This window comes from Pseudomonas sp. NPDC089396, from assembly GCF_044749545.1.
GTDB lineage: Bacteria > Pseudomonadota > Gammaproteobacteria > Pseudomonadales > Pseudomonadaceae > Aquipseudomonas.
This window is the reverse complement of the sequence record NZ_JBIVIC010000009.1, coordinates 1-114,600: the sequence shown is the minus strand read 5'-3', so window position 1 is coordinate 114,600 and position 114,600 is coordinate 1. Positions and strand designations below refer to the sequence as shown.

General features: G+C 63.6%; 95 protein-coding genes and 1 pseudogene (1 of these 96 only partly in view). 60 read left to right on the top strand and 36 right to left on the bottom strand.

Going from position 1 to position 114,600, the window contains the following annotated elements:
- From ACIPZB_RS18320 to ACIPZB_RS18305, 4 genes are all read left to right on the top strand, one after another.
- A protein-coding gene (locus tag ACIPZB_RS18320) for an HAD family hydrolase (protein ID WP_400641960.1) crosses the window boundary here: on the top strand, positions 1-924 show its 3' portion. It extends 81 nt beyond the left edge of the window; 924 of the gene's 1,005 nt are visible here — the last part of the coding sequence; the start codon falls outside the window, past its left edge; the stop codon is at positions 922-924.
- A gap of 106 nt (positions 925-1,030) precedes the next feature.
- On the top strand, positions 1,031-2,599 hold the full coding sequence (locus tag ACIPZB_RS18315; protein WP_400641959.1) for an arylsulfatase: 1,569 nt from the start codon (positions 1,031-1,033) through the stop codon (positions 2,597-2,599).
- A 194-nt stretch (positions 2,600-2,793) separates the two neighbouring features.
- Positions 2,794-5,322, top strand: coding sequence for a fused MFS/spermidine synthase (locus ACIPZB_RS18310; protein WP_400641958.1), 2,529 nt, complete (start codon positions 2,794-2,796; stop codon positions 5,320-5,322).
- Positions 5,323-5,377: 55 nt separating this feature from the next.
- The gene (locus ACIPZB_RS18305; RefSeq protein WP_400641957.1) at positions 5,378-7,012 is read left to right on the top strand and encodes a mechanosensitive ion channel family protein; all 1,635 of its coding nucleotides are present in this window, start codon (positions 5,378-5,380) and stop codon (positions 7,010-7,012) included.
- On the opposite strand, the gene ACIPZB_RS18300 is transcribed toward ACIPZB_RS18305, so the two are convergent.
- The 8 genes from ACIPZB_RS18300 to ACIPZB_RS18265 all read right to left on the bottom strand — a co-directional run bounded on the left by ACIPZB_RS18300 (position 7,009) and on the right by ACIPZB_RS18265 (position 14,597).
- A complete protein-coding gene (locus tag ACIPZB_RS18300; RefSeq protein WP_400641956.1) occupies positions 7,009-8,022 on the bottom strand; it encodes an AraC family transcriptional regulator ligand-binding domain-containing protein in 1,014 nt (337 codons plus the stop codon). The two genes, ACIPZB_RS18305 and ACIPZB_RS18300, sit on opposite strands and share 4 nt — an antisense overlap.
- A 76-nt stretch (positions 8,023-8,098) precedes the next feature.
- On the bottom strand, positions 8,099-8,767 hold the full coding sequence (locus ACIPZB_RS18295; RefSeq protein WP_400641955.1) for a DUF3313 domain-containing protein: 669 nt from the start codon (positions 8,765-8,767) through the stop codon (positions 8,099-8,101).
- Positions 8,768-8,818: 51 nt separating this feature from the next.
- Positions 8,819-10,105, bottom strand: coding sequence for an OmpP1/FadL family transporter (locus ACIPZB_RS18290; RefSeq protein ID WP_400641954.1), 1,287 nt, complete (start codon positions 10,103-10,105; stop codon positions 8,819-8,821).
- A gap of 351 nt (positions 10,106-10,456) precedes the next feature.
- The gene (gene aspT, locus ACIPZB_RS18285; RefSeq protein WP_400641953.1) at positions 10,457-12,139 is read right to left on the bottom strand and encodes an aspartate-alanine antiporter; all 1,683 of its coding nucleotides are present in this window, start codon (positions 12,137-12,139) and stop codon (positions 10,457-10,459) included.
- Positions 12,140-12,237: 98 nt separating this feature from the next.
- Entirely contained in the window at positions 12,238-12,705 is a 468-nt protein-coding gene (locus ACIPZB_RS18280; RefSeq protein WP_400641952.1) for a DoxX family protein, read from the bottom strand.
- 11 nt (positions 12,706-12,716) lie between these two features.
- Entirely contained in the window at positions 12,717-13,472 is a 756-nt protein-coding gene (locus ACIPZB_RS18275; protein WP_400641951.1) for a DNA-binding domain-containing protein, read from the bottom strand.
- Complete coding sequence (locus ACIPZB_RS18270) at positions 13,469-14,302, bottom strand: DUF692 domain-containing protein (protein ID WP_400641950.1); 834 nt, start codon at positions 14,300-14,302, stop codon at positions 13,469-13,471. The genes ACIPZB_RS18275 and ACIPZB_RS18270 overlap by 4 nt, the downstream gene beginning before the upstream one ends.
- Positions 14,303-14,318: 16 nt before the next feature.
- The gene (locus tag ACIPZB_RS18265; protein ID WP_400641949.1) at positions 14,319-14,597 is read right to left on the bottom strand and encodes a DUF2282 domain-containing protein; all 279 of its coding nucleotides are present in this window, start codon (positions 14,595-14,597) and stop codon (positions 14,319-14,321) included.
- A gap of 188 nt (positions 14,598-14,785) precedes the next feature.
- On the opposite strand from ACIPZB_RS18265, the gene ACIPZB_RS18260 reads away from it, so the two are divergent.
- The 3 genes from ACIPZB_RS18260 to nhaA all read left to right on the top strand — a co-directional run bounded on the left by ACIPZB_RS18260 (position 14,786) and on the right by nhaA (position 17,472).
- On the top strand, positions 14,786-15,373 hold the full coding sequence (locus ACIPZB_RS18260; protein ID WP_400641948.1) for a sigma-70 family RNA polymerase sigma factor: 588 nt from the start codon (positions 14,786-14,788) through the stop codon (positions 15,371-15,373).
- On the top strand, positions 15,360-16,001 hold the full coding sequence (locus tag ACIPZB_RS18255) for a DUF1109 domain-containing protein (protein ID WP_400641947.1): 642 nt from the start codon (positions 15,360-15,362) through the stop codon (positions 15,999-16,001). The genes ACIPZB_RS18260 and ACIPZB_RS18255 overlap by 14 nt, the downstream gene beginning before the upstream one ends.
- Before the next feature lie 112 nt (positions 16,002-16,113).
- The gene (nhaA, locus tag ACIPZB_RS18250) at positions 16,114-17,472 is read left to right on the top strand and encodes a Na+/H+ antiporter NhaA (RefSeq protein ID WP_400641946.1); all 1,359 of its coding nucleotides are present in this window, start codon (positions 16,114-16,116) and stop codon (positions 17,470-17,472) included.
- A 129-nt stretch (positions 17,473-17,601) separates the two neighbouring features.
- On the opposite strand, the gene ACIPZB_RS18245 is transcribed toward nhaA, so the two are convergent.
- The 3 genes from ACIPZB_RS18245 to ACIPZB_RS18235 all read right to left on the bottom strand — a co-directional run bounded on the left by ACIPZB_RS18245 (position 17,602) and on the right by ACIPZB_RS18235 (position 22,480).
- Complete coding sequence (locus ACIPZB_RS18245) at positions 17,602-19,116, bottom strand: nucleobase:cation symporter-2 family protein (RefSeq protein ID WP_400641945.1); 1,515 nt, start codon at positions 19,114-19,116, stop codon at positions 17,602-17,604.
- A 123-nt stretch (positions 19,117-19,239) separates the two neighbouring features.
- Positions 19,240-20,598 (bottom strand): 8-oxoguanine deaminase, encoded by a 1,359-nt coding sequence (locus ACIPZB_RS18240; RefSeq protein WP_400641944.1) that lies wholly within the window; start codon positions 20,596-20,598, stop codon positions 19,240-19,242.
- A 556-nt stretch (positions 20,599-21,154) separates the two neighbouring features.
- Positions 21,155-22,480 carry an MFS transporter gene (locus ACIPZB_RS18235; protein ID WP_008095605.1) on the bottom strand — a complete coding sequence of 442 codons (1,326 nt, stop codon included), beginning with the start codon at positions 22,478-22,480 and terminating at the stop codon, positions 21,155-21,157.
- A gap of 255 nt (positions 22,481-22,735) precedes the next feature.
- On the opposite strand from ACIPZB_RS18235, the gene ACIPZB_RS18230 reads away from it, so the two are divergent.
- The 10 genes from ACIPZB_RS18230 to ACIPZB_RS18185 all read left to right on the top strand — a co-directional run bounded on the left by ACIPZB_RS18230 (position 22,736) and on the right by ACIPZB_RS18185 (position 32,016).
- A complete protein-coding gene (locus tag ACIPZB_RS18230) occupies positions 22,736-24,301 on the top strand; it encodes a diguanylate cyclase (RefSeq protein ID WP_400641943.1) in 1,566 nt (521 codons plus the stop codon).
- Between the two features lie 209 nt (positions 24,302-24,510).
- Positions 24,511-24,678 (top strand): periplasmic nitrate reductase, NapE protein, encoded by a 168-nt coding sequence (gene napE, locus ACIPZB_RS18225; RefSeq protein WP_008095609.1) that lies wholly within the window; start codon positions 24,511-24,513, stop codon positions 24,676-24,678.
- 33 nt (positions 24,679-24,711) lie between these two features.
- Positions 24,712-24,972, top strand: a complete 261-nt coding sequence (locus tag ACIPZB_RS18220) for a chaperone NapD (RefSeq protein WP_400641942.1) — start codon at positions 24,712-24,714, stop codon at positions 24,970-24,972.
- Entirely contained in the window at positions 24,969-27,473 is a 2,505-nt protein-coding gene (gene napA, locus ACIPZB_RS18215) for a nitrate reductase catalytic subunit NapA (RefSeq protein WP_400641941.1), read from the top strand. The genes ACIPZB_RS18220 and napA overlap by 4 nt, the downstream gene beginning before the upstream one ends.
- Before the next feature lie 11 nt (positions 27,474-27,484).
- Positions 27,485-27,970: a nitrate reductase cytochrome c-type subunit gene (locus ACIPZB_RS18210; protein ID WP_400641940.1), complete on the top strand. Its 486-nt coding sequence runs from the start codon at positions 27,485-27,487 to the stop codon at positions 27,968-27,970.
- A gap of 9 nt (positions 27,971-27,979) precedes the next feature.
- Positions 27,980-28,576, top strand: coding sequence for a cytochrome c3 family protein (locus ACIPZB_RS18205; protein WP_008095615.1), 597 nt, complete (start codon positions 27,980-27,982; stop codon positions 28,574-28,576).
- A gap of 91 nt (positions 28,577-28,667) precedes the next feature.
- Positions 28,668-29,393, top strand: a complete 726-nt coding sequence (locus ACIPZB_RS18200; RefSeq protein WP_400641939.1) for an IclR family transcriptional regulator — start codon at positions 28,668-28,670, stop codon at positions 29,391-29,393.
- Between the two features lie 20 nt (positions 29,394-29,413).
- Positions 29,414-30,352, top strand: a complete 939-nt coding sequence (gene hutG / locus ACIPZB_RS18195; RefSeq protein ID WP_400641938.1) for a formimidoylglutamase — start codon at positions 29,414-29,416, stop codon at positions 30,350-30,352.
- Between the two features lie 45 nt (positions 30,353-30,397).
- Positions 30,398-31,606 (top strand): sodium/glutamate symporter, encoded by a 1,209-nt coding sequence (gene gltS / locus ACIPZB_RS18190; protein ID WP_400641937.1) that lies wholly within the window; start codon positions 30,398-30,400, stop codon positions 31,604-31,606.
- Between the two features lie 176 nt (positions 31,607-31,782).
- Positions 31,783-32,016, top strand: coding sequence for a hypothetical protein (locus ACIPZB_RS18185; RefSeq protein ID WP_400641936.1), 234 nt, complete (start codon positions 31,783-31,785; stop codon positions 32,014-32,016).
- A gap of 370 nt (positions 32,017-32,386) precedes the next feature.
- Here ACIPZB_RS18185 and ACIPZB_RS18180 read toward each other — a convergent pair whose 3' ends face one another.
- From ACIPZB_RS18180 to ACIPZB_RS18170, 3 genes are all read right to left on the bottom strand, one after another.
- On the bottom strand, positions 32,387-33,874 hold the full coding sequence (locus tag ACIPZB_RS18180) for a DUF1254 domain-containing protein (protein WP_400641935.1): 1,488 nt from the start codon (positions 33,872-33,874) through the stop codon (positions 32,387-32,389).
- A 42-nt stretch (positions 33,875-33,916) separates the two neighbouring features.
- The gene (locus ACIPZB_RS18175) at positions 33,917-35,254 is read right to left on the bottom strand and encodes a DUF1254 domain-containing protein (protein ID WP_400641934.1); all 1,338 of its coding nucleotides are present in this window, start codon (positions 35,252-35,254) and stop codon (positions 33,917-33,919) included.
- A 496-nt stretch (positions 35,255-35,750) separates the two neighbouring features.
- Positions 35,751-36,980: an MFS transporter gene (locus ACIPZB_RS18170; protein WP_400641933.1), complete on the bottom strand. Its 1,230-nt coding sequence runs from the start codon at positions 36,978-36,980 to the stop codon at positions 35,751-35,753.
- Between the two features lie 90 nt (positions 36,981-37,070).
- On the opposite strand from ACIPZB_RS18170, the pseudogene ACIPZB_RS18165 reads away from it, so the two are divergent.
- Positions 37,071-37,646: pseudogene (locus tag ACIPZB_RS18165) on the top strand (PAS domain S-box protein); the annotation flags it as partial.
- Between the two features lie 285 nt (positions 37,647-37,931).
- Here the strand turns inward: ACIPZB_RS18165 and ACIPZB_RS18160 are convergent.
- Entirely contained in the window at positions 37,932-38,348 is a 417-nt protein-coding gene (locus tag ACIPZB_RS18160; protein ID WP_400641932.1) for a DUF4440 domain-containing protein, read from the bottom strand.
- Positions 38,329-39,699, bottom strand: coding sequence for an MFS transporter (locus tag ACIPZB_RS18155; RefSeq protein ID WP_400641931.1), 1,371 nt, complete (start codon positions 39,697-39,699; stop codon positions 38,329-38,331). Before ACIPZB_RS18155 ends, ACIPZB_RS18160 begins: the two co-directional genes overlap by 20 nt.
- Before the next feature lie 102 nt (positions 39,700-39,801).
- Between ACIPZB_RS18155 and ACIPZB_RS18150 the strand changes: the two genes are divergently transcribed.
- From ACIPZB_RS18150 to ACIPZB_RS18105, 10 genes are all read left to right on the top strand, one after another.
- Positions 39,802-40,692: a LysR family transcriptional regulator gene (locus ACIPZB_RS18150; protein WP_400641930.1), complete on the top strand. Its 891-nt coding sequence runs from the start codon at positions 39,802-39,804 to the stop codon at positions 40,690-40,692.
- A 23-nt stretch (positions 40,693-40,715) separates the two neighbouring features.
- Complete coding sequence (locus tag ACIPZB_RS18145; protein ID WP_400641929.1) at positions 40,716-41,096, top strand: YcgJ family protein; 381 nt, start codon at positions 40,716-40,718, stop codon at positions 41,094-41,096.
- Positions 41,097-41,620: 524 nt separating this feature from the next.
- Entirely contained in the window at positions 41,621-43,330 is a 1,710-nt protein-coding gene (locus ACIPZB_RS18140; RefSeq protein WP_400641928.1) for a murein L,D-transpeptidase, read from the top strand.
- A 576-nt stretch (positions 43,331-43,906) separates the two neighbouring features.
- On the top strand, positions 43,907-44,395 hold the full coding sequence (locus tag ACIPZB_RS18135) for an Lrp/AsnC family transcriptional regulator (RefSeq protein ID WP_008095830.1): 489 nt from the start codon (positions 43,907-43,909) through the stop codon (positions 44,393-44,395).
- A 126-nt stretch (positions 44,396-44,521) separates the two neighbouring features.
- Complete coding sequence (locus ACIPZB_RS18130) at positions 44,522-45,061, top strand: peptidylprolyl isomerase (protein WP_008095827.1); 540 nt, start codon at positions 44,522-44,524, stop codon at positions 45,059-45,061.
- Positions 45,061-46,836 (top strand): aminopeptidase P family protein, encoded by a 1,776-nt coding sequence (locus ACIPZB_RS18125; protein WP_400641927.1) that lies wholly within the window; start codon positions 45,061-45,063, stop codon positions 46,834-46,836. Before ACIPZB_RS18130 ends, ACIPZB_RS18125 begins: the two co-directional genes overlap by 1 nt.
- Before the next feature lie 158 nt (positions 46,837-46,994).
- Positions 46,995-48,290, top strand: coding sequence for a purine-cytosine permease family protein (locus tag ACIPZB_RS18120; RefSeq protein WP_400641926.1), 1,296 nt, complete (start codon positions 46,995-46,997; stop codon positions 48,288-48,290).
- A gap of 132 nt (positions 48,291-48,422) precedes the next feature.
- Positions 48,423-49,136 carry a TorF family putative porin gene (locus ACIPZB_RS18115; RefSeq protein WP_008095823.1) on the top strand — a complete coding sequence of 238 codons (714 nt, stop codon included), beginning with the start codon at positions 48,423-48,425 and terminating at the stop codon, positions 49,134-49,136.
- Positions 49,137-49,189: 53 nt separating this feature from the next.
- Complete coding sequence (locus ACIPZB_RS18110) at positions 49,190-51,241, top strand: hydantoinase/oxoprolinase family protein (protein ID WP_400641925.1); 2,052 nt, start codon at positions 49,190-49,192, stop codon at positions 51,239-51,241.
- Positions 51,238-52,932, top strand: a complete 1,695-nt coding sequence (locus ACIPZB_RS18105) for a hydantoinase B/oxoprolinase family protein (RefSeq protein ID WP_400641924.1) — start codon at positions 51,238-51,240, stop codon at positions 52,930-52,932. The genes ACIPZB_RS18110 and ACIPZB_RS18105 overlap by 4 nt, the downstream gene beginning before the upstream one ends.
- A gap of 103 nt (positions 52,933-53,035) precedes the next feature.
- On the opposite strand, the gene ACIPZB_RS18100 is transcribed toward ACIPZB_RS18105, so the two are convergent.
- The 3 genes from ACIPZB_RS18100 to ACIPZB_RS18090 form a co-directional block, all read right to left on the bottom strand.
- On the bottom strand, positions 53,036-53,419 hold the full coding sequence (locus tag ACIPZB_RS18100; RefSeq protein ID WP_400641923.1) for a cytochrome c3 family protein: 384 nt from the start codon (positions 53,417-53,419) through the stop codon (positions 53,036-53,038).
- A complete protein-coding gene (locus ACIPZB_RS18095) occupies positions 53,412-54,125 on the bottom strand; it encodes a ferric reductase-like transmembrane domain-containing protein (RefSeq protein WP_400641922.1) in 714 nt (237 codons plus the stop codon). The genes ACIPZB_RS18100 and ACIPZB_RS18095 overlap by 8 nt, the downstream gene beginning before the upstream one ends.
- A 740-nt stretch (positions 54,126-54,865) precedes the next feature.
- The gene (locus ACIPZB_RS18090; RefSeq protein ID WP_400641921.1) at positions 54,866-55,591 is read right to left on the bottom strand and encodes a tellurite resistance TerB family protein; all 726 of its coding nucleotides are present in this window, start codon (positions 55,589-55,591) and stop codon (positions 54,866-54,868) included.
- 169 nt (positions 55,592-55,760) lie between these two features.
- On the opposite strand from ACIPZB_RS18090, the gene ACIPZB_RS18085 reads away from it, so the two are divergent.
- Positions 55,761-56,381 (top strand): hypothetical protein, encoded by a 621-nt coding sequence (locus ACIPZB_RS18085; protein ID WP_400641920.1) that lies wholly within the window; start codon positions 55,761-55,763, stop codon positions 56,379-56,381.
- Positions 56,382-56,389: 8 nt separating this feature from the next.
- Here ACIPZB_RS18085 and ACIPZB_RS18080 read toward each other — a convergent pair whose 3' ends face one another.
- The 4 genes from ACIPZB_RS18080 to ACIPZB_RS18065 all read right to left on the bottom strand — a co-directional run bounded on the left by ACIPZB_RS18080 (position 56,390) and on the right by ACIPZB_RS18065 (position 60,957).
- Complete coding sequence (locus ACIPZB_RS18080) at positions 56,390-57,295, bottom strand: transporter (protein WP_400641919.1); 906 nt, start codon at positions 57,293-57,295, stop codon at positions 56,390-56,392.
- A 227-nt stretch (positions 57,296-57,522) separates the two neighbouring features.
- On the bottom strand, positions 57,523-58,995 hold the full coding sequence (locus ACIPZB_RS18075; RefSeq protein WP_400641918.1) for a sensor histidine kinase: 1,473 nt from the start codon (positions 58,993-58,995) through the stop codon (positions 57,523-57,525).
- A gap of 196 nt (positions 58,996-59,191) precedes the next feature.
- Positions 59,192-60,085: a polysaccharide deacetylase family protein gene (locus ACIPZB_RS18070; RefSeq protein ID WP_400641917.1), complete on the bottom strand. Its 894-nt coding sequence runs from the start codon at positions 60,083-60,085 to the stop codon at positions 59,192-59,194.
- Positions 60,085-60,957, bottom strand: a complete 873-nt coding sequence (locus tag ACIPZB_RS18065; protein ID WP_400641916.1) for a GNAT family N-acetyltransferase — start codon at positions 60,955-60,957, stop codon at positions 60,085-60,087. The genes ACIPZB_RS18070 and ACIPZB_RS18065 overlap by 1 nt, the downstream gene beginning before the upstream one ends.
- A 276-nt stretch (positions 60,958-61,233) precedes the next feature.
- Between ACIPZB_RS18065 and ACIPZB_RS18060 the strand changes: the two genes are divergently transcribed.
- Both ACIPZB_RS18060 and ACIPZB_RS18055 read left to right on the top strand, forming a co-directional pair.
- The gene (locus ACIPZB_RS18060; protein ID WP_400641915.1) at positions 61,234-61,656 is read left to right on the top strand and encodes an NUDIX domain-containing protein; all 423 of its coding nucleotides are present in this window, start codon (positions 61,234-61,236) and stop codon (positions 61,654-61,656) included.
- 197 nt (positions 61,657-61,853) lie between these two features.
- A complete protein-coding gene (locus ACIPZB_RS18055; RefSeq protein WP_400641914.1) occupies positions 61,854-62,291 on the top strand; it encodes an acetyltransferase in 438 nt (145 codons plus the stop codon).
- Between the two features lie 6 nt (positions 62,292-62,297).
- Here the strand turns inward: ACIPZB_RS18055 and ACIPZB_RS18050 are convergent, their stop codons facing one another.
- Positions 62,298-63,635 (bottom strand): UDP-glucose dehydrogenase family protein, encoded by a 1,338-nt coding sequence (locus ACIPZB_RS18050; RefSeq protein WP_400641913.1) that lies wholly within the window; start codon positions 63,633-63,635, stop codon positions 62,298-62,300.
- 325 nt (positions 63,636-63,960) lie between these two features.
- Between ACIPZB_RS18050 and ACIPZB_RS18045 the strand changes: the two genes are divergently transcribed.
- Positions 63,961-65,571, top strand: coding sequence for a 5-guanidino-2-oxopentanoate decarboxylase (locus ACIPZB_RS18045; protein ID WP_400641912.1), 1,611 nt, complete (start codon positions 63,961-63,963; stop codon positions 65,569-65,571).
- Between the two features lie 120 nt (positions 65,572-65,691).
- Positions 65,692-66,720: a LacI family DNA-binding transcriptional regulator gene (locus ACIPZB_RS18040; RefSeq protein ID WP_400641911.1), complete on the top strand. Its 1,029-nt coding sequence runs from the start codon at positions 65,692-65,694 to the stop codon at positions 66,718-66,720.
- 4 nt (positions 66,721-66,724) lie between these two features.
- Here ACIPZB_RS18040 and ACIPZB_RS18035 read toward each other — a convergent pair whose 3' ends face one another.
- Genes ACIPZB_RS18035 through ACIPZB_RS18025 form a run of 3 tightly spaced genes read right to left on the bottom strand, consistent with a single transcriptional unit; the run spans position 66,725 to position 69,518 of the window.
- On the bottom strand, positions 66,725-67,336 hold the full coding sequence (locus tag ACIPZB_RS18035; RefSeq protein WP_400641910.1) for a lactate utilization protein C: 612 nt from the start codon (positions 67,334-67,336) through the stop codon (positions 66,725-66,727).
- Positions 67,333-68,745 carry a lactate utilization protein B gene (locus ACIPZB_RS18030; protein ID WP_400641909.1) on the bottom strand — a complete coding sequence of 471 codons (1,413 nt, stop codon included), beginning with the start codon at positions 68,743-68,745 and terminating at the stop codon, positions 67,333-67,335. The genes ACIPZB_RS18035 and ACIPZB_RS18030 overlap by 4 nt, the downstream gene beginning before the upstream one ends.
- Positions 68,745-69,518 (bottom strand): (Fe-S)-binding protein, encoded by a 774-nt coding sequence (locus ACIPZB_RS18025; protein ID WP_400641908.1) that lies wholly within the window; start codon positions 69,516-69,518, stop codon positions 68,745-68,747. Before ACIPZB_RS18025 ends, ACIPZB_RS18030 begins: the two co-directional genes overlap by 1 nt.
- Before the next feature lie 136 nt (positions 69,519-69,654).
- Between ACIPZB_RS18025 and ACIPZB_RS18020 the strand changes: the two genes are divergently transcribed.
- From ACIPZB_RS18020 to ACIPZB_RS18010, 3 genes are all read left to right on the top strand, one after another.
- Entirely contained in the window at positions 69,655-70,458 is an 804-nt protein-coding gene (locus tag ACIPZB_RS18020; RefSeq protein ID WP_400641907.1) for a response regulator transcription factor, read from the top strand.
- A 108-nt stretch (positions 70,459-70,566) separates the two neighbouring features.
- Positions 70,567-71,814 (top strand): Zn-dependent hydrolase, encoded by a 1,248-nt coding sequence (locus ACIPZB_RS18015; protein ID WP_400641906.1) that lies wholly within the window; start codon positions 70,567-70,569, stop codon positions 71,812-71,814.
- 13 nt (positions 71,815-71,827) lie between these two features.
- Positions 71,828-72,739 (top strand): dimethylarginine dimethylaminohydrolase family protein, encoded by a 912-nt coding sequence (locus ACIPZB_RS18010; RefSeq protein WP_400641905.1) that lies wholly within the window; start codon positions 71,828-71,830, stop codon positions 72,737-72,739.
- Positions 72,740-72,819: 80 nt separating this feature from the next.
- Here ACIPZB_RS18010 and ACIPZB_RS18005 read toward each other — a convergent pair whose 3' ends face one another.
- Complete coding sequence (locus ACIPZB_RS18005) at positions 72,820-73,725, bottom strand: LysR substrate-binding domain-containing protein (protein WP_400641904.1); 906 nt, start codon at positions 73,723-73,725, stop codon at positions 72,820-72,822.
- Positions 73,726-73,905: 180 nt separating this feature from the next.
- Between ACIPZB_RS18005 and ACIPZB_RS18000 the strand changes: the two genes are divergently transcribed.
- The 4 genes from ACIPZB_RS18000 to ACIPZB_RS17985 all read left to right on the top strand — a co-directional run bounded on the left by ACIPZB_RS18000 (position 73,906) and on the right by ACIPZB_RS17985 (position 78,934).
- A complete protein-coding gene (locus tag ACIPZB_RS18000) occupies positions 73,906-74,646 on the top strand; it encodes a class II aldolase/adducin family protein (protein WP_400641903.1) in 741 nt (246 codons plus the stop codon).
- Between the two features lie 97 nt (positions 74,647-74,743).
- Positions 74,744-76,132, top strand: a complete 1,389-nt coding sequence (locus ACIPZB_RS17995; protein ID WP_317663035.1) for a YjiH family protein — start codon at positions 74,744-74,746, stop codon at positions 76,130-76,132.
- A 71-nt stretch (positions 76,133-76,203) separates the two neighbouring features.
- On the top strand, positions 76,204-77,940 hold the full coding sequence (locus ACIPZB_RS17990; RefSeq protein ID WP_400641902.1) for an amidohydrolase: 1,737 nt from the start codon (positions 76,204-76,206) through the stop codon (positions 77,938-77,940).
- A gap of 25 nt (positions 77,941-77,965) precedes the next feature.
- Positions 77,966-78,934, top strand: coding sequence for a CobW family GTP-binding protein (locus ACIPZB_RS17985; protein WP_400641901.1), 969 nt, complete (start codon positions 77,966-77,968; stop codon positions 78,932-78,934).
- Positions 78,935-78,988: 54 nt separating this feature from the next.
- Here ACIPZB_RS17985 and prpR read toward each other — a convergent pair whose 3' ends face one another.
- The 6 genes from prpR to ACIPZB_RS17955 all read right to left on the bottom strand — a co-directional run bounded on the left by prpR (position 78,989) and on the right by ACIPZB_RS17955 (position 89,462).
- Positions 78,989-80,617 carry a propionate catabolism operon regulatory protein PrpR gene (prpR, locus tag ACIPZB_RS17980; RefSeq protein WP_400641900.1) on the bottom strand — a complete coding sequence of 543 codons (1,629 nt, stop codon included), beginning with the start codon at positions 80,615-80,617 and terminating at the stop codon, positions 78,989-78,991.
- A gap of 16 nt (positions 80,618-80,633) precedes the next feature.
- Positions 80,634-81,407: an SDR family NAD(P)-dependent oxidoreductase gene (locus ACIPZB_RS17975; protein WP_400641899.1), complete on the bottom strand. Its 774-nt coding sequence runs from the start codon at positions 81,405-81,407 to the stop codon at positions 80,634-80,636.
- A gap of 17 nt (positions 81,408-81,424) precedes the next feature.
- Positions 81,425-82,609, bottom strand: coding sequence for an acetyl-CoA C-acyltransferase (locus tag ACIPZB_RS17970; protein WP_400641898.1), 1,185 nt, complete (start codon positions 82,607-82,609; stop codon positions 81,425-81,427).
- Between the two features lie 33 nt (positions 82,610-82,642).
- The gene (locus ACIPZB_RS17965; RefSeq protein WP_400641897.1) at positions 82,643-84,748 is read right to left on the bottom strand and encodes a 3-hydroxyacyl-CoA dehydrogenase NAD-binding domain-containing protein; all 2,106 of its coding nucleotides are present in this window, start codon (positions 84,746-84,748) and stop codon (positions 82,643-82,645) included.
- A gap of 157 nt (positions 84,749-84,905) precedes the next feature.
- Positions 84,906-86,693 carry an acyl-CoA dehydrogenase C-terminal domain-containing protein gene (locus ACIPZB_RS17960; protein WP_400641896.1) on the bottom strand — a complete coding sequence of 596 codons (1,788 nt, stop codon included), beginning with the start codon at positions 86,691-86,693 and terminating at the stop codon, positions 84,906-84,908.
- Positions 86,694-86,804: 111 nt separating this feature from the next.
- Positions 86,805-89,462 carry a LuxR C-terminal-related transcriptional regulator gene (locus ACIPZB_RS17955; RefSeq protein WP_400641895.1) on the bottom strand — a complete coding sequence of 886 codons (2,658 nt, stop codon included), beginning with the start codon at positions 89,460-89,462 and terminating at the stop codon, positions 86,805-86,807.
- A gap of 276 nt (positions 89,463-89,738) precedes the next feature.
- On the opposite strand from ACIPZB_RS17955, the gene ACIPZB_RS17950 reads away from it, so the two are divergent.
- The 12 genes from ACIPZB_RS17950 (at position 89,739) to ACIPZB_RS17895 (ending at position 100,431) form a co-directional block, all read left to right on the top strand.
- Entirely contained in the window at positions 89,739-90,788 is a 1,050-nt protein-coding gene (locus tag ACIPZB_RS17950) for a phosphotransferase family protein (RefSeq protein ID WP_400641894.1), read from the top strand.
- Complete coding sequence (locus ACIPZB_RS17945; RefSeq protein WP_400641893.1) at positions 90,785-91,159, top strand: DUF6285 domain-containing protein; 375 nt, start codon at positions 90,785-90,787, stop codon at positions 91,157-91,159. The genes ACIPZB_RS17950 and ACIPZB_RS17945 overlap by 4 nt, the downstream gene beginning before the upstream one ends.
- A complete protein-coding gene (locus ACIPZB_RS17940) occupies positions 91,152-91,871 on the top strand; it encodes a histidine phosphatase family protein (protein WP_400641892.1) in 720 nt (239 codons plus the stop codon). Before ACIPZB_RS17945 ends, ACIPZB_RS17940 begins: the two co-directional genes overlap by 8 nt.
- Positions 91,872-91,898: 27 nt before the next feature.
- Complete coding sequence (locus tag ACIPZB_RS17935; RefSeq protein WP_400641891.1) at positions 91,899-93,077, top strand: acyl-CoA dehydrogenase family protein; 1,179 nt, start codon at positions 91,899-91,901, stop codon at positions 93,075-93,077.
- The gene (locus tag ACIPZB_RS17930; protein ID WP_400641890.1) at positions 93,074-93,832 is read left to right on the top strand and encodes an SDR family NAD(P)-dependent oxidoreductase; all 759 of its coding nucleotides are present in this window, start codon (positions 93,074-93,076) and stop codon (positions 93,830-93,832) included. Before ACIPZB_RS17935 ends, ACIPZB_RS17930 begins: the two co-directional genes overlap by 4 nt.
- 170 nt (positions 93,833-94,002) lie before the next feature.
- Positions 94,003-94,983, top strand: coding sequence for a quinone oxidoreductase (locus ACIPZB_RS17925; protein WP_008098021.1), 981 nt, complete (start codon positions 94,003-94,005; stop codon positions 94,981-94,983).
- A gap of 13 nt (positions 94,984-94,996) precedes the next feature.
- Complete coding sequence (locus tag ACIPZB_RS17920) at positions 94,997-95,845, top strand: TauD/TfdA dioxygenase family protein (RefSeq protein ID WP_400641889.1); 849 nt, start codon at positions 94,997-94,999, stop codon at positions 95,843-95,845.
- Between the two features lie 29 nt (positions 95,846-95,874).
- Positions 95,875-96,927: a 3-keto-5-aminohexanoate cleavage protein gene (locus ACIPZB_RS17915; protein WP_400641888.1), complete on the top strand. Its 1,053-nt coding sequence runs from the start codon at positions 95,875-95,877 to the stop codon at positions 96,925-96,927.
- A gap of 177 nt (positions 96,928-97,104) precedes the next feature.
- Positions 97,105-98,442, top strand: coding sequence for an MFS transporter (locus ACIPZB_RS17910; protein WP_400641887.1), 1,338 nt, complete (start codon positions 97,105-97,107; stop codon positions 98,440-98,442).
- On the top strand, positions 98,439-99,101 hold the full coding sequence (locus ACIPZB_RS17905; RefSeq protein ID WP_400641886.1) for a DsbA family oxidoreductase: 663 nt from the start codon (positions 98,439-98,441) through the stop codon (positions 99,099-99,101). The genes ACIPZB_RS17910 and ACIPZB_RS17905 overlap by 4 nt, the downstream gene beginning before the upstream one ends.
- Positions 99,098-99,424, top strand: a complete 327-nt coding sequence (locus tag ACIPZB_RS17900; protein WP_400641885.1) for a Rieske (2Fe-2S) protein — start codon at positions 99,098-99,100, stop codon at positions 99,422-99,424. Before ACIPZB_RS17905 ends, ACIPZB_RS17900 begins: the two co-directional genes overlap by 4 nt.
- A complete protein-coding gene (locus ACIPZB_RS17895; RefSeq protein ID WP_400641884.1) occupies positions 99,421-100,431 on the top strand; it encodes a YeiH family protein in 1,011 nt (336 codons plus the stop codon). Before ACIPZB_RS17900 ends, ACIPZB_RS17895 begins: the two co-directional genes overlap by 4 nt.
- A 17-nt stretch (positions 100,432-100,448) precedes the next feature.
- On the opposite strand, the gene ACIPZB_RS17890 is transcribed toward ACIPZB_RS17895, so the two are convergent.
- Positions 100,449-101,504 carry an AraC family transcriptional regulator gene (locus tag ACIPZB_RS17890; protein ID WP_400642069.1) on the bottom strand — a complete coding sequence of 352 codons (1,056 nt, stop codon included), beginning with the start codon at positions 101,502-101,504 and terminating at the stop codon, positions 100,449-100,451.
- Between the two features lie 247 nt (positions 101,505-101,751).
- Between ACIPZB_RS17890 and ACIPZB_RS17885 the strand changes: the two genes are divergently transcribed.
- The 6 genes from ACIPZB_RS17885 (at position 101,752) to ACIPZB_RS17860 (ending at position 111,050) form a co-directional block, all read left to right on the top strand.
- Positions 101,752-102,318, top strand: a complete 567-nt coding sequence (locus tag ACIPZB_RS17885; RefSeq protein WP_008095754.1) for an alpha/beta hydrolase — start codon at positions 101,752-101,754, stop codon at positions 102,316-102,318.
- Between the two features lie 83 nt (positions 102,319-102,401).
- Positions 102,402-104,267: a DUF1302 domain-containing protein gene (locus tag ACIPZB_RS17880; RefSeq protein ID WP_400641883.1), complete on the top strand. Its 1,866-nt coding sequence runs from the start codon at positions 102,402-102,404 to the stop codon at positions 104,265-104,267.
- 34 nt (positions 104,268-104,301) lie between these two features.
- Complete coding sequence (locus tag ACIPZB_RS17875; protein WP_400641882.1) at positions 104,302-105,660, top strand: DUF1329 domain-containing protein; 1,359 nt, start codon at positions 104,302-104,304, stop codon at positions 105,658-105,660.
- Between the two features lie 64 nt (positions 105,661-105,724).
- Complete coding sequence (locus ACIPZB_RS17870) at positions 105,725-106,801, top strand: WD40/YVTN/BNR-like repeat-containing protein (RefSeq protein WP_400641881.1); 1,077 nt, start codon at positions 105,725-105,727, stop codon at positions 106,799-106,801.
- A 30-nt stretch (positions 106,802-106,831) separates the two neighbouring features.
- On the top strand, positions 106,832-109,357 hold the full coding sequence (locus ACIPZB_RS17865; protein ID WP_008095759.1) for an RND family transporter: 2,526 nt from the start codon (positions 106,832-106,834) through the stop codon (positions 109,355-109,357).
- Between the two features lie 46 nt (positions 109,358-109,403).
- Positions 109,404-111,050, top strand: a complete 1,647-nt coding sequence (locus tag ACIPZB_RS17860) for a fatty acid--CoA ligase (RefSeq protein WP_400641880.1) — start codon at positions 109,404-109,406, stop codon at positions 111,048-111,050.
- A gap of 47 nt (positions 111,051-111,097) precedes the next feature.
- Here the strand turns inward: ACIPZB_RS17860 and ACIPZB_RS17855 are convergent, their stop codons facing one another.
- Entirely contained in the window at positions 111,098-112,105 is a 1,008-nt protein-coding gene (locus ACIPZB_RS17855; protein WP_400641879.1) for an NAD(P)-dependent alcohol dehydrogenase, read from the bottom strand.
- Between the two features lie 208 nt (positions 112,106-112,313).
- On the opposite strand from ACIPZB_RS17855, the gene ACIPZB_RS17850 reads away from it, so the two are divergent.
- Positions 112,314-113,072 (top strand): SDR family NAD(P)-dependent oxidoreductase, encoded by a 759-nt coding sequence (locus ACIPZB_RS17850; protein WP_400641878.1) that lies wholly within the window; start codon positions 112,314-112,316, stop codon positions 113,070-113,072.
- A gap of 239 nt (positions 113,073-113,311) precedes the next feature.
- Positions 113,312-114,600: type VI secretion system Vgr family protein (locus ACIPZB_RS17845; protein WP_400641877.1), on the top strand; the 1,289-nt coding region annotated here is incomplete at its 3' end.

The window sequence follows — 114,600 nt, the reverse complement described above, 5'->3', positions numbered from 1 at the left end:
GCCGACCCCCTGCCGGGCTGGCGCGAAGGTCCCTCGCGCAGCGCCATCATGGCCTTCGTCGAGGCCGTCAGCCAGCCCGGTGGCCCGGACTTCGTCGCACCCGCCGAGCGCATCGCCGTGTTCGACAACGACGGCACCCTGTGGAGCGAGCAACCGCTGTATTTCGAAGTGCTGTTCGCCATTGACGAGGTCAAGCGCCTGGCCCCCGAACACCCCGAATGGCGCACCCAGCAGCCGTTCAAGGCGGTGCTGGAAAGCGACCACCAGGCCCTGGCCGCCCAGGGCATGGAGGGCCTGCTGAAGATCGTCGCCGCCACCCATTCGGGCATGAGCAGCGCCGACTTCATCGCCCGCAGCCGCAGCTGGCTGGCCAGCGCCCGCCATCCGCGCACCGGCAAGCCCTACACCGAGATGGTGTTCCAGCCGATGCTGGAACTGCTGGCCTACCTGCGTGACAACGGCTTCAAGACCTACATCGTGTCCGGCGGCGAGGTGAGCTTCATGCGCGCCTTTGCCGAAGAGGTGTACGGCATTCCCCCCGAGCAGGTGATCGGCACTACCTTCGCTGCCACCTTCCAGGACCAGCAGGGCAAGTTGAGCATCCAGCGTCTGCCGAAGATCCAGCACAACGACGACGGCCCCGGCAAGCCGGTGAGCATCGACTGGATCATCGGCCGGCGCCCGATCCTGGCCTTTGGCAATTCCGACGGTGACCTGCAGATGCTGCAGTGGACCATGGCCGGCCCGGGCCGGCGCTTTGCCGGCCTGGTGCACCACACCGACGCCCACCGCGAATGGGCCTACGACCGCACGAGCAAGGTCGGGCACCTGGACAAGGCCCTCGACCAGGCGCAAGCCAAGGGCTGGACGGTGGTGGACATGGCCGGGGACTGGCGCCGCGTATACCCCTTTGAAGCACCCTGAAATTTTTAACAACAACCGCAGGCGTACAGGGCCAGCCCCGTGTCGGCAAAACCCATGTGCACGAAGTCGTGGACTAAAGCAGTGACGTGAAACGGAGAGCGTAGCTATGAAGTCCAGAAGAGCATGGTTGTCGGCGGCCGCCCTCGCGGCCACGGCAACGTTCGCGGCGGGGCTGGCCAGTGCGGCAGACAAGCCGAACATCCTGGTGATATTCGGCGACGATATCGGCCAGACCAACATCAGTGCTTACGGCAAGGGCGTGGTGGGTTACCAGACACCGAACATCGACCGTATCGCCAAGGAAGGGATGCTGTTCACCGATTACTATGCGGAGAACAGTTGCACGGCAGGGCGTTCGACCTTCATCACCGGCCAGTCGGCATTGCGCACCGGCCTGTCCAAGGTCGGCATGCCGGGTGTGCCGGTCGGCCTGCAGGCGCGTGACGTGACCATTGCCCAAGTGCTCAAGGCCGAAGGCTACGCCACCGGGCAGTTCGGCAAGAACCACCTGGGCGACCGTGATGAATACCTGCCCACCAACCATGGCTTCGACGAGTTCTTCGGCAACCTCTACCACCTGAACGCCGAAGAGGAACCTGAGCGCCCCTACTGGCCCAAGGATGACCAGGAGTTCATCAAGGCCGCCTCGCCACGCGGGGTGATCAAATCCAGCGCCGATGGCAAGATCGAGGACACCGGCGCCCTGACCAAGAAGCGCATGGAGACCATCGACGACGAAACCACCCAGGCCGCGATCAACTTCATCGACAAGCAGGTCAAGGCCAACAAACCGTTCTTCGTATGGATGAACACCACCCGCATGCACGCCTTCACCCATGTGCGCGAGTCGATGCAAGGGCAGAGCGGCATGGTCGGCAACGAGTATGCCGATGGCATGCTCGAGCATGACGGCGATGTCGGCAAGCTGCTCAAGACCTTGGATGATCTGAAGATCGCCGACAACACCATCGTCGTCTACACCACCGACAATGGCCCGAACCAGTGGTCCTGGCCGGATGCGGCGACTACCCCGTTCCGCAACGAAAAGAACTCCAACTGGGAAGGTGCCTTCAGGGTGCCGGCCATGGTGCGCTGGCCAGGCAAGATCAAGCCTGACTCGGTGAACACCCAGATGATGTCCGGCCTGGACTGGTTCCCGACCTTGCTGGCGGCAACCGGCGATACCGATATCAAGGACCGCCTGCTCAAGGGCGCTGACGTGGGTGGCAAGAACTTCAAGGTGCACCTGGACGGCTTCAACCAGCTCGACATGCTCACCGGCAAGACCGACAAGAGCGCGCGCAGCGAGTTCTATTACTTCAACGATGATGGTGAACTGGTGTCGATGCGTTATGGCGACTGGAAGATCGTCTTCTGCGAGCAGCGTGCACCGGGTGGCTTCGCGGTCTGGAGCGAACCGTTCACCTGCCTGCGGGTACCGAAGATGTTCAACCTGCGCATGGACCCCTACGAGCGCGCCGATGTGGTGTCTGACCAATACAATGACTGGCTGACCAAGAACGACTACCTTGTCTTCAACGGTATCAAGAAGGCTGCCGCGTTCCTGCAGACCTTCGTCGACTACCCGCCAAGCCAGCGGCCAGCGAGCTTCAGCATCGACCAGATCCGTGCCGATGTGGACAAGAAGATCGAGGAGAAGATGAACAAGCAGTAACCCCCTGAAGGCTTGCGCGATCCCTGTGGGAGCCGGCTTGCCGGCGATGAGACCGTCCGAGGCACAACTCTTGCCTGTTCGGGCCTTATCGCCGGCAAGCCGGCTCCCACAGGTACAGCGCAGGCTTTGGAAATCGTGGTGTACCTGTAGGCGTTTTTTGCAGTGCCAACCTTCACCAGACAAGGGCTTCGTGCATGGCATCATCAGCAGCATCCTCCGTCGTCTCCGACGCGCCGCACAGCAAGGCGCACCTGCAGGTGCTGTTACCCGCCACGTTGCTCTTCCTCTCCGGCGCCGCCGGCCTGGTCTATCAAGTCCTCTGGATCAAACAACTGTCGCTGGTGGTCGGTGTGGAAGTGCACGCCGTGGCCACCGGCATCAGTGCCTTCTTCGCCGGCCTGGCCCTGGGCGGCCTGCTGTTCGGGCGCTGGGCCGACCGCTTGCAGCGCCCGGTGCTGCTCTACGTGTGCCTGGAGCTGGCCGTGGCCGCACTCGGCATCGGCGCCACCCTGGGCCTGGCCCACGCCGCCGGGCCTTTCGCTCGGCTGGAAGGTAGCGCCGGCTTGTTCGCCTGGGCTTTGCCGTTCGCTCTGGTCGGGCTCCCGGCGTTGCTCATGGGCGGCACCTTGCCGGTGCTGGTACGCGCACTGGCACCGGCCACGGGCCAACTGGCAGAGGCTGGCGGCCGGCTGTACGCGGCGAACACCGCCGGCGCCATCGCTGGCACCTTGCTGGCCGCCTTCGTGCTGCTGCCCCGCCTGGGCGTCAGCGGCAGCGCCTGCGCCGCCGCCTCGCTCAACCTGCTGGCAGCCCTGGGCGCCTGGCTGGCACGCCGGCGCGATGCCGCGCTGCCGCCGCCGGCCACGTTGTCGTCGACCCCGCGCAGCGCGCAGGCGCGGCTCGCCATTGGCCTGTACTGCATCGCCGGGGGCGTGGCCCTGGGTTACGAAGTGGTGTGGAGCCAGTCGATCGTGCCGTTCATGAGCACCCGTGCGTTCGCCTTTTCCGTGGTACTGGCCACCTACCTGGGCGGTTTGCTCGCTGGCAGTGCCCTGTATGCCCGGCGCGCCGACCGTATCCGCGACCCCTGGGGCCTGTTCGGCCTGCTGATCGCCGTGGCCGGCTTGCTCGCCCTGTTGCAGCTCGCCGGGCTGGGGCGCTGGCTGGTGCTGGCGCAGACCCAGGCGGAAATGCTCGCCCTGCAGGTGTTCGGCAGCGAACTGGCCGGCATGTGCGCCCGTTTTGCCACCGCGGCGCTGTGCATGGTGCTGCTGCCGACCACCTTGCTCGGCGCGGCCTTCCCGCTGGCCTTGCGCCTGGCGGTGGACAGCGGCCATGTCGGCCGCGACGTGGGCGCGGTGGTGGCACTCAATACCCTGGGCGGCATCGTCGGCGTGCTGCTCACCGGCTTCGTGCTGGTGCCGCAGCTGGGTCTGGTACGCGCCCTGGGCGTGCTGGCCTGCCTGGCCGCGCTGGTCGGCCTGCTGGCGGTATGGCGCGGCCAGGGCGTGCGGCGCCCGGCGGCTGTGGCGGTCATCGCGGTAGCCGCTGCGACCTTGCTGGTGGCGATCCTCACGCCGCCCCAGCGCCTGGCCGAACTGCTGCCGGGCGCGCGCAACGGTCAGCTCACCTACTACCACGAGGGCAAGGGCGGCACCGTGGCGGTGGTCAGCCAGGGGCGCCAGGGCCAGACCTTCAGTCGCTTGTACATCCAGGGCGTGTCCAACACCGGCGATGCCATGCCGTCGCTGCGCTACATGCGCCTGCAGGCCTTGTTGCCCCTGCTGATCCACCGCGGCGAGCCACGTTCGGCGCTGGTGATCGGCTTCGGCACCGGCATCACCGCCGGGGCGATGCTGCGCTACCCGGGGCTGGAACGCCCGGTGGTGGCCGAGTTGCTGCCAGAAGTGCTGCAAGCGGCGCCGCAGTTCAAGGGCAACTTCGCTGCCGTGAGCGACCCGCGCCTGGATATCCGCCTGCGCGATGGCCGTCGCGAACTGCTGCGCAGCGAGGAGCGTTACGACCTGGTGACGCTGGAACCGCCACCGCCGTCGGCCGCTGGCGTGGTCAACCTGTATTCCCGCGACTTCTACCAGCTGGCCGCCGCGCGCCTGCAGCCCAACGGGCTGGTGGCGCAGTGGCTGCCACTGCCGACCCAGAACGAAGAAGACAGCCGTGCGCTGGTGCGCAGCTTCATCGACGTATTCCCCCATGCGTCGCTGTGGACCACCGAGTTCCACGAGATGCTCCTGATCGGCTCGCTGCAGCCGCTGGAACTGGACGTGCCACGGATTCGCCAGCGCCTGGCGCAATCACCGGTGGCCGCAGCCCTGGCCGAAGTCGGGGTCGATTCGGCGCAGGCCCTGCTGGCGACCTGGATCACCGACCGCGCCGGTCTCGAACGTTTCGCCGGCGGTGTCCCGCCGGTGACCGACGACCAGCCCCGCATCGAATACGCCGGCTGGGTGCGCCCGCGGGAAATCACCCGTGTGCTGCCGACCTTGCTCGCACTCAAGGGCGCGCCGCCCCTGCAGGGAGCAGAGCCTGCCTTCGCCAGCGCGGTGAATGACCGCTGGCGGGCGCTGGAGCGCTTCTACAGCCTCAGCCTGCATGCCTACAACGGCAACCGTCAGGCCTGGGCGCGGGAGGCCCGCGAGCTGGCCCGCAGCGATGGCGACAACCCTTATTTCCGCTGGTTCCTGGGGCCGGGCCCCGGCCAGTGAACCCTGTGCTATCACTACAGGGACGCCGTTCGTCCTAGTGCCCAGGGAGTGTGCAATGACCCATGTTTTTCGTCTGCTGCTGGTGCTGTTGTGCCTGATGCCTACCGTGGGGCAGGGCAGTGACACGGCCAGCAGCGTCACCGATGGCATCCCCGCCGAATCGGCTGAACTGATCATCGCCAACCGCAGCATCTTCACCTTCAATGCCACCTTGCTCGGGGAAACCCCGGCAGCCCGGGCGCAACGGGCCGCGGCGGTGATCGAGGAAGCCCTGCGCGGCAGCGACGAGTTGCGGGTAACGGTCGACCCGATCGTCAACAGCCATATGGTGCTGCTCGGTGGCCACCGCGCCTTCATCGTCGCGCCCCAGGATGTGGGCATCAACGGCGGTGACACGCGCCTGCCCGCCGAACAGGCCGCTGCGGTGCTGCGCCAGGTGGTGGAAGAATCCGGCGAGGCGCGCAGCCTGCACTTTCTACTCAAGGCAGTGGGCTGGTCGGCCCTGGCCACCGTGATCTTCGTGGTGCTGATCAAGGCTGCCAACTGGGGGCGACGCAAGCTGCGCGGGGTGCTGACGCAGTTGATGCGCGAGCGCGCCAAGCAGATTCGCGTCGGCCAGTTGCCGCTGTTCGACATGCAGTACGTGTATCACCTGACCGATCGCCTGCTGCGCCTGTTGTACTGGGTGGTGGTCTTGCTGCTGAGCTACCAGTGGCTGAGCTTCGTGCTGTCGCAGTTCCCCTATACCCGGCCCTGGGGCGAAAGCCTCAACGTGCACCTGCTCGACCTGCTGCGCTACCTGTTGCACGGTATCCTGCAGGCCATCCCCGGCATCGCCGTGGCGCTGATGATCTTCTTCATCGCCCGCGGCATCAGCGGTTTCAGCCGGCGCATGCTGGAGCGCATGGCCCGCCCTGGCACGCTCAAGTGGCTGACCGAGGAAACCCTGCAACCGACCACCCGCCTGACCTCGCTGGCGATCTGGCTGTTCGCCCTGGTGATGGCCTACCCGTACCTGCCAGGCTCAGGTACCGATGCGTTCAAGGGCTTGTCGGTGCTGCTCGGGCTGATGATCTCACTGGGCGCTTCCAGCGTGGTGGGGCAGGCTGCAGCCGGCTTGATCCTCACCTACTCGCGCACCTTGAAGGCGGGCGAGTACGTGCGGGTGGGCGACAACGAAGGCACGGTGACCGAAGTCGGCATGTTCAACACCACCATCCGCACCGGCCTTGGCGAAGTGCTGACCTTGCCCAACTCGATGATCACCGGCTCCGTGACGCGCAACTATTCACGGGTGGTCCAGGGCCGGGGCTATATCGTCGATACCGTGGTCACCATCGGCTACGACACGCCCTGGCGCCAGGTCGAGGCGATGCTGGTGGAGGCTGCCGAGCGTACCGAGGGCATCCTCGCCAAGCCGCGGCCACAGGTATTCCAGACCGGCCTGTCGGACTTCTACCCGGAATACCGCCTGGTGGCCCAGGCCGTGCCCAGCGAGCCGCGGCCACGGGCGGAGCTGCTGAGCCTGCTACACGCCAATATCCAGGATGTGTTCAACGAGTACGGCGTGCAGATCATGTCGCCGCATTACCTGGGCGACCCGGCGCAGGAGAAGTGGGTGCCGCGGGAAAAATGGTTCACCGCACCGGCTCGGGATGCTTCCGCGAAGCCGGACGGCGAAGAGAACTAGACGTTGGCGACATGTGGGTCGCCGTACTGCCGGCGGTGCTCCAGCGGGGTCATGTCGAACCAGCGCAGGTGGGCGCGGCAGAACGAGGTGGTGCGCCGATACCCCAGCTCACCCGCGATCTGACCGACGCTCAGGCCGGTACTGCGCAGCATCTGCTGCGCCTGGCGCTGGCGCATGCCGTCCAGGTAATCCTCGAAGTCGATGCCTTCGCTGGCCAGGCGCCGCTGCAGCGTGCGTGGGTTCAGCTCCAGGGCCAGGGCCACTTGCTCCAGGGTGCAGCGTTGGCTGGGCAGCAGCATCTGGATCTTGCGCTCCACCTGAGCGCGCAGGCTGTCGCAGGGCACTGCCTGGTTTTCCAGGTAGTGACGAACGATGGCATGCAAGGCCGCATCCTGCCGCACGCAGGCCTCCTGCAGGACGTCCGCCGCCAGCACCAGGCAGTTGTGCGGCTGGTCGAACAGCACCGGGCAGTCGAAGTAACGCAGATAGCCCGTGGCCTCGCCCAGCGCCAGGTGGCGGAAGGTCACCGCCCGGGGGCGCAGGGGCGTGCCACGCAGCTCGCCGATCAGCAGCCTGGCGCCCATCACCGATTTCTCGACGACCTGCGGCGTCTGCTCGGAGCCGGGCAGGCCGTTGTCGAAATACAGCAGGCCCTGGCCGGCGCGGTGCTCCAGGCGAAAGTGAATGGCCGGGCTGTAGTGACGCATATAGCGGATCACCGCCACCAGCGCATGGCCGATGGTAGGCGCCGAGTTGGCCAGGTGGCGCAACGGGCCGACCAGGGTGGAGCCCTGGCGCAACGCCAGCTCGAGGCCGAAGCGCGGCAGGCTGAGGGCATGTGCGCTGCCCTCGAACAACTGCACCAGGTTGATGTAGGGCAAGGTCTTGCCGTAGTTGCCAACCACATCCAGGCCGATCTGCAGCGGCGCCAGGAAGTCTTGCTGCTGAGCGCCATGCTCGGCCAGAAGTTGGTCGAATTGCAGCAGAGCGCTGCCGCGAATGCTGTCCATGGAATCGCGCCTCGGTAGGCCGAGCACGTGTGATACGCCCCACTGCAGGCTCGGCCCTGCAGCGGGGTGGGGCGGTTTACTTCCTCAGGGTCTGGAACGAGCTGACCATGTCCTTGGCCCAGCCGTCGAGCACGGCTTTGGCGTCCTTGGCCTGCATGACCTGGGACGAATTCTCCAGCTCCGTGCCGGCGCCTTTGCGCACCACTTCGGCTACCACCTGGTTGGTCTCGCCGTCGAGGAACGCGGCTTCGGTGGCGATGCTGGTGTCCTGGTCGCGGATACCGGTCGCGGTGCTGATACCGGCGGCAATCAGCGCGATCGGGATGACTTCATACGGGCGCAGGCTCTTGGTCTGGGCGCTGACCGCGGTGATCGCCGGGCGCACTACCAGTACCCGTGGGCCAGGGCTCTTGGCCAGCGGCAATACCTGGGAGAAGTGGTTCTTGAGGGTCTGGTCGTAGTAGGTGGTGATGCCCTGCAGGGTCGCCTGCGGCACCTTCTCGGTCGGCTGTGGTTTCGGGTACAACTGGCTCGGTTCGATGTAGACGCTGCTGTAGCGCTTGGCGTCGATCCCTGGCTTGATCCAGCGCATCACCGGCGCGCCGGACGGCGACTCGCCTTCCTTGAGCATGCTGTAGTCCTTGAGGAAGCCCGAATACTGGTCGGACTCCACGTACTTGCTGGCACAGCCCTGCAGCATGAGCGTTGCAAGGCACAGCGATGCAGCTAACGACTTGGTATTCATGCAGCTTCTCCTTCTTACAATGATCGATGTCCTGCCGCCGCGCAGGGTGCCTCAGAATCGCCAGGTGGCGCCACCCCCGAGGATATGCAACGCACTGTTGTCGTAGCTGCCCGACAGCGTGTTGCCGGAGCGCGCCTTGGTCTGCTCGACGTCCATGTCGCCGAGCCAGACCAGGGTGTAGGCCATGTGCAGGTCGAAGCCTTCCTCGACCTGGTAATTGACGCCGGCCGCCAGCCGCCAGGCTTCGCCCATGGGGTTGTCGACGGTGCGGTCCTTGTCGTCCACGGCCGAGCTGTCGTAGCCAAGGCCCACGCTCCAGCGCCATTGCCGGGTAGCCTGGTACTGCGCCCCCACCGAGGCGTGCCAGGTGTCCTTGTACTGGCGGTCGACGGTGCGGCTGGTGTCGCCGGCGTTGCTGTCGACTTCCACGCCGACGTCGCCGAAATCGCTCCAGTCCTGCCAGTTGAGGCTGCCGAGCAGGGTCCACTGGTCGTCCAGCTCGTGGGCGATGCTGAAGGTCACGGTTTGCGGCACGTTGAGGTCGAGTTCCAGGTTGTCCGCGTCCAGGCGACGCAGGGCGACGTTGATCAAGGGGTTGCTGATGTCCTTGAGGTGCGGCTTGTCTTCGAATTCCAGCTTGACCTTGCTGGTGTAGGCCAGGCCAACACGGGTGCGCGGGTCGACTTGATAGAGCAGGCCGAGGTTGACGCCCATCCCGACGTCGGTGTCCTTGTATTCCAGTTGCCCGTCCGGCCGGTCGGCCAGGCCCAGCAGGTTGTTGTTGATGGCCATTTCGGTGCGGTAGTAGCCGAGCATGATGCGCGGGCCGACGCCGATGGACAGGTCATCGGTGAACTTGTAGGCCACCGTCGGCTGCATCGACACGCCGATCACCGCGGCTTCCTGGGTGAAGTAGCGCCCGGCCCAGTCATCGTCATAGTCCAGCGCCAGGCCGAAGTTGCCGTACATGCCGAAACCGATGGCCGCGCGTTCGTCGAGTTGGTGGCTGATGAACAGGCTGGTACCGGGCAGGTACTGCAGCGCGTTGCCGCCTTCGTTGCCGTCGAACTGGTTGTTGCTGTCGCGCGAGAAACGGATGTCGCCGAGGATCACCTGGGCGTTGGCGCTGAGCTGTGTGCCCTTGAGGCGGGTGATGCCGGCCGGGTTGCTCATTAGCACGCTGGGGTCGTTGGCCAGGGCGGCGGAACCGGCGTTGGCCAGGCCGTTGCCCTCCTGGCCGGCTTCGTAGATGAGGATGCCACCGGCCCAGGCGCCCGTGCCGGGCACCGCCGCCGCGCAGGCCAGGGCGAGCGCCGCACAACCGCGTTGCAACCTCATGATGCAAGGTACCGGGCTGGGCGGGTCGACGTGTAGACGGTAAGGTGGCCTTGGCGCTTGCAAAACCTGTGGATCGATTCCATCACACGCTCCTTGGTGATCTGAAGCGCCGTACCGTTGAGGGCAACTGCCAGCGTGAAAAATGAAGCTTGGTTCAAGCAGGGTAGCGGGTTGAAATGCCGCCATGGTCAGGCATGGCTTTCATTTCACGACATCTGGCCAAGTTTGAATAAGACGCAGATAACAGCGGTTCGCGTTGATACTTTAGACGACACATCTTGTCTCGCAAGTTTTCCCCGGAGGCTGGTTGGCGGGCTTCCCGAGGCATTGCTGGACAATTCGATTCAGCCCTCAGGCGAAGGCAATGATGATGGGCCCGCAGACGGCCAGCAGTACATTGGAAACGGCATAGCAGACGGTAAAGCCGATGACGGGCGTGTTGCTGCCGGACTGTTCGATGATCTTGTTCATCGACGCGGCTTCGGTTTGTGCTCCGGCCAGCGCACCGAACAGGATCATCGGATGCAGGCGCAGGATGTAGCGCCCGAAGAACAGCGTGACCAAGGGCGGAATGAGGGTCACCAGGGCGCCTGCGACCAGCAGGTCCAGGCCTTGTTCTTTGATCGCCGTCAGCGCTGCAGGGCCCGCCAGCAGGCCGACCACGGCACCGAAGGCGGTTAGGCCGAACTCCGAGAAGGCCCATTGCGCCGCTGGGGGCAACGCACCGAACTCGGGGTGTCGCGAGTTGTACCAACCGATCAGCAAGCCGGTCAGCAGGATGCCGCCGCCGATGCCCAGCTCCACCGGGATCATGCCGATATGGGTCGACAGCAGGCCGGCCAGCGATCCCAGCACCAGCCCCAGGGCGTGCAGGGCGATATCGCTGCGGTAGCTCGCTTCACGGATGCGCCCCACCTGCACGGCCAGCGCCTCGACACTGGCGGCGCGGCCGGTCAGGCTGATGACGTCGCCGCGGCGCAGCACCGTTTCGGGCAACAGCGGCAGCGGCAGGCCCTGGCGGGAAATGCCGGTGAGGAAGCAGCCCATGCGCTCGGTTCCGGTCAGCGCCGCTTTCACCTGGTGCAGGGTGCGCCCGGCCAGGCGCGGGTTGGTCAGCACGATGTCTGCGCTGCGGGTCGGGAACGACAGGCTGTCGGGGTGATCCACCTCCGCGCCGATCCAGTCGTGCAGGTCGCTGACCGCCTCGCGCAGGGCATAGATGCCGAGAATGTCGCCGCTGGCCAGGACCAGCGTCGGGTCGCGGTCGAAGGCTTGCCCGCCGCGGGTGATGCGCTCGACGCTCAAAGAAGGGTGCAGGGCTTCGATGTCGGCAATGCTCAGGCCGATGGCCGTGTCCGCATCGAGGCGATGGGCGCGCACCACGATGCGGGTGTAGGGGATGCTGATGGCGTCCTCGTCACGCTCGATGCCCAGTTCGCGTTCCAGTTCCTGGGCACTGGCGCGCAGGTCGACGCCGAGCAGGCGTGGCGCCAGGCTGCCGACGAAGACGATCAGGCCGACCGTGCCGAACACGTAGGTGATGGCGTAAGCCACCGCCATGTGGCTGTTGAGGGTGGCCTTGGCCACATCGTCCAGTGGCAGCTGGGCGATAGCACTGCTGGCGGTGCCCATGATGGCGGTGTCGGTGAGGGCGCCGGCGCCAAGGCCTGCGGTAAAGCCTGCGTCGAAGCCGTAGAAGGCGTTCATCGCCAGGATCACCGCCAGCGCGGTCGCGCACAGCACCACCGACAGCAGCACCAGCTTGAGGGTGCCACGGTTGAGGCTGCCGAAGAATTCCGGGCCGCTCTTGAAGCCCACCGCGTAGATGAACAGGGCGAAGAACACCGACTTGAGTGCGTGGGGCACCTCAAGGCCGACCTGGCCGATCAGCAAGCCCATCAGCAAGGCCCCGGCCACCGAGCCGAGGTGGAAGCTGCCAAGCTTCACCCGGCCCAGCAGGATGCCCAGGGCGATGGCCAGGAACACCGCGATTTCCGGGTTGGCTCGCAACGCATTGACGGCCAGGTCGATCATCCCGCACTCCTTCGATGGGCGCATTCCCGCAGACCTGCTTGAGTATGCGCACAAAAGAAGGAGGGGCCACGCCTGTCGTCAAATGTTCAGGCGCTCGCTCAGCGCAGGCGCAGTACCCGATCCAGCGACAGGGCGCCGGCGCCCCGGCCGATCAGCAGCAGGAGCAGCCCGGCCCAGGACAGGTGGGTCGGCCAGGCGTCGGGGTAGACGAACACCTCGATCACCGTGGTCATGCCCAGCAAGGCCAGGGCCGACAGGCGGGTGAACAGGCCGAGCACCAGCAGCAGCGGAAACAGGTGTTCGGCATAGGTCGCCAGGTGCGCCGCCAGCCAGGGGGAAATCAGCGGCAAGGCGTAGTCGGTCTGGAACAGGTCGTAGGTGCTGGGCGTGATGCTCAGCAGCCCCTCGACCTTGGTGCGGCCGGACATGAAGAACACCGAGGCGATGCCGAGCCGCGCCACCAGGCACAGCACGCTGTCGCTCAACCAGCCGTGCACGTGCTCGGCCAGGCTGTTCCAGCGCTGGCGCAGGGTATGGGTGGGGGCGTTGGAGCGGATCGTGTCCATGGCCGTTACCTTCAGGCGAATGTGAGGGGGAGAAAGGCCTTGGCCTGCAGCAACCGGCCGAGCAGGTCGCTGAAGTCCAGGTCGGGTTGGGTTTGCTGGGCGATTTGCGAGGCCACTTGCAGCGACTGGCCTGCCGCACAGGCATCGAGGAAGGCGCAGGCGCCGATTTGCAAAGGTTGATGGCTGACGCCGTCGCTGTCGCCACTCAACAGGGCACCTTCGGCCACCCAAGGGTGATCCGCCGACCACGGCAAACCCTCGCGGCTGACGCGCCACAGGCTGTAAGCCGGGTGCGCGTCGAACCACTGCCAGCGCACGCAGCTTCGAGGTGCCAGGTGGCCGCGCTCAAGGTCGGTGGCGGTCATGCCGGCCAGGTCGCTCAGGGTCAGGTACGGCTCCTGGTGGGCGCTGAACACTTCGCACCAGTACCAGTCCAGGCGTGCTACGTCGGCCAGGTAAGGCACGTCCTGGCTGGCCTGCAGCGCTTGCATAAAGGCCGGGAAGCCTGCGCCGTAGCGGATCAGCCGGGCATCGTCCGGCGGCGTTTGTTGCGCATAGGCACCGGTTGCGTCATGCATCCAGCCGGTACCCACCAGTGTCTCGACGCTGGGGAAGTTGGCGCGCAGTGCCTCGACACAGCCGCACAGCACGGTATTGCGGTAGACCGCGAACGCCGCTTGCTCGGTAAGGCTGGCCAGCGCCGGGGCAGGGCGCTGGTACAGCGCTTCGACGAAAGCGTCCTGGAATTGGCCGAGGGACAGGTTCATGACAGGGCTCCTGCGCTGGCGAGGGTCGCCTGGGCGATGGCGCGTTCGGCCAGCAATTCACTGAACGCGGGGAGGTTGCCGTCGCGTTCGATAAGCGTCGGGCGTGGGCCGATACGGGCGATCAGGTGGCGGTACAAGGCCCAGACCGGTTCGGCGATGGCCGCGTCGTGGGAGTCGATGAGCAGGGCCGCCTGGTCGTCCTGGCTGTACCCGGCAAGGTGCACCTCGCTGATGGCCTGGGCCGGAAAACGGTCGAGGTAGCCCGCCGCGTCGAAGCCCAGGTTGTGCGCGCTGACATGCACATTGTTGACGTCCAGCAACAGCGTGCAGCCGGTGCGGCGTGCCAGTTCGGTGAGAAAGTCGATTTCGTCCCAGTCGTGGCCGTCGAGGTGCAGGTAGTGGCTGGGGTTTTCCAGGGCAATGCTGCGGCCCAGGGCCTCCTGAGTGCGCAAGATGTTCTCGCTGATGCGCTTCAATGCCTCATCGCTGCGTGGAAACGGCAGCAGGTCGGGGTGGTACTGGCCACGCCAGGTGGACCAGGCCAGGTGCTCGGACACCAGCACTGGCCTGACCCGCTCGATCAGTGCGCGCAGGCGCCGCAGGTGGCCGGCATCCGGCTCGGCGTCGGCTGCCAGCGACAGCGCCACGCCGTGCAGCGACAGCGCATGGCGTTCGGCCATGCGCTCCAGCCAGGCCCGGCGCGGCCCGCCGACCATGTAGTTTTCCGGGTGCACTTCGTACCACAGCCCTTCGGCATCACACGCCAGGGCCTGGTCATAGTGCTCGGCCTTGAGGCCGAGCCCGGCGCCCAGGGGGTTGCTGCGGTTCATGGTCGGCAGCCTCCACTCAGGACTTGATCGGGGTGAGCGAGCCCATACCGTTAGGGGTCTTGATTTCGGTGCAGGTGCCGGCCTTGACGTTTTTCCAGTGCATGCCGTCGTAGTCTTTCTTCGCGCTGCCTGCGCAGGTGGTGCCGGCGCCGGCCTTGCAGTCGTTCTTGCCGGCCATGGCAACGCCGTAGCATTTTTCCATGGCCGGGGCGGTGCTTGGGGTGTTGCCTGCCACGGCGACACCGGCCAGCGAAGCGAGGGCCAGGGCGGCGGCAGTGAGGGCGATGTTGTTCATGGTGATCACTCCAGAGTAGGGGGCCGTGGCGAATTACCGACGGCTCATTGAGTAGTTCGTGGTGATCGGCGTGGCGGTTACAGCGCCAAAAAAAATTTTTCACGGCCAGGCCAATCTCCTGCTGCGCACACGCCAGCGTCTATGGTTCGATAAAAAGAAACCCTTCCCGGGTGTAACCTTGGCGCGCCATGCAACGAAATAACTCACAGGACGTGCTTTGCGAACGCGAGACGCAACTACAGGCGCTACTGCTGCGCGGCCTCTCGGGCGACGCACGGGCTTACCGCGAGTTTCTCGCGGCGCTGGCATTGCACCTGCGCGGTTTTCTCCGGCGGCGCCTCGCACAACGCCCCGCCGAAGTCGAAGACCTGTTGCAGGAGGTGCTGCTGGCCGTGCACAACGCCCGCGAAACCTATCAACCGCAGCAGCCGCTGACGGCCTGGGTGCAGGCCATCGCCCGCTACAAGCTGGTCGATTACCTGCGCCGTTATGGCCAGCGCGAAACGCGGCACGAGAGCCTGGAGGAGGACAGCGACCTGTTCGCCGCCAGTGACGAAGCGCCCGCCGAGGCCCGCCGCGACCTTGGCAAACTGCTGGGGCAGTTGCCCGAGCGCCAGCGCCTGCCGATCGTGCACGTCAAGCTCGAAGGCTTGTCGGTGGAGGAAACGGCGCGTATCACAGGGTTGTCCAGTTCGGCGGTCAAGGTAGGCATCCACCGCGGGCTCAAGGCCCTGGCCAGGCTGATTCGAGGTAGTGACGATGATGAAAACCGATGAACTGATTGATCTGCTGGCCAGCGGGGAAGGGCCGGTGGACCGGCATGCGCTGGCCCGGCGGCTGGCCCAGGCGCTGCTGGGCGGCCTGCTCGGCGCGCTGCTGCTGACGGTGGCGCTCTACGGGGTGCGTAGCGACCTGGCCGAGGTGGCGCGCACGCCGGTGTTCTGGGCCAAGCTGGCGTTGCCCGGCAGCCTGGCGCTGCTCGGGTTGTGGCTGACCCAGCGCCTGGCCAGGCCGGGCGTGAAAGGGGGGGCCGTGTGGGGCCTGCTTGGCGTACCGCTGCTGCTGGTGTGGCTGGGTGCGGCCATCAGCCTGGCAGGCGCACCGGTGGAGGCCCGTGCCGAGCTGGTCTTCGGGCGCACCTGGCGCACCTGTGCGCTCAATATCACGCTGCTTTCGGCGCCGCTTTTCGTCGCCGTGTTCTGGGCCTTGCGCGGCCTGGCACCCACGCGCCTGCGCCAGGCCGGCGCCGCCGGCGGCCTGCTGGCGGGCGCCACGGCAACGCTTGCCTATTGCCTGCACTGTCCGGAAATGGAGGTGCCGTTCTGGGGCGTGTGGTACCTGCTGGGTATGCTGCTGCCCACCGCGCTGGGGGCGGCATTGGGCCCGCGCCTGCTACGCTGGTAGAACTGCGGGGAGGTTTTCCGCTAGAATGCCGCCCGGGTGCTAGCTGCACGAAGCAGTGAAGCAGGTTAAACAACTACGCAGGTCGGGCCGCCTTGCGGGAGTACTTGCGCCCATGCAAAAACATGTAATGCCCCGTGCCCAGCGAATCGCCCAGCGCGCATTCGCCAACCTCGAGCGCTTCCTGCACATCGAAGCCGTCAGCGGCATCGTCCTGCTGATTGCCGCCGTGGCAGCGCTGATCTGGGCGAACTCGCCCGCCGCCGCCAGCTACGATGCCCTCTGGCATGCACCCGTGACCTTCGGTATCGGCTCGCTGGTGTTCTCCCAATCCCTGCACTTCTGGGTCAACGATGGCCTGATGACCATTTTCTTCCTGGTCGTCGGCATGGAAATTCGCCGCGAGATCCATGAAGGCGCGCTGTCCAGCCTGCGCCAGGCCACGCTGCCCATGGCGGCGGCGGTCGGCGGGGTGGCCGTGCCCGCGCTGTTTTACCTGGCGTTCAGTCATGCGCCTGCCGAGCAGCAAGGCTGGGCGGTGCCCACCGCTACCGACATTGCCTTCGCGGTCGGCGTGCTGGCCTTGCTCGGCAAGTCGATCCCGTCGAACGTGCGGGTGTTCCTGCTGGCCCTGGCGATCATCGACGACATCATCGCCGTGCTGATCATCGCTTTCTTCTACACCGGCGGGCTGGACTACAGCGGCTTCGCGGTCGCCGGGGTCGGCCTGCTGCTGGTCATCGGCCTGCAGAAGATCGGCGTCGGTTCGGCCTATGCCTACGTGGTGCCTGGCGCCATCGTCTGGCTGGGCGTGCTGATGACCGGCGCCCACCCGACCCTGGCGGGTGTGATCCTCGGCCTGATGACCCCGGTCCGCTCGATCCCCCTGGGCCAGCGCCCAGTGGAGGCCATCAGCAACGTTACCAACGAACTGCTCGGCCGCGCCAAGGCGCCAGAGGGCGATAGCAGCAGCCTGATGGACCCGTTGAAGCAGCTGCGCCTGGCCCAGCGCGAGCTGGTGCCGCCGGTAACCCGTGTGCAAACCAGCCTGCACCCCTGGGTGGCCTACGGCATCATGCCGGTGTTCGCCTTGGCCAATGCCGGTGTCGGGCTGTCGGGGATCGACCTGTCGGCCAGCGGGCCTTACTGGGTGATGGTGGCGGTGGCGGTGGCGCTGGTGGCGGGCAAGCCCCTGGGCATCGTGCTGGTCAGCTGGCTGATGGTGCGCCTGGGCTGGTGCTCGCTGCCGGCGGGGGTGACCTGGCGCAGCATCACCCTGATCGGCCTGTTGGCGGGTATCGGCTTCACCATGTCGATCTTCATCGCCAACCTGGCCTTTGCTGACCCGGGCGCTTTGGGCGCAGCCAAGCTGGGTGTGCTGTCGGGGTCGGTGATCGCTGCCGTGCTGGGCTTGGCGTGGGGCACCTGGAGCCTGCGCAAGGCGGCCAAGGTCGTTCACGCTGAAGCGCGCTGACCGCTAGCTGGTAAGGGGGCTGCTATGCAGCCCATCGCCGGCAAGCCGGCTCCCACATGGACCGCATCGACTTCATGTCATGCACAATCCTGTGGGAGCCGGCTTGCCGGCGATGGCGGCCCCAATCACTCAGTGCGCCTGTTCCAGGCGCCGCTTGCGGGGAGCATGAACGTCCCCATGGCCGTCCTCTTCCGCTAGCACCGGCACCTCGTTACCGTCGCAGTCGAACAACTTGCCATCGCGGAAGAAATCGCCGTCGTTCAGCCCGGCGATGTCGCGGTAGCGCAGGGTACGCTCACTGGCAGCGACGAACACCGATTGCTGGTCGGAGTTGCCAGCACGCAGGTGGTTGAACAGCAGGTTGAGCAGAATCGCCATGATCGCCGCCGAGCTGATGCCGGAGTGGAAAATGGTTTCGAACCAGGCCGGGAAGTGGTGGTAGAACCCAGGCGCGGCAATCGGGATCATGCCGAAACCGATCGAGGTGGCGACGATGATCAGGTTCATGTTGTTGCGGTAGTCGACCTGGGCCAGGGTGCGGATACCACTGGCCGCAACCGTGCCGAACAGCACCACGCCAGCGCCGCCGAGCACCGCGGTAGGCACGGCGGCAATCAACCGCCCCATCACCGGCAACAGCCCCAGCGTCACCAGGATCAGCCCCGCAGACGCCACCACATAGCGGCTTTTCACGCCCGTCACCGCAACCAGGCCGACGTTCTGCGCGAAGGCACTTTGGGTGAACGAGCCGAACACCGGCGCCAGGGCGCTGGAGATCATGTCCGCACGCAGACCGTTGCCCAGGCGTTTGGAGTCGACCTTGGTGTCGATGATCTCGCCGACGGCGAGGATGTCGGCGGAGGTCTCGACCATGGTCACCACGATCACGATCAGCATCGACAGGATCGCCGCCACCTGGAACTGCGGCGCACCCAGCGGCAGCACCTGCGGCAGCGCGACGATCGAACCTTCCAGCACCTGTGAAAAGTCGGCCATGCCAAAGGCCAGGGCCACCAGGGTGCCGATCACCATGGCCAGCAGAATCGACAGCCGCGAAATGCTCGCGCTGCCGAGTTTGCTGAGCAGTAGCACGGTGGCCAGGGTGAACGCTGCCAGGGCGATGTTGGACGTACTGCCAAAATCCGCCGCCTGGCTGTTGCCGCCCATGGCCCAGCGCGCCGTCACCGGCATCAGGGTCAGGCCGATGGTGGTGATGACGATGCCCGTCACCAATGGCGGGAAGAACTGGGTGATGCGTGAGAACAGCGGAGTGATCAGCAGGCCGATCAGCGACGCGGCAATCACCGCGCCGAACACCACGGCAAGGCCGCCCTGACCGTCGTTGCCGAGGATCGCGATCATGGTCGCCACGCCCGCGAACGACACGCCCTGGACCAGCGGTAACTGGCAGCCGAAGAAGGGAATGCCCAGCGTCTGCAGCAAAGTAGCCAGGCCACCGGCGAACAGCGAGGCAGCGATCAGCAGGCCGACGTCGGCGGGGGCCAGGCCTGCAGCCTGGCCGATGATCAGCGGAACGGCAACGATGCCACCATACATCGTCAGCACATGTTGCAGCCCGTAGGCCAGGTTTGCGCCGACGCCGAGGTTCTCGTCTTCCGGACGAGGTGTAGCGGGAGAAGTCATGGTGAGTAGCTCGCTTTTGTTTTTTTTGATGCGTCTAACAGCACGGTCTCAGTCGCGGTGGGTGAAGCGGTGTAGAAGAGGGCAGGCCGTTGCTTCAAGGCGACGGGCAACGGCCTGGGTGGATCACTCGCCGATCACCAGTTGGCGTGCCAGCTGGTTGTGGCGCTCCAGCACCCGCGGCAGGTCGACGGTGGTGATACGACCGTCCTTGACCACCACGCGGCCGTTGATGACGCTGGTGTCAACGTGGGTTGGGGTGCAGAACACCAGGGCCGCCAGCGGGTCGTGCAGGGCACCGGCATAGGCCACGTGGTTCAGGCTGAAGGCGACCAGGTCGGCCACCATGCCCGGGGCGAGGGCACCAATATCGTTACGGTTGAGCACCTTGGCACCGCCGAGGGTGGCGATTTCCAGGGCCTCGCGCGCGGTCATCGCGTCGGGGCCGAAGCCGACCCGTTGCAACAGTAGGGCCTGGCGCACTTCGCCGATCATGCTGGCGCCGTCGTTGGAGGCCGAACCGTCCACGCCCAGGCCCACCGGCACGCCGTGGTCGCGCATCTTGCGGATCGGCGCGATGCCCGAGGCCAGGCGCATGTTCGAGCACGGGCAGTGCGCCACCCCGGTACCGGTGCGGGCGAACAGTTCGATGCCGTGCTGGTCGAGCTGCACGCAGTGGGCGTGCCACACATCGTGGCCGACCCAGCCCAGGTCTTCGGCGTACTCGGCAGGGGTCATGCCGAATTTCTCGCGGCTGTAGGCGATGTCGTTGACGTTCTCGGCCAGGTGGGTGTGCATCGACACGCCGTACTGGCGTGCCAGTACGGCCGCTTCGCGCATCAGGTCGCGGCTGACCGAGAACGGCGAGCAGGGCGCCACCACCACGCGCAGCATCGAGCCATGGCTGGCGTCGTGGTAGTCCTCGATCAGGCGCTGGGATTCCTTGAGAATCGCGCTCTCCTTCTCCACCACCGAATCCGGTGGCAGGCCGCCTTGGCTTTGGCCCACGCTCATGCTGCCGCGCGCGGCATGGAAGCGCATGCCGATTTCCTCGGCGGCGTGGATGCTGTCGTCGAGCTTGCAGCCGTTGGGGTAGATGTACAGGTGGTCGCTGGAGGTTGTGCAGCCGGACAGGATCAGCTCGGCCATGGCGGTCTGGGTCGAGACCGAGATCATTTCAGGGGTCAAACGGGCCCAGATCGGGTACAGGTTGGTCAGCCAGTTGAACAGCTCGCCGTCCTGCGCCGCTGGCACCACGCGGGTGAGGCTCTGGTACATGTGGTGGTGGGTGTTGACCAGGCCGGGGATGACCACTTTGCCGGTCATGTCGAGAATCTCGTCGGCGTGCTGGGGCAGTTCGTCGCTGGGGCCGACCTGCTTGATCAGGTTGTCCTCGATGTACAGGCCGCCGCGTCTGATCTCGCGGCGTTGGCCGTCCATCGTCACCAGCAGTTCGGCGTTCTTGATCAGTAATGTCTTGGGCATAGGTGTTCCACTCCCGCGTGGGGTTCGGGTTGCAATTCGAGGTTTGCAGACACCCGGTTTTCGATTAGAGCCTAACCCTAGAAACCAGGTGCTGAGTTTCCACAAGGTTCGTTAGCGCAGCAGCGCACGCGTCGACGCCGCCGGAGCACATGGGCTAGGCGTGAGGCGGTGGGGGGTGTGCTGGGAAAACGGAACCGCGGCGAATGCAGTGATTCGCGCAGGGGGCTCGGAGGGGGCGAGCAGGTAGGGGTAAGGCATGGCTTTAGCCTGTCGCAATACGCAGCGGCGATTACCGGTGTCGTAGGCGTCAGCTAATGTAACCAGAATTGTATTTTTTTGTATACGAAAAATTGGACCCTTGCTGGGTGGCTGCAGCGCCTGGGCTCCTGTGGGAGGCCACTGCCTTGCTCACCTTCCAAGAGCTCGCGCACCCTCTGTGGGAGCCGGCTTGCTGGCGATGAGGCCAGAGCAGGCGAAAGACAGTTGCCTTGGATAGCCTGTTCGGGCCCTATCGCCGGCAAGCCGGCTCCCACAGGGAAAAATCACTGATCTTGTGCTACACCGCTTCGAGCTTGCGCGGCGCCATGAAGTACAACCACACCAGCGCAATGAAATACACCGTCGGGATCAGCGTGAACAACACGGCATAATTGTTGTGGGTAAGGGTCAGCACGCTGCCGACGATCTGCGTCATGAACATCCCGCCAATGGCCGCGCACATGCTGCCAAAGCCGAACACGGTACTCACCAGGTGCTTGGGCGTGTAGTCCATCAGCAGGCTCCAGATGTTCGCCGTCCAGGCCTGGTGCGCGCCTACCGCCACGGCAATGGCCAGTACCGCCAGCCACAGGCCGCTGGCATGCGCGGCGAAGGTCACGCTGACGATGGTGCAGGCAAACAGCAGCATCGACACCAGCCGTGCACGGGTGGCGCGCATGCCACGGCCGATCAGCCACGACGAGAGGATGCCACCGCCGATGCTGCCGACATCCGCCGTCAGCCAGATCAGGATCAGCGGGATGCCCATCTGGGTGACGCTGATGCCCAGGTTGTACTGCTGGTTGAGAAACGGCGGCAGCCAGTACAGGTAGAACCAGAACACCGGCGCGGTAATCGCGAACGCCACGGCGAAGGCCCAGGTGCCGCGCATGCGCAGGATATGGCTGAACGGCACACGCACCGCCTCAGGCTCGACCTCTTGCTGGATGTAGTCGAGCTCGCTCTGGCGCACGTGGGGGTGCTCCTCGGGGTTGAAGTATTTCAGGCCCCACAGCACCACCCAGGCCAGGCCCAGGCAGCCCATGGCGATGAAGGCCGCTTGCCAGCCCCAGGCGGCCAGGATCACCGGCAGCAGGGCCGGGGTGATCATGGCGCCGACGTTGGTGCCGGCGTTGAACAACCCGGTGGCGATGGCCCGTTCACCGGCCGGGAACCACAGCCGCGTGGTCTTGACGCAGGCGGGGTAGTTGGCCGCCTCGGTCAGGCCGAGGATGAAGCGGCAGACCATGAAGCCTGCGGCCGAGGTGGCCAGCCCATGGGCACCGGTGGCTAGGCTCCAGAGCAGCACCGCGACGAAGAATGCGCGCTTCACGCCGACCTTGTCGATCAGCCGGCCCTGCAGTAGGAAGCCGATGGCGTAGCCCACCTGGAACCAGAAGTTGATGTTGGCGTAGTCCATCGACGTCCAGCTCATGTCCTTGGCCAGGATCGGCTGCATGATGCCGAGTGCGGCGCGGTCGATGTAGTTCAGGGTGGTGGCGAAGAACACCAGGGCGAGCATGCCCCAGCGCGTCTTGCCCACGGCGAACGCGCCGCGAATCTTGCTGCCGATGGAGCCCTGGGGCAGGGGCGGCAGGGTAGTGTCGATCTTCGAAGGCGTCATGTGCTTGTTTCTTGAAATTGTAAGGAGCGGATGATGGCTGCGGCCAGGTTCAGGGCAGAAAGGCACGCAAGACAAGGGAATGGTGAGCAGCGCGGGCGGGGCCGTCAATGCAAGGTTGCAGGCTACTGTTCGATAATCGAACACATGCAACGGTCATCGGACAGCATCGGGTAAATAGCGCGAGCAGGCCGCCATCAGTGCCTGGCCGAGCTAGCCTGAAGAGCGTTACCTCGGCGACTCTTTCGGGGATGTGACATGAAGCGCTTCTGGCCTCAGTTGCTTGATCTGCGAGCACTCGTGCTGCTTTTTGTGCTGTTGTCGGTGCTCGCCACCGTGTGCAACGGCCTCATCGTCGCCTATCGCATCCAGCGCGATGCCCTGATCGATTCCACCCTCGAAGCCAACCGGGCCTACGCCGCCAAGGTCGCTTCAAGCATTGAAGCCTTCCTTCATTCGGCGCAGCGGCGCATGAAATACAGTGCCTTGATCCTGGCCGATCATTGGGATGATCCCGCGGCGCTGCGGGCAGAAGCCAATCGCCTGCGGGATCAGGACTTGGACCTCAACGCGGTTGCCATCGTCGGGGCCAGCGGCAGGGTGTTGCAAACGGCACCGCAGGTGTTGCGCAGTGGCCATGACGCCACGCTGGACTCAGCGCTCATGGAACAGACACTGCACGCGCGCAAGCCTATGGTCAGTTCGGCCTATATCTCCCGCTCGGGGCATCTGGTGCTGTTCATCTCGCAACCTGTCACCCGTGCCTCGGGCGAATTTATCGGGGTGATCGGCAGCTCCATCTATCTTGAGCAGCAGAGCGCCTTGCATACGCTGATCAGTAGTCATTTTCACCACGAGGGCACCTTCGTGTTCGTCGTCGATGGCAACCGACGTGTGCTGTATCACCCGAACCAACGGCAAATCGGCGAGATCTTCACGCCCAGCCCGGCGGTGGACCAGGCGCTGCGGGGTGAGTACGGCGCCATGCAGTTGGCAGACCACAACCAGGAGCAGATGCTGGCAGGCTTCGCGCCGGTGGCGGGCACCGGGCTGGCCGTCATCGCCGAGCAGCCACGTGAGCGCACCCTGGCGCCCCTGGCCGAACTGATGGGGCAGACGCTGCTCGGCATGCTGCCGGCAGGCATCATCGGGTTGGGGCTGATTCTGGCAGGTACCAACCTGATCGTGCGGCCACTGCGCCAGCTGTCGATCACCGCCATGCAGCTGACCGCGCCCCAGGCCGAGTCGCAATTGCTCAACGTGCAAGCCTGGTACCGTGATGCAGCGGCGATCCGCCGAGCGCTGCTCAGCGGTGTCAGGCTCCTGCAGCAAACCCTCGGCCGTCTCCACCAAGAAGCGCAGAGCGATGCCTTGACCGGCCTGGCCAATCGCAGGGCGATGACCACCTTCCTCGACCTGTTGACCCAGACCGAACAGCCCTATGCCGTACTGGCCCTGGACATCGATCACTTCAAGCGGGTGAACGATGTGTTTGGCCACGACGTTGGCGACCTGGTGCTCAAGCACGTGGCCGATATCCTGAAGATCAATTCAAGGTCAAGCGACCTTGTGTGCCGGTACGGGGGAGAGGAGTTCATCGTGATCATGCCCGATAGCCCCATCGCCATCGCCGAAACCATCGCGCAGCGGATCAGGGAAAACGTGGCGACCAGCCAGACACCCGCGGTGGGCAGGCTGACCCTTTCGGTAGGTGTGGCCTGCATGGACGATCAGACACCGACCGCCGATGAGGTCTTGAAGCTGGCCGACGAACGCCTCTATCGGGCCAAGCAGCAGGGGCGCAACAGGGTGGTTGCCTGCTGACAGTGGGGTGTTGGGTGATCAGTAACGGGCACTGTTTCGGACAGGTTGCAACACATCGCTGATAGGTTGTATTGATCCAATCACTTAGTCATGTTCAATTTCATATCCACTGGTGATATCCGGGACTTGGTCACCGCCACTGGTCGTGACAAGCGCGCGAACTAACAACCTGATCTAGTCTTCAGGCAAGTTTGCCTGGAGTTTGATCCATGCCCACTGACCCAGCGCCAAAAAGCGAGCGCGGGAAAGAAACTCGCCTTTTTCTGTTTCTTGTCGCCTTCCTGTTTCCATTGCTATCGGTGGTTATCGTCGGTGGCTACGGTTTCATCATCTGGTTTTCGCAAATGCTGTTGGGGCCTCCCGGGCCGCCGAACTGATGACACCTGTCTGACATCCATTGGAGCCTGCGCATGGATGAGCCCCTGCATATCGCAAGCCTTCTGGTCCACGTCCGCCCCGAGCTGTTTGCCGCGGTAAAAGCCAACCTGCGCTTGTTGCCGGGCCTGGAACTGCATCAGGAAAGTCCCGTTGGAAAACTGGTGGTGGTGCTTGAAGCCGGGCACGAAAACCAGATTCTTCAATGCATCGAACAGATCAGCAACATTCCAGGTGTACTCAATGCCGCGCTGGTCTATCACGAACTCCTCGACCCTGCAGGAGACATCGAATGAGCCTGACTCGCCGGGAATTTGCCAAGGTCCATGCCGCCGCCATTGCCGCCGCCGCTGCCGGCCTGCCGATATTCAGCAGCGCCAGTAACCTGGTGACCGAAGCGGACATGGTTACCCTGGACTGGAACAAGGCACCCTGTCGCTTCTGCGGCACCGGTTGCAGCGTCATGGTCGCGACGCGGGACAACCGCGTAGTCGCCACCCACGGCGATATCAAGGCCGAGGTCAACCGTGGCCTGAACTGCGTCAAGGGTTACTTCCTGTCGAAGATCATGTATGGCGTCGACCGCCTGACCCAGCCGCTGCTGCGCATGAAGAACGGTCAATACGACAAGCAGGGCGAGTTCCAGGCGATCAGCTGGGATCAGGCCTTCGACATCATGGCGCAGAAGTACAAGGAGGCCTTGAAGAACAAAGGCCCCGAATCCATCGGCATGTTCGGCTCCGGGCAATGGACGGTGTGGGAAGGTTACGCCGCCAACAAGCTGATGAAGGGCGGCTTTCGCAGCAACAACATCGATCCCAATGCGCGTCACTGTATGGCCTCGGCGGTGATGGGCTTCATGCGCACCTTTGGCGCGGACGAGCCGATGGGCTGCTACGACGACATCGAAGCCACCGATGCCTTCGTGCTCTGGGGCTCGAACATGGCCGAGATGCACCCGATCCTCTGGACCCGGGTCACCGATCGGCGCCTGAGCCAGCCTCACGTCAAGGTGGCGGTGCTGTCCACCTTCGAGCATCGCAGCTTCGAGCTGGCCGACATCCCCATGGTATTCAAGCCGCAAACCGACCTGCTGATCCTCAACTACATCGCCAACCACATCATCGAAAGCGGTGCGGTCAACCAGGACTTCATTGGCAAGCACACGCGCTTCGCCCAGGGGGCCGACGACATCGGCTACGGGCTGCGCCCGGACAATCCGTTGGAAACCCGCGCCAAGAACGCCGACAAGGCCAACACCTGGAGCGACATCTCGTTTGATCAGTTCGCGGCGTTCGTCAAACCCTACACCCTGGAGCGCGCCGCGAAGGAAACCGGAGTGCCCGCCGAACGGCTCAAGGCCCTGGCCGAACTGTATGCCGATCCCAAGCGCAAGGTCGTATCGTTCTGGACCATGGGCTTCAACCAGCACACCCGGGGGGTGTGGGCCAACAACCTGATCTACAACATTCACCTGCTCACGGGCAAGATCAGCGAACCGGGCAACAGTCCCTTTTCACTGACCGGGCAACCCTCGGCCTGCGGTACCGCTCGCGAGGTCGGGACCTTCTCGCACCGCCTGCCTGCCGATATGGTCGTGACCAATCCCAAGCACCGGGCCACCGCTGAAGCGATCTGGAAGCTGCCGCCCGGCACGGTCCAGGAGAAAGTCGGCTTTCACGCCGTGCAGCAGAGCCGCATGCTCAAGGACGGTGTCCTCAACGTCTATTGGACCCAGGCCAGCAACAACATGCATGCCGGTCCCAACATCATGCAAGAGGTGCTGCCTGGCTGGCGCAAGCCCGAGAACTTCGTGATCGTGTCCGATGTGTACCCCACCGTTTCCGCCCAGGCGGCCGACCTGATACTGCCGAGCGCCATGTGGGTAGAGAAGGAGGGCGCCTACGGCAATGCCGAACGGCGTACCCAGTTCTGGCATCAACTGGTGAGTGCGCCGGGAGATGCCAAGTCGGACCTGTGGCAGCTGATGGAATTCTCCAAGCGCTTTACCACCGATGAAGTCTGGCCTGCCGAGCTACTGGCCAAGGCCCCCGAACTCAAAGGCAAGACGCTGTACGAGGTGTTGTTCAAGAACGGGCAGGTCGACCAGTTCCCCGTCGAGCAGATGGAAGCCGGTTACAAGAATGACGAAGCCAAGGCCTTCGGCTTCTACGTGCAAAAAGGCCTGTTCGAGGAGTACGCCCGCTTTGGCCGCGGCCACGGCCATGACCTGGCCGATTTCGACCGTTACCACAGCGAGCGCGGCCTGCGCTGGCCCGTGGTCGATGGCAAGGAAACCCGCTGGCGCTACCGCGAAGGGCTCGATCCCTATGTCGAGAAAGGCAGTGCTGTGCAGTTCTACGGCTACCCCGACAAGAAGGCGATCATTTTCGCCTTGCCCTATGAGCCGCCTGCCGAAGCACCGGATGCCGATTACCCGTTCTGGTTGAGCACAGGCCGGGTGCTGGAGCACTGGCACACCGGCACCATGACCCAACGCGTCGAAGAGCTGTACAAGGCCGTACCCGATGCCCTGGTGTACATGCACCCTGAAGATGCCAAGGCCATGCAGGCGCGCCGTGGCAGTGAAGTGAAGCTGATCAGCCGGCGTGGCGAAATCCGTGCGCGCATCGAGACTCGCGGTCGCAACAAGCCGCCGCGCGGCTTGGTGTTCGTGCCGTTTTTCGATGCCAACAAACTGATCAACAAAGTCACCCTCGATGCCACCGACCCGATCTCCAAGCAGACCGACTACAAGAAGTGCGCGATCCGCATCGAGTTGATCAGCCTGGCCTGAGGAGGCCCATCATGCCTTTTCGAATGCTGCCCCTGTTCCTGCTGGCCGCGATTGGCCTGGCGCTGGCCGCGGAGGTCGATTATCCGCTCGATGCGCCGGGGCCCGACGGGCGTCGACCTGGCGGTACCTTGACGCAAAGCATGCCGGCCCCGCCCATTGCCAACGACGAGAACCGCGACATCAAGCGTGAACGCAACTACCCCGACCAGCCGCCGACCATTCCCCATTCCATTCGCGGCTATCAGATCGACATCAATGGCAACAAGTGCCTGGCGTGTCACAGCCGGGCCAATAGCGCGAAGAGCCAGGCGACGGCCATCAGCATCACCCACTACATGGACCGCGATGGCCAGGCCCTGGCCGCGGTGTCGCCACGGCGTTACTTCTGCAACCAGTGCCATGTCGTGCAAAAGGAAGTGCAGCCGCTGGTGGGCAACAGCTTCGAGACCATCGACAAGATCCTGCAAGACGACGCCAACGCTGCGCGCAAACCCTGAGGAGGTGCCATGAAAACACTGATTGCCCTGCTCAAGGACTATTGGGGCATCCTGCGTCGTCCCAGTGTGTATTTCAGCCTGGGCTTTCTGACGCTTGGCGGATTCATCGCCGGGATCATTTTCTGGGGGGGCTTCAACACGGCACTCGAACTGACCAACACCGAGAAGTTCTGCACCTCGTGCCACGAGATGCGTGACAACGTGTTCGTCGAACTTCAGGAAACCATCCACTACACCAACCGTTCCGGTGTGCGCGCCAGTTGCCCGGACTGCCATGTGCCCCATGAATGGACACACAAGATCGCGCGCAAGATGCAGGCCTCCAAGGAGGTCTGGGGCAAGCTCTTCGGCACCATCGATACCCGCGAAAAATTTGTCGCTCACCGCCGCGAACTGGCCGAGCACGAGTGGGCACGGCTCAAGGCCAACGACTCGCGTGAGTGCCGCAATTGTCACAACTTCCAGTTCATGGATTTCACCCGCCAGAGCAAACGCGCCGCCGCCATGCATTCCACCTCCCTGGCCAGCGGCGAGGCTACCTGTATCGATTGCCACAAGGGCATCGCGCACAAGCTGCCGGACATGACGGGGGTGAAGGGCTGGTAATCGCCCAGTTGTGAACAAAATTTCCCACTCTGTGGGAATCCTGTTTCACCCTTTGAGAAAACGGTGTGCACCATGTTGGCAAGGAGCACACATGAACTACACCAACCCCACCGATCGCTTGTTGCAGATTCTCGTCGCGCTCGGACAAGCCGAGGAAGCCGTGGCGGCCAAAGAGTTGAGCCTGCAATTGGATCAACCGTTGAGCAGCACCTACCGGCACCTGAAGACATTGCTGCGCTGGGGCCTTGCCGAAGACAACGGCTACGGTCGCTACCTGCCAGGGCCTGCCTGCTTGCAGTTGGCGAAAAAGTTCGACCGCCAGGCGCTGTTGGTATCGCAGGCGCTGCCGGAGCTCAAACGCCTGGCCGAGTTGAGTCGCGAGAGTGTCGCCTTGATGGTACCGAGCAATGGCCAGGCCATTTGCATCGAGATGATCGACAGTCCGCAGCCGCTGCGCTGCTGCTATCAGAAAGGCTTGGCCCAGCCCCTGCTGGTGGGCGCTTCGGCGCGGGTGCTGCTGGCACACATGGAGCCCGAGCGCAGTCAAGCGTTCCTCCACGAGCAGGGGGTGGATGCCGAAGGCATTGCCGAATACGAGCACAGTTTCATCGCCATCCGCGCCCAAGGGTTTGCGGTCAGCCTGAGCGAAATCGACGACGGCGTCTGGGGCGTCAGCGCACCGGTACTCGACAGCCGCAACCGGCTGCATGGCGCAATCAGCCTGATGGCCCCGGCCTTTCGTGCGCAAAAGAACAGCGAGCGGCTGACCCACTGGACCTGTGAGGTCGCTTTGCGCGTCGGTGCGCGGCTGGACTGAATCACACCTGGAGTTTCTGCATGACAGACAATCTTTCGTTGCCGGCGTGGCAGGGCCGTATCGACGCGGGCGAGGGCGCCTCGGCGCTACGCTGGCACCAATGGGTGCAACCCTTCGCTGACCGGCAGGCCCCCGGCACAGCCCTGGTGGGCCTGGCCTGCGATGAAGGCGTGAGCCGCAATCAGGGTCGCACGGGCGCACGTCTTGGGCCGCCCGTCTTGCGCAAGGCGCTGGCCAACCTGGCTTGGCGCGGCGAGCGTCCGGTCTATGACAGCGGCGATGTCGCCTGCCAAGGCACTGACCTTGAAGGCGCCCAATGGGCTTATGCCCAGCGTGTGGCGCTGCTGCTGGAGCAGGGGCATCTGCCGCTGGGTGTGGGCGGCGGGCATGAAATCGCCTACGCAAGCTTCCTGGGCCTGGCCCAGCACCTGCGGCGTCTGGAAGAACAACCGCGCATTGGCATTCTCAACTTCGATGCTCACTTCGACCTTCGCCATGCCGAGCAAAGTAGCTCCGGCACGCCGTTTCGACAGATCGCCGAATACTGCGAGCAGGCCGGTATGGCCTTCGACTACTGCTGCCTTGGCGTGAGCGAGCTGAACAACACCCAGGCGTTGTTCGAACAGGCGCAGCGCCTGAATGTGCGCTATCGCCTCGATCGGCAGATGCAGCCGTGGAACATCGCGGCTATCGAGGCTTATGTCGATGAGTTCCTGGCGGGCATCGATCATTTGTACATGACGATCTGCCTCGATGTGCTCCCGGCCAGCCAGGCCCCTGGTGTCAGCGCGCCCTCGGCCCACGGTGTCGACCTGATGGTGGTCGAGCATCTGGTTCGGCGTGCCAAGGCAAGCGGCAAGTTGCGCATGGCCGATGTGGCCGAGCTCAACCCAGCGCTCGATCAGGACTTGCGCACTGCAAAGATCGGCGCGCGGCTGCTGGCAAGCCTGGTCGACTGAAAAACCCCTTTATCTGTCCCAGTACAATAACAAGAGTATTACCCCATGCTTACCTTGCAACTTGACGCATTGACCACTGTTGCCCTGGCGCTATTGCTGCTGGCCATGGGCGCACAACTGAAAAAGCACAGCCATTGGTTGCGCCAACTCTGTGTACCTGCCCCGGTGATCGGTGGCTTCGGCTTTGCCCTGGTGGTGTGGCTACTGCGCAATCTGCAGTGGCTGGACATCACCCTCGACACGGCCATGCAAACACCTTTGATGGTGATGTTCTTCACCACCGTCGGCCTTGGCGGCAGCCTTGGCCTGCTGCGCCAGGGCGGCAAGATCCTGTTCGTCTACCTGGGGGCTTGCTGGGGGTTGGCACTCTTGCAGAACCTGGTGGGCGTCGGCATGGCCAAGGCGTTGGGGATCGATCCGCTGTTGGGGATCATGGCCGGTGCAGTGTCGCTTGAAGGCGGCTTTGGCGCGGCCGCTGCGTTTGGCCCGATTGCCGAAAGCCTTGGCACCTCGGGTGCGACGACGGCGGCATTGGCTTCGGCCACCTTCGGCATGGTGGCCGGCGCCTTGCTGGGTAGCCCGGTGGCACGTTTCCTGATCGACCGGAAGAAACTCGCGGTTCGGGCCGATAGCGCAGACGCGCTGCAAGTGCTGGAAAAGGCCAACGAAGGTCCAGGCGTGGCCATCGACTCCAAGGTACTGCTGCGTCTGCTGACCTGCATGCTGGTGATCATGGTGCTTGGTTTCTGGATCGGCGATGCCTTGAAGGCGCACCTGGGCATCGTCTTGCCGGTGTATGTCGGCGCCATGTTCGTGGCGATCATTGTGCGTAACTTCAACGACCGTGCCCAGTTGATCGAGATCCCGGATAATGCGGTCGGCACCTTGGGTGACATCAGCCTGGGCATGTTCCTGACCATGGCCATGATGAGCCTGAAGTTCTGGGAGTTGGAGCAACTTGGCCTGCCGTTGCTGGTGATTCTGGTGGTGCAGGTGCTGATCATGATGGCGTTGTGCGTATTCGTGCTGTTCCGCCTGTTCGGTGGTAACTACGATGCCGCCGTCCTGTGCGCCGGCTACATGGGCCATGGCCTGGGGGCTACTCCCAATGCAGTGGCCAACATGGGGGCCATCTGTGATCACTACAAAGTGTTCTCGTACAAGGCCTTCATCATCGTTCCGCTGTGTGGCGCGGTGCTGATCGACATCGTCGCCTTGCCGTTGATTACCTGGTTCATCAACGCGTTCAGTTGATACCTCGGCCCATCGCCGGCGAACGCGCGCCGACGCCTTCCTGTGGGAGCCGGCTTGCCGGCGATGAGGCCAAACCAGATTCCGAATCAACGGTCGGTCGTGCACGGGCTCTGCGGGAGACTTGGGTGAGGATTTGAGCTATACCCTGATATGGCTAAACCCGGCGGGTGAATGTCATGAACATACTGCCAAACAGATTCCAGCATTTCCTCCTTTGCCTGTTGCTTTCACTGCCTTTTTCCTTGAACGCTGCGCCATCGGCTGAACTGCCGAGCGTCGAACTGACCCCGGCTGAAGAGGCGGAAGTTCAAAAACTTGTCTTGCCGATACCCGAGAACTGGATCGGGGATTTCGAAGGCATGCGCGAGCGCTGTAGACATCCCGGAGATACTGGTCACCGCCCCTGGTAGCAAGCCCTTCGAGAAGATCGAGGACCTGTCAGGCCAGGTGGTGGGCCGGGAAACCGTGGATTATGTGGGCAATATCTAGAAGTGGCCTACAAGTTGGTCGAAGAGAAAGCCGGGGGCAAATCGTCACCTTCTGCGCAATGATGGCAGTCATCGCCGGCAAGCCGGCTCCCACAGCAGTATCACCAGCCCCCCAAGGCTTGCGTTGTATCTGTGGGAGCCGCGCTTGCCGGCGATGGGCCGCGAAGCGGCCCCAAAATCCAGAGGTCTACTGTGGGTCGATAGCGGCCACTCTCGACTGACTGCTTTCGACCCATAGCTGCCATTGGATTGATTAGCTGGCGGACAGCTCAGATCGCCAGCTTAGTAGGCTTTACTTGACCTTCACCACGTCATCCGGTTTCCAAGTTTGGTCGTAGAAGGCGTCTTCGCTTCCATACAAACGCAATGCTACGAGGAAGTTGCGGCCCGGTATGGTCTGGATAAATGCTGCATCAGCCACGTCGGTCGGCTTATCGGGGCCAAACCAGATTTCCAGGGAACCGTCCGCCTGCTTGGGAATGTCGTAGTAGCCGTTGGTGGAGGGCAACAGTTGCTTGGTTTCGGGCATGGTGCCGTCGGTGATGTTGTACGCCGTCACTGCCCAGAACAACGCCGCGGGCGGGTTCGGCGGCAAGCGCAGTTTGTAGGTGCTGCCGCCTTCGAGGAACTTGCCATCCTTGTCGCGCCCGGTGAAGGGGTACTTCGAGCCCGCTCCGGTGGTGTGCATCACCATGGCCGGTGCCGATGAATAAGCGAACTGGAAGAAGTTTGCGCGTTGGTTGACATCCAGGTAACTGTCCTGCATCCAGTCGTTGGTGCCGCCAGCCCAGGTATTCTCGTACTGGCGGTCCTTGTAATAGAGGTTGCGTTTGTCTTCGCGGCCCAGTTGGCGATTGGCCAGGATCATCTTCGGCGCGGTTTCGACGGCCTTCTTCAGCAGCTCGTCCTGCCGGGCCGTGGGCTTGAAGGGTTCGCCCTTGATGATGCCGATCGAGGCCAGCACACCGCGCAGCTCGGGGTCGATGGCTTCGACCGGCTCATAATCGACGAAGGCCTTTAGCTTGGTCCAGTAAGTGGTGTCAACCGGGTACATCATGTTCAGCGCCTTGCCGCTGGCGTCGGGGAATTGCATCGGTTTGACGTCTTTCTCCACGGTGAACAACGGGTAGACGCGGGTGGTTTCGGCATTGGCGACCGCCGGTGCCGGGTCAGGCTTGCCTTCGCCTTTGGCCATGACGGTACGGAAGAACAGGAAAACGTTGTAGGTGCGCGACTTGACCGCGAAGTAGCCGCCAGGCACGGGACCGTTGTAGTCCGGCGGCAACAGCAGATAGAGGCCGCCGCGTGCGCGGTCGGGGCCGACGGCGCCGACATCGGTCAGCGTGCGCTGGAAGAAGTCGGTGAACATGCCGATGACATTGGCAGGGGCCTTCACCACGAGCGGGCCGGTCTGCTTCAGGTCCAGGTAGCTCATGGAGTAGATCACGTCGGCGTTTGGCGTGGGCACCATGGTGCGGGCGTCCATGCGTTGCTTCCAGATCGGCAACACGTTGTAGCCGGCGCCGAAGGCAGCTTCCGAACCGTCTTTCATGCCAATGGTGTTGAGCGCCGGCAACATGGTCATGTAGGCGTGGATTGCGCGCTGGTAATACAGCTCATCGCGCAGGCTTTCTGCTTCTTTGGGCTCAAGCCAGTTGCCGTTGTTGATCTGCTGGATCAGCGGCGAGGCCGGTGCCTGATCCGCCGCGTGCACCATCGGTAGGGTTGCCAGTGCAGCCGCCAGGGTGGACAGCGTAAATACCCGTCGAATGGAACTCATCAAACAGTCTCCTGCGCAATGATAAGCGTCGCAACGCGAGGTTTACTTGATTTTCTTGATGACTGGCGGCTTCCAACTTGCATCGAGGATCGGTTCTTTGCCCCAGTACGCCCGGATATACAGTGAGATGGGCTCTTTAGGTGACGGGAGCCAGTTGTTCTCTTGGTCCTTGCCAGGGGATACCGGGCCGATGTAGACCGTCAGTGAGCCATCAGCATTGCGCTTGAGGTCTTTGTTCTTGGTTCCCAGCGAGTAACGATTGAGCGCATTGGCGCTGAAGAGGTGGTGCTGGTTGTACAACGTCAGCGACCAGAAGCCCTGCACCGGCGGCTCTTCACCTTTGGCGAAGGTGACCTCGTAGCTGTGGGCGCCATTGAGTTGAGCACCATTGCCATCGAAGTCGGTGTAGAAGTACTGGGTTTCGTTGGGGCGGTTGTCGAACATGTTCGACTTGGAGGTACCGGTGCGGTTGAAATAGTCCACGCCCCATTGGGCGTTGTTGGCCGAGCGGTTCCAGCCATTGCCCGCCGGGCGGCCGTTGTGCTTCCACTGGAAGAAAGGCGCGATCAGTTCCTTGTCGGCCAGCTTGGCTTCCTCTACCAGCAGCTTCTTGATGGCCGGGTCTTTTGCGGCAATAGCCATGAGTTGGCGGAACTGGGCATAGAGAGCTTCTTCGCCCGGCATCGGCGCGACGGTGTCCAGCACTTGCGGGAGTTGATCAAAGAATTTTTCCGGAATGACCCACTTAGTTTCACCCTGGCTGGCGCTGTCTGCATTGGGCACCGGGATGTCGGGTGTTTTCTTCCAGTCGATGATCTTCATCTTGCCGTCAAAATCTTTGAGCGGGTAGAAGACGACCTGATTGAGTTTTTCCTGCACAGCAGCGCGGTCGGCCTCCGTATCGTCCATGAACACGCGCGGTATGGTGTTGGCCAGCGCCGTGGGGCTGCGGATGATCGCTTCCACGCCGTCGGGCTTTTCGCCTTGCCAGTTCGGGCCCACCAGCAGGTAGAAACCAGGCTTGCTGGCATAGGGCTTCCCCAGTTCACCGAACTGATCGGTACGTTGGTCGTACATGGCGTACACCCAGAAGCGCTCGCCGAAGTCCGGCACCTGGGCGATCACGGGCTCGTCGTCCAGGGAGAAGAAGCCAAGACCGTACACCACATCCTGGTTGGGGCAGGTGACAAAGGTTTCAGCAGGGGTGATGTAATCGTGCAGCATGCCCAACTGACCGCGCGGCGCCGCTGGCAAGATGCCGCCCAGTAGCCCAGGGTGAGGCGCCTTCGTGATGCGCTCATAGCGGTTGATCATGTTGACCATCGGCCAGCCCCAGAGATAAGCCATGCGCGCGATGGTTTTCACGTATTCCGGATGCATGAGCGCGTCGGTGCTGGGTTGGGTGAGCTGAGGCGCGCTTGGCTGGGGTTGTTCGGCGGCCTGCGCCAGTGGTGCGCTGAGTGACAAAGCCAAGAAGGCTGTGCAAAAGCCTGTTTGTGCCGTTCGCATAGTCGTCGTCCTTGCAGTTGAAGGAACAAAGGAGACGAATTAGCGAACTTCGGCGGACGGCACGGCCAACTCCGCACTCAGCATATCGCTCTCCAAGCCGCTTCGAAGTCTAGCCGGTGATACTCTAAGTGGCCTGGTACGGCGTAATCATTTAACGCCGACATTGTTACCTCTTGAACGCTAGCAGTGACGTAGGGCAGCTATGGGTCGATAGCGGCCACGCTCGACTGATTGCTTTCGACCCAATATAGATAGTCCGTTCCACCTTCAACGATACTGGTATCGGTTGGCAGTGCCGGCCTCATCGCCGGCAAGCCGGCTCCCACAGATACAGCGCAAGTCTTGAGGGCAGAGGTGTATCTGTGGGTCAAGCAGTCGGGCTAACCGCCAGGCTATTGCTGACATTACGCCCCAGCACCAGCACCGTAACGAAACCGCAACCCACCAGGGCCGTGGCCAGGCTCAACAGCACCGAGCTGCCCAGTTGGTCGACGATCTGCCCGCCGAAGAACGAGCCCAACGCAATGATCACCTGGAACATGGCGACGAACAGTGGCATGCCGCGTTCGACGTCCTTGGGCGCCACGACGAACATCCAGATACTGGCGCAGGCCGGGAAGGCGCCGAAGGCGAAGCCCCAGAGCGCGATCAGCATCGCAGCGCCGGTCATGCCGGTGGCGAAGTGGGGGAACAGGGCGGTGCTGATGGCGATCATCAATGCGACCAGCATCAGGGTGTGACGCACGCTTCGATTGGCGGCGAAACCGGCAAAGATGTTGCCCATTACCCCGGCCACGCCATACAGCAACAGCAGCGAACCAATGGTCGGCCCATCGAAACCTGCGTTTTGCTTGAAGAAGGGGGCGACATAGGTGTACGCGGCAAAGTGCGCCAGGCCAATCAGCAGCACCGCGATCAAACCCACCCGAGCTTGCGGGTTGATGAACAGCGCCGGCAGGTCACTGATGCGAATGGCCTTGTCCGGGTTGAGCCGCGGCAGCAGAAGGACCTGAGCCAGCAGCACCGGCACGCCCACCAGCGCGGTGGCCAGGAACGTCATGCGCCAGCCCATGAGGCCACTCAACCAGGTGCCTACCGGCACACCCAGCACGGTGGCCAAGGTCACACCGACCATGATGATCGAGGTGGCCTGGGCTACGCCTACGCCCTTGGGAGCCAGGCGGCCGCTGAGGGCGATGGCGGTAGCCCAGAAGCCGCCGATGCTGACACCCAGCAGCACGCGCCCGAACAGCAGCAGGTTGAAGTCGCTGGCGTAGGCCACGACCGCGTTGGCGATGATCATGATCAGCGTGAGGCCGATCAGCAGGTAGCGACGGTCCAGCGCGCCAATGCCGACCGACAGCAAAGGAGCGGCGAGGGCGGCCATGATGCCGGGCAGGGTCACCATCAGACCGGCCTGGCCTGCGCTGATACCGAGATCGCTGGCGACATCGTTGAGCACGCCCACCGGGAGAAACTCACTGGTCACCAGGGCGAAGGCACCCACGGCGACCGAAAGAATCGCCAGCCACTGCTGCTTGACGCTTTGTTGACGATGTTCGAGGGGGCCGTGAGAGGCCAGGGGAGAGCTTGGCATGGTGCGGGGTTCCAGAGGGGACTTTCGCCTGAATCAGGCGGGGGAGCGGGGGGGAAGTGGAAGCCATTATAGGGGGCGGTCTTGGCCACCCAACAGGCAGGGCCTTCGATAGTAATCATCACTGTAATCGATGAAAGGTGCCGGGCAGAGCGGCCGCAATTGGCCGAAAGCGGACTTCGCTGCAGCCCCGGGTTGGCCATCCTCCAACGGCCCGGCGATCGCACACTTTCGATGGCGGTGCAGACGCGCCTGCTGGAGCGCCAGGCGACGGAACTGGAAGCTTAGCAAACGGCACTGCGGGCTACCGACGCCTGGCACCGCGGAATCATCGAGGCCTCCCCGGATGGCATGCTGGTCGTGGGGGCAGACGGTCGCATCCTGATGACCAACCCACAACTGGATGCATTGTTCGGCTACGACCAGGGCGAGCTTGTCGGGTCTGGCGTCGAACGGCTGGTGCCGGAGCATGCGCGCGAACGGCATGCGGTATTGCGCAATGGCTTCATCACCAGCGGCACCACGCGGCAAATGGGCCTCGGTCTGGAGGATCTGCGCGGTGTGCGCAAGGACGGTAGCCTGTTCTCTGTGGAAATAGGTCTGTCTCACCTGCCCAACCTGGAAGGGCGCGGTGTCTGCGTCTGCGTCTGCGCCTCCGTGCGTGACGTCAGGTGCAGATCGCACTGTTCGACTTCGACCGTGCCCTGGAGCTGCTGGAGGACGCATAGGCATGTGGTCCACTTTCGACCCAATAGCAGACATCTGGATGTTGGGGCCGCTTCGCGGCCCATCGCCGGCAAGCGCGGCTCCCACAGGGACAACGCAAGCCTGGGGGCGGGTGATCCTCCTTTGGGAGCCGGCTTGCCGGCGATGAGGCAGGCACTGACGAACGGCCGGCGCGAGACCAATGCAGTCATTGATCTGCCGAAGGCAAGGTACGCATCTTCCAATCAGTCATTGGGCTAGATCCTGACTAACTGCCGTTTCCTGCAAGTAGTGCCAACGTGCGCCTGCAGTCATCACCTCGAGGAGCACCACTGACAGGCGCGCCGTTTCTACACCCAGCAGACGGTGAACCTCCTTGTAACGCAGGACCACGCGGTCACCTTCCTGTTGAAGAGGTTCTATATCACTGAGGATGATTTCCAGACCGGGCCGGGTGCCCTGCACGCGCTTGAACATCTGTTCTATCTGCTTGCGGCTCAAGACTGCGCCCGCCGTGCTGACCATGGTGAACGTATCGGCAAACACCGGCATAAGCGCAGTGATAGCGGCGCTGGCTTGTTCCGTGGGAGAAGTGAATATGCTGTGGATCAGCTCATGGATGTGATGAACGCTGCGTCGCGCCTGATCAAGTTTGTTGCTGTGCATGACAGTCCTTAGGGGCGTTCAGGACGCCGATATGTAGAAGAGGAAGTAGTCCCGCCACCGACGCGATGAGAAACGTAAAGTGGTAGGCCCTGGACGGCTCAACGTGGTCAGCGAGCAGGTTGAACATCATCAGGAACAGCGCAGTGCCCAGGCTGAAGGTCATCTGGCGATTGATGTTCCAGATCACGCTGGCTTTGTGCGTGTCGTGACCTGTGAAGTCCATCAATGCAGTGGTTTGCGCGGTGTTAGCGCCCAGGCCACCACCGATACCCATCAGGCTGTAAGCGGTTATCAGCAGTGCCAGGTCGGAGCGAGCTTCGACCAGGAACAAAACAGCGATGCCAACGCTATGCAGGCACATGCCGAGAATGAACAAGCGTCTGGCGCCTACCTGGTTGTAACACTTGCCGCACAGGAGCATGGCCACGAACGCCCCGCTGGCATACAGGATCATGAACATGCCGGTGGCTTGGGCACTGAAATGCAGCGCATCCTGCAAAAAGAAGATGTTTAGAAGGTTTACCCCGGTAAAGATGCCGGGAATCGCGTAGTAAACCAGAATGGATATACGCAGGCGCGGACTGCCGAGCAGACGCAATTCGACGATGGCTTCGCTCGTGCGGCGGTAATGGGCGACATACAAGACTGCGATCACGGCTGCAAGGATTACACAACACAAAGCAACTGCAGCACTGTAGCCGGCTCCGTACAGCGACATCCCCATCAGCACGCTGATCAGTGCTGCACTAACCAGCAGCAGGCCGATCAGATCAGGACGAGCCTTAGGTGCAGTCAAGGCGCTGTCATTGACCCAAAGCCAAGCCAAGGCAGCGGCGATCAACGATAGAGGAACATTGCAATGGAATACCCAACGCCAGGAGCTGTGAACGACGATCATTCCGCCCAAGGTCGGGGACAGGGCTGGGGCAATCAGTGCCACGGCCATGATGAGTGTTGAGATCCGCGCCCGCTGTTCACCTTGAAACAGGTTGAACGTCATCGCTTGCCCGACGGGGATTATCCCCCCGCCAGCCAGGCCTTGAATGAAGCGCCAGATAACGAGGTCACTGAAGTGGGTGGCTTGGCCGCACATCCATGCTGACACGCTGAAAAGAAGCATCGACCCGGTCAGCACTGCTTTGGCGCCCCAGCGGGCAGCCAGCCAAGTGCTGACTGGAATGATCAGCGTCAAACCCAGAATGTAGGCATTGGCGACCCAGGCGATAGTAGAATTACTTATCTGCAAGTCAGCTGTAATACTAGGCAGTGCCACGGCTGACATGAATATATTGATGCAGTCTATAAAAAAGCCGATGAGGAAGACTGTTGCAATACGGTAACGATACGTCATGTTTCAACCCTTTTCGGGTAGAGTAGGGGGGCGAGGCAGCAATGTCGATGTCGATATCCTTGAAAGCTAGTTTAATGGAATTAAACAATGGGGCGTGTGGCCATGCAGCATCCACTCAACAGGGTTCAGACTTTTCTAGCGGTGGTGGACTTCGGTTCTTATACCAAGGCGGCTAACTACCTGGGTATCAGCAAAGCCATGGCGAGCCTGCACATCAAGGCGCTGGAGGAGGGGCTCGCTGTGACCTTGTTGATACGCAATACTCGGGCCATTGCGCTGACTGAGGCAGGCCAAGCATTTTACGAGGAGTTCAAGGATATTGTCCGTGATATCGACAACGCCTTTGAGAATGTATTGCGTCGGCGTAATCGTGTTTCGGGAAAATTGCGCATCAGTACCACCAGCGAATACGGAGAGCGCTTTATCTTGCCGTTACTTCCCCTGTTCTCAGCGCAATATCCGGATGTGACGATCAGTTATGATTGCAACGCTTCGCTGAATGATCTGGTGGCCGAAAAACTAGACTTGGTCGTCCGCCTGGGGAGTCTCGCCGATTCGGCATTCAAAAGTCGAAAGTTGTCGGATTATGAAATTTTGCTCGTGGCTACCGAGGAGTTTCTTGTCCGCCATCCAGTGGGTCACCCCACCGATCTTGCCCAGGTGCCCTGGATTGCCAACAGCAATCTGCAGAGTCCGACTCAATGGGCATTGCGGCACGTGTCGGGCGTCGTTGAAGACGTCGCCGGCCGACTGGGCTTCGAGTCCAACTCATCGACGGTCATCCGCTCGATGGCGCTGTCCTCTCTGGGCGTGGCAGTGCTGCCCGCTTGGATGATAGAGGAGGATATCGCCAGCGGTTCGCTGCATCGACTGCTGCCGGATTATTCGTTACCCCGCCAGTCGATCAGCATCGTGTTTCCGAATGGCGGCCATTTGCCGCACAAGTCTCGGGTATTCATTGATTTTTTGTGCGATAGGCTTGGAGCCTTCTGAAACCCATAAAAGGGGACAACTACATGACTAAATCAAATCTTTCATTTTCTCTTGCGCTGCTGCTTACCGTGGGCGTGATGCCCGCACACGCCAAGGACCAGGCTACGATCCAATCGCCTGCGTCGGGTGTGCTCTGCGACCGTTACGTATGCGCCAATGACAAGGGGATTTCCCATGAGCTGACAGCGCAGTATTTAGGCAAGAAGGCTGCGGCGGCTGAGGTGTTTACGTCCAGCAACGTAGATCTGACCGAATTTACCTTTGCCAACGGAATTTTCTGCGACGTGAAGGAGCGGCTATGTCGTGAGGATCGGTACTACGGCGCGAACGGCCAGAGAAGCGGCGCTGTTTCCAGGAAATACACCACTGCATTGTTTGGCGAGGTAACTGACGCCAAGCGCTAGGGAATGAAAATTGTCGTAGGAAGCGGCACCGATGACCTTCTATGTCATGGGGTAGAGTTGGAGTAATCCATCCTGACCGATCTTCTGGCCGACATCTGCCCTTGGTCACCGGCAACTATGGGTCGTAAGCGGTCGGTCGCGAGTGACTACTTTCGACCCGAAGCAGCCTGTCACGGATAACGGCTATCGGTCAACTGCTGCCGGTGGCAACAGGAAACACCCGGAAGCACAAGTCTCTGCGCCGGAGCAGCGCCTTGGGCATGGATGCATTGGGTGGCACGAACCGCCAGGGCGATGACCTTGGCATCGGCATTTGGAGCGGCTTTGGTCAGCGCAACTTCAAGCGAATCGGCGTAGGCTGTGGGCATGAAAGGCCGACGTCAACTGTAGCGCTGTAAGTGGAAAGCCAAAGCTTTGTAGCGCCCATGCAGCGGTTTGGACGCTAGCTTTCTGATTTGCGAGAGATTTAAGGATTATCCAAGGTGCAATCATCAAGGGTGTTCGTCATAAGCCGTGCTTTATTTATGGTCTTTCTGATCAGCGGCACTGCGCTGGGTGAGACGTCGCAGATCGTGTTGTCGGTATCTGCGCAGGTCAGTCCGGCGACTGCAGCGCCTGACGACATCGTTGGACAAGGGATCCAGGCCGCGCTTGAACCCCTGGTATCGTCATTTCCTCCCTTGATTACCTCTCGCAAGCATCAACGCGCGGACATCAATCGCGTTGTTCTCGATTTCTATTCCCATCGCAACTATCGCGCTGCCTGGACAGACGGGCGCGATATCACCCAGTTGCTCGAGAGCCTGAATGACATACAAGCTGACGGTCTGAACCCTGCAGACTTCCGGGGCGACGAGTTGGCCGAGGCTCAATCGTTCTTGCAGGCCTCCGCGCCGACGCCAGCGCAAACGGCGGCTTTTGATATCGCGCTGACCCGCACCTACATCACCGCACTCCTGCAATTGCGGCGCGGCAAGGTCAATCCGTCGCGGCTGGATTTTCATTGGAACTTCGACCCGATCGGTGTTGATCCCCGTGAAGATGTGAACAGTTTCTTTGCTGCCCTGGATGCTCACGATGTGGCCCGTGCGTTCGCCCAGGCGCCGCCGCAAGAGGCGGTTTATAGGAGCATGCGTGAGGCATTGGCGCAGTTGCGTCAGGTTCGCGATGCCGGTGGTTGGCCGAAAGTCGCCGAAGGGCAGTCACTCAAGCCGGGGATGGACGGCGCTGTGGTCGCACAGTTGCGTGCCCGTCTGGTGGCCGGTGGTTATCTGGAGCCGCATAAGGGCAAGCGCAGTGCTTACGACGATAAAGTCATTGCTGCGGTGAAGAAGTATCAGGTCGATCAGTATCTTGGCGTGGATGGCGTGGCTGGGGCGGCGACCCTGGCGGCGCTGAATGTGCCTGTCGAGGCACGGATTGATCAGGTCCGGGTGAACATGGAACGGGCGCGCTGGCTGCTCTACAAACTCCATGGCACTTTTGTCGTAGTCGATATCGCCGGCTACAAAGTGGCGTTCTACCGCGACGGCGAACCCATCTGGCGTTCCCGGGTGCAGGTCGGCAAGCCTGTGCGCAGCACCCCGGTGTTTCAGTCCGAGATCACCTACATCACCTTCAACCCCACCTGGACGGTGCCGCCGACGATTCTGACCAAGGATATGCTGCCCAAGATTCAGCAGAACCCGGGTTACCTTGCGGCCAGCCGGATCAGGGTCCTTGATCGTGCTGGCAACGAACTCGATCCAGCGAACGTCGACTGGAACAACGCGCGCGGGCTCACGCTGCGCCAGGACGCAGGCCCTACCAACTCGTTAGGGCAGGTGGTCATTCGTTTCCCCAACGACTATGCGATTTACCTGCACGACACGCCGCATCGCGAGTTGTTCGCCAAGCCCGTGCGCACCACCAGCTCCGGATGTATTCGGGTGGAGAATCCACTGCAGTTGGTCGAGTTGTTGTTCAACGACCCGGTGCGCTGGAACAGCGAGGGGATTCAAAAGCAGTTGGCCAATGGCAGGACCAAGCACATCAAGCTTCCGGTCAAGGTACCGGTGTTGCTGGCCTATTGGACGGTCGACTTGAGCACCGAGGGGCGGGTGACGTTCAAGCCCGACATTTATGGCTACGACACGCCGCTATTGCGGCAGTTGAATTTGCCTTCAGTACTGCCCGCCTTGGCATTGCCGCAGGCAGAAACGACGATGGTGGTCACAGGGCAGAGCCAGATTTAGGCAGCGCATGAGCGACCATAAATTGCGACGCCCATCGATTGGAGCATGTCCACTTGCGCTGTGCTCGAATACGCTAGCCTAGCGGCAATACAAGATGGTTGATCGAGCGGTAGTTGCAGATGGCGAGAGTGGTGAGCATGCGGTGCGTCCCAGCTTGAACTGAGTGATCGATTGTGGCCGAACAGGGTCTGTCTTACTACCGATCAGCACGGCTCGAGAGTGGCCGCTATTGACCCAAGGTAGATGTCTGGAAGTTGGGGCCGCTTCGCGGCCCATCGCCGACAAGCGCGGCTCCCACAGGTACAACGCAAGCCTGGGGCTGGTGATGCTTTTGTGGGAGCCGGCTTGCCGGCGATGAGGCCAGCACTGGCATCATCACTTTGGGCAGGTGCAGCTATCGACCCCAAAGATACCCTTCATCAAGGTCAGTAACCGGTCTAAAGCGGACACCACTTAATCCGTGTTAGACACGTAGCAGGCTATCGCGCAAGGCTGGACTGTTGCTCAAATTCCCATTCTCTTGAAGTGTTCAGTTAGAGTGCAGGCTGGGTTGGAGCGAAGGCCAATGAGGGGCATATGAAAAGAATGAAGCTCGATCGTATCAATCGGGCGATCCTGGAAAACCTGCAAAACAACGCGCGGATCAGCAATCTGGAGCTGGCGGAAAAGGTCAACCTGTCGCCCAGCGCCTGCCTGCAACGTACCAAAGCATTGGAGGATGCCGGTTACATTCGAGCCTACATGGCCTCGATCGATCTCGACGCCATTTGCATCAACGTGATGGCCTACGTCATGTTCAGCCTGCGCGATCACGCCGGGCATCATCGTGTGCAGTTCGAGCGCCTCATCGCCAAGCGCCGCGAGTTGCTGGATTGCTTGAAAGTGGACGGCGAGTACGACTATATCGCTTTTGCGACTTGCTCTACGGTCGCAGATTTCAATCAGCTGTGTGAAGAGTTGTTGGATGAGAACCCCAACATCCTGAAGATCAAAAGCAATATGATTCTCGACAAGATCAAGTGGTTCGCAGGCTATCCGCTGGAGAATCTGATCTGGCGTGAGTGAATAGCTGCACAATCTGCGCTAAAGGCGTAGCGATGCCGCAGCAACTGCCGTCCATTGGCGCTAACTCGACCTTTTGCACCGTCACTGTTGCGGAAAATAGCGGTTTCTTTTCAATGGAGAACCGCGATGTCCGACTCAGTTTTCGTCACCCTGGAAACGGCCCTGGGCGCTTTCACCGTCGAGCTCTTCGAGCAAAAAGCGCCCTTGACCACGGCTAACTTCCTGGCTTACGTCGACAGCGGCCGCTATGACGGCAGCAGCATCTTTCGCATCGTGAATCCCGACAACCAGGACGCTGAGGACCCCGTGCGGATCAGTGTGATCCATGGCGGCACACGACCACTGGCACCCAGCAACCTGCCGATGATCGCCCTCGAAACCACACGACAGACCGGTCTAAGTCATCGCCATGGCACCCTTTCCCTGGGGCGAGAGGCAGCCGACAGCGCCGAAGGGGATTTCTTCGTCTGCATCAGTGATCAGCCGCACTTTGACTATGGTGGCGCGCGTCATCCTGATGGCCTGGGCTTCGCCGCTTTCGGCCAAGTATGCGCAGGGATGGCAGTGGTTGAGGCGATCTGGGGCCGTGCCGGAGCACAGGAGTACCTGGAGCCCGAGGAAGAGATTCGCATTCTGCGGGCGTATCGCCAGCCGCGAGGCTTGTGATGGAGCGTCTCGAATCACTGCGCAAGGAGCTGGCCTGTCGGCGCATCGATGCCTTTCTTGTGCCGAGAAGCGATGGCTATCTCAATGAAGACCTAGCTCCCGCTGATGAGCGCTTGCACTGGTTGACCGGGTTCACTGGCAGCGTCGGATTGGCGCTGGTGACTGCAACCCGGGCGGCCTTGCTGGTCGATGGTCGCTATACCGAGCAGGCCCGGCTGGAGTGCGGGCGGCATCTGGATATCCTGGCGCTGGACGACGCTGAGTTGTTCGGCTGGTTGCGCACGTGTTTGCCTGATGGCGGGACGCTGGCCTGTGATGCGCGCCTGCACAGTGTCGAGGCGTGCGATCGTTTGCAGGCAATGGCTCGACAGGTAGGCATTACGTGGAGCGAAACGCTCGACAATCCCGTGGATTGCTGCTGGCGTTATCGCCCCGACACGCCACGCAGCCCGGTGTTGCCATGGGCGCTCGACTACGCGGGGATATCCAGTATGGAAAAGCTCGCCGGGTTAACCTCACAGCTGCGCGACGCAGGCTCTGATGCCTTGTGGTTGCCCGCACCGGACATGCTTGCCTGGCTGCTCAACGTGCGTGGGCAGGATATCTCCATCGCGCCTTTGCCATTCAGTTGCGGCCTGCTCGATGTCAGCGGCCGCCTTCAGTGGTTCATTGATCACGAACGCTTGCAGCTTCCCGAGGGTTGGTTGCCGTCATCAGTCAGTGTGTGTCCGCCACAGGCACTGTATTGCGCTATTGCCGAGTTGCATGGGCAATCTGTCTGGATCGATCGTCAATCCTGCACAGCTGCGGTCTATCGCCAGTTCCAGCTGGCAGACTGCAGCATTCATGAGGTGGCCAATCCGTTGCTGTTGCGGCGTGCATGCAAGCAGCCCGCAGAGTTGCGGGGCAGCCAGGAGGCTCATCGTATCGATGGCGTGGCGCTGTGCCGGTTCCTGCATGGGTTCTATGAACACTGTGATCGGTTTCGTGGGCAGAGTGAATTGTCAGTGGTGGAGTCACTGGAGCGCTGGCGCTCTCTGCATGGCGACTACCGTGGCGTGAGTTTCGACACCATTGCTGCGAGCGGCGCCAATGGCGCGCAACCGCACTACCTTCCGAAGCCTGGAAAAGCAGCAAAGATCGCCTGGGGCGACCTGCTGCTGATCGATTCCGGTGGTCAGTACCCACAAGGCACTACCGACATAACTCGGGTACTGGCTTGCAGCCCGCCCACCGGGCGCCAGCGTTACCTGTACAGCACCGTACTGAAGGCCCATATCGCGCTGGCGAGTTGCATCTTCCCTGCCGGCACAAGCGGTCAGCGATTGGACAGCGTGGCGCGCCAAGCTCTATGGCGGGAGGGATTGGATTACGCCCACGGCACCGGGCACGGCGTTGGCAGTTACCTGCACGTCCACGAAGGTCCGCAGCGCATTGCACCCCATGCCAGCGAAGTACCTTTGCAGGTGGGCATGGTCACCTCCATCGAACCCGGGGTTTACCTGGACGGTGAACTGGGTATTCGCATCGAGAACCTCTACGAAGTGGTCGAGTGCGAAAGCCACCCGGGATTCTTGGCATTCCGGGCATTGACGTTGGTGCCGCTGTCGATCGAATTGATCGACCGGGCATTGCTCAGTGAGGACGAGGCCCAGTGGTTGGATGACTACCACAGCCGCGTTTGTCTCACCTTGGCGCCGCTGCTGGAGCCGGACGTGGCCGCTTGGCTGGTGCGGCATACCAACGTGAACAATTTGCAGTTTGAGGGAAAATAACCGTCGATTGTTTTTCCACGGCCCGGCAAAAGCGCAGTTAGCGTTTCACCGGGCTGGCAACATGTTTCCTGCGTTCGCGAGCGCCTGACACAATTCCAATAATCGGTTCATCCCGGGCCATTGCCCGGGGCAGGGCCACAGCCGGTCTAGAGGCGAACATGAGCAGTAATGAAGAAGTGATTCCCGATGGCTACGATCGACGGCCAGTGCCGCAGTCCGAAACGGTCTCCGGGGTAGGGCTGGCGCTGATCACCCTGGGCATCGGCATGACCCTGCCGGTGTTCTGGCTGGGCTCGGATGTGACGCAGAAGGTGGGCTTCAGCGCCGCTCTATGGGTATTCATCGGGGTGTGCGGATTGCTCGGGGTACTCTGTGCGTTGACCGCGCTGGTAGGGGTTCGAACCCGGCTCAGCACCTACATGGTGCTGCAGTTTTCCTTTGGCCGGCACGGCGCAAGACTGATCAACCTGATCATGGCGGTGACCCTGCTTGGGTTCTATGCGGCCACAGCGGATATCTTTGGCAGTACCGTGGCCAGTGCCTTGCATAGCGCCTGGGGCATAGACACGCCGGCCTGGGTGCACTGTATCTGGGGCAGCGGACTGATGACACTGATGGCCATTTATGGCCTGCGCGGGTTGGACCGCCTGTCGGTCTGGTCGGTGCCGCTCATGGCCGCGTTCATGCTGTTCGCCCTCTACCTGGGTTTGCAGCGCACTGTGCCCGGACAACTGGCAGGCTTTGCAGGTTCGGGTGACAGCCTGTCGCTGGTGATCGCCAGCACCATCGGCATGGTGATCCTGACGCCGGTGCTGATGCCAGACTTCACCCGCTATGCCCGTACCCAGAAGGACGCGCTGATCGCCGTTCTCGGCATGGCGTTGGGTTTTCCTTTCGTGCTGGGTGTTGGCGGGGTATTGTCGATCATCACCGGCCAAGCGGAGATCATGCAGGTGATGGCGGTGTTGGGCGTTCTGTTACCGGCTTTGGCGGTACTGATGTTCTCCACCTGGATCACCAATACGGCCAACCTTTATTCGGCGACCCTTACCCTTGCAACGGTCAGCCGCGCCGCAAACTGGAAACTCACCCTGGCCGGTAGCCTGGTCGCGACGGTGCTTGCGGTAGGTGGCTTCATGAGTCACTTCCTCGACTTCATTCTGACCCTCAGCATCCTGATTCCACCGCTGGCGAGCATCTATGTAGCCGACTTCTTCGCGGTTCGCCGGCAGCACTACGCTCTTGCTGAACTGGCCCGTTCGCGGCCATTCGGCTGGCCCGCGCTGTTTAGCTGGGCGCTGGCGAGTGGCGTTGCATGGATGACTTCGTTCGAAGGATGGACCCTGACGTCGCAACCCACTGTGGACTCGCTGCTGGTGGCATTGGTCGCCTACCTGGTGCTCTATCGCTTCGCCCCCGTGCCGTTGACTGCGTCCTCACGCCCAGCACCCTGATCCATTGACGCTGACCGTATTTTCCGGGCGTGTCCCCGGCGGGCGAAGCCATGCCCGCATTTGGCTACAACGACAGTTCTTCTGCCAACCGAAACGCAAATAACAACCTCAAGAAGTTCAGGAGCAGATTCCTTGATTCGCATTTTTCTTGTACTGCTGGGCATCCTCGGATGGGGCAGCGCCGCCAATGCTGGAGTGTCCAGCACCCTGGCGCTGACGACGGAATACCAGACCCGGGGCATTGGTTATTCCGGCAACAAACCTGCCTTGAGTCTTAGTCTGGATTGGGCAGGCGATAGTGGCGCCTTCGTCGGTACCTGGATATCGAGCACCGACAGTTTTGAAAGCGGTGACCCCTATGATGACGGCGCGAATATCGAATGGGACTTCTATGGCGGCTATAACGGCCAGCTGGAGAATGGTGTGCGTTATGGCGTCATCGGGTACTACTACACCTTCCCATCGACGAACTACAACATTAACTACACAGAACTCGGTCTCAGCCTCGGCTACGGCAATTTCAACACCTATTACTACTACACCCCCGACCTGATCAGTACGTCGCGGGCCTCGCGCTACGTTGCCGCTGACTACACCTTCAATCTGCCATTGGCGTTGGACCTGACCTTCATGGTCGGTCACGCCTATGGTGATTACTACCGTCGTCGCGACGAGACAGGCGGCCACGAATACACCAACTGGGAAGTTGCTCTCAAACGCAGCTTCGGTCCAATCAATACCAAGCTGAGCTGGGTCGATACCGATCTGTCCGGGCGTTTCTACAACGACGGCGAATACCTACGCAACGATGGCCGCCTGATCTTCGCGGTCTCCCACACATTCTGAAAATACAGCCGGCAGCTGCGGCTGCCGGCGCCTGCACGACTGCCGGAGGATTTATGACAATTCGTGTGGCTACCGATATCGGTGGCACTTTCACTGACTTGGTGTACCTGCAGGACGGTGTGATCAAGGCTGTGAAGGCCGATACCACTGCACCGCATTTCGAACAGGGGCTGCTTGATGCAGTGGCCAAGAGTGGCGTGGACTATGGCGATATCAGCTTCTTTGCCCATGGCTCCACCGTGGTGATCAATACCCTGACCGAGCGCAAAGGGGTCAAGACTGCATTGCTCACCACCCGTGGTTTTCGCGATGTGCTGGAAATCGCACGCGGTAACACCCCAGACATCTTCAACACCCGCTACCGCAAGCCGCCTCCCTTTGTGCCACGGCATCTGCGCCTGGAAGTCAGCGAACGACTGAACCATCACGGTGAAGTATTGACGCCGCTGGACCTGACGCCGCTGCCCGGGCTGCTCGATGGTCTGCGCGCTGAAGGCGTTCAGGCGATTGCCATCTGCTTGCTGCATGCCTACTGCAATCCGGTTCACGAGCAGCGACTGATGGCGGCGGTGCAAGCGCACTGGCCGCAAGTGGCGGTAATCGCATCCCATCAGGTCAGCCGCGCCCTACGCGAGTACGAGCGGACCAACACCACGGTGCTGTCCGCCTATGTGATGCCCGCTACCCGCGACTATCTGGACAATCTGTCGCGCCACCTGGCAGAACGTGGACTGCAGCACGAACCGTTCATCATGAAATCCAACGGTGGCATCTCCCCGGTACGCGCCGCCCGCCAAGACCCCATCAGCCTGGTGGAATCCGGACCTGTGGGCGGTATGCTCGGTGCCCAGGCCTATGGCGAACTGATCGGTGAATCCCAGGTGCTGGCGCTGGACATAGGTGGCACCACAGCCAAGTGCTCGCTGATCCATCATGGCAAGGTGGATATCAGCAATGACTACGTGATCGAGAAAGACGCGGTGAGTGCGGGCTACCCGATCATGACGCCGGTGGTGGATATCGTTGAAATCGGCAACGGCGGCGGTAGCCTGGCCTGGATCGATGCTGCCGGCAGCCTCAGGGTGGGGCCGCAGAGCGCAGGGTCACGACCTGGGCCGGTGGCCTACGGTCGGGGTGGTCAGGTGCCGACGACTACCGATGCCAATCTCTATACCGGGCGTATCAACCCGGAAGATTTCGCAGGTGGCCACATCACACCAGACCTCGGCGCCGTGGAGCAGGCCTTCGGCGTGCTGGGTGACAAGCTCGGTGTGACCCCGAAGATGCTCGCCCACGGGGTACTGCAGATCGCCAACGCCAACATGGTCAATGCGCTGAAGCTCATCTCGGTCAACCGCGGCCATGATCCCCGCGACTTTGCGCTGATGGCCTTTGGTGGCGGTGGCGCATTGCATGCCTGTGCACTGGCGGGCGAGTTGGGCATTCCCAAGGTCATCATCCCGCCGTTCGCGGGGGTTTTCTCCGCTTGGGGCATGCTCATGCTCGATGCGCGTCGCGACTATATCCAAACTTATCTGCAAGCATTGGACGACGATCGTCTGGCTGGGCTTGGGGCTGCGTTCGAAGGCCTTCAAGCCGAAGCCGCGGCGGCGTTCGCCAAGGACGATATGCCCCGCGAGGCCTTGCGATTCGAATGGCATATCGACGCGCGCTACAGCGGTCAGGAACACACGGTCAAGGTGATGCTCGAAGGCCTGGAGCTGGGTCCCATCCTTGAACAGTTCCATACTCGCCATGAACAGGCGTACACCTTCCGACTCGACTTGCCCATAGAAGTCGTCAACTTGCACCTCGTGGCTTTTGGCACGGTACCCAAGTCGCCGATGAACCCCATTGGCAGCACCGATTGCACCTCGGCCGAAGCTGCACTGTTTGGACACCGCTGGGTCGAGTTCGAGCCCGAGCAGCCGCTGCACACGCCGTTGTACCGGCGTTCGTCGTTGCTTCATGGCATGCGCATCGACGGCCCGGCGATCATCGAAGAAGCCACTACGACCACCGTGATGGGCCCGGCCGACCGGCTGGAAATCGATGCCTACGGTGGGCTTCACATCCACATCAACGTGCAGGAGATGGCGCAATGAGCACGGCCAATCCGTTCACCCGCGAAATCATCAAGAATGCCCTGGTGGCCATCGGCGAGGAAATGTTCCTGGCGCTCAAGCGCACCAGCATGAGCCCGATCATCTACGAGGCGCTGGACTATGGCATCGGCCTGACCGATGCCCGCGGCCAGCTGATCTCCCAGGGCAATGGCATTCCCGGCTTCATCGGTACCCTCGATGGCGCCGTGCGCAGCGTGCTGGACAAGTTCCCGCTGGACGAGATCCGCCCGGGAGACATGTTCATCACCAATGACCCTTACACCGGCGGCGGCACGCACCTGTCGGATGTGTCGATGATCATGCCGGTGTTCCATGAAGGCCGCCTGCTGGCCTGGACGGCTAACAAGGCGCACTGGACCGAAGTTGGCGGCAAGGACCCTGGCAGCTTCAGTGCCGACGCTAGCGAGATCTACCAGGAAGGTTTGCAATTCCCTACCGTGCGAATCTATGACCAGGGCCGTATCAACCAGGCCCTGGTGGATATCATCGCAGCCAACGTGCGCCTGCCGCAGATGACCCTCGGCGACCTGCATGCCTGTGCGGCCGCCCTGCGAGTGGGTGAGCGGCGCTTGCTGTCGATCGTCGGCAAATACGGTGAGGCCACTACCCTGGATGCCATCGAGCGCCTCCTGGAGCACGGTGAATCCATGGTGCTGGCGGCGTTCGCCGGCTTGCCCAAGGGCGTGTTCCATGCCGAAGATGTGATCGATGAAGACGGCCTGGGCAATGGACCGTTTACCGTGAAGGTCCGTGTCGAGATCGGCGAGGGGCGCTTCGTGGCCGACTTCACCGGCTCCAGCCTGCAGGCCCAGGGGCCGATCAACAATACGCTGTGCGGCTTGCAGTCGGCGGTACGTGAAGTCTTCATGGGGGTAGTGCGCCCCGGAATACCGGCCAATGCAGGCTGTTTCCGTCCCATCGAAGTGATCTGTCCTCCAGGAACCATCTGTACGGCCGAGCGCCCAGCGCCGGTGTCGGCCTATTTCGAGTCCATGGTAACGGCTGCCGATGTGGTGCGCCGCGCCCTGGCACTGGCCCTGCCGGACCGGTTGATCGCTGGCCAGCTGGGCTCGGTGTGCTCGATGGTGCTCAATGGACGGGATTCGCGCACCCACGAGGAATACCTGCTGGTGCAGCCGCTGGTGGGGGGCTGGGGCGCGGGGCATGACAAGGACGGGGAGAGTGGCCAGTTCTGCGTCGGCAACGGTGAGACCAGCAACCTTCCGGTGGAGTTGACCGAGCGCTGCTATGAAGTACTGGTGGAGCATTACGGATTCCACCAGCAGGACGGTGGTGCAGGGCGGCATGCGGGTGGACGCGGGGTACGCCTGGACTACCGGATCCTCTCGCCGAAGGCCTGGATCTCGACCTTCTTCGGGCGGGGCATTACCCCTCCGTGGGGCATTGATGGGGGTCAGGAAGGCTCTTGCAATTTCGCCGAAGTCATCCGTGTGGACGGACAGAGCCAGCGCTTCAGCCGGGCAAACCGCGTAGCGATAGAGAAAGGAGATTTATTACGGCTGATCACCGCCAACGGCGGTGGTTGGGGGCCCGCCACAGAGCGCAGTCTTGAAGCAATCCTTATGGATATTCATGACGGCTATATTTCGAAAGAGCAGGCGAGGCGAGACTATCCTTCCCAGATGGAAAGGTGTTCAAAGCAAGGTTGATTACTTGTCTGTCACTAAGAAACATAGACAGTGAGTGTCGTTAAATTTAAGCGGTGGTCGAAAGTAGTTCTCTGACTGCTTTCGATCTTGACGCATGACATTTTTACGGTCTTGCAACGTCTGTCTCAATAATTGGTTGCACATGGCATGCCTGGCACTCTCGTACTGGGCCAGCCGTATGCAGTCGCTGAATATTTGTTAAATGGCAGTCTCGGCAAAGATTATGGAAGTCTTCCTCGATGCGCAGGGCTAAGGTCGGTGTTTTTTTATGGCACAGCAGGCAGGTTCGCTCACCGGAGGGCGCGGAGGGAGAATGATCGGCATAGTCATGATGGCACGTCAGGCAATTAACTCTTCCATGAACTTGGTGGTTGAAATCGAGAGGAAGCAGGGGGCGATGTTTGACGAGCTCGCCGTGACCATAATCAAGTGCGCATCCGAGTGCGACGATCAAAGGCACCGGCAACAAAAGATTTAATTTACTCATAGGGTAAATCGCTATTTGCCAACAACGCATATCCAGCCGCCAGGAGTATGACGACAACCATGAAACAGCAGGCCAACCAACTTGCTAGTATTCCGGTATTGCGCTTTCTTGGCCCGTCACCCCGTTCTAGAGGCTTGCGTGGCAGTAGCGGTAGAAAAATAATCAAGGCAGCCACGGCAGAGAGAAATGTAACCTTCCAAATTTCCTTTATATAAAATCCAGCGCCGACAATGTGTAGCAATGTCAAAAGCATTATGGCCACACTGAGTCCGTAATGCCAGCGCTTGAAGCTTTTTTGAGTTCGCCACATTTTTTTTCGCACACTCGGGAGGCTAACAGGCAACGCGAAAATCAGCAGAATTATTGCCCACATGCCGCTCTGCATGGTCCATGATGCTGAAGGCAGTAGGTAGGCTAGGGTTAAAGGTTCTTTAGTCAATAGAGTACCAATATGTATGACCGCTAGCGCTGTTGCTGCATACCCAAGGTCTCGATGAAGGTTCATGAAGAATTTTCCATCGTAATACGGCTTGCCAAGAGGTCGACCGCTATAGATGAATAGGATAAGCATAAACACTGCGGAGAAGAGTCCTGAGATATTTGCGAAATCCCAAACAAGGCCTATTCCAGGTTTTGCATTTGTAAGTAAAAGTACAAAGAAAGGCGCGACGATTATCAAAGTCAAACGGCCAATTATTGCAGTCATAACCTTCCTCCATGGAAGCTGGAAACCGAGTTTCGCGCGGAAATTATCTTACTAAAGAGCACTTAAGCCTATTGCTTTTATGCCTTGTTCTTTGTTGGTCGTGACAATTCTTGATTCCGTAAGATAGGACATGTGCAGACCGAGTCATATCCAAACCTGAAGCGGTCCAAATGTGGGGTGGTGATGAGGGGACGAAGGTTGCTCGGGAGCGTGTGCATGACACTCGGCCTACAGAACGCCACTTTACCGGGCTGGGCTGAATTGCCCAGACGCGTTGTTCATCGGCGCTCTATTGCAGGCGGCTTTGATGCTGCCCTCAGGAACTCACTGATACGTGAAGCGACTTTGCCCACATTGGCCCTACTACCAGAGAGGCCTCCGCCAACGGCAGCTTCTGGCCCAATGAAGCATGTCGCCACCGTCCGTTATAGGTCGAAAGCGGTCAGTCGAGAGTGGCCGCTATTGACCCAAGGTAAATGTCTGGAAGTTGGGGCCGCTTCGCGGCCCATCGCCGGCAAGCGCGGCTCCCACAGGTACAACGCAAGCCTGAGGCTGTTGATACTTTTGTGGGAGCCGGCTTGCCGGCGATGAGGCCAGCACTGACAAAAGAGCCTTGAGTCAGTGTCCAATCATGCCGCTCAAACCTGAAAGGGCTGCCAAATGGCAGCCCTTTCAGGTTTCGGCACCGACTGGCGTGAATGCAATCTCCAGGCCTTGCCTGCGCACGCATCCCAGCCCGGTCAAGCAGCTCCCTTGGCCTGCTGCTCCAGGTGCACCTGCAAAGTCGGATCGATTTGCAGTGCGCCAGCCAGTTCGTCAAGGTAGGCCCGCTCTGCGTCCTGCTGGTCATCCACCAGCATCACGCTGGCCAGGTACATTTCCGCGGCCATGGCCGGGTCCTGGGCCGACTGAGCCACCTCGGCGGCATCGAGTGGCTTGCTGACTTCATCATCCAGCCATTGCTGCAGTTGCGGGTCGTTGGTGTGACGTTTGATTTCCGCGTAGATCAACTGTTCTTCCTGCTTGTCGATGCGACCGTCAGCCTTGGCTGCCGCAATCAGCGCGCGCAAGATTGCATGGCTGTGATCCTCGGCCTCTGGGCCGGACAATTGATCGACAGTACGCACCGCCTGTTGCGGGGCTGCCGCCTGGCTGCGCTGCCAGCTTTGATAGGCCTGGAACGCCATCATGCCCAATGACGCCAGGGCCGCGTAATTGGTGCCACCTGAGGAGCGCCCCTGGGTATAGCCGCTAGCGCTGCCGCCACCTCCGCCACCCAACAGGCCGCCCAGTAAACCACCCAGGCCACCACCGCCACCCGTTGCACCGCCGCCGCCAAGCAGACCGCCCAGCAAGCCGCCCAAACCGCCCAGGCCGTCTTGCGAAGACATGCCGCCGCTCCCTTGTTGCGCTTGCGAGCCTTGCCCGGCCCGGAGTAACTGTTCGAGTAGATCGCTGGTGTTCATGGTACCGCCCTCGGTCGGTAGTCGTTGCCCAGACAAGCAACGATAGCCCCCTCAAGGCGATCCGCCATCACCGTCTGACCGACGGGAAACGCAGGCTTACCGAGCTGGCAGGTTTATGTGAGCATACCCACCCTGCGATGCCCCATCCCATGCCCCAATAAGAGGCTGTATGTCGATTTTCAACAAAAGAACCCTGACGCTGACCCTGGCCGTGGTCGGCCTGGTGGGGCTGTCGAACCTGCATGCCGCCAGCAAACCCACCACCAAGCCGATACCTGAAATCAACGTCGCGGTGCTCGGCGGCAAGTTCAGCTTCAACCTGCCGGCAGGCTACACCGCCAGCCCTTTGAGCGCCGATGAACAGAGCAGCGAAGGCGCCGGCAGCGTGGGTACCCTGTATGCCAATGCGCAGGAAAAGCGCGTGGTCATGGTGGTCGAGAAACCGCTTCCCGAAGCTTCTCGCCCCGGCGACAACGACGATGTCTTCCTCGATGGCGCCGTCAGTGGTTTCGTCGACCGCCAGAGCGCCGAGCTGTCGGACTTTCGACAAACCGGTGAATCGCGCCTCAACCTCAACGGCCTAGGTGTGCGACAAGTCGACAGTACGGCGACCCTGGGCGGCGGCAAAACGTTGAACAGCACCTTTATTGCAGGCTCCGGTGATCGCATGGCCGTCATCCAGGTCATTTCCCGCGGCGACCAGGCCAGCGGTCATGCTGCGCTGGTCAAGCGAATTGCAGGTGAGTCCTCGATGCCGGTTTCGGAATCGCCCGAAAACGGCAGTAAATAGCACGCAACTCAAAGCCCTCCGCCGAAGCGGTACTGCCAGACAATGGCAAAGCCATCGTACTCGCTGCCAGTGCGGCTGTACGCACCATGACTGCCAGACAGCTTCAGCGAATGGTTGCGGTTGACCGGCAGGGTGAGGGTGGCCCCGTAGCGTGTGTTCTCTTGATAGTCGTGGTTGCCGACGCCATTGATCGAGGTGCTGCCGCCGGCAAGGTAAGTGGCATCCAGCGACACCCACACACCGTTGGTGAAGGCGTAGATCACATGCCCCTGCAGCTGATAGAGCGGGTCTTGCGACGCCGTGCGATTGCCGAAGTAATCGTCATTGTCGGTGAAGTAGGTTGCCGCTGCGGCCAGCTCCAGGGTCACCGCCCCCAACCGCTTGGAGATCCCCAGTTCGGGCTTGAATGACCAGCGATTGTTGCCCAGGTTGACCAGCCTGCCGGGGTCATATTGGCCAAGGGGCGCGGTGACCGCCAGGCTGGCACCGATGATCACGTCCTGCTGGTAGTCAGCGAACTCGGCAAGGGACAGCGCCGGCGCGCCGTACAGGTTGACCGAGAAACGAAATCTTGGATCGATCAGGCCGGTGACATCACGCTCCCTGGGTTCACCGGCAAACAGCGCAGACCCCTTCAAATGCGCCCGGGGTATGACGACATCGAACTTCCCCGATCGACCCCATACGTCCAGAGACCTGGCAAAGGCAACCACCGCCGACTTGATCTTGATTTTGCCATCCTGCAGCGGAACCGAAGGGCTAGCAGTGACACTGCCATCAAGCTCGCTGTAGCCCATCAGCAAGAAATTGATGCCGACCGGGGTATTGCTGTACGACCTGGGTTCAAGATCTTCGGCAGCGGCCGTGCAGGCCAGCAGGGCAAATGACGCGGCGGCGCAGGATTTGTGTGTCATGCACATTCACGCGCTTCCTGTCGGCCCCAGAGTGGTATGTATTGTTGTAGCGCAGGGTTTCAAAGTTCGGAGCGTCCGCTTTGGGTCGAACGCAGCCCTTGGTCGCAAGTCTGATCTGGCCTCATCTCCGGCAAGCCGGCTCCCACATATACAGTGCCAGGCCTGGGTCCATGTGGGAGCCGGCTTGCCGGCGATGAGGCCAGCGCATTTCAAACCCCGGGCAGACACTAGACACCGTCTGCCATCCTGAAGCACAGGTTCACCGTCGTTCCCTTGTTTTTGCCAGTCGCCAGGCTAGCGTGACCGCCAAAGCGCTGCATGATCAATTTCACCAACATCAACCCGATTCCAAAGCCTCCCTGTTTGATCGCGCAACGAGGCCGAAACAACGCTTTCTGTTGGGCAGTGGTCAATCCCTTGCCGGTGTCCTGAACGATGATGTTCAACCGCTTGGACGTGCGCTGATTGATGGTGATGTACAGCGTCCCCCCGTCTGGCATCGCATCTATCGCATTGGATACCAGACTCTCCAATATTTGAACGAGCAACGGACGATGGCCTGTGACCGGCAGCGCGCTGGTGACTGAAAACTCTACATGCACATTGGCGTTGTTCAATGGCAGTTCGAAATTTCGCAAAGTCTCAAGCACTGCATCCACTGGGTCGACCTTACCGATTTCACCCTTCATCGATGTGGACGCAACATGCAGCTCCTTGATCCAGTCCGACATGCAATCGACCTGGTTGATGATGTCCCCGATGTTTTTGCAGGCGGCTTGAGTGCCGATCTCCAGGGCCAACTCGGCACTGGAGCGGACCGCGGCGAGCGGGTTGCGCAAGTTGTGAGCCACGACGCTGGTCACTTCGTTAAGCAAGGTGGCCATTTCATGGTCAATGTTTTTTTGAGTCCTCGATGGAAACAAATTGCCAAGCCTACCCGTAAAGGCGAGAAGGCCCAGATAGATCAACGCTGCGCCAATCGAGCAGGCCAACCACAGCACCCCGTAACCCAATCGCGTCTGGGTCAGCCATCCAGGGGGTTCTGTATAGAACTCCACGACGGCGGGGACTTCACCGGCCTTGTTGACGAGCGGGATGTAGTGCTCGATGAACAGGTTGCTCGGCTTTCGACTGAACTGCTGTTCTTTACGACTTTCTTTTACCTGATGGTAGCTTGCAACGACGTCCCCCTTGCCGGACTCGGTGCTCTCAAGCTCGTCGTTGTCTGGGAATTGCTGGCCGATCAGTTTTGAGTTGCTCGACCAGATGATGACTTTGTCGGGTGCATAAACATTGATCAATAAAGTATCCGACTGCCTGGCAATGTTGCTGAGGCTCTCAAAAAACTGATTTCGTGACTTCTGACGATCGATCCGGGCTTCTTGAGACAAGCCATTGTCCGCACGCGAGTCCAGTATGTCGCTTGTTTGATACCCCGGCAGCCCCGAACTCGCCGTGTCCACTGCTCCCAAGGCCTGGATGAACTTGGCCGTGAATGCCGTACTTTGTTCGGTGCTGATACTGACAATCACGCTGGTGGCAATGAGTCCAACCAGGGCGGCGACTAAAAGGATACGGGCTCTGATGGGGAGCGAAGGTCTTCGGGTGGCTTTGAGTTTCGCCCAAAGCGAAGCGCGTTCATGCCGACTGGACTTTTCGCATGCCGCGGTGGGCGGGGTACTCTCTTGAGTTTGCGGCATGCGCTTCACACCTCGAGATTGTGAGAGAACACTCTGCAATGCAATTTCGATAATGGAACAAGCACGCACCATGCCAGGCTCGATAGCCGCTGGCGCCTGGGTTGAGGCCCAGCGCGTTAAAGGCGTTACCCAGAAATTACCCTTATTTGGGGGTTTTTGGGTTTTCCATCCACCCAAACGAGGGTTCTCTGGGCGCTCAGGCAGGGAAGTGGGTGATCCAGTGCCTGGCAATTTCTTCGCGCCGGCAGATCCACACCGCGTCGTGGCCTTGTACGTAGTCGAGAAAGCGCGCGAGTGCCATCGCCCGACCAGGATGACCACTGATTCGCCCATGCAGGCCGACGCTCATCATCTTCGGGTGGTGCAAGCCCTCCTGCCACAGCAGGTCGAACGCATCCTTGAGCAGCCGGAAGAAGTCCTCACCGCTGGCGAAACCGTTCGACAGCAGATAGCGGGCGTCGTTGTTGACCAGTGTGTAAGGGATCACCAGATGGGCGGGCGAGCCAGCAAGCCAATAGGGCAGATCATCGTTGTAGGCGTCCGAGCTATAGAGAAACCCGCCTTCCTCGCGCACCAGGCGGCGGGTGTTCTGGCTGACCCTTCCGGTGTACCAACCTACGGGACGTTTACCGCAGACCTGCTCGATCACGTCGCGGGTGAGACCGATATGGCGCCGCTCCTGGTCTTCGGGCATATCGCGATAGTCCAGCCAACGATAGCCATGTCCTGCAATCTCATGCCCGGCAGCGCACAGCGCATGGCCAATCGCCGGGGTGAGTTCCAGTGCCCGGCCGACGGCGAAGGCGGTCAGCGGCAGTCCTCGGGCATTGAACAGTTGCAGAATACGCCAAACGCCCGCGCGCGCGCCGTATTCGTACATGCCCTCGACGCTCAAGTCGGGTTCCCCCACGCGCGGCGGACGGCCCGGTAGCTCGTGAAGCCAGGCCTCCGACTGGGCATCGCCATTAAGCAGGCATGACTCCGCGCCTTCTTCGATGTTGAGTACAAACTGTAGGGCGACGCGCGCCTCACCGGGCCAGCGCGGGTGGGGTGGGTGGCCACCGTAACCGGTGAGGTCGCGCGCGGACATCAGCCCAGCTCGAACGTCGTGACGCCGAACACACGTTCGTGCGCGATCACAGGCGGAGGGCCGAGGTACATGCGCGCACAGCCGAAAACCTCGACCATGCCCTGTTGCTGCACGAGCGCCATGGCGGCGGGGTTGTTCTCCGGGGCATCGAGAAACAGCGGGCCACCCTGGGCAAATTCCGCCAGGTGCGCATAAAGCGCATTGGCAGCCGAGGCGTCATCGGCAAACAAGGGGCCAATCTTGCAGCCTTCCCGGCAGCGCCTTGCTACGCCATAGCCGCTAAGCCTGCCGTCACGCCGGCAACCTACGGCGAGTGCATCGGCTTGGGCTATCCACCCGCTGAGGAAGGTTTCGCGTGCGGCGGGAAAGCAGGTGCGGTCGTAAGCGACGACCTGATCGAAAGGGAAGGTGGTCAACGGAACAATGTCCTGGTCGCACAGCTGCGAAGTCGTTGGGCGTTTGCTGACGCTGGCACGAAAACGCAGGTTGCGATGGGAGAAGATGAAACCACCCTTGGCGTAGTAGTCCTGCATCGCGAAGACGCCGTCCATGCCGATGCTCGAACCTGGGCGCAGGCGGGCGAGGAGTCGCTCGCGGCGTGCGTGCCAGAGGGTATTGCCCAGGCCTTGGCCTCGATATTCGGGGCGAACGATAAAAAACCCCATGAAGCCAAACTCGCCATTGTAGGCGGTGATGGCACCGCCCCCTATCAGTTCAGCGCCCCTGGACGCCGCGATGAAGGCTGCAGGGTCAGTGGCCCAGAACAGCTCGGCATCGTGAAGGCCGGGATTCCAACCCTCACGGGCAGCCCAATCGACAAGCTCGTCCAGTTCGGGACGTGTCATGTTGCGTATGACCAGCTGAGTCGACACCGTGAAGTTCTCCTCGGACGCTTCGAGCCTGTGGGGCAACCCAACCTCCACTCTGGACCCTTTCGGTATAGCTTCATCGCGAGTATTGATCCAGCGAGCACGGTCGAACTCGCAAGATAGAAAGTAATGGGCAATCTGATATGGCCTCATCGCCGGCAAGCCGGCTCCCACATGACGGCGTTGGACTCAGGCCTGGCACTGTCTCTGTGGGAGCCGGCTTGCCGGCGATGAGGCCCTCATGCTACGTAACGCTCTCCAACCGATACGGAAATCACAATGCACCCAAACAAGGCCTGTCCGGTCATTCTCTCCCCCACCTCGCCCCCCAAACTGCTCCTGTTCCGACATCCGCTCGCAGGCGTGCAGTTGGTGAAGGGCAGCATCGAGCCCGATGAAACACCGCGCGAGGCAGCACTGCGCGAGTTGGCCGAAGAGTCCGGCATCCGCGACGCCACGGTGACTGACGACCTGGGCTGCTGGAATGCCGACCACTCAGGTCAAATCTGGTCGTATCAGCTCTGCCGAGTCGAGCGAACCCTCCCTGACCGCTGGTCTTTTCAGACACTGGATGACCACGGCCACCTCTTCGCGTTTTTCTGGGCGTCGCTGGAGCACTTGCCCTACGGCGACTGCCATCCTGTTTTTCAGCGGGCGTTGAAGTTCTTGTGCGAGGCACTCAAGGCGCATCGCAGAGCATGATCAAGGCATGCCATCAGCCAGCGTGACCGCGCTGTCCATATTCTCCAGGAAACCCCGGATCTGCCGCTCGCCCCGTTGCATGAGGGGCGTCCAGTCGAAAAAAATGGACGGCGATTGTGCGGTTTTTGCCCGTGCTGTCAATGGCCGCTATCCAACGGCGCACTACGCTTCCAACATCAAGTGAACGAGGTTGATTCATGATCATTCGTCAGGGTATTGCCGCGGACTACCCGTTGCTGCTCGACATCTGGCTGCGCGCCGTGCGCGCCACCCACCATTTTCTGCAACCGTCCGATATCGAGGCGCTCATCGTGCCGCTGCGCGACAGCTACCTGCCCGCTGTCGAACTCATGGTCGCGGTCGATGCCGATGACACCCCGCTGGGCTTCATCGGGCTCAACGAGGACCACGTGGAAATGCTCTTCGTCGCCCCCGACCTGCATGGCCAGGGCATCGGCAGGGCGCTGCTGGATCATGTGCGCGCATCGCGCAAATCGTTCAGCGTCGATGTCAACGAACAGAACCCGCAGGCCGTGGGCTTCTACCTGCACTATGGGTTCGTGAAGACCGGCCGTTCCCCGCTGGACGGCGAGGGCCGGCCCTTCCCGTTGTTGCACATGCGCATGCCTGGTTGAAGCTGATCAGTACGGGCAGGCCGGCGGCACCTGGCCCCGGCCGATGCCGTAGTACGCAAGACCTGCGGCGGCCATGTGCTCGGGCTCGAACAGGTTGCGGCCGTCGAATACTACCCGGTCGGCCAGTTGCTGCGGCACCTGCTCCAGGTTCAGTACCCGGTAGTCCTGCCATTCGGTGACGATCACCAGGGCGTCGGCGCCCTGCAGGGCATCGTCCTTGCAGGGCACCAGCTGCAGGTCCGGGCGCGGGCCGTAGTGCTGCTGGATCGCCTCCATCGCCTGCGGGTCGTGGGCCTGTACCCGCGCTCCGGCGGCCCACAGAGCTTCCAGCAGCACCCGGCTGGAAGCCTCGCGAATATCATTGGTGTTGGGCTTGAACGACAGCCCCCACAAGGCGAAGACCTTGCCACGCAAGCCGCCCGGGTAGTGCCGCTGGATCTTGTCGAACAGCCGATGCTTCTGCCGCTGGTTGACCGACTCGACTGCATGCAGCAGTTGCGGATCGAAACCTTCCGTCTCTGCACTGCGGCGCAGGGCTTGCAGGTCCTTGGGGAAGCACGAGCCGCCAAAGCCACAGCCGGCGTAGATGAAGTCGTAGCCGATGCGCGGGTCCGAGCCGATGCCGCGACGCACCATCTCGATGTCGGCGCCCAGGTGCTCGGCCAGGTTGGCCATTTCGTTGATGAAGGAGATCTTCGTCGCCAGCATGCAGTTGGCCGCGTACTTGGTCAGCTCCGCGCTGCGGGCGTCCATCACCATGAGTTTTTCCCGCTTGCGGTTGAACGGTCTGTACAGCTCGCGCAGCAGCTCAACCTCGCCCGGCCCGGCGCCACCGATGATGATGCGCTCGGGGCTCATGCAGTCATCCAGGGCGGTGCCTTCCTTGAGAAATTCCGGGTTGCTGATGACCTGGAAGCGCCCGGTGTCGGCCACGGCCTGGGCGATGCGCGCTTTGATCCGATCCACCGTGCCCACCGGCGAAGTGGACTTGTTGATGATCACCTTGGCACCGATGGCGTGTTCGAGGATGTTGTCGACCACGGCGAACACCTGGCTCAGGTCGGCACCGCCATCGGCCAGCGGCGGCGTGCCGACGGCGATGAACAGCAGGCGGGCATGGTTGCTGGCAAGGCCTGGGTCGGTGCTGAAGCGCAAGCGTCCGCACGCCAGGTTCTTTTCCAGCAACGGCGCCAGGCCGGGCTCGAAGATCGGACAGTGTCCTTGATCGAGGGCGGCGACCCGTTCGGCATCGACGTCCATGCACAGCACCGAGTGCCCCACCTGGGCCAGGCACACCGCCTGGGTCAGGCCCACATAGCCGGTACCAAAAACCGTAACCTTCATTTGACAGCTCCGTCGTCGTCGCTAGGCAGATCGCGGCAAGTTGAAAAAATGTCACGTTTGTATTGAGGATTTGTGACCAGGCCGACCTGAAAACCCACCGCGCACTGCCGCCAGACCAGGGGCCTGGCGGGAGGGTGGCTGGGTGCTGGTTTGCAAAGGGGCTTGTCGCCTGCAGCAGGCAGGAGGGGTGAAATTGAAAGTGGCTTTGCATGCTCGATCTGCAGGTTATTGTTACCGATGAATAATCCGACAAAAGCAATGTTAGCGCTAACAATCTGGTGTTACAGTGCCCTCCATTCGATGACATATCCTTGGAGGACACTTCATGTTGACCTGCGGAGAACTGCTGGTTGAGCTGCTGGAAGGGCTGGGCGTGGATACCGTGTTCGGTATTCCCGGCGTGCACACCGTGGAGCTGTATCGCGGTCTGCCCAACACCGCCATCCGCCATGTGACGCCGCGCCACGAGCAGGGCGCCGGCTTCATGGCCGACGGCTATGCCCGCGTTTCCGGCAAGCCGGGCGTGTGCTTTATCATCACCGGCCCGGGTATGACCAACATCACCACCGCCATGGGCCAGGCCTATGCCGACTCGATCCCTATGTTGGTGATCTCCAGCGTCAACAACACCGGGCAACTGGGCATGGGTGGTGGCCGCCTGCACGAGCTGCCGTCGCAGAGCAACCTGGTGTCCGGCGTGGCCGCCTTCAGCCATACCCTGATGCGCCCGGACGAGCTGCCCCAGGTGCTGACCCGCGCCTTCGCTGTGTTCAACGGCGCCCGTCCGCGCCCCGTACACATTGAGATCCCCATCGACGTGATCACCGCGCCGGCCGACCATGTGCGCCGCAAGCTGGGCGCGCTGCCGAGCCGCCCGGGGCCGTGCCCGCACGCCATCGTTCGCGCCGCCGCGATGCTCAAGGCTGCCAAGCGTCCGCTGCTGCTGCTGGGTGGCGGCTGCGCCGACGCCGCCGCCGAGGCCCAGCGCCTGGCCGAAGCCCTGGATGCACCCACCGCTTACACCATCAACGCCAAGGGCGTACTGCCCAAAGGCCATAGCTTGGCGTTGGGTAGCAACCAGACTTGGGTGCCGGTGCGCAAGATGGTGCTGGCTTCGGACCTGATCCTGGCCATCGGCACTGAACTGGGCGAGACCGACTACGACGGGGTGTTCGACGGCAACTTCCGCATCGAGAGCCCGCTGATCCGCATCGACATCGACGCCGAGCAGCTGAACCGCAATTACCCGGCAGACCTCGCCATCCTCAGCGACGCTCGCCAGGCCATGCAGGCCCTGGTGGCGGCCTTGGGGGAGGTGCCGGCGTTCAATGCCGAAGGCGTGGGCAGCCAACGCGCGGCCACGGTGCGTGCGGAGCTGGACGCTCAATGGCCGGCAAACTGGAAGGGCCAGTGCAAGGTGCTGGACACCCTTCAGCGCACCCTGCCGGACCTGATCGTGGCGGGCGACTCCACCCAGCCGGTGTACTCGGGCAACTACCTGTTCGAAGCCACCCGCACCCGCAGCTGGTTCAACTCCGCCACGGGCTACGGCACCCTCGGCTACGGTTTGCCGGCTGCCATCGGCGCCAAGTTGGCGGCACCGCAGCGCCCTGTGATCGCATTGATCGGCGATGGTGGCATCCAGTTCACCCTGCCGGAGCTGGCGTCGGCGGTGGAAGCCGGCGCGCCCATCATCGTGCTGCTGTGGAACAACAGTGGCTACGGCGAAATCAAGCGCTACATGCAGAACCGCGACATCCCCACCCTCGGCGTCGACATCTACACGCCGGATTTCCAGGGCCTGGCCCGCGCCTTCGGCTGCAACGCCGAGAAGGTCACCAGCCTGGATCACTTGTCAGCGCTGCTCGAGACCGCCGCCAAGGCCGATCGCCCGACCTTGATCGAGGTGTGGGAGCACGCTGACTTCCTGGCCTGATGGCGCAACCGTGGCCCTACCTGTGGGGGCGAATGAATTCGCTCCCACAGACAGGGACTTGCCCATTCACAGGGCCGTTCAGGGATAATGCGCCCCTTACCACAGGCGCCAGAGGCCAGGATGTCCACCAAGAGCAAACCCGCCACCCTGCATGACGTCGCTCGATTGGCCGGGGTATCCGGCATGACGGTCTCGCGGGCGCTGAGCAAGCCGGACAAGGTTACCGAACGCACTCGGCAGAAGATCGAGCAGGCGGTGCGCGAGCTGGGCTACGTGCCGAACCTGGCTGCCAGCCAGCTGGTGACCGGGCGCAGTGGCATCATCGGCGCAATGATCACCACCATCACCAACCCCATTCTCGCCACCACCATCGAGGTGCTTCAGCAAGGCCTGGCCCGTGCCGGCTACCACCTGTTGATCGGTGAGACGCGCTTCTCCCAGGACGAGGAGCACAAGCTGCTGCGGGCCTTCCTCGGCCGTCAGCTGGACGGCCTGATCCTCGCCTACGGCTATCACTCGGCGCAAACCCTGGCGCTGTTGCAGTCCGCCGACATCCCCCTGATCGAACTCTGGGATTTGCCCGAGGGCGAAGTGCCGCGCCAGCCCGTGGGGCAGGTGGTGGGTTTTTCCAACTGGGCGGCCGGGGCCGCGGCCGGGCGCCACCTGGTGGAGTCCGGTTATCGCCGGCCGGCTTTCTTCGGCTATGACGACGAGCGCGAGAACCTGCGCTTCGCCGGTTTCCGCCACGCAGTGCGCGACGCGATCGGTGTCGAGCCGCAACGCTTCAACACATCCCCCATACCCCAGGTCGACGACGGCGTGGCGGTGATCGAGCGTCTGGTTCGGGGCGAGATCGATTGCGACGGGGCGTTCTTCACCAACGACATGCCGGCCCTCGGCGCGCTGTTCACTGGTCAGCGCCTGGGCTTGGACGTGCCCGGGCGCCTGGGCATCTGCGGCTTCGGTGATATGCCCATCGCGCGGGTGGCCACACCGTCGCTCACCAGCGTGCGGATCCCCTCCGAGCGCGTGGCCGACGCCACCGTGGAGCTGCTTTTCCAGCGCATCCGCAACGAGGCGCCCAGTGCGGTCAATGTGGATGTGGGCTGCGAGCTGGTGGCGCGCGAGTCCACCGCGCTGCGCGGTTGAATCCTCAGGGCGTTAGCAGTACATGCACGGCACGCGGGCCATGGGCGCCGTAGAGCAGCTGGCCGCCGATATCGGCGGTGCTGGAGGGGCCACCCACCAGGTGCAGCGCCTCACCCGGATGCCCGGCCACCAACGGCCACAGCTGCTCCAGCCGCCCCACCAGCCGCGCCTTTGACAGCACCACCAGATGATGCGCTGGCAAAAAGCCCGAGCGCGGCGGATGGTCAGGGCCTGCCAGAAACACCAGGCTGCCGCTGGCCGCCACGGCAGCGAAGGCACGGGTTACCGCCACTTGGTGATGGGGCAGGGCACCGCCCACGTCCACCGCCACGCCCTGCCAGCGCTCGTGCGCCAATCCCGGTGCCAGAGCCACCGCATGGGTGAGGCCCAGAGGTGCCAGGTAAGCTGCCACGGCGCTGGCGAGCTCGTCTGGGCTGGCCAGGGTTTGCAAGGTTACTCCGGTGAGCGCCAGGCGTTCACGCAGGCGCTGCTCCAGGTCGCTGCCGTCGACCGTGACGATCGCGGCGGGCGGTGGCGCCGGCTGGACGCAATCGCCCGATTGACGCCCCAGCGCCTGGCGCACCTTGCCAAGAATGGCCGCACGTGAGCACGTCATTGGCGTTTCTCCTTCTGCTGACGTTGCCAGCGTTGCTGGAAGGTGGCGCCCTGGGGCGCGGGCAGGTCGCGCTCGGCGGTCCAGGCGCCGGCCAGTGGCAGGCGACGGAGCCGGCCACGGCCACGCGCGGCCAGTTTCAGGACGCAGGCTAGCAGGGCGGTAAGCCGGTGGTAGAGCGCCGGGCGCCGCGCCAGCGCCGCCCACAAGCGCAGACCCAGGCGGGTGCCGGCGGGCGTCAGTTGCCGTTGCCACTGCTGTTCGCGCAGCGCGCGGAGCATGTCGGGGAGGGGAATCTGCAGGGGGCAGACTTCCTTGCAGCGGCCGTTCAGGGTGCAGGCGTTGGGCAGGTCGCGGGTGTCTTCCAGACCGGCGAGGTTCGGCGTCCACACCGAGCCCATGGGGCCTGGGTAGATCCAGCCATAGGCGTGGCCGCCGACCCAGTTGTAGACGGGGCAGTTGTCCATGCACGCCGCACAACGGATGCAGCGCAGCATGGGGCGGAAGGCGCCGGCGAGCATCTCGCTGCGGCCGTTGTCCAGCAGGACCACATGGCATTGCTCGGGGCCGTCGCTATCAGCGCCGCCATACACCGAGGTGTAACTGGTCAGCGGCTGGCCGGTGGCGCTCAGGGCCAGCAACTGCAGGTGGGTGCCGGCATCCTCCAGGGTCGGCAGTACCTTCTCGATGCTCGCCAGGACGATGCGCACCGGCGGCAGCAGGCTGGTAAGGTCGCCATTGCCTTCGTTGGTCACCAGCACATGGGTGCCATCCTCGGCGATCAGGAAGTTGGCCCCGGTGATGCCCACATCGGCCGCCAGGAACTGACCGCGCAGCAGGCGCCTGGCTTCGGCCAGAAGTTCGGCCGGGTCTTCCAGGTATCGCTCGCGCCCCAGCCCCTGGTGATGCTGGTGGAAGAGTGCCTGCACCTGGCGCAGGGTCTTGTGGATCGCCGGGCCGTTGATATGGCTGGGCGGCTCGTCGGCCAGCTGCAGGATGTATTCGCCCAGATCGGTCTCGACGCGCTCGATGTTGGCGTGGGCCAGGGCCGCGTTGATGCCCATCTCCTCGCCGATCATGGTCTTGCCCTTGATCACCCGGCGCGCACCGGCCTGGCGGCAGATGGCGAGCACCTGCTGCTGCGCCTCTTCGGGGGTCGCGGCCCAGTGCACCTGGATGCCCCGCGCTTGCGCGGCGGCTTCGTAGCGTTCCAGGTAGTGGTCGAGATGGGCCAGGGTGTGGTCCTTGACGGCCCGGGCCCGTTCGCGCAGGGCCTGGAAGCTGCCGCTGGCCGCCACCTGCTCGCGCACATGGGCGGCGAAGCGGCGGTTGTCGGCCATGGCCTCTTGCAGGTCCGGATCGAACAGGGCGGCGCGGGCACTGGGCTGGAAGTGGGCCGAGCGCAGTTCCATCAGGTCCTCCCGCCTTCGCCGATGGCCGGGGCGTCGGTCATGCCGGCCAGCACCTCTGCGGTGTGAAACACCCGCACCGACTGGCCCAGGCGGGTCAGCCGACCGCTGATGCTGAGCAGGCAGCCGAGGTCGCCGCCGAGCAGGGTGTCAGCGCCGCTGGCGCGGATATTGGCGACCTTTTCGCTGGCCATCCGCGCGGAAATATCGGGGTACTTGAGGCAGAAAGTGCCGCCGAAGCCGCAGCAGGTCTGCCCGTGCGCCATCTCCACGAGCTTCAGACCCACCACGCCGGCCAGCAGGCGTCGCGGCTGTTGCTCGATACCCAGCTCGCGCAGGCCGGAACAGCCGTCGTGGTAGGTGACACTGCCCGGGTAAGCGGTGGTTGGCTGCCAGGCCATCGTCTCGTCGAGGAAACTCAGCAGCTCATGGCTGCGCTCGGCCAGGGCCAGGGCGCGCGAATGCCAGGCGGGGTCGTCCTTGAGCAGCTCGGGGTAGTGCCGCTTGATCATGCCGAGGCAGGAGCCCGAGGGGGCCACCAGGTAGTCGTAATGCTCGAAGGCCGCGATCAGCTGCTTCGCCAGCGCCCGGGCCGGGTCGGCGGCGCCGCTGTTGTAGGCCGGCTGGCCGCAGCAGGTCTGGGTTTGCGGCACCTCGACTCGGCAGCCTGCCTGTTCCAGCAAGTCCACGGCGGCGAAGCCGACGCTGGGGCGGTGCAGGTCCACCAGGCAGGTGACGAACAGCCCCACCCGAGGGTTAGTCTGGCTGATGGACATGAGGCGTCTCCGAAGCAAGGTGACAGGTAATCTATGTTAGCGATAACATTTCGTCAAATCCAAATCTCCAGCGTTGGCCCGCAGGTACGTGCTGTTGGACAATGAGCGCCTCTGCGTACCACGAGACGAGTTGCCCTTGACCGACCATGCCTTCGACCTCGCCCGCTGGCTGAGCCATGAAGCCCCGCTGATTGAGGCCATCGGCCGTGCCGATTTCCCTGCGCGCCTGCTGGAGTCGGTGTTTGCGGCGGTGCCCATCGACACCGCCTTCATTGTCGCCCACGTGTCCGCACGGCCGCCGGCGATGTTGGAGGCGGGCCGGGTACTGCCCGAGCGGCGGGAAGAGATCCAGCGCTACCTGGTGGGGCCCTACCTGCTTGACCCGGTACGCCAGGCCTGCATCGAAGGGCGGCGGGGCGTGCTGCGGTTGGCTGACATCGCGCCGGACGGTTTCCAGGACTCGGAGTATTACCGCAGCTTCTACGTGTCCCATGGGCTGGCGGACGAAGTGAACATCCTCATCGACCTTGCCGGTGCCGGCGGCCTGGCCCTGTCCATGGGGCGTCTGGCCGGCCATGGCGCCTTCGCCGCCGAGGACCTGGCGAAGTTGCGGGCCATCGAGCCGCTGGTGGGGGCCGCAGCCCGCCGCCACTGGGGCGCCGTCCTGGTGGACGGGGAGGGCGAGGGGCAGGCATTGCACCGGCAGCTGGAGCGTGCCTTCGAGCGCTTCGGAGAGGGTTGTCTGACCGAGCGCGAGGCCGAGGTGGCGCGGCTGATCCTGCGTGGGCATTCCTCCAAGTCGGTGGCCCACGCACTGGCGATCTCCACCGATACCGTGGGCGTCCATCGCAAGAACATCCACGCCAAGCTCGGCATCAGCTCCCAGGGCGAGCTGTTCTCCCAGTTCATCGCCAGCGTCACCGCCTCCGGCGTGGCCTGAGCCAGGCCCTACCCTGATCCGGGTATGGTTGGGTTCGCCCGCCGACTCTAGGCTGCCTCTCGTATCCACCACCGACCCCACGCCGGTGGTCCGTCGAGAGAGCATCCCATGGCCAACACCCACACTGCTTCACTTCGCATCGATGGCGAACGCCTCTGGGCCCGCCTCATGGCGATGGCGCAAATCGGCGCCACCGACCAGGGCGGCTGCAATCGCCAGGCCCTGACCGACCTCGACAAGGCCGGTCGCGACCTTTTCGTCGGCTGGTGCATCGAGGCTGGCTGTACCGTGAGCGTCGACCGGATGGGCAATATCTTCGCCCGCCGCGCCGGGCTCGACGACAGCCTGGCGCCGGTGCTTACCGGTTCGCACCTGGACACCCAGCCCACCGGCGGGCGCTTTGACGGCGTCTATGGCGTGCTCGCCGGCCTGGAGGTGATCCAGACCCTGAACGACGCCGGCCTGTGCACCCGCGCACCCCTGGAGGTAGCGGTGTGGACCAACGAGGAGGGCGCGCGCTTCTCGCCGGCGATGATCGGCTCTGGCGTCTGGGCCGGCGCCTTCGACCTCGCCTATGGCCATGGCCGTGCCGACCGCCAGGGCCTGACCCTCGGCACCGAGTTGGAACGCATCGGCTACCTCGGCGAACTACCGGCACAGGCCAGGCCCCTGGCTGCCGCCTTCGAAGTCCACATCGAGCAAGGCCCGATCCTCGAAGCCGAGCACCTCACCGTAGGCGTGGTGACCGGGGTGCAGGGCATTCGCTGGTACGACCTGACCCTCACCGGCCAGCCGGTGCATGCCGGACCGACGCCGATGACCGTGCGGCGGGATCCCTTCATGGGCTTGGCCGCAATCCTTGCGCGCCTGTATCGCCTGGCCGAAGAGCACGGGCCCTGGGCCCGGGTGACGTTCGGCGACATCCGTGTCGAACCCGGCTCACGCAACACGGTACCCGAGCGCCTGGTGCTGGCAGTGGACCTGCGCCACCCCGAGCAGGCTGTGCTGGATCGGCTGGACACCGCCTTTCGCGCGATCGTCGCTGAAGAGACAGGGCGCTTGCGCCTCGAAGCCGATATCCGTGAAGAGTGGCATTCCCCGGCGGTGGCCTTCGATGCCGACTGCGTGGCCGCGGTGCAGGACGCCGTGGCGCAATTGGGCTACTCGCACATGCCCATGTGCAGTGGTGCCGGCCACGATTCGGTGTACCTGGCGCGGGTCGCCCCCACCAGCATGATCTTCGTCCCCTGCAAAGGTGGCATCAGCCATAACGAGGCTGAGGACGCCGCCCCCGCCGACCTCGAGGCCGGCGCAAACGTCTTGCTACACGCCATGTTGCGCATGGCCCATTCCTGACCTGGAGAACACCATGAGTGCATTCACCCTCAAGCACCGCCGCGACAGCGGCGACACACCGCGCCTGGAACACTGGGGCGCCAACTCCGAATACGGCACCCTGCGTGACGTGCTGCTGGGGCCGGTGGACCACTACCACTGGCTGGAGACCAGCTCCATTTCGAAGAAGAGCCTGCGCCTGGGCTACCGCTTCGACGCCGATGTGGCCCGTGTCCAGCACGCCGAGATGGTCGACGCCTACCGCGAGGCGGGGGTGAAGGTGCACATGCTGCCCACCGACCCCAACCTCAAGTATCAGGTGTTCGCCCGCGACTCGAGCGTGATGACCCCCTTCGGCCCGATCGTCACCCAGATGGCCCAGTGGTGGCGCCGTGGCGAGTACGCCCCGGTGATCCAGTTCTACAAGGACAACGATATTCCGATCTATGACATGATCAGCGCCGGCTCATTCGAAGGCGGTGACTTCATGATGCTGCAGCCGGGGGTGATCCTCTGCGGCTACACCGGCGAGCGCTCCCAGGCGCCGGCGGTTCAGCAGATGAAGGGCTGGCTGGAAGCCGAGGGTTGGGAAGTGAAACTCTACGGCATGGACCCGTTCTTCGTGCACATGGACGCGCTGTGCGTGATGCTCGCCGAACGCTTGGCGGCGGTCTGCGTCGATGCGGTGGAGCCCGAGCTGGTGAATTGGCTGAAGGCCAAGGGCATCGAGATCGTCGATATTCCCTTCAAGGACGCCATGGAGCTGGGCTGCAACGTCGTAGCCCTGGGCGAGGGGCGAGTGCTGCTGCCGTCCACCAGCCTGACCCTGAAAGAGAAGTGCCTGGCCCTGGGGCTGAAGGTCTATGACCCGGACATCAGCATGATCGCCAAGGGGGGTGGTGGCGTGCACTGCATGTGCCAGCCGCTGCGGCGTGATTGGGTGTAATCGGCCACGGCTGAATGCCTTGTTTACCCCTCTCCCTGACAGGAGAGGGGTGACCGTGGGCATCGAACGCGCCGTAGCGTTCAATCCGGACCCGGCTCCCTCCACTGCAGCAACCAGTCGACGAGATGCTTCACCTTGGCATCGTTGTTCTGCTTCGGCCACACCACGTAGTACCGTCCCGCCACCAGCGCCTCCTGGCAGGCAAGCACCAGCAGCCCTTCGCAAACCTCCCGCTCGACAAAGAAGCGCGGCAGCACCGTGACGCCAAGCCCATGCAGGGCGGCATCGAGCACGAACTGAAAGTGCTCCAGGCGCTGGCCGGGCAGGGCTTCGATTTCCTTTGCCGACAGACCGGCATGGTGCAGCCAGAGCTGGGTCGAGGATTTTGTCAGACCGGTGAGGGAGCTGTGGTGCAGCAGCGGATAGCGCAGGATGTCACGTCGCTCGACGATCGGTCCAAAGCGCTCCAGCAGGTCGGGGGTGCACACCGCGACCATTTCCCCCTCCATCAGCAGGCGGGAGTCGAACTCGGCCCAGTTGCCGTCGCCGTAGAGGATGCCGACGTCGTAGCCTTCATACCGGTCATACAGGCGCCGCAGGTCGTTCATGATCTCCAGCTCGACCTCGGGGTGTTCCCGGGCGTAGCTCTTGAGCTTGGGCAGCAACCAGCGGGTGGTGAAGGACGGCTCGGCGCCGACCCGCAGGCGTCTGGAATGGCTGCTGCTTACGCGCAGGGTGGCGGCCTCCAGCTGGTCCAGCAGCAGCGCGACTTCCTGTACGTACTCACGGCCCTTGTCGGTCAGCAGCAAGCGCTGGCGGACCTTTTCCACCAGGGGGCAGCCGAGCATGTCCTCGAGGTTCTTGATCTGCCGGCTCACGGCGCTCTGGGTGAGGTTCAGCTCTTCGGCCGCGCGCGTCACGCTCATGTGCCGGGCGAAGGCGGAGAAGCAGCAGAGGGAGATCATGCTGGGGAGCTGTCTGCGCATCAGAGTTCATGACGTTTTGGAATGATTGTCTGCAAGATAAATCGATATTCGCCCCCAGGCAAGCCCCCTAATCTACCTCCTCGAAGGACCATAGGCGGGTAGGCGCACAGGCCGTGCGTAGGCATCAGGGATGCACCGTGCTGCCCAGCGATAGCCGCACCTGAACGACTGGATGGTTCCATGATTACAACAACGAACGAACAAATGCTCCGCACCGATCTCGCCGCCGCCTACCGGCTGCTGGAGGTCAACGGCTGGAGCGACCAGGTCTTTACCCATATCTCGGTCAGGCTGCCGACGGACGAGCCGGCCTTCCTGATCAACCCGTACGGTCTGCGCCCCAGCGAGGTGTGCGCCTCCAACCTGGTGGCCATCGACGTCAATGGCCGCAAGCTCGATGACAGTGCTCCCGAAGTGAACCCCGCCGGTTTTACCGTGCACAGTGCCGTGCACATGAGCCGCCACGACGCCGTCTGCGTGATGCATACCCACACCTTGGCCGGCATGGCCGTCGCCGCCCTGGAAGAAGGCCTGCTGCCGCTGAACCAGACCAACATGATGTTCTACGACCGTGTGGCCTACTACGACTACGAGGGCGTGCCCCTGGACCTGGAAGTGCGCCAGCGCATCGTCGACGCCCTGGGCGACAAGCACAGCGCCATCCTGCGCAACCACGGCTTGCTCACCGTGGGCCGAAGCGTCGCCGAAGCCTATTTCCGCATGTACTACCTGGACCAGGCCTGCCGGATCCAGCTGGAAGCCCTGAAGACCGGCCGTGAACTGATCGTACCGGACCACGAGGCCTGCGAGTTCACCGCACGGCAGTTGGAGAACGAGCGTTACCACCTGGAAAGCGTTGACCTGGTGTGGCAGTCCGAACTGCGCCGGCTTGACCGCCTGGACGCGACTTTCCGCACCTGAGTCCCTGCGTTGCGCCCTGAATCGCGAGAAACAATGCCTGCGTACTGGAACGCCAGCGGGCGCTAGGTCCACTACAACTACAAAAAGGTGTGAACCCATGAACGAACAACCCGAGTCCGGCGTCTTCGCGAAGTCCGGAGGCCTCTTGATGCAGTACAGCCCCGCACAGCTGCTGCGCTTCCTGATCCCCTCGTTGATCGGCGTGATGCTGTTTCTGGTGCCGATCGAGATCAACGGCAAGAGCAACATCCTGATCGCCTTCCTGATCGACTACATCAACGACGTGGTCAAGCCGCTGATGGTGCCGGTCACCGTCGGCGTTGCCACCATTCCCAGCCTGCTCACTGTGCTGGTTACTTTCAGCTCGCTGAAGAAGCATCCCAACCGTTTCGTCCAGTTGTTCAACCCCGGCATGGGCTGGACCGTCGTGCGCGTCATCGGCGCCGTGCTGATGGTCATGACCTATTGGAAGATCGGCCCGGAGTGGGTCTGGCACCGCAACACTGGCGGCGTGATGCTGTATGACGTCGGCCCGGTGGTCCTGGCCATTTACTTCCTGTCGGCGGTGCTGCTGCCGCTGCTGACCGACTATGGCCTGATGGAGTTCGTCGGCAGCCTGGTCAGCCGTGGCTTCGAGAAGCTCTTCGGCCTGCCCGGCCGCGCCGCGGTGGACTGCATGGCCTCCTGGCTGGCCGCCTCCAGCGTCGGCATCATCCTCACCACCCAGCAGTACCGCCAGGGCTTCTATTCCAGCCGCGAAGCCTGTGTGATCGCCACCAACTTCTCCATCGTGTCGATCGCCTATTCCTACCTGTTGCTGAAGCTGATCGGCATGGAACACATGTTCCTGCCCTGGTACGCGGCCGTTGCCGTCACGGGCCTGATCTGCGCCCTGATCGTGCCCAAGCTGCCGCCCCTGCGTGGCAAGCCCAACGCCTACAATCCGCTCGTCGGCAAGCAGCTGCGCACCGATCGACGCGAAGGTGAAGGCCTGATGGCACTGGGCCTGCGCCGTGCCATCGAGCGTGCCGATACCGCGCCGTCGATCTTCGCCCAGCTGCGCCATGGCGTGCATGTGAGCCTGGACATCGCCATCTCCGTCTACCCGGCGATGATGGTGATCGGCTGCCTGGGCCTGTCGCTGGTGGAATTCACCCCGCTGTTCAAGTACCTGTCGATGCCGCTGGTGCCCTACATGGAGCTGCTGCAGCTGCCGGAAGCCGAGAAGGCCGCCCCGGCCCTGCTGGCGGGCATGGTCGACAGCATCATGCCGTCCATCCTCGGCGCATCCATCCAGAGCGAAGTGACCCGCTTCGTCATGGTTGGCGTGGCGGTCAACCAGATCATCTTCTTCACCGAAGCGGCCATCCTGCTGATTCGCGCCGATATCGGCCTGAAGCCGCTGGACCTTCTGCTGATCTACATCGTGCGGGTGCTCGTCTCCCTGCCGATCCTTGCCTTGCTCGGTCACCTGATCGTCGGCTGACGCCCCGCCGGAGCGCCCCATGGCGCTCCGGCCCATAACCAGAAAATCACCTTGCTTCGGATTCGACTGCCATGGACCAACACACCGACTACCGCTCCAGCAACGTACCCGGCCCGCTCGGTGCCGCCGACCTGGTGCTGACCAACGGCCGCATCTATACCGTGGACGCCGCCAACCCATGGGCAGAGGCCGTGGCCATCCGTGGCGGGCGCTTCATCGCTGTCGGCACAAATGCCGACATGGACAGCCTGACGGGGCCGCGCACCCAGGTCCTGGACCTCAAGGGCCGCTTCGCCATGCCGGGCCTGTACGACATGCACACCCACCCAGACCTGAAGCTGGCCCCGGGTTACGCGGGATACCTGGAAGTGGGGGTGGAAGACCCGACGCCGGAACAGGTCCGCCAGGCCATCCTCGACTACGCCGCCGCCCACCCCGGCGATGGCTGGGTCTATGGCCAGTACTTCGTCCGCTACACCTTCAAGCAGGCCGGCCTGGTACCGGATCGCCACTGGCTGGACAGCGTCCTGCCGGATCGCCCGGTGGCCATCCTCGACCGTTCCTGGGGCTGCATGATGGTCAACTCCAAGGCCCTGGAGCTGGCCGGCATCGACGCCGAGACCATGGACCCGCGCCATGGCTACATAGAGCGCGACAGCGTCACGGGCGAACCGACCGGTATCCTGGTGGATGGTGCCTATGCACTGATGCACGCCGCCATGCCGCCCACCCCGCAGCACGCCCTCAAGCGCGCCTATCGCGAAGGTGTGTGGTTCCAGAGTGGCCAGGGTGTGGTGGGCACCAAGTTCGTCCACGTCTGCGAGCATCGCCTGGATGCCCTGAAATCCATCGACCAGGCCGGCGAGCTCTCGGTACGGGTCGAAGCCGCTATCAGTTGGCAGGACGACATCTTCCCGGTGAAACGCCGCTGGCAATTGCTGGCCGGCGAGCGCCACTACTACCGCAGCGCCCGGCTCAACGCCAACGCGGTGAAGTTCCACTTCGACGGCACTCACGAATCCCGCTCGTCCTACCTGTCCAGTGCCTGGCCGGGTGACAGCAGCTGGCGTGGCCACCTCAACATGACCCCGGAGCACATCACCGACATGGTGGTGGACATGGACCGCAAGGGCATCCGGGTGATCGCCCACTGCACCGGCGACGGCGCTTCCGACCTGTTCCTCGACGCCGTGGCGCAAGCGCGCCAGCGTAACGGCTACAGCGGCGTGCGCCACCAGTGCGCGCACAGTACCACGCTGCTCGATGCCAACCTGCCGCGCTTCGCCGAGCTCAACGTCACCGCCGAATTCTCCCCGGTGGGCTGGTTCCCGTCGTCCTTCGCCAATGCCCGCGCGGTGTTCGGCGAGGACCGCATGCAACGCGCCTACAACTTCAAGGGCGTGCTGGAGCACGGCGGCGTGGCGGTCATGGGAACCGACTGGCCGGTATCGAGCATCAACCCCTGGATCGGCTTCGAGGCCATGGTCACCCGCGAGAACCCCTACGGCGAACAAGAAGGAACGTTCTACGGCAGCCCCATCAGCCTCGAGCAGGCCATCCGCGTGATGACCCTCAATGGCGCCTGGTGCATGGGCATCGAGGACAAGGCCGGCTCCATCGAGGCGGGCAAGTCCGCCGACCTGATCGTCCTTGACCGCAACCTGTTCGAGGTGGCGCCCAAGGGCAACATCCACAACACCCAGGTGCAGCTCACCCTGCTGGAAGGTGAGGTGACCTGGGACCGCAACGGCGAGTTCGACGGCTCCAACCACCAGGCCACCTGGCGTGGCGAGCTGCCCAACTTCTGATGGCCGGCGACAAGGAGACACGCTAATGAGCAGACTGCCCCCCATTCCCGTGACCCTGGTGTCGGGGTTCCTCGGTGCTGGCAAGACCACCTTGCTCAACCGCATCCTCAACAGCGACCACGGCCTGCGCATGGCGGTGATGGTCAATGACTTCGGTGCCATCAACATCGACAGCCAACTGATCGTCAGCCAGACCCAGACCACCGTCAGCCTGGCCAACGGCTGCATCTGCTGCACCGTCGAGAGCGACCTGATCGAGCAACTCGGGCGCCTGCTGGATGACCGCAGCAACCGCCCCGAGTACATCGTGATCGAGGCGAGCGGGGTGTCCAACCCGAGCAAGATCGCCAACACCTTGCGTTATCCGCAGTTTCGCGACGCCCTCGCCATCGACACCATCCTCACCGTGGTGGACGCCGAGCAGTTCGGTAGCCTTGAAGGCGAGATGGCGCAACTGGCCATGGAGCAGTTGGATGTGGCCGACATCATCGTCATGAACAAGGTCGACCGGGTCGGCCGCGAGCAACTTGATGCGCTGAAGGCTCGCTGGCTCTACCCCAACGCCCGCCTGTTGGAGTGCGAGTACGGCGAGGTTCCGCTGGAACTGGTACTCGGCGTAGGGCCCGCCAGGTCCGGCTGGCGCCTCACCCCGTCGGCGCCGGCACTGACTTCGGTGCGGGTGGCGGGCGAGAAGGATCATTCGACGCTCTTCGATACCTGGAGCTTCTCCAGTGACCGGCCGTTGTCGCTGAAGGCGCTGCGCCAAGCCCTGGCGGCCTTGCCCAAGGACATCTACCGGGCCAAGGGGGTGTGCCAGATCGCAGAGGCACCGGGCAAGCGCTGCATCCTGCACCTGGTGGGCAGCCGCAGCGAGATCAAGCCGGAAGATGGCTGGGAGGGCCGTGTTCCCTTCAGCCAGATGATCTTCATCGGCCGCCGGGGAAGCCTCGATGGCACGCAGTTGCAGGCGATGTTCGAAGGATGCCTTGTGTAGGGGACACCAAGGGCTTGCAGGTCCATGGGCAAGCACGAGCCGGCAAAGCTTCAGTCAACCGCGTACCCGACGCCAGACGGTGCTACGGCTGACTCCGAGGCGCCGAGCGGCCTCGTCCATGTCGCCGTCGCATCGCTCCAGCACCTGGCGGGCATGGGCCGCTTCCGCCGCCTTGCCCAGGCTGCGCAGGTTGTCAGTCGGGGCAGGGGGCAAGGCTTCGGCCGTGTCGGCGTGGAGTAACTCCGGGAACAGCGTGTACAGGTCGACGCCGCCGTCGTCGCCCAGTGTGCCCAGGCACAAAGCCGCGCGCTCGGCGATGTTGTCCAGCTCGCGGATGTTGCCAGGCCAAGGGTGGCGCAGCAGCAGTGGCAGCAGGGGCTGCACGTGCTCCGGGGCTGCCGGTGGCATGCCGCTCGCACGGCTGTGGCGCGCCAGCAGGGCATTGAACAGCGGCAGGATGTCTTCGACCCGCTCACGCAGCGGCGGCACGGCCAGGCGCAGGGTGTTCAGGCGATAGAACAGGTCCTGGCGAAAGCGTTGGTCGGCGATGCGCGCGGTCAGGTCGCAATGGGTGGCCGCAATCACCCGGATGTCCACCGCGGTCGGCTCGCAGGCGCCCAGGCGCAGCACCTCGCGCTCCTGCAGCACACGCAACAGGCGGGTTTGCAGCGCCACTGGCATGTCGCCGATCTCGTCGAGGAACAAGGTGCCGGTGTGGGCCAGCTCGATCAGGCCGGGCTTGCCGCCCTTGCGCGAGCCGGTGAAGGCGCCGTCCTCGTAGCCGAACAGTTCGCTTTCGAGCAGTGACTCAGGCAAGGCCGCGCAATTGATCGCCACGAACGGCGCCTGCTGGCGCGGGCTGGCGTTGTGCAGGCTTTGCGCCAACAGCTCCTTGCCGGTGCCGCTTTCGCCGGTGATCAGCACCGTGGCATCGGTCTGCGCGTAACGCTGCGCCAGGCGCAGGGTGGCGCGAAACGCCGGGGCATCGCCGAGCATCTGCTCGAAGCGGTGGCGGGCGTTGAACTGGCGCGCGGCGGGCTGCTCGCGCAGGCGACGAGGCATGCGCCGCGCGGGTGTTTCATCAAGCCTGGCACCCAGGGTCACCAGGCTGTCGAAGGTATGGCGCAGGCTTTCGGCATCCAGCGCCAGTACCCCTTGGGCGCCAGCTGCGTCGGCCAGCTGGCAGACCGTCGGCGAGCCGATGATGACTTCGAAGCCATCTTCGACCAGGCCTTCGACCTGCGCCCGGGCTTGCTCCAGGCTGGTGTAGGTGTGCTCGCGGATCTGCAGGGTGAACAGCGCCTGCATCGCGGCCAGCTCCGGGTAGGGCTGGCCGAAACTGAGGATGCCCACCCGGCTGGCCCGGTCGCGGGCCAGCACCAGGGCACGGATCAGGTCGAACTCGCCCAGGTGCAGGGTCCGCACCGTGGTCGAGAGGTGCTGGCGCAGGTAGTCTGCGGCCGCACCGGAACACAGGATGACGTCTGCCTGCTGGCGGCTTTCCAGCTCGCGCGCCAGTGGCAGCAAATCGGCCAGGGTGGTTTCGATGACCTCGATGCGCGCCTGCTGCCGGTAGTCGGCGCTTACCTGCTCGATCAACTGTGCCATGCGGCTGGGCGCGGCGGGGCGATGCAAGTGGGTGACCAGCGCGATCACGCGCGGCAGGTAAGCGGCGACAGGCATACAGGCTCCTTTTCAATTACAGCGGGTTGACCAGGTGTCCGCCATCCACGGCCAGCACGCTGCCGGTCATGTAGGCACCGGCGTCGCTGGCCAGCAGCAGCAAGGGGCCATCGAGCTCCTGCAATTGCCCCAGGCGGCGCATGGGCACTTGCCCCTTGATGTAGCCCTGGCCGGCCTCGCCGTCGAAGTAGTCCTCGTTCATCTCGGTCTTGAAGTAGCCCGGTGCGATGGCATTGACGCGGATCCGGTAGCGCGCCAGCTCCAGCGCCATGGCCTTGGTCAGTTGCACCACGGCGGCCTTGGCCGTGCAGTAGTGGCTCAGGCCACTGCCGACGCGCAGGCCGAGGATCGAGGCGATATTGACGATGCTTCCCGGCCGTTCGGCCTTGACCAGGCGCTGGCTGGCACACTGGGCGACGTGGAACACGCCGTCGAGGTTGGTCGAGAGCATGCGCTGCCAGTCCTGCTCGCTCAGATCGAGAAAACGCCCAGGGTCGCCGATCCCGGCATTGTTGATCACCACGTCGACTACACCGAAGCGCGCCTCGGCCTGGTCGAAGGCCTGTTCGACGCTGTCGCGCCGGGTCACGTCGAGGGCCACGGCCAAGGCTTCACCGCCGTTGGCCTGGAGCGTTTCGGCCAGCGCCTGCAGGCGCTCGACCCGGCGCGCCGCCAGCACCACGCGGGCGCCGGCGGCCTGGGCCAGGCGTGCGAAGTGGGCGCCCAGGCCGCTGGAGGCACCGGTCACCAGCACGGTCTTGCCGGCCAGGGAAAATGTGTTTGCAAGCATGTCGTTGCTCCTCGATCTCAGAGTACTTCGAACAGGCCGGCGGCACCCATGCCACCGCCCACGCACATGGTCACCACCACGTAGCGCACCCCGCGCCGTTTGCCTTCGAGCAAGGCATGCCCGACCATCCGCGCGCCGCTCATGCCATAGGGGTGGCCGATGGCGATGGCACCGCCGTTGACGTTCAGGCGCGCCGGGTCGATGCCCAGCTTGTCGCGACAGTACAGCACCTGGCAGGCGAAGGCTTCGTTGAGTTCCCACAGGCCGATGTCGTCGACCTTCAAGCCATGCTGCTTGAGCAGGCGCGGCACCGCGTACACCGGGCCGATGCCCATCTCTTCCGGGGCCAGGCCGGCCACGGCGATGCCGCGGTACAGGCCGATCGGGCGCAGGTTGCGCTGTTCGGCCAGGCGCGCGTCCATCAGCACGCAGGCGCTGGCGCCGTCGGACAGCTGGCTGGCGTTGCCGGCGGTGATGCAGCCACCTTCGAGTACCGGTTGCAGGCGTGCCAGGTCGTCCAGGACGGTTTGCGGGCGGTTGCCCTCGTCCTGTGCCAGGGTCACCTGGCGGTAGCTGACCTCGCCGGTCTGCTTGTCCTTGACCAGTTGCTGGGCAGTCACCGGCACGATCTCGGCTTCGAACAAACCGTCGCGCTGGGCGCAAGCGGTGCGCAGCTGCGACTGCAGGGCGTAGGCGTCCTGGGCTTCACGGCTGATGCCGTAGCGTTTGGCGACGTGCTCGGCAGTCTGCAGCATGGGCATGTAGGCGTGCGGGACACGCTGGATAACGCTGCTGTCCTGTTCACCCAGCGCCCATTCGAGGTTGCGCGTCTGCACCGCGCTGATGTTTTCCTGGCCGGCGCCGATGGTCGCCTGCATGCCATCGACGATGATCTGCTTGGCCGCGGTGGCGATCGCCATCAGGCCGGAGGCGCACTGGCGGTCCAGGGTCTGGCCACTGACCGACACCGGCAGGCCGGCAGCCAGCGCGCTCATGCGGCCAAGGTTCCAGCCGGCGGTGCCGGAGGGCATCGCGGTGCCCATGACCAGGTCTTCGATTTCGTCAGCGGCGATGCCGGCGCGTTCGACCGCTGCTTGGATGGCGTGCGCTGCCAGGCTTGGCGAGCGGACGTTGTTCAGCGCGCCGCGAAAGGCCTTGCCGATGGGGGTACGGGCGGTGGAGAGGATGACGGCTTCTTTCATGATCGGAGTTCCTTGAGACCAGGGGAGAACAATTCAGAGGCCAGGTGCGGCCAGCTTCGTGCTGGAAGCCATGCGCCGCAGCAATGGCGCTGGCTGCAACCACATGCGGCCGTAGGCGCCGAGCTGATCGTGCAGTTGCTCGATGCCTGTCAGCACCTTGTCCAGGCCCAGTTCACGGGCATAGTGCAGCGGGCCGCCACGCCAGGCCGGGAAGCCGTAGCCGTTGGTCCACACCAGGTCGATGTCGCCACTGCGCAGGGCAATGCCTTCGTCGAGCAGTTGCAGGCCTTCGTTGATCAGCATGAACAGGCAGCGGTCGTGGATTTCCGCGTCGCTGATGGGGCGCCGGATGATGCCCAGCTTGGCCGCCAGCTGCGCCGCGATCTGCTCCACTTCCGGGTCTTCGATGCGCTCGCGGCCTTCGTAGCGGTAGAACCCGCGGCCGCTCTTCTGGCCGTAGCGGCCCAGGTGGTAGAGCTCGTCAGCGAGGCGGAAGTAGCTCGGGTCGTGGGCGATCTCGCTGCGTCGCGACTGGCGCACCAGGTAGCCGACATCGATGCCGGCCAGGTCGTACATGGCGAACACGCCCATGGCCAGGCCCAGGCCAGTCAGCACGTTGTCCACCTGGGCGGGCGAGGCGCCTTCGAGCACCAGGCGATGGGCCTCGCGGCCGTAGGGTTCGAGCATGCGGTTGCCGATGAAGCCAAAGCACACACCGGACACCACCGGCAGCTTGCCGATGCGCTTGGCGATCTTCAGCGTGGTGGCCAGCACGTCCGGCGCCGTGGCCCGGCCGCGCACCACTTCAAGCAGGCGCATGACATTGGCCGGGCTGAAGAAGTGCAGGCCGACCACATCCTGCGGGCGCTGGGTGCAGCCGGCGATGCGGTCGACATCCAGCGTCGAGGTGTTGCTGGCGAGGATCGCGCCGGGCTTGCACACCCGGTCGAGGGTGCGGAACACCTGTTGCTTGATCGACAGGTCCTCGAACACCGCTTCGATCACCAGGTCAGCGTCGGCCAGGTCGGCATAGTCGAGGGTGCCTTGCAGCAGGCTCATGCGCTGTTCGAGTTGCTCGGGGGTGAGCTTGCCGCGCTTGATGCTGCTTTCGTAGTTCTTGCGGATCTGTGCCAGGCCGCGGTCCAGCGCCTCGGGCTTGAGCTCCAGCAAGCGCACCGGGATACCGGCGTTGATGAAGTTCATGGCGATACCGGCGCCCATGGTGCCGGCGCCGATCACCGCCACATTGGCAATGGTGCGCAGTGTCGTGTTGGCATCGATACCCGGCACCCGCAGCGCTTCGCGTTCGGCGAAGAACTGATGGCGCAGGGCCGTGGCCTGTGGGTCTTGCAGGGCTTCGCGGAACAGCGCCTGCTCGCGGGCCAGGCCTTCGGCCAGTGGCAGTTCGCAGGCGGCGCGGACGGCGGCCAACACCCGCAGGGGTGCCCGTTGGCCGGGTTTGCGGGCGACCAGTTGGGCTTCGCGGCTGGCGAAGAAATCGCTGGCCAGGCCGTCTGCCAAGGAGGTTGGGGTGGCCGCTGGCGCGGCGGGTTGGGCCAGCAGGTCACGGGCGAAGGCGCAGGCCAGTTCCAGCAGGTCCTGGCCGGGCTCGGGCAGGCGGTCGATCAGGCCCAGGGCCAGGCCCTGGCGGGCATCGATCGGGTCGCCGCTGAGCATCATGTCCAGCGCCGGCTCCACGCCGACCAGGCGCGGCAGACGCTGGGTACCCCCGGCGCCGGGCAGCAGGCCCAGGCGTACTTCGGGCAGCCCCAGGCGGGCGTTGGCAGTGCCCAGCCGATGGCTGCAGGCCAGGGCCAGTTCCAGGCCACCGCCCAGGGCGACGCCGTCGATGGCGGCGATCAGGGGTTTGCCGATGCGGGTCAGTGCTTCGAGCAACTCCGGCAGTGCCGGTTCCTCCCAGGTCCGCGGGCTGCCGAACTCGCTGATGTCGGCGCCGGCGCTGAAGGGTAGCTGCTGCCCGTGCAGGATGATGGCCTGCACCTCGGGGTCGGCGGCGGCCTGGCTGCACGCCTGCATCAACGCCTGGCGCAGGCCGTGGCCAAGGGCGTTGACCGGCGCGTGGCACAGGCCAATCAGGGCCAGTTGGTGGTCGCGGCGATAGTCGATCAGCTGCTGCATGGGAGGATACTTCCTGTTCTTGGCCCCAGGCCGGCGATGTGATTCTCGCCTTGGGCTGGGACGAATGAAGAAAACGAGGTGGCGGCCGGTAGCGCTGGCCGCCACCCGAAAATCCGCTGCCTGGAGGGGGCAGGCAGCGGAAACCAGCAAGGTTGGGTCAGCGAGCGAATGCGGCTTCGCTGATGTCCATCAGGTTGTGGCTGCCACTGCGAATCAGCGTTTCATGCAGGTTGGCGCGCGGCAGCAGACGCTGCAGGTAGAAGCGTGCGGTCTCGCGCTTGCCCTGGTAGAACGCGGCCTCGATGCTGCCGGCGGCCAGTGCCTGTTCGGCCACGCACGCGGCGCGCAGCCAGAGGTAGCCGGTCAGGGTGTAGCCGCTGAGCATCAGGTAGTCGTAGGCACTGGCGCCGATCAAGTTGGCGTCGGTCTGGCTGGCGTCGCGCAGCCAGTCGCTGACGTCGCGCCAGGCCGTCACTTGCTTGAGCAGGGCCTGGGCCAGGTGCGCTGGGGCCGTGGTGCTCTGGATGAAGTCTTCGATCTCACCCAGCAGCTCGGCCAGGGCTTCACCGCCATCGGCCAGCACCTTGCGGTTCAGCAGGTCGAGGCCCTGGATGGTGTTGGTGCCTTCGTAGATCGCGGTGATGCGCACATCGCGGGCGATCTGCTCCATGCCCCACTCGCGGATGTAGCCGTGGCCACCGAACACCTGGATACCCAGTTGAGCCGCTTCGTTGCCGGCCTCGGTGACAAAGCCTTTGGCAATTGGCGTGAGCAGCGCCAGCCGGCGTGCCGCGGCCTGGCGCACACCGGCGCTGGCGCCGTGGTGCAGTTGGTCGACGCCCTTGGCACAGGTGTAGGCGAGCATGCGACCGCCTTCGGCATAGGCTTTCTGGGTCAGCAGCATGCGCCGCACATCGGCATGGCCGATGATCGGGTCAGCGGGCTGGTCGTTGCGCAGGCGCGGCGTGGCGCGCATCTGCACACGCTCGCGGGCATAGGCCAGGGCGCCCTGGAACGACGCCTCGGCGTGGGCCTGGGCCTGCTGGCAAACAGCAAGGCGCGATTCGTTGATGTAGGTGAACATGGCGTTCAGGCCACGGTTGACCTCGCCCAGCAGGTAGCCGGTGGCGCCGTCGAAGTTGAGCAAGCAGGTGGCGTTGCCGTGGATGCCCATCTTGTGTTCGATGGAACCGCAGCTGACGCCGTTGGGCGCGCCCAGCTGGCCTTGGGCATCGACCTGGATCTTCGGCACGGCGAACAGCGAAATGCCCTTGACCCCCGCCGGAGCGCCTTCCAGGCGCGCCAGCACCAGGTGGATGATGTTTTCGGTCATGTCATGTTCACCGGCAGAGATGAACATCTTGCTGCCGCTGATCTGGTAGCTGCCGTCGGCCTGGGCTTTGGCGCTGGTGCGCAGCAGGCCGAGGTCCGAGCCGCAATGGGCTTCGGTCAGGCACATGGTGCCGCCCCAGCGGCCGGCGATCATCGGCGGCAGGAAACGCTGCTGCAAGGCTTCGTCGGCATGCTCGCTGAGGGTGCTGATGGCGCCGCCGGCGAGGTTGCCGTACATGCCCCAGGCATGGTTGGCGCTGCAGACCATTTCGTAGTTGACGAAGCCCAGTGACGGCGGCAGGCCCTGGCCACCGAAGGCCGGGTTCTTGTCCAGGCCCAGCCAGCCGTTGTCGGCGAAGCGTTTGTAGGCATCGGCGAAACCCGGTGGCGTGGTGACCTTGCCGTCCTGCCACTGGCAGCCGTGCTGGTCACCCACGGCGTTGAGCGGGGCCAGCTCCTGCTCGGCGAACTTGGCACCTTCCTCGACGATGGCGGCGAACGTGGCCTCGTCCGGGGCTTCGCAGCCAGTCAGTTGTTGGTAGTGGCTGCACAGGTCGAGCAGCTCCTGGGCAACGAAGGTGATATCGCGCAATGGGGCGGTGTAGCTGGGCATGCCGGACTCCTGGCTGGGTGGACTCGGCATGTTGTAACAGGCAGGCCCCGGCGCCGCGTCCACCCCCCAGGTGGAATGGCGGGTGGAATCGGCGCTGGACCCAGGTGGAGGTCAGTTCAGCAATTGCAGTTCGCGCGCCGAACACAGGGCGCTGTCGCGGTCGACCACGTCGAGCTTGCGGAACAGGTTGTTGATGTGGGTCTTGACCGTGCTCAGGCTGATGAACATCGCCTCGGCGATCTGCCCGTTGCTTTGCCCGCGCGCCATGCGCTGCAACACTTCCAGCTCACGGCGCGACAGGGGCACGATCAGCGCGCTTTCGGCGCTCTCCTTGGTGGCCAGCAACGGGCGGAACAGCGCATTCAGGTGTTCGCGCGAGGGCGCCGGGGCCTCCAGGCCCAGGCGTTCGCGCACGGGCGGCAGCAGCAGTTGGCGCAGGGTCTCAAGGCAGGTATCGCCCTCGTACTGCAGCAATTGCCCGAAGCCGTATGTGCAGGCCAATTGCAGCGCCTGTTCGAGGCTGAGCAAGGCGTCGTCACGGGCGCCACGGTCTTGTAGCAGGGTCGCGCCGAGCAGTAGCGCGTCGAGCAACAGGCGGCGGTTGCCTTGCGCTTGTGCCTGGGCCTGCAGGCTCTGCTGGATCTGCCTGGCCTTGTCACGCTGGCCCAGGTGGCGTTGCACCCAGGCATAGGCGAGCCACTCCTCGGGCAGCAGCTGGTCGCTATATTGGCGCCTGCACCAGTGCCACTGGTCGAGCCAGTCGGGCAGGTAGTCCTGGTCGTTGTCGCGCAGTGCCAGGCGCGCCAGCCATGCCCCGGCCTGTCGGTAGAGGGTGAACAGGCGGTACTGGCGGGCCAGCCTGCGCACTTCCGCCCAGCGTGCCTTCGCCTGGGCGGTTTCGCCCAGCGCCCAGTGCAGGCACGCCTGGTGGTGAAACACCCAGGGCAGTGCGGCGCTGTGGGGAAAGCCCAGCGCCAGCACTTCGGCCTGGGCCATGGCCTGGCGCGCCTGGGCCAGGCGATTGGCCTGAAGCAGGGCCAGGCCCTTGCCCAGGTGGCTGAACAGTTCGTAGAAACGTCCGGAGCTGCCGGTGGCGGGCGTTTCGGCCATGCCTTGCAGGCGCTCCCAGGCGGCATCGGTGGCGCCTTGGGCCAGCTCGATCTGGCCCAGCAGCAGCTGCAGCAGGTTGGTGTAGCCGCTCAGGCCAAAACCCTGCAACTGGCTCAGTGCGCGGCTGCCTTCAGCGTGGGCTTGTTGCAGCTGGCCGAGCGCGGCCAGGCAGTTGGCGCGGTCGAAATACAGCACCGAGCGCGCCGCATTGTCCTGGGGAAACTGCTGCAAGGCCCGCGCCGCCAGGGCCAGGCCATGGCCCAGGTTGCCGCCCAGGTAGGCCAGGCGGCTGCGCAGGAACATCACCGTCTGCTGCACCCGCTCGGGGTGGCGCGGCACCGACTGGCGGCGCTGCAGGGCGTACAGCTGGTGCAGGCACTGGCAGGCCTGGGCGATATCGTTGGTGACCATCACCGTGGACGCTTCGGTCACCGCCAGGGTGAAACTGTCGTTGCCGGTGCGGCCGGCGACTTCGTCGAGCACATCGACCAGGGTGTTGACCTTGCCTTCGCGCAGCAGCTCGAAACCATGCCGGTCGACGATGCCGAGCACGGCGTCCAGGTCGCGGGCGCGGCCGAACTGATAGATCGCTTCGGTGTAGCGGCGCTGCGTCAGCAGCCAGTGGGCGGCCTGGCGATGCAGCTGGCGCAGGCCCTGTGGATTGCGTTGTTTCAGGCGCTGGTAAAGGCTGTTGCGCAGGGCAGGGTGGTAGCGGTATTCGGTGTGGTTGCCCTGGGGCACCTCGATGATCAGGTCCAGGCGCTGCAACTGACGCAGGGCGGCCGGCACATCGGCCGGCGCGGCGAGTTCCCCGGCAAGGCCGGCATCGAACACCTGGGCCACGGCCGTCTGTTCGAGAAACCGACGCAACGGCACGGGCAGCCGCTGCAGGCGTTCTTCTTCGAGGAACTGCCGGGCATGGACGTAGGCCTGGCGGGTGATCGGGCGCAGGTCGCCGGGCGCCTGGCCGGTGCTGTGCAGCGCCTCGCGATAGGCCTTGAGCCAGAACAGCACGCCACTGGGCCAGCCTTCGCTGCCGGCCCGCAACTGGTAGAGCGCATCGCTGCCCAGCTTGACCTCGCGGGCGATCGCCAACTGTTGGGTTTCCTCGCTGTCCAGGGCCAGCTCACGGGTGCCGAGCAAGGTCAGCCGGTCGTCGCGCAGCAGATGGGCCAGGGGCAGGTACGGCGGGCCTTCGCTGGCAGCGAGCAGGCGCAGGCCAGGCGACGGGTAGCGCAGCAGCGTGTCGAGGTACTGCCAGGCGGGCGGGGCGTTGAGCAGGTGCAGGTCGTCGAGCAGCAGGGTCACCGGTGCCTGGCGGGCCTCAAGGTCGGCCAGGATCAGGCTCCACAGGTGTTCGACTTGCGGCGTTTCGCGTTGCTGCGCCGGCAGTTGCAGCGCCGCGTGCAGGTGCAGCAGCAGGGCCAGTGGCTGGTTTTCGGCGCGGGTCAGGCGCAGCCACCCCCAGGCCCCGGGCAGGCTGCGCGCGAACTGGCCGAGCAGGGTGCTCTTGCCATAGCCCAGGGGCGCTTGCAGGAGCACGAAGGTGCCATCGTCCAGCGCGTTGGCCAGGTGTTCGAGCAGCCGCGTGCGCACCACGCCCTTGGGCAGTTCGGCGGGCGGGCGCAGCTGGTTCGGTTTGAGCGCGGGAAGATGCATGGCAAGCAGGTTCCGTCGGTTCGGCCAGACATCCTAGCCGAGAGCTCGCCTTGCGCGGGGAAATTTTGCGGGCAGAGGACCGTAGTTGCCAGTGCAGAAATGAACACGGATTTCAGTGTTGAAATTCGCGTGTTCAGTTTTGCGATGAAAGCGTTTTCATGTGTTTGAGATTAAGTTGTAACGTTCTGATTTATAACGATTTTCATGATTTAAAAGGAAGCTGGCAACCATCTTGCAATGGGCATTGGCACGTGTGAACAGTGAGTTGGACCGACCATGCCAAGCAGTCATTTCGTGCAGCAAGCCAGTGCTCGCATCGACGTCGCAGACGCCCATGAGGTGCTGTCTGCCTATCTACAGGAGCGCCTTCACGGCCAGCCGGTGCGCATCACCCGCAGCGAACGTCTGTCGGGTGGCGCCATTCAGGAGAACTGGCTGCTCGAAGCCGAAGTAGCCGGTGCGCCACAGCGTTGGGTGCTGCGCACCGACGCGGCCTCCGCCGTGGCCGCCAGCATGAGCCGCGAGCAGGAGTTCGCCGTGCTCAGTGCCGTCCACCAGGTGGGCGTCAAGGTGCCCGAGCCCCTGTGGCTGTGCCAGGCGCCGCAGGTGATCGGGCGCGATTTCTTCATCATGCAGGCCCTGGCCGGCAGCGCCAGCGGCCACCGCCTGACCACCGCCCAGGCCACGCCCGAGGGCAACCCGGCGCTGTGCCGGGCGCTTGGGGCGAACCTTGCGCGCCTGCACCAGCTGCGCCCGCCACAAGCGGCGCTGGGGTTCCTGCCCGCGCCGGTGGCCGACGCGGTGCAGGCCAGCGTCGACCAGTACCGCGGTTACCTCGATGCCTTGCCGGGTAGCCACCCGGTCATCGAGTGGGGCTTGCGCTGGTGCGAGCTGAACAAACCTGCGCCTTTGCCAGCCTGCCTGATCCACCGCGACTACCGCACCGGCAACTACATGGTCGAGGGCGGTGAGCTCTGCGGCGTGCTGGACTGGGAGTTCGCCGGCTGGGGCGACCCGCGTGAGGACCTTGGCTGGTTCACCGCGCGTTGCTGGCGGTTCGCCCGCCCGGACCTGGAGGCGGGCGGCATCGGCCGGCTGGACGACCTGCTCGCCGGCTACCGCAGCGTGTCGGCACTGGACCTGGACAGCGAAACGCTGCGCTTCTGGCAAGTCATGGCCCACCTGCGCTGGGCGGTGATCGCCCTGCAGCAGGCCGAGCGCCATGTCTCCGGCCAGCAGCGCTCGCTGGAGCTGGCCTTGACCGGGCGCATGGTCAGTGAACTGGAACAGGAACTGCTGCTACTCACCCAAGGAGGCCGCGCATGAACCAGCCCGATGCCCAAGACCTGCTTGTCACCGCGCGCGACACGCTGCTCAAGCACTTGTTGCCGGCATTGCCGGCACCGTTGCACTACGAAGCGCGGATGGTGGCCAGCGCCATGCAGATCGCCAGCCGTGAGCTGGCCCAGGCGGCGGCCTGTGCCGACATTGAGCGCCAGGCCATGGCCGGCCTGCTGGCGCTGCACGGGGAGGCGCCGGCTACGCCCGAGCAAGCCCGCGCCGTGCTGGCCCGGCAGATTCGCCAAGGTGTCTATGACCAGGCGGGCGAGGCCCGTGCCAGTCTGCTCTCGGCCTTGCGCGCCATCAACCGGGCGCAGCTGGGCATCAGCAACCCGAAGGTGCTGACCCATGACTGAAGCGCTCGTCCAGCCCGTGCGGCGCCGCCGCTGCTACCTGGTGCGGCATGGCCATGTCGACTACTTCGACCCCAGCGGCCGACCCCTCGACCCGCGCAGTGTGCCGTTGTCGGCCAAGGGCGTGGCCCAGGCCCAGGCCTTGGGCGAGGTGCTGGCGCAGACCCGGTTCGACCGCGCGGTCTGCTCGGACTACCCGCGCACCCGGCAAACGCTCGACCATCTGCTGGGTGGCCGCGTCCAGCCCGTGGAAGAACGCGCCGAACTTCGTGAAATACGCGCCGGGCGCCTGCGGGAAATCCCCCGCGAATGCCTGCACCGCGAAGTGGCCCAGGCCTATCAATTGGCCGACCGCCCGGACGCGGCCTTTTTGCGCGGCGAACCGTGGGCGGCGTTCCAGCAACGGGTGCTGGGCAGTTTCCAGCAGTTGCTGGAGGAGCCGGACTGGTCGTCGCTGCTGCTGGTGAGCCACGACGCGGTCAATCGCATCCTCCTGGCTTGGGCCTGCGGCGCCGGGCTCGGTGCCCTGGCCGCCTTCGAGCAGGACCCTGCCTGCCTGAACATCGTCGACATCGACATGGCCGGCACCCAGGTGCTGCGCGCCTACATCCGCACCCTCAACTACTCAGCCTACGACCCGGGCAAGGCGACGATCGACCAGACCGTCATGGAGCATGTGCACGCCTCCATCGACCCGCGCCGCCTGCACGCCTGACCCCATTTGCCTACAAGGAACACCGCCATGAGTTTCGCTCTGTCTGCCGAGTTGCTCGCCCTGCAAGCCAAAGTCCGGCAATTTGTCGCCGACGTCGTCATCCCCCTGGAGCGCGACCCGCGCCAGACGCCCCACGGCCCGTCGGCCGAGCTGCGCCAGGTGCTGCTCGACCAGGCCCGTGAACACGGCCTGCTGACCCCCCATGCCTCGCGCGAAATGGGTGGGCTGGGCTTGAGCCACATCGAGAAGGCGATCGTCTTCGAAGAGGCCGGCTATTCGACGCTGGGGCCGGTGGCCCTGAACATCCACGCGCCGGACGAAGGCAACATCCACCTGCTGGAACAGGTCGCCACGCCTGCGCAGAAGGACCGCTGGCTCAAGCCGCTGGTGCAGGGCCGGATCCGTTCGTGCTTCGCCATGACCGAGCCGAGCCCGGGCGCCGGCTCCGATCCGTCGATGCTCACCACCCAAGCCGTGCGTGACGGCGACGACTACATCATCAATGGCCAGAAATGGTTCATCACCGGGGCCGAAGGCGCGCAGATGGCGATCATCATGGCGCGCATGGAGGATGGCAGCGCGACCATGTTCCTCACCGATACCGACCGCCCCGGCTTCGTCCTCGAACGCATGATGGACTCGCTGGACAGCTGCTTCAGCGGCGGCCACGCAGTGCTGCGCTTCGAGAATCTGCGCATTCCGGCCAGCGATGTGCTGGGCGAAGTGGGCAAAGGTTTCCGTTATGCCCAGGTGCGCCTGGCCCCGGCACGCCTGACCCACTGCATGCGCTGGCTGGGCCAGGCGCGCCGCGCCCAGGACGAAGCGTGTGGCTATGCCAACCGGCGGGTGTCGTTCGGCAAGCCGCTGGGTGAGCATCAGGGCGTTGGCTTCATGCTGGCCGACAACGAAATGGACCTGCATACCACGCGCCTGTCGATCTGGCACTGCGCCTGGGTGCTGGACCAGGGCGAGCGCGGCAACTTCGAGTCGAGCATGGCCAAGGTGCTCAGCTCCGAGGCCATCTGGCGGGTGATCGACCGCTGCGTGCAGGTGCTGGGCGGGCAGGGCGTCACGGGTGAGTCGATTGTCGAGCGGATCTTCCGCGATGCGCGCAGCTTCCGCATCTACGACGGCCCTAACGAAGTGCACCGCATGAGCCTTTCGAAGAAGATCCTCGCCCGCCACGCCACGGGGGTGGCCGGATGAACCTCGACAGCTATCGCGACCAGGTGGTGATGATCACCGGCGCCGCCAGCGGCTTTGGTACGTTGCTGGCCCAGCGCCTGGCCGGGCTGGGGGCCCGGATGGTGCTGGGCGACCGTGACGTGGCGGGCTTGGAGCGGGTGGCCGGGGCCTTGCGCGAGGCCGGCGCTGCGGTGCTGGCGGTGCCGTGCGACGTGACCCGCGAGGCGCAGGTCAAGGCATTGGTGGAGGCGGCCATCAGCACCTTCGGCCGCCTCGATGTGGGGGTCAACAATGCCGGCATCCTGACCCCGATGAAGCGCTTCATCGACACCACCGAAGAGGAGCTGGACCGCAGCCACGCGGTCAACACCAAGGGTGTGTTCTTCTGCATGCAGCAGCAGATCCGCCAGATGCTGGAGCAGGGGGGCGGGGTCATCCTCAACATCGCCTCCATGGCCGGGCTCGGTGGCGCGCCCAAGCTCGCCGCCTACGCGGCGGCCAAGCACGCGGTGGTCGGGCTGACCCGCACCGCGGCGGTCGAATATGCCCGCCGGGGGATTCGCGTCAACGCCCTGTGCCCGTTCTACAGCGCAACGCCCATGGTCACCGAAAGCGAAGTGGGCGAGCAGCAAGATTTTCTCGCCCAGGGTTCACCGATGAAGCGCCTCGGCACGCCGGAGGAGATTGTTGCAGCGATGCTGATGCTGTGCGCCAGGGAGAACAGCTACATGACCGGCCAGGCAATTGCCGTGGACGGCGGCATCTCGGCGTTCTGAGCCTCTACACCGGGCGCCCCCGGCAGCGCCAGGCGCTGAAACCGGGGGTGCTGTCATGAACTGAAAAATCGTTGTCGTCCGATGATAAGCGCCGCAAGGCGCAACGGCCTAAATTGCCCTCCATAACGAATGTTGCTGTTCAACAAGAACTACAAGAAGGGAGAATTGGCATGGCCAAAGCGGTACGTTTCTACGAAACCGGGGGCCCTGAGGTCCTGCGCTACGAAGACGTCGAAGTCGGCGAACCGGGCCCTGGGCAGGTTCGCCTGCGTCACGTGGCGGTTGGCCTGAACTACGCCGACACCTATTTCCGCAACGGCACCTACCCGATTCCCCTGGCCAATGGCATGGGCGTGGAAGCGTCCGGCGTGGTCCAGGCGGTAGGCGAGGGTGTCACGCATGTAGCGGTCGGTGACCGGGTCACCTACACCGGCTTCATGAACACCCTCGGCGCCTACAGCACCGAGCGCATCATCCCCGCCGCGCCGCTGATCAAGCTGCCGGAAACCATCGCCTTCGAAACCGCCGCAGCCATGACCATGCGTGGTCTCACTGCGTCGTACCTGATGCGCCGCCTGTACGACTTCAAGCCCGGTGACAGCATCCTGCTGCACGCCGCAGCCGGTGGTGTCGGCCTGATCGTTTCGCAGTGGGCCAAGCTGCTGGGCCTGACCGTGATCGGCACCGTCTCCACCGACGCCAAGGCCGAAGTGGCACGCGCCCATGGTTGCGATCACACCATCAACTACAGCCATGAAGACGTGGCCAAGCGCGTGCGTGAGCTGACCGATGGCGTTGGCGTCAACGTGGTGTTCGACAGCGTCGGGCGCAACACCTTCATGGGTTCGCTGGACTCGCTCAAGCGCCGTGGCCTGATGGTGTGCGTGGGCACGGCGTCCGGCACCATCGAACCGTTCGATCCGCAGATCCTGGCGATGAAGGGCTCGTTGTTCCTGACCCGTCCGGCACTGGCCGACTACATCGCCGACCCGGCCGAGAAGTCTGCCCTGGCAGGCGAGCTGTTCGGTCACGTGGGCAGCGGCCGGATCAAGATCGAGATCAACCAGCACTACGCCCTGCAGGACGCGGTCCAGGCGCACCGTGACCTGGAATCGCGCAAGACCACCGGCTCGTCGATCTTCGTCATCTGAGGAGGGCGCTGTCATGCAAGTCGAACAATTGACCTGCGCCATCGGTGCCGAGCTGGTCAACGTCAAGTTGGCCGATGCGATTCACGATGACGGGCTGTTCGCCGAGATCCGCGCCCAGTTGCTCAAGCACCGGGTGCTGTTCTTGCGCGATCAGGACATCAGCCGCGCCGAGCACGTGGCGTTCGCCCGCCGCTTCGGCGAGCTGGAAGACCACCCGGTGGCCGGCAGCGACCCGGAACACCCGGGCCTGGTGCAAATCTACAAGTCCCCGGAAACCCCGGTGGACCGTTACGAAAACGCCTGGCACACCGACGCCACCTGGCGTGAAATTCCACCGATGGGCTGCGTGCTGCGTTGCGTGGAAGCGCCGTCGGTGGGCGGTGACACCATGTGGACCAACATGGTGCTGGCCTACGACAACCTGCCGGCCGATATCAAGGCTCGCATCGAAGGGCTGCGCGCGCGCCACAGCATCGAGGCGAGCTTCGGCGCGGCCATGCCGATCGAGCAGCGCCTGGCCCTCAAGGCCCGCTTCCCCGACGCCGAGCACCCGGTGGTGCGCACCCACCCGGAAACCGGCGAGAAGGTGCTGTTCGTCAATGCCTTCGCCACCCATTTCAGCAACTACCACACCCCCGAGCGCGTGCGTTTCGGCCAGGACGCCAACCCTGGGGCCGGCGAACTGCTGCGCTACCTGGTCAGCCAGGCGTACATCCCTGAGTACCAGGTGCGCTGGCGCTGGAAGCCCAACAGCATCGCCATCTGGGACAACCGCAGCACCCAGCACTACGCCGTCATGGATTACCCCGCCTGCCACCGCAAGATGGAACGTGCCGGGATCATCGGCGACGCGACTTTCTGACCGTAAAAGAACAAGATTGAGGATTAGACATGCAATTCTTCGACGACTCGCTGCACCCGGAAAACATGGAAAAGGTGGTCATCACCGTGGCCCCTTATGGCCCGGAGTGGATGCCCGACGACTTCCCTGAAGACATCCCGGTCACCATGGACGAGCAGGTGCAAAAGGCAGTCGATTGCTATGAGGCCGGCGCCACCGTGCTCCACCTGCACGTGCGTGAACTCGATGGCACCGGCTCCAAGCGCCTGTCCAAGTTCAATGAGCTGATCGCCGGTGTACGCGAAGCCGTACCGGACATGATCATCCAGGTCGGTGGCTCGATTTCCTTCGCCCCGGAAGGCGAGGGTGAAGCGGCCAAATGGCTGAGCGACGACACCCGTCACATGCTGGCGGATCTTACGCCCAAGCCAGACCAGGTGACGGTGGCGATCAACACCACCCAGATGAACATCATGGAGCTGCTGTACCCGGAATACCTGGAAGGCACCTCGCTTTCCAGCCCGGCAATCCAGGCAGCCTATAGTGAAATGACCGTGCCCGCGGGCCCGGCCTGGGTCGAAGAGCACCTGCGTCGCCTGCAGGCCAGCGGTATCCAGCCGCACTTCCAGCTGACCGGCATCCACGCCTATGAAACCCTCGAGCGCCTGGTGCGCAAAGGCGTCTACAAAGGCCCGCTGAACCTGACCTGGATCGGCATCGGCGGCGGCTTCGACGGCCCGAACCCGATGAACTTCTTCAACTTCGTGAACCGTGCGCCGGACGGCTGCACCCTGACCGCCGAATCGCTGCTCAAGAACGTGCTGCCGTTCAACATGATGGCCTTGGCCATGGGCCTGCACCCGCGCTGCGGCATCGAAGACACCATCATCGACCAGCACGGCAAGCGGTTCAGCTCGGTGCAGCAGATCCAGCAGACCGTGCGCGTGGCTCACGAGCTGGGCCGTGAAATTGCCAGCGGCAAGGAAGCCCGTGCGATCTACCGCATCGGCGAGCAGTACGGATCCGTGGAAGAAACCCTGCTGGCGAACGGCATGGCGCCGAACCGTCGGCCGGGCCAGAAGGGCGTGCCGCAGCGCGCCTGATGGTCCACTGGCCCTATCGCCGGCAAGCCGGCTCCCACAGATACACCACTGTTCTCTGGGCAGTGGTCCTCCTGTGGGAGCCGGCTTGCCGGCGATGAGGCCAGCAAAAGCAGCACAGATTTTGGCAAGTGTTCATAACAACAAAAGCAACTTTAGCCAGATACCCGAGGAGGCAGCATGGCCACCTATCACGTTGGTGCGGCAGAACCAGGCACTGATACTTCGCTCGGCATCCCACGGCGCTATGCCTGGATCGTCTTCGCCCTGACCTTCGGTCTGTTGATTTCCGACTACATGTCGCGGCAAGTGCTCAATGCCGTGTTCCCGCTGCTCAAGCAGGAATGGCAGCTCAGCGACAGCCAGCTGGGGCTGCTCAGCGGCATCGTCGCGCTGATGGTCGGCCTGCTGACCTTCCCCCTTTCGTTGCTCGCCGACCGCTTCGGCCGGGTCAAGAGCCTGACCTTCATGGCGGTGATGTGGAGCCTGGCCACGCTGGGTTGCGCACTGGCGGAAGACTACCAACAGATGTTCATCGCCCGCTTCATGGTCGGTGTCGGCGAAGCTGCCTATGGCAGTGTCGGCATCGCCGTGGTGGTGTCGGTGTTCCCGCGTGAAATGCGCGCCACCCTGGCCGGCTCGTTCATGGCCGGCGGCATGTTCGGCTCGGTGCTGGGCATGGCCTTGGGCGGCGTGATGGCCCAGCACCTGGGCTGGCGCTGGGCGTTCGCCGGCATGGCGTTCTTCGGTCTGATCCTGGCGCTCTTGTACCCGTTGATCGTGCGCGAAGCGCGCATTGCCCCCAAGCGCCTGGCCGAAACCATGGACAAGGCTGCGCTCAAGGCCATGCGCCCACTGCGTACCTTGTATAACAGCCGTTCGGTCATCAGTGCCTACATCGGCAGTGGCCTGCAGCTGTTCGTCGGCGGTACGGTGATCGTGTGGTTCCCCAGCTACCTGAACCGCTACTACGCCATGAGCACCGACAAAGCCGGCGCCGTGGCCGCGATCATCGTGCTGTGCAGCGGTGTGGGCATCATCCTGTGCGGTATGCTCTGCGACCGTTTGGGGCGTAGCCGTCCGGACCGCAAGATCAGCCTGGCCATCGCCTACTGCCTGGGCAGCTGTGTGTTGCTGTCGATTGCCTTCGCGTTGCCGCCGGGGCTGCCACAGCTTGTACTGATATGTTTGGGCATGATGATTGCCGCCGGCACCAATGGCCCGTCCAGCGCCATGGTCGCCAACCTGACCCACTACACGGTGCATGGCACCGCGTTCGCCACCCTGACCTTGAGCAACAACCTGCTGGGGCTTGCCACCGGCCCGTTGATCACCGGCAAGGTGTCCGACGTGATCGGCTTGCAGTCGGCGTTCCAGCTGGTGCCGTTGATCAGCATCGCTGCCGCTGCGGTGTTCTTCTACGCCAAGCGTCACTACCACCCGGACATGGCGCGCCTGAAGCACGGTGAAACCGTCCAGGCGCCTGTCCAGCCTGTACTGGAGGAGGCTCGCTCGTGAAGCGTTCGTTGTCGATTGATGTGTACTTCGATTTCATCTGCCCATGGTGCCTGATCGGCCGGCGCCAATTGCAGCGTGCACTGGCGCAGTTCAAGGCCGCGCAGCCGGAGGTCGAAATCGACCTGGCCTGGCAGGGCGTGCAACTGTTGGCCGAGATGCCTGCCCAGGGCCAACCCTTCGCCGAGTTCTACCGCCGTCGTCTGGGCAGCGAGCAAGCGGTTCTGCAACGCCAGGCCCAGGTACGCGAGGCGGCCAGCATGGTGGGTGAGCAGATCGATTTCAGCCTGATCCAGCGCATGCCCAACACCGGCGACGCCCACCGTCTGTTCCTGCATGCCAGCGAACTGGGCGACGAGCAACAGGTCGAGGCACTGATGGAGCGGCTGCTGGCGGCGTATTTCCATCGCGGCGAAGACCTGGGGGATCGCGACACGCTGTTGCGCATCGCCGAGGAATGCGGTTTCGCGCCGCAGGCACTGGCCGGCAGCTTGCGCGGTGATGGCATGCCGTTCGTCAGCGCCAGCGCCGACATCGCGGGCCGTGGCGTGCCGTGCTTCGTCTTCGACGATCGCCTGCAGGTGGTCGGTGCCCAACCGGTGGAAGCCTTGCTCGAAGCCATGCACATGGCGGTGGCCCGTTCGACGGGGGCAGGGCAATGAGTCAACGCATCGAAGTGCCGGCGCAGCGGGTGCCCGCCGTCGGCGAGCGCTGCCTGATCGAAGGCGAGGGCAAGAGCGTGGCGTTGTTCAACGTCGGCGGTCGTCTGCTGGCGATTGACGACAGTTGCCCGCACCAGGGTTCGTCCCTGTGCGCCGGCAAGCTCGAAGGTGCGGTGATCCAGTGCCGCGCCCACGGCCTGCGATTCGACCTGAACAGCGGCTACCTGCTCAATTCCAAGGCGCTCAAGGTGGCCAACTACCCGGTAGAGGTCGAGGACGATCGGGTGTTCATCGTCCTGGCCGCCCAGGAGGCGCTGTCATGAGCACGCTTGCAATTACCCAGGTCAACAACCGCGTGCGTGAGCTGGCGCCAGGCCTGATCGTCAGCCTGATGGCCGCAGCCGCGGCGAGTTTCCTCGCCGAGCACTACGGCGCGCCGGTGATGCTGTTCGCCCTGTTGCTGGGGCTGGCGCTGAACTTCCTGAGCACCGAAGGCAAGTGCAAGGCCGGTATCGAGTTCACCGCGCGCACCGTCCTGCGCCTGGGGGTGGCCTTGCTGGGCATGCGCATCACCCTGGAACAGATGGCAGGTCTTGGCTGGAAGGTGGTGGCGCTGGTGGTGATCCTGGTGGTGGTGACCATCGGGGTGTCGATGATCGCGGCCAAGGCCATGGGTTTCCAGCGCTTGTTCGGCATGCTCACCGGTGGCGCCACGGCGATCTGCGGCGCTTCGGCGGCGCTGGCGCTGGCCGCCGCGTTGCCCAATCACCCGCAGAAGGAAAAGGCCACGCTGTTCACCGTGATCGGGGTGTCGGCGCTGTCGACGCTGGCGATGATTCTCTACCCGATGATTGCCAACGCCTTTGGCCTGTCACCGCAGGCCGCCGGAATATTCCTCGGCGCCACCATCCATGATGTGGCCCAGGTGGTGGGCGCGGGCTACAGTATGTCCACCGAAACCGGCGATACCGCCACGGTGGTCAAGCTCATGCGCGTGGCCATGCTGGTGCCGGTGATTGTGGTCGCGGCCATGATCGCGCGTCGCCAGGGTAACGACACCGCAGGCAAGCGCCCGCCTTTGTTGCCTTGGTTCGCGGTTGGCTTCCTGATCCTGGCGTGCGTCAACAGCACCGGCTGGGTACCGACGGTGGTGCAGGGCGGTATCAACGAGCTGTCGCGCTGGTGCCTGGTGGTATCGATCGCTGCCCTAGGGATGAAGACCCAGCTCAAGGAGCTGGCTTCCGTGGGCATCAAGCCGATCCTGCTGATGGTGGGGGAGACGGTGTTCCTGGTGGCGCTGGTACTGGTGGTGATGCGCCTGGGGCTGTAACCGACAGCCCCAGACTTTCAGCGTACGCCGGCCGAACCTTGGCCGGCGTTTTTGTTACGCTTGGGTGGCACCTGCAGTTCGTGCTGCGCCCGCCAGCTGGCCGGCGGCTGGCCGAACTGGCTGATGAACCAGCGGGTGAACGAGCTGTGCATGGAATAGCCGAGCATGTCGGCAATGCGCCCCAGCGAATAGCCGGGGCTTTCCAGGTAACGCACCACCAGGTCGCGGCGCACGCCGTTGACCAGCTCGCTGAAGGTCGCGCCTTCTTCCTCCAGGCGGCGCTGCAAGGTGCGCACGTTCATGCCCTGGGTCTGGGCGATGTGCTCGATGGTGGCGCGGCCCATGGGCATCAGCAGGAAGATCGCCTTGCGTACTTCGAGGGTCAGCGACGGCAGGTTTTCATCCTGCAACAATCCCACGTAACGCTGCGCCAACCGCGCCATGCCTTCGTTGGCCTGGGGGTTGGCGGTGTCGAGGTCGGACGCCGAGCAGACGATGCCGTTGAAGTCGCTGTTGAACTCCAGCTTGCAGCCGAAGATGCGCCGATGGATGGCCAGGTCGGCAGGCGCTGCGTGGGTGAAGTTGGCACTGATCGGGTGCCAGTGCGGGCCGAGCAGTGCCGAGCAGAAGCGGTGCATCACGCCAATGGCCAGTTCGATGGCCTGGCGACTGTGCATGGGCTGATCGGTGATGACCTCCTCACGGATGATCACGGTCTTGCCGATCTCTTCTACATGGATGGCCAGGGCGTTGTTGAGCAGGTGGCGGTACTGCACGATCACCTGCAAGGCGTCGCGCAGCGAGTGCTGGTGGCTGATCAGCAGGCTGACTTCGCCGAAATCCGACAGCTGGCGCAGTTCGGCCATGCGCAGGCCGAACGCTTCACAGCCGCTCAGTCGCGCCGACTCTTCCAGCACGTTGATGGCGGCGGCTACGGGGATACGTTGGTCGGGGGTTTCCAGCAAAGAAGCGCTGAGGCCGTTCTGGGCCAGCAGGCCATGGCCGTTCAGGCCTAGATGGCGGGAAACTTCCAGGTAATTGGTCAGGGTCGCGGCACGGGCGAGCACGGTCATTTTATTGTTTTCCACGTGATCTTGATGAGCTCCCGCTGCGCTGGCGGGTTGTCCACTTATAGCGCTTGTGTCGTCAGATGCAAAGTCATTTCCGAGCGGCCGGCCACGGGTGGTCGGCGCAACCCAGGGCGTGTCATCAACTGAAAAGTTCGTGACGCGCAATGTAAAGCGCCTGGCAGGGCGACTCATTACTCTGGCCCCAAGCAGTCGGCAATCGACCGACCTAACAAGAACAAAGGGCCTCGACGTGGAAAAACTGCAAACCACTGCAACCGTGCTGATCGTGCCTGGCTTGCGCGACCATGTACCTGAACACTGGCAAACCCATTTGCAGGCACGCCTGGGCAAGGTCCGCTCGGTGCCGCCACTGGAAACCGACAAGCTCAGCTGCAGCGCCCGCGTCGAAGCGATCGAGCGTGAGCTGGCAAGCATCGAGGGCCCGGTGATCCTGGTCGCGCACAGCGCCGGGGTATTGATGGTGGCGCACTGGGCTGCGCGCTACCAGCGTCCGATCAAGGGCGCCTTGCTGGCCGCTCCGCCAGACCTGGATACCGAATGGCCGGCCAATTACCCCACCCCCGACACCCTGCGCGCCAATGGCTGGGCGCCACTGCCCAGCGGCCGTCTGCCCTTCCCAAGCGTGGTAGCCGCCAGCCGCAACGATCACCTGGCCAGCTTCGAAGCGGTCGCCTGCATGGCCGACCAGTGGGGTAGTGCGCTGATCGACCTCGGCGACGTCGGCCACCTCAACCCTGCCTCGGGCTTCGGCCCATGGCCACACGCCGAGGTACTCGTCCAGCAACTCGATCACTAAGCGGCGCAAGGCACGCGCACGCCCAGGGTCCGCCAGCGCCCGATCATTGCTGGCACCTTGTACATCCCAAGCAGAGACATCGCATGAACAACAATAAAAACGTTCTCTTCTGCCTTCACCGCCGCAACCTGATGGTCACACTGTTGGTCATCGGCGGGGTACCGGCTGCCCAGGCATTCCAGCTCGACCTCTCCAACCCTGACTGGAGCGTGCGTTTCGACAACACCGCCAAGCTCAGCTATGGCCAGCGTGTCGAAGGTGAAAACGCCAAGATCGCCAATACCGCCAACCTCAACGACGGCGACAAGAACTTCAGCGTCGGCAGCGCGACGACCCAGCGCCTGGACCTGCTGACCGAGCTGGACGTGGTCTACAAGGACACCATGGGCATGCGCGTCAGTGCCGCCAGCTGGTACGACCACGCCTATGACAATGTCGGCTCCAACTCCAACCCGTTCCCAGGCCAGGCAGGCAATGCCGGCAACCTGGTGCTGGCGCGTCCAGTCGGCAACCTGCCGGCGGGCACCGTGCTGCAGGGTGGGCCGTCCAAGCGTCACGGCCTGAGCAACTACAGCGACCGTTACTACAACGGCCCGTCCGGCGAGTTCCTCGACGCGTTCGTGTTCTACAACACCGAAGTCGGCGAAGAATCGATGTTGAGCGGCAAGCTCGGCTGGCACTCGGTGTACTGGGGCGAAACCCTGTTCAACGCCGCCAACGGCATCAACTATGGCCAGTCGGCGCTGGACCTGGCCAAGCTGTACAACGTGCCGGGTACCGAAACCAAAGAACTGTTCATGCCGCGCAAGCAGCTGTCCATGAGCTTCACGGTCAACCCCGAGCTGACCCTGGCGGCGCAGTATTTCCTTGAGTTCGACAACTCGCGCCTGCCGGAAGGTGGCACCTACATGGGCGGCTACGACATGCTCGGCGAAGGTGCCGACATCTTCTGGCTGCCGGTGCCCAACGCCGTCGGCGGTGCCGGTGCCTTCTACGGAGCGCCCCGCGGGCATGACATCCGTCCACACAACTCGGGCGACTTCGGCGTGATGGCCAAGTGGAGCCCGGAATGGCTCGACGGCACCCTGGGCTTCTACTACCGCAACACCTCCGACCCGACCCCGGCGGTGCTGATCAACGCCCCCAACCTGCACACCGGTAGCCTGGCTGGCACCACCTACATGACAGCCTACGCCGACGACATCGATATCTACGGCATCAGCCTGGCGAAGAACGTCGGCCCGGTCAGCGTGGGGCTGGACGTCAACTACCGCGAGAACATGCCGCTGATCAGCAACTTCAGCACCATCAACGGCCCGCTGTACAACGCCCTGGCCGGCACTGCCGGCGGCACCAACCTGATCGGTGAAGTGCCAGGCCACGGTGAAACCGGTCTGGCCCGCGGCAAGACCTTCCATGTGGTGCTCAACGGCCTGGTTACCTTCGGCGCCACGCCGCTGTGGAACGCCTCGTCGCTGGCCGTGGAAGGCGCCATGACCCACCTGGTCAGCGTCGACAAGGCCGAGCAGACCTTCAAGGGTGACTCCACCTACGAAGGCGTCGACAAGGTCACCACCAATGCCTACACCCTGGCGGTCAACTTCACCCCGACCTGGTTCCAGGCGCTGCCGGGGGTCGATATCACCCTGCCGCTGTCCTACAACGTCGGCCTGAAAGGCAACTCGGCTGTCCAGCTGGGCGGTAACGAAGACTCCGGCAGCTACTCGATCGGTATCGCCGCTGACGTCTACCAGAAATACAAGTTCGACCTGAAGTACGTCGATTCCTTCGGCAAGTTCGATACCTGTGAGACCGGTACCGACAACAACACCCCAGGCACCAACGGACGCTACCAGTGCATCCCCGGACAGATCACTTCGCAGGCCGGCCTCGCGCCGCTGCTGAAGGACCGCGGCATGCTCACTGCATCGTTCAAGACCACCTTCTAAAAGCTCCAGTACAACAACAAAGCGGAGAAAAGCGATGAAGTATCTCAATAGCCTGCTGTCGGCCTCCATTGCGCTCGTCATCGCAGGTTCGGCCCATGCGGCCGCCCCGGCCCAGGAAGTCGCCCGACTGGGCAAGGACTTGACCCTGGTAGGTGCTGACAAGGCGGCCAACGCCGACGGCTCGATTCCGGCCTACCAAGGGGGCCTGAACACCCCGCCTGCCGATTTCAAACAGGGCGATAGCATGCGCCCCGATCCCTACGCCGCGGACAAACCGCTGCTGGTGATCGACGCCAAGAACGTCGACAAGTACAAGGACCAGCTGACGGCCACCACCGTGGAGTTGGCCAAGCGTTTCCCGACCTTCCATATCGACGTCTATCCAAGCCACCGTACCGCCGCCTTGCCCAAGGCGTTGCTCGACAACACCCTGAAGAATGCCGCCAATGCCAAATCCCTGGAAAACGGCCTGGCCATCGAGAATGTCCTGCCGGGTGTGCCGTTCCCGATCCCGCAATCGGGCGCCGAGGCCATGTGGAACCACCTGCTGCGCTACCAGGGCGTGGCACAGAAGGCCAAGTATGACTCCTGGAACGTCGACTCCGCCGGTGTCGCCGCCCTGGCCACCACGGGCCTGGCCTATAACGCCTACCCGATCTACGAAGACCTGAACAAGGTCATCGAACCCAAGGACATCTACTTCCAGACCAAGCTGTACTTCGAAGGCCCGGCCCGTCGCGCCGGCGAATCGATGATGCTCAAGGACGCCGCCAACCCGCTGGTGCAAGAGCGCCGCGCGTGGCAGTACCTGCCGGGTCAGCGTCGCGTGAAACTGGCACCTAACCTGGCCTACGACACGCCGAACCCAGGTACCGCAGGTTCGGGCACCTTCGATGACGTGTATGTGTTCAACGGCGCGCTGGACCGCTACGACTGGACCCTGGTCGGCAAGAAGGAAATGTACGTGCCGTACAACACCTACAAGCTGACCTACATCCACGACCCGAAAACCCTGACCACGCCGAACCACCTGTCGCCTGACCAGGTGCGCTGGGAGAAGCACCGCGTCTGGGTAGTGGAAGGCACGCTCAAGGGCAATGCTCGCCACATCTATGCCAAGCGCCGCTTCTACCTCGACGAGGACAGCTGGTTCGCTCTGGCATCCGACCAGTACGACGCCCGTGGCCAGCTGTATCGCGGCTCGTTCAGCTTCTTCACCCAGAGCTACGACAAGCAGATCCCCAACAACAACCCGCATGTGGTCTACGACCTGGTCGGTGGTACTTACAACGTCAACGGCCTGATCGGCCCACACGGCGGTATCGAGTACATCGCCCCTCTGTCCAAGGCGCAGTGGTCGCCGGAAGCCCTGGCTGGCGCCGGTATTCGCTGACCCCGACGATCAGCCTGCCGGCGCGCCCTGGAGGGCCGCCGGCAAGTCTTGCAGAGGATGTGGCATGGCTTCTTTGAACAAGTATGCGCCGTTGGCGCTGGCAATCACGCTCGCCCTGGGCGGCACCTTCGGTGCGGCCCAGGCGGCGTATGTCGATGTGCTGGACCTGCCGGCCAAGGCCAGCGCACTGGCGGCGCACACCGCGTTGCGCGATGTGGCGCGGGCCGGTGACCGGCTGGTGGCGGTGGGGCCCCGTGGCCACATCGTGTATTCCGACAACCAGGGCCAGGACTGGCGCCAGGCCAGTGTGCCGGTGAGTGCCGACCTCAATGCCCTGGTTTTCCCCACCCCCGAACAAGGCTGGGCGGTGGGCAACGATGGCGTGATCCTGCACAGCAGTGACGGCGGTGCCAGCTGGGCAGTGCAGCTCGATGGCCGGCGCATCGGCGCGTTGGTGGCGGCCCATTACCAGGCCCTGGCCACGGCCCACCCGGACGATGAGCGCTGGGCGCAGTTCGCCGCCGAAGGCCAGCGCCTGGAGCAGGAGGGCGCCGACAAGCCGTTCCTCGGCGTGTGGTTCACCGACGCCAAGCATGGCTACGCAGTGGGGGTGTTCAACCTGATCCTGCGTACCGACGACGGCGGCAACAGCTGGGTGCCGATGCAGGACAGCACCGACAACCCGCAAGGCTTGCACCTCAATGCCATCCGTGCGGTGGGCGATGAGCTGTACGTGGCTGGCGAGCAGGGCCTGCTGCTCAAGTGGAACGCCCAGCAGCAGCGTTTCGTCGCCTTGCCAAGTCCTTACCAGGGCACCTGGTTCGGCCTGGTTGGCAAACCCGGCGAAGTGCTTGCCTATGGCCTGCGTGGCCATGTGGCGCGAAGCCTCGACGGCGGGCAGAGCTGGACCAAGGTGGACACCGGCCTTGCCCTGAGCATTACCAGCGCCAGTCTCGACAGCAGCGGTGACTTCTGGCTGTACAGCCAGGCTGGACATGTGCTGCGCAGCCGTGACGGCGGCCAGAGTTTTGCCTTGCAGCCGCAGGTGCCGCTGGCACCGGTGGCCGGCGCCCTGCAGACCGGCGCCAACGGCATCGTGCTGGTAGGCGAGCGCGGCGTACGCGTACTTGCGGCCCACTAAGACCCACAAGAATTACAAGAGAACCTCGTGATGGCCAACATCAAGCAAGACACCATGCCGGTGATCCGCGACCTGCGGGATTTCGACCGGCATTCCGGCAATCTGCTGGAACGCATGGTCTTCAACTATCGCCCGCTGTTCATGCTGTTCATGGTGCTGGCCACGCTGGTCCTCGGGTATGTGGCTGTGACCCGCCTGGAACTGCGCCCCAGCTTCGAGAAAATGATCCCGCAGAGCCAGCCCTACATCCAGAACTACCTGGAAAACCGCAAGTCACTGCGCGGCCTGGGCAACTCGGTGCGGGTGGTGGTGGAGAACACCCAGGGCGATATCTTCGACCCTGAGTACCTGGACGTGCTCAAGCAGATCAACGACGAGCTGTTCCTTGCCCAGGGCGTCGACCGTGCCTGGATGAAATCGTTGTGGAGCCCAGGTGTACGCTGGACCGAGGTCACCGAGGAGGGCTTCCAGGGCGGCCCGGTGATGCCCGACGACTACCAGGGCAAGCAAGCCGATATCGAACAGCTGCGGCAGAACATCAGCCGTGCCGGTATCGTCGGCAGCCTGGTGGCGACCGACTTCAAGTCGAGCATGCTGGTGGTACCGCTGCTCGACCACGACCTGGCCACCGGACGGGGCATCGACTACCGGCAGTTCTCGCAGATGCTCGAAGAGAAGCTGCGCGACAAGTATGAATTCGACGGCGACACCAAGGCGCGCCTGTCGGGTGAAGAAGGGCACGGCAAGTACAAGGTGCGGGTCATCGGCTTCGCCAAGCTGATGGGCGACCTGATCGATGGTCTGATCCAGGTGATGATGTTCTTCGCCCTGGCCGTGGTCACTTCGCTGGTGATCATCTTCCTTTACACCCGCTGCGTGCGCAGCACCTTGCTGGTGGTGTTCTGCTCGCTGGCGGCGGTGGTGTGGCAGCTGGGTATCGTCGGTTGGCTGGGCTATGCCATCGACCCTTACTCGATCCTGGTGCCGTTCCTGATCTTCGCCATCGGCGTGTCGCACGCGGCGCAGAAGATGAACGGCATCATGCAGGACATCGGCCGGGGTACCCACAAGCTGGTGGCGGCGCGCTACACCTTCCGCCGCCTGTTCGTGGCCGGGGTGACGGCGCTGCTGGCCGACGCCGTGGGCTTTGCCGTGCTGATGCTGATCGACATCCCGGTGATCAAGGACCTGGCGATCACCGCGAGCATTGGCGTGGCGGTGCTGATCTTCACCTCGTTGCTGTTGATTCCGGTGTCGCTGTCTTACGTTGGCGTGGGTCGCAAGGCGTCCGAACGCGCCCTGCGCATCGACCTGCGTGCCGCCGAGCACCGTGGCTTCGGCAAACTGTGGGACGCGCTCGACCGCTTCACCACGCGCAAGTGGGCAACCGGCGCAGTACTGGTCGCCACGCTGATGGGCCTGGGCGGCTTCTGGGTGAGCCTGCAGCTGAAGATCGGCGACCTCGACAGCGGTGCGCCGGAGCTGCGTGCGGACTCGCGCTACAACCGCGACAACGCCTACATCACCAGCCACTACGCGCTGTCCAGCGACATGTTCGCGGTGATGATCAAGACCGCGCCGGAAGGCTGCCTGAACTACAAGACGCTGATCCTGGCCGACCGACTGGCCTGGGAGCTGCAGCAGTATCCGGGCGTGCAGACCACCGTGTCGCTGGTCAACGCCGTGCGCCAGATCACCGCGGGCTCGTTCGAGGGCAACCCGAAGATGAGCAGCCTGCAGCGTAACCAGGACATGCTCAACTACGCCGCCCAGCAGGCCTCGGTCAACGCTCCGGAGCTGTTCAACAACGACTGCTCGATGATGCCGGTGATCGCTTACCTCAAGGACCACAAGGCCCAGACCCTGGACGACGTGGTGGCCATCGCCGACCGCTTCGCCCGCGAAAACAGCACCCCCGACCGCCAGTTCCTGCTGGCTGCCGGCAGCGCTGGCATCGAGGCCGCCACCAATATCGTGGTGCGCGAAGCCAACCGCACCATGCTGCTGTTCGTCTACCTGGCGGTGACGCTGTTCTGCCTGATCACCTTCCGCAGCTGGCGCGCGACCCTGGTGGCGCTGCTGCCACTGGTGCTGACCTCGGTGCTGTGCGAGGCGCTGATGGTGTTCATGGGCATTGGCGTGAAGGTGGCCACCTTGCCGGTGATCGCCCTGGGCGTCGGTATCGGTGTGGACTACGCCCTGTACCTGCTCAGCGTGCAGCTGCACTACCAACGCCAGGGCCGCACCCTGGGCGAGGCCTACCAGAACGCCGTGGCCTTCACCGGCCGGGTGGTCGGGCTGGTGGGTATCACCCTGGCAGCCGGCGTGGTCGGCTGGGCCTGGTCGCCGATCAAGTTCCAGGCCGACATGGGCATCCTGCTGACCTTCATGTTCCTCTGGAACATGCTCGGTGCGCTGCTGCTGATCCCGGCGCTGTCGCACTTCCTGCTGCCCGACAAGCGCTTTGTCGCTGCCGCTCCCACCCCCTGCGAGGCTGAACCTCAGCCTTGTGACAGCGCCCCGGTGCCGCGCGCGCAAGCGCGGGTGCAGGCGTAAGCAGGCCTTCGAGTCGAAACGAACAAGGAAATCGGAAACAAACTTCATGGCCAAGACAAAAATTATGCCCCCGGCACCCGGTGCCTACGACTACCCACTGCTGATCAAGCGCCTGCTGATGTCGGGCGTGCGGCACCAGCCGGACCAGGAAATCGTCTACGCCGACAAGCTGCGCTACACCTACCGCGAGCTCGACCAGCGGGTGCGGCGCCTGGCCAACGTGCTGCGCGAGGCCGGCGTGCAGGCCGGTGATACCGTGGCGCTACTGGACTGGGACAGCCACCGTTCGCTGGAATGCTTCTTCGCCGTGCCGATGATCGGTGCGGTGCTGCACACGGTGAACATCCGCCTGTCGCCGGAGCAGGTGGCCTACACCATGAACCACGCCGAGGACGACGTGGTGCTGGTGCATGACGACTTCGTGCCGCTCGTGGAGCAGATCCACGGCCAGTTGGGCACGGTCAAAGGCTACCTGCAACTGACCGACGGGGAGGCCGCGGCCACTTCGCTGCCGGTGCTGGGCGAGTACGAGACGCTGCTGGACGCAGCGAGCATCGAAGCCGATTTCGAAGACTTCGACGAGCAGTCGGTGGCCACGCTGTTCTACACCACCGGCACCACCGGCAACCCCAAGGGCGTGTACTTCTCGCACCGCCAGTTGGTGCTGCACACCCTGAACCAGCTGGGCACCTTCGCCGCCTACGAGGGCCAGCCGCTGCTGCGTTCCAGCGACGTGTACATGCCGATCACGCCGATGTTCCATGTGCACGCCTGGGGCGTGCCGTACACGGCTACGGTGCTGGGGATCAAGCAGGTGTATCCGGGCCGCTACGAGCCGGACAAGCTGGTGCGGCTGTACCGTGAAGAAGGGGTGACCTTCTCCCACTGCGTGCCGACCTTGCTGCAGATGATGCTCGAAAGCTCGCAATCCCAGCACACCGATTTCAGCCGCTGGAAAATCCTGCTCGGCGGCAGTGCGCTGACCCACGGCCTGGCACGCCAGGCCAGCGAGCGCGGCATGCTGATCTTCAGCGGCTACGGCATGTCGGAAACTTGCCCGCTGCTGACCCTGACCCACCTTCGCGACGAAGACCTGGCCTTGCCCATGGGCGAGCAGGTGGCGCAACGGATCAAGACTGGTGCGCCGGTGGCCATGGTCGATCTGCGTATCGTCGATGCCAGCGGCAATGAGGTAGCCCATGACGGTGAGTCGCTGGGCGAGATCGTGGTGCGCACGCCATGGCTGACCCAGGGTTACCTGCACGAGCCGGAGAAGGGCGCCGAACTGTGGCAGGACGGCTGGCTGCACACCGGCGACATGGGTTCGATCGACCGCCACGGCGTGCTGGAGATCAAGGACCGGATCAAGGACGTGATCAAGACCGGCGGTGAGTGGATCAGTTCGTTGGCACTGGAGAACCTGATCAGCCAGCATGCGTCGGTCAACGCCGTGGCGGTGGTGGGCATTCCCGACGAACACTGGGGCGAGCGACCGATCGCGCTGGTGGTCTGCATCCCAGGTGACAGCCTGGACCAGCTGGGGCTCGAGACGCACCTCAAGCAATTCGTCGAGAGTGGCCTGATCAACAAGTGGGCCATTCCACGGCAGGTGCACTTCGTGGCCGACATCCCCAAGACCAGCGTTGGCAAGATCAACAAGAAGCTGATCCGCGAGATGCACATGGGGGCATGAACCGCCCCGGCAGGCGGCGCCGCCCACGGGCGGCACCGCTGTCGGGTTCAGTAATGCAGACAGATCTTGCCGAAGTGCTTGGCCGCCCGCTGGTGGGCAAAGGCGTCGGCAATCCGCTCCAGTGGGTAGCGGCTGTCGATCACCGGGCGCCATTCGAAGTTTTCCAGCGCGCGCACCATGTCCTGCTGTTGTTCGCGGCTGCCGACGATCAGGCCGCGCAGGGTTTGCTGCTTGCGCATCATCTCGACGGTCGGCACGTTGCCGGCGATGCCGGTCAGCACGCCGATCAAGGCGATATGCCCACCCGCCGCGCAGGCCCTGATCGAGTTGGGCAGGGTGCCCGGGCCACCCACTTCCACCACGATGTCCGCGCCGCGCCCACCGGTGGCGGCCAACACCACATCGCCCCAATCGGGGTGCTGACGGTAATTGATCACCTGATCGGCACCCAGTGCCAGCAAGCGGGCCTGCTTGTCCTGCGACGAGGTGGTGGCGATCACCCGCGCGCCCATGGCCTTGGCCATTTGCAGGGCGAACACCGACACCCCACCTGTGCCCAGCACCAACACCGTATCGCCGGCCTGCAGGCGGCCGTCCACCACCAATGCGCGCCAGGCGGTCAGGCCCGCAGTGGTCAGCGTGGCCGCTTGTTCGTGGGTGTAGCCTTTGGGGGCGTGGGTGAAGGCCTGGGCGGGCATGTTGACGTACTCGCGGGCGAAGCCGTCGACGCCATCACCGGGTACGGTCTTGAAGGTGCTGGGCACTGCTCGGCCGGCTTGCCAGTGGGGGAAGAAACACGAGACCACGGCATCGCCAACGGCAAATTCCGTCACGTTGTCGCCCACGGCGGTGACCACGCCGGCACCGTCAGCCATGGGGATGCGCTTGTCGTCGACCTTGAGCTGGCCGCAGACCACGCCCAGGTCGTGGTAGTTGAGCGAACTGGCATGGATGCGCACCTGGATTTCCCCAGGTTGCGGTGCGCCGGGCATGGGCAGGTCGACCAGGCGCAGCTGGTCCAGGCCGCCGGGGCGCTGGAGTTGGATGGCTTTCACGTTACGGGTCCTTGCGACGGTTGAGAAAGGGTCGAAGCACAGTCTGGCCGGATCATAGGCATGCCCGGGCGAACCGTTGTTGACCTGAGATGACAATCGGTTTCCCTTTGATGACAGGCCCCCCGAAGGTGTCCCAAAACGTCAACTTTCGTCTTGGCGCAATCCCTATAACTGCAAGTCCCTACACTTCTGCATTCGGATATCCGCCATGAGCAAGCAGTTTGAACAACAAGTGGTTTTGATCACCGGCGCCACCGCAGGCATTGGCTATGCCACGGCGATCGCCTTCGCCCGCGAGGGCGCGCGGCTGGTCGTTTCCGGGCGCAATACCACGGCCGGGCAACAGCTGTTGGCCGAGTTGCATGCCATGGGTGCACAGGCTGAATTCGTGCAAGCCGATGTCAGCGATGAAGCGCAGGTGACCCAGCTGGTCGACCGTTGCGTGGAGCGTTTCGGGCGGTTGGATGTGGCGGTGAACAGCGCCGGCTACGAGGGCGCGCGCGGCCCGATCAGGGAGCAGACGGTGGAGGCGTACACGGCTGCGTTCAATGCCAACGCGCTGGGGACTTTCCTGTGCCTGAAGCATCAGCTGCGGGTCATGGCCGATCAGGCATCGGGCGCCATCGTCAACCTGTCGTCGACCATGGGCAGCCGCGGCAATGCGCTGGCACCGATGTACGTGGCCAGCAAGCATGCCATCGAAGGTTTCACCAAGGCAGCGGCGCTGGAAGCCTGCCAGTTCAATGTGCGGGTCAATGCGGTGGCACCGGGGCCGATCGCTACCGAGATGCTTGAGCGCATTGCCGATGGCGCGGACAAATTGCCGATGGTGGCGGCGACCATTCCGGCGGGGCGTATTGGCAGGCCGGAAGAAGTGGCGGATGCGATCTTGTTCGTGGCGTCGCAGCAGGCGAGCTTCATTACCGGGCAGGTGCTGCATGTGAATGGTGGCAAGACGGCTATGTGATTCAGGCTGTACCGGCCTCATCGCCGGCAAGCCGGCTCCCACAGGACTGGCGCAGCCTCAAGGGCAGCGCAGCACCTGTGGGAGCGGGTTCGTCCCGCGATAAGGGCGGTACAGGATGTAAGATTTTGTAGGATAAATTCCGGTCAAATGTAGGACGCGTCTATATTCCCCCGGAAGGGTGGCCCCCTCAGAAATTGTGCGCCAAGGTTCGGAACTTCACCGCAGTGGAGTTCCGAAAAATGGCGCAGCCCTTCTTTGATCACAGCCGGCACAAACTGGACGTCACCGGCCTTGAAGCCAAACTCGACGTCCTGACCTTCAAAGGCGAAGAGGGGCTCAGTCGCCCGTTCTGCTACACGGTGACGTTCACCTGCGCGGTACAGGACATCGCCGCCGAGCGCCTGCTCGGCAAGGGCGCCACCTTCAGCCTGCACGGCCCCGCTCAGCCGTCTCTGCCTGGTTTCAACATTCCTCCGGCCAAACCCCTGCGCACGCTGCATGGCGTGATCACCGGCTTCAGGCGACTGTCAGACTCCCCGGATGAAGCCCGCTATCAGCTCACCCTGCAGCCGCGTTTGGCCCTGCTAGAACGCGGCCAGCAATACCGCCTCTACCAGCACCAGTCGGTGCCGGAGATCGTCGAGCACATCCTGCGTAGCCGCCATGAGTTCGAAGGCCAGCACTTTTTCTTCGACCTGGTGCGCGAGTACCCCCGGCGCGAGCAGGTCATGCAGTACGGCGAAAGCGACCTGGCGTTCATCAGCCGCCTGCTCGCCGAGGTCGGCATCTGGTACCGCTTCACCAGCGATGATCGGCTGGGTATCGAGGTGGTCGAGTTCCATGATGATCAGCGCAACTACCAGTTTGGCGTCGAGCTGCTGTGTCGGCCGCAGTCGGGCCTGAGCAGCACCGACAAGGATGCGGTATGGGCGTTGCAGACCCGGCACCAGGTGGTGGAAAAGCACATCAACATCCGTGCTTATCAGCACCGTGACGCGGCGGCCTATCTGGACGCCGATGTCGACCATAGCCGAGGCGCCACCACCACCTACGGCGAGAGCTACCGCTACGCCGAACCCTATGCGGTGCTGGGGGACGCTATCGATCAGCACGAAGACCTGCTCAGTGAGAGCGGCTACTTCTACGCCCGCCTGCGGCACGAGCTGTACCTCAATGATCAGACCCGGCTCAGCGGTGCCAGCAGCAGCCCATCGTTGGCGCCGGGGCAGGTGCTGAAGATTGCCGGTGGTGCACCGCAGGCCTTCGAGCCCGGCGCGGTGATTACCGGCCTGGTCATCGAAGCCGCACGTGATCGCAGCCTGGAAGTCACTTTCGAAGCCATCCCGTATTCGGAGACGGTGTGCTTTCGTCCCAAGCTTGTCCCTAAGCCGAACATCGCCGGCACTGTACCGGCCAGGGTCACCAGCTCGCGCAAAAACGACCCTTACGGCCATATCGATCTGCAAGGCCGTTACCGGGTCAATTTCCTCTTCGACCGCGACGAGTGGAATACCGGCGAAGAGAGCGC

Excerpts from the sequence above, each read along its gene's own strand:
- ACIPZB_RS18315 (WP_400641959.1), top strand. The coding sequence starts at position 1,031 with ATGAAGTCCAGAAGAGCATGGTTGTCGGCGGCCGCCCTCGCGGCCACG.
- ACIPZB_RS18310 (WP_400641958.1), top strand. The coding sequence starts at position 2,794 with ATGGCATCATCAGCAGCATCCTCCGTCGTCTCCGACGCGCCGCACAGC.
- ACIPZB_RS18305 (WP_400641957.1), top strand. The coding sequence starts at position 5,378 with ATGACCCATGTTTTTCGTCTGCTGCTGGTGCTGTTGTGCCTGATGCCT.
- ACIPZB_RS18300 (WP_400641956.1), bottom strand. The coding sequence starts at position 8,022 with ATGGACAGCATTCGCGGCAGCGCTCTGCTGCAATTCGACCAACTTCTG.
- ACIPZB_RS18295 (WP_400641955.1), bottom strand. The coding sequence starts at position 8,767 with ATGAATACCAAGTCGTTAGCTGCATCGCTGTGCCTTGCAACGCTCATG.
- ACIPZB_RS18290 (WP_400641954.1), bottom strand. The coding sequence starts at position 10,105 with ATGAGGTTGCAACGCGGTTGTGCGGCGCTCGCCCTGGCCTGCGCGGCG.
- aspT (WP_400641953.1), bottom strand. The coding sequence starts at position 12,139 with ATGATCGACCTGGCCGTCAATGCGTTGCGAGCCAACCCGGAAATCGCG.
- ACIPZB_RS18280 (WP_400641952.1), bottom strand. The coding sequence starts at position 12,705 with ATGGACACGATCCGCTCCAACGCCCCCACCCATACCCTGCGCCAGCGC.
- ACIPZB_RS18275 (WP_400641951.1), bottom strand. The coding sequence starts at position 13,472 with ATGAACCTGTCCCTCGGCCAATTCCAGGACGCTTTCGTCGAAGCGCTG.
- ACIPZB_RS18270 (WP_400641950.1), bottom strand. The coding sequence starts at position 14,302 with ATGAACCGCAGCAACCCCCTGGGCGCCGGGCTCGGCCTCAAGGCCGAG.
- ACIPZB_RS18265 (WP_400641949.1), bottom strand. The coding sequence starts at position 14,597 with ATGAACAACATCGCCCTCACTGCCGCCGCCCTGGCCCTCGCTTCGCTG.
- ACIPZB_RS18260 (WP_400641948.1), top strand. The coding sequence starts at position 14,786 with ATGCAACGAAATAACTCACAGGACGTGCTTTGCGAACGCGAGACGCAA.
- ACIPZB_RS18255 (WP_400641947.1), top strand. The coding sequence starts at position 15,360 with ATGAAAACCGATGAACTGATTGATCTGCTGGCCAGCGGGGAAGGGCCG.
- nhaA (WP_400641946.1), top strand. The coding sequence starts at position 16,114 with ATGCAAAAACATGTAATGCCCCGTGCCCAGCGAATCGCCCAGCGCGCA.
- ACIPZB_RS18245 (WP_400641945.1), bottom strand. The coding sequence starts at position 19,116 with ATGACTTCTCCCGCTACACCTCGTCCGGAAGACGAGAACCTCGGCGTC.
- ACIPZB_RS18240 (WP_400641944.1), bottom strand. The coding sequence starts at position 20,598 with ATGCCCAAGACATTACTGATCAAGAACGCCGAACTGCTGGTGACGATG.
- ACIPZB_RS18235 (WP_008095605.1), bottom strand. The coding sequence starts at position 22,480 with ATGACGCCTTCGAAGATCGACACTACCCTGCCGCCCCTGCCCCAGGGC.
- ACIPZB_RS18230 (WP_400641943.1), top strand. The coding sequence starts at position 22,736 with ATGAAGCGCTTCTGGCCTCAGTTGCTTGATCTGCGAGCACTCGTGCTG.
- napE (WP_008095609.1), top strand. The coding sequence starts at position 24,511 with ATGCCCACTGACCCAGCGCCAAAAAGCGAGCGCGGGAAAGAAACTCGC.
- ACIPZB_RS18220 (WP_400641942.1), top strand. The coding sequence starts at position 24,712 with ATGGATGAGCCCCTGCATATCGCAAGCCTTCTGGTCCACGTCCGCCCC.
- napA (WP_400641941.1), top strand. The coding sequence starts at position 24,969 with ATGAGCCTGACTCGCCGGGAATTTGCCAAGGTCCATGCCGCCGCCATT.
- ACIPZB_RS18210 (WP_400641940.1), top strand. The coding sequence starts at position 27,485 with ATGCCTTTTCGAATGCTGCCCCTGTTCCTGCTGGCCGCGATTGGCCTG.
- ACIPZB_RS18205 (WP_008095615.1), top strand. The coding sequence starts at position 27,980 with ATGAAAACACTGATTGCCCTGCTCAAGGACTATTGGGGCATCCTGCGT.
- ACIPZB_RS18200 (WP_400641939.1), top strand. The coding sequence starts at position 28,668 with ATGAACTACACCAACCCCACCGATCGCTTGTTGCAGATTCTCGTCGCG.
- hutG (WP_400641938.1), top strand. The coding sequence starts at position 29,414 with ATGACAGACAATCTTTCGTTGCCGGCGTGGCAGGGCCGTATCGACGCG.
- gltS (WP_400641937.1), top strand. The coding sequence starts at position 30,398 with ATGCTTACCTTGCAACTTGACGCATTGACCACTGTTGCCCTGGCGCTA.
- ACIPZB_RS18185 (WP_400641936.1), top strand. The coding sequence starts at position 31,783 with ATGAACATACTGCCAAACAGATTCCAGCATTTCCTCCTTTGCCTGTTG.
- ACIPZB_RS18180 (WP_400641935.1), bottom strand. The coding sequence starts at position 33,874 with ATGAGTTCCATTCGACGGGTATTTACGCTGTCCACCCTGGCGGCTGCA.
- ACIPZB_RS18175 (WP_400641934.1), bottom strand. The coding sequence starts at position 35,254 with ATGCATCCGGAATACGTGAAAACCATCGCGCGCATGGCTTATCTCTGG.
- ACIPZB_RS18170 (WP_400641933.1), bottom strand. The coding sequence starts at position 36,980 with ATGCCAAGCTCTCCCCTGGCCTCTCACGGCCCCCTCGAACATCGTCAA.
- ACIPZB_RS18160 (WP_400641932.1), bottom strand. The coding sequence starts at position 38,348 with ATGCACAGCAACAAACTTGATCAGGCGCGACGCAGCGTTCATCACATC.
- ACIPZB_RS18155 (WP_400641931.1), bottom strand. The coding sequence starts at position 39,699 with ATGACGTATCGTTACCGTATTGCAACAGTCTTCCTCATCGGCTTTTTT.
- ACIPZB_RS18150 (WP_400641930.1), top strand. The coding sequence starts at position 39,802 with ATGCAGCATCCACTCAACAGGGTTCAGACTTTTCTAGCGGTGGTGGAC.
- ACIPZB_RS18145 (WP_400641929.1), top strand. The coding sequence starts at position 40,716 with ATGACTAAATCAAATCTTTCATTTTCTCTTGCGCTGCTGCTTACCGTG.
- ACIPZB_RS18140 (WP_400641928.1), top strand. The coding sequence starts at position 41,621 with ATGGTCTTTCTGATCAGCGGCACTGCGCTGGGTGAGACGTCGCAGATC.
- ACIPZB_RS18135 (WP_008095830.1), top strand. The coding sequence starts at position 43,907 with ATGAAAAGAATGAAGCTCGATCGTATCAATCGGGCGATCCTGGAAAAC.
- ACIPZB_RS18130 (WP_008095827.1), top strand. The coding sequence starts at position 44,522 with ATGTCCGACTCAGTTTTCGTCACCCTGGAAACGGCCCTGGGCGCTTTC.
- ACIPZB_RS18125 (WP_400641927.1), top strand. The coding sequence starts at position 45,061 with ATGGAGCGTCTCGAATCACTGCGCAAGGAGCTGGCCTGTCGGCGCATC.
- ACIPZB_RS18120 (WP_400641926.1), top strand. The coding sequence starts at position 46,995 with ATGAGCAGTAATGAAGAAGTGATTCCCGATGGCTACGATCGACGGCCA.
- ACIPZB_RS18110 (WP_400641925.1), top strand. The coding sequence starts at position 49,190 with ATGACAATTCGTGTGGCTACCGATATCGGTGGCACTTTCACTGACTTG.
- ACIPZB_RS18105 (WP_400641924.1), top strand. The coding sequence starts at position 51,238 with ATGAGCACGGCCAATCCGTTCACCCGCGAAATCATCAAGAATGCCCTG.
- ACIPZB_RS18100 (WP_400641923.1), bottom strand. The coding sequence starts at position 53,419 with ATGAGTAAATTAAATCTTTTGTTGCCGGTGCCTTTGATCGTCGCACTC.
- ACIPZB_RS18095 (WP_400641922.1), bottom strand. The coding sequence starts at position 54,125 with ATGACTGCAATAATTGGCCGTTTGACTTTGATAATCGTCGCGCCTTTC.
- ACIPZB_RS18090 (WP_400641921.1), bottom strand. The coding sequence starts at position 55,591 with ATGAACACCAGCGATCTACTCGAACAGTTACTCCGGGCCGGGCAAGGC.
- ACIPZB_RS18085 (WP_400641920.1), top strand. The coding sequence starts at position 55,761 with ATGTCGATTTTCAACAAAAGAACCCTGACGCTGACCCTGGCCGTGGTC.
- ACIPZB_RS18080 (WP_400641919.1), bottom strand. The coding sequence starts at position 57,295 with ATGACACACAAATCCTGCGCCGCCGCGTCATTTGCCCTGCTGGCCTGC.
- ACIPZB_RS18075 (WP_400641918.1), bottom strand. The coding sequence starts at position 58,995 with ATGCCGCAAACTCAAGAGAGTACCCCGCCCACCGCGGCATGCGAAAAG.
- ACIPZB_RS18070 (WP_400641917.1), bottom strand. The coding sequence starts at position 60,085 with ATGTCCGCGCGCGACCTCACCGGTTACGGTGGCCACCCACCCCACCCG.
- ACIPZB_RS18060 (WP_400641915.1), top strand. The coding sequence starts at position 61,234 with ATGCACCCAAACAAGGCCTGTCCGGTCATTCTCTCCCCCACCTCGCCC.
- ACIPZB_RS18055 (WP_400641914.1), top strand. The coding sequence starts at position 61,854 with ATGATCATTCGTCAGGGTATTGCCGCGGACTACCCGTTGCTGCTCGAC.
- ACIPZB_RS18050 (WP_400641913.1), bottom strand. The coding sequence starts at position 63,635 with ATGAAGGTTACGGTTTTTGGTACCGGCTATGTGGGCCTGACCCAGGCG.
- ACIPZB_RS18045 (WP_400641912.1), top strand. The coding sequence starts at position 63,961 with ATGTTGACCTGCGGAGAACTGCTGGTTGAGCTGCTGGAAGGGCTGGGC.
- ACIPZB_RS18040 (WP_400641911.1), top strand. The coding sequence starts at position 65,692 with ATGTCCACCAAGAGCAAACCCGCCACCCTGCATGACGTCGCTCGATTG.
- ACIPZB_RS18035 (WP_400641910.1), bottom strand. The coding sequence starts at position 67,336 with ATGACGTGCTCACGTGCGGCCATTCTTGGCAAGGTGCGCCAGGCGCTG.
- ACIPZB_RS18030 (WP_400641909.1), bottom strand. The coding sequence starts at position 68,745 with ATGGAACTGCGCTCGGCCCACTTCCAGCCCAGTGCCCGCGCCGCCCTG.
- ACIPZB_RS18025 (WP_400641908.1), bottom strand. The coding sequence starts at position 69,518 with ATGTCCATCAGCCAGACTAACCCTCGGGTGGGGCTGTTCGTCACCTGC.
- ACIPZB_RS18015 (WP_400641906.1), top strand. The coding sequence starts at position 70,567 with ATGGCCAACACCCACACTGCTTCACTTCGCATCGATGGCGAACGCCTC.
- ACIPZB_RS18010 (WP_400641905.1), top strand. The coding sequence starts at position 71,828 with ATGAGTGCATTCACCCTCAAGCACCGCCGCGACAGCGGCGACACACCG.
- ACIPZB_RS18005 (WP_400641904.1), bottom strand. The coding sequence starts at position 73,725 with ATGCGCAGACAGCTCCCCAGCATGATCTCCCTCTGCTGCTTCTCCGCC.
- ACIPZB_RS18000 (WP_400641903.1), top strand. The coding sequence starts at position 73,906 with ATGATTACAACAACGAACGAACAAATGCTCCGCACCGATCTCGCCGCC.
- ACIPZB_RS17995 (WP_317663035.1), top strand. The coding sequence starts at position 74,744 with ATGAACGAACAACCCGAGTCCGGCGTCTTCGCGAAGTCCGGAGGCCTC.
- ACIPZB_RS17990 (WP_400641902.1), top strand. The coding sequence starts at position 76,204 with ATGGACCAACACACCGACTACCGCTCCAGCAACGTACCCGGCCCGCTC.
- ACIPZB_RS17985 (WP_400641901.1), top strand. The coding sequence starts at position 77,966 with ATGAGCAGACTGCCCCCCATTCCCGTGACCCTGGTGTCGGGGTTCCTC.
- prpR (WP_400641900.1), bottom strand. The coding sequence starts at position 80,617 with ATGCCTGTCGCCGCTTACCTGCCGCGCGTGATCGCGCTGGTCACCCAC.
- ACIPZB_RS17975 (WP_400641899.1), bottom strand. The coding sequence starts at position 81,407 with ATGCTTGCAAACACATTTTCCCTGGCCGGCAAGACCGTGCTGGTGACC.
- ACIPZB_RS17970 (WP_400641898.1), bottom strand. The coding sequence starts at position 82,609 with ATGAAAGAAGCCGTCATCCTCTCCACCGCCCGTACCCCCATCGGCAAG.
- ACIPZB_RS17965 (WP_400641897.1), bottom strand. The coding sequence starts at position 84,748 with ATGCAGCAGCTGATCGACTATCGCCGCGACCACCAACTGGCCCTGATT.
- ACIPZB_RS17960 (WP_400641896.1), bottom strand. The coding sequence starts at position 86,693 with ATGCCCAGCTACACCGCCCCATTGCGCGATATCACCTTCGTTGCCCAG.
- ACIPZB_RS17955 (WP_400641895.1), bottom strand. The coding sequence starts at position 89,462 with ATGCATCTTCCCGCGCTCAAACCGAACCAGCTGCGCCCGCCCGCCGAA.
- ACIPZB_RS17950 (WP_400641894.1), top strand. The coding sequence starts at position 89,739 with ATGCCAAGCAGTCATTTCGTGCAGCAAGCCAGTGCTCGCATCGACGTC.
- ACIPZB_RS17945 (WP_400641893.1), top strand. The coding sequence starts at position 90,785 with ATGAACCAGCCCGATGCCCAAGACCTGCTTGTCACCGCGCGCGACACG.
- ACIPZB_RS17940 (WP_400641892.1), top strand. The coding sequence starts at position 91,152 with ATGACTGAAGCGCTCGTCCAGCCCGTGCGGCGCCGCCGCTGCTACCTG.
- ACIPZB_RS17935 (WP_400641891.1), top strand. The coding sequence starts at position 91,899 with ATGAGTTTCGCTCTGTCTGCCGAGTTGCTCGCCCTGCAAGCCAAAGTC.
- ACIPZB_RS17930 (WP_400641890.1), top strand. The coding sequence starts at position 93,074 with ATGAACCTCGACAGCTATCGCGACCAGGTGGTGATGATCACCGGCGCC.
- ACIPZB_RS17925 (WP_008098021.1), top strand. The coding sequence starts at position 94,003 with ATGGCCAAAGCGGTACGTTTCTACGAAACCGGGGGCCCTGAGGTCCTG.
- ACIPZB_RS17920 (WP_400641889.1), top strand. The coding sequence starts at position 94,997 with ATGCAAGTCGAACAATTGACCTGCGCCATCGGTGCCGAGCTGGTCAAC.
- ACIPZB_RS17915 (WP_400641888.1), top strand. The coding sequence starts at position 95,875 with ATGCAATTCTTCGACGACTCGCTGCACCCGGAAAACATGGAAAAGGTG.
- ACIPZB_RS17910 (WP_400641887.1), top strand. The coding sequence starts at position 97,105 with ATGGCCACCTATCACGTTGGTGCGGCAGAACCAGGCACTGATACTTCG.
- ACIPZB_RS17900 (WP_400641885.1), top strand. The coding sequence starts at position 99,098 with ATGAGTCAACGCATCGAAGTGCCGGCGCAGCGGGTGCCCGCCGTCGGC.
- ACIPZB_RS17895 (WP_400641884.1), top strand. The coding sequence starts at position 99,421 with ATGAGCACGCTTGCAATTACCCAGGTCAACAACCGCGTGCGTGAGCTG.
- ACIPZB_RS17890 (WP_400642069.1), bottom strand. The coding sequence starts at position 101,504 with ATGACCGTGCTCGCCCGTGCCGCGACCCTGACCAATTACCTGGAAGTT.
- ACIPZB_RS17880 (WP_400641883.1), top strand. The coding sequence starts at position 102,402 with ATGAACAACAATAAAAACGTTCTCTTCTGCCTTCACCGCCGCAACCTG.
- ACIPZB_RS17875 (WP_400641882.1), top strand. The coding sequence starts at position 104,302 with ATGAAGTATCTCAATAGCCTGCTGTCGGCCTCCATTGCGCTCGTCATC.
- ACIPZB_RS17870 (WP_400641881.1), top strand. The coding sequence starts at position 105,725 with ATGGCTTCTTTGAACAAGTATGCGCCGTTGGCGCTGGCAATCACGCTC.
- ACIPZB_RS17865 (WP_008095759.1), top strand. The coding sequence starts at position 106,832 with ATGGCCAACATCAAGCAAGACACCATGCCGGTGATCCGCGACCTGCGG.
- ACIPZB_RS17860 (WP_400641880.1), top strand. The coding sequence starts at position 109,404 with ATGGCCAAGACAAAAATTATGCCCCCGGCACCCGGTGCCTACGACTAC.
- ACIPZB_RS17850 (WP_400641878.1), top strand. The coding sequence starts at position 112,314 with ATGAGCAAGCAGTTTGAACAACAAGTGGTTTTGATCACCGGCGCCACC.